Raw genomic sequence first — 114,415 nt, forward strand, 5'->3', positions numbered from 1 at the left:
CAAATTGTTAAAGAGCGTCACGCTTGTCGCGTTGAGGAGGCGCATATTACGCTTCTCACTTCGAAAGTCAAGCGATTGTTTTCGCTTTTCTTTCGACGCCCACTTCGCTAGGAAGCTGGCTCATCAGTTTGGCGTGTTCCGCCGTGCTGGTAGGGGCGCATTATAGGGAGCCGCGCTGCGATGACAAGACTTTTTTTGAAGAAAATCACGAAAATTTCAAATTATTCAATTAGAAACAGCTTATTCAGTGTATATATACAATGTTATCCACAATCCGGTTATTTCACTCCCATTTTAGCGTCATTTATGTCGCCTTCAGTGACCTTGGGAATGCCATACTGGAGCCGATAACCTCTCCCGAGTGGTCCATGGTAGCGCCAATCAGGAAAGCTGGTTACCATGGAGGTGAATATAGTGTTGCACCTTTTTTGCTTTCATTTACAAAAGGTCTTTTAAGATGAATTTATCCAAGTTTCCCGTATATATGCAGGCCGCAATCCTTGCTCTGGTATTGGCAGTGGTTGGCTACCTGGTTGCCCAGGCCCTGCAGTTCTCTTTGAAAGCGGAAGTGATTTTTGCAGCAGGTCTGGCCATCGGCGGTTTCGTGGTACCGCTGTTCCTGAAGCGAACCCCGGCTAATGTTGCCGAGTCGATCGCCAATCAGGAGACTTGCACCTTATATGTAGGCAACCTGCCCTATCGCGCCAATGAGATTGCAGTGCGCGAATTGTTTGCCGAACAGGGCCAGGTCATTTCCGTACGGTTGATGAAGGACAAGGCAACCGGCAAGCGCAGAGGTTTCGGTTTCGTGGAGATGCCCGCCGCCGATGCCGCCAAGGCGATTGCCGCTTTGAATGACAAAGAGTATCAGCAGCGCACCCTCAAGGTGCGTGAAGCGAATGACAAACGTGATAAAGAGGAAAGAGAAGGTAGCGAAACTGACGCCTAACCGCTCGTCAGTACTTCACCTCTTCCAGTGATGACAGCCCCCATGCTTGCAAGGGGGCTGTCAGTTTTTGAGCCTCCCCATCCAGCCGGGTACAGTAAGCCCTGGCAATTACCTCTTCTATATGTACAGGCTGCACGATGGCATGCCCGCCATTGTTCAGCAACCAGGCCACCCGTTTGGCAACGGCACTGCCCGAGTCAATAAGCTGACATTGCGGCATCAGTTGCCCAATCTCTTCATTGAGTAGCGGGAAGTGAGTGCAACCAAGCACCAGCGTATCCGGCTTCTCTTCCCCTTCCAGCCAATCGGCCAATACCTCGCGCAGTAGCGCCATATTGACCGGTAGGCCCGCCAGCTTGTGTTCGGCTTCTATGACCAGCTCGGTGGTGCCCTTGAGCAGCACCCGCTTGCCGGGAGCAAACTGGGCGATCAGTTCGTGGGTATAGTCGCGGCTGACGGTTCCCGGCGTAGCAAGCAGACCAATACAACCGTTGCGAGTCTGCGCGGCGGCGGGCTTGATGGCTGGCACCACCCCCACCACGGGAATATCCAGCGCCTCGCGCAGGGCCGGCAGCGCTATGGTGCTGGCCGTGTTGCAGGCAATCACCACCAGATCGATCTGATGACGGGCCACCATGGTGGTAACCAATCGGGTGCAGGCAGCAATCAGGGCGGGCTCGCTCAATTCACCATAGGGGAAGTTGGCATTGTCGAAGCAGTAGAAATAGTTGTGTGCCGGCAGAACGCGGCGGATCTCGCGGTAGATGGTCAGGCCACCCATACCGGAGTCGAACACGAGAATATTGGCCACTTGAGCTCCCCTTTGGTGCAAGGCGGCGATCATACTCCCGCCTGCAGCCAATAGAAAAGGCCCTGCCAATGGCAGGGCCCCTGATTTTTCCGCTTGGCCGGGTCCGGCTTAGAGTGAGTAATCCATTGTCACGTAGTAAGCGCGCTCATCGGCAGGGTAACCCACCGCCGTCTGATACTCCTTATCCAGCAGGTTGTTGATCTTGCCCGATACCTTGAGTGCCGGCGTCACCTTGTAGCCAACGGCCAGATTCCAGAGGCTGTAACCACCTAGTTCGGTGGTATTGGCCACATTGCCATAGCGCTCCCCCTGATAGATCCAGCTCAACGAGCCGTCAAACTGCTGCCACTGCGCCTGCGTAATCCACTTGGCCCCTTTGCGGGAGATCAGCTGCAACTGTTTATCGGTCACCTTGTCTTTGGGATCCTTGTACTCGGCAGAGACCCGATGACTCAACCAGCCGGTATCAAACTCCCCTTCCAGCTCGACCCCTTCAATGCGAGCCTTACCAACGTTTTGTGGTGATGACCCACCATTACCATTAGGGGCCCACTGGATCATCTGCTCGAAATCATTGCGATAACCGGTCATACGCCACTCGACACCCGCAGTTTGACCGTCAAGCATCAGCTCGCTGCTCTTCGACTCTTCCGGCTTCAGGTTGGGATTGCCAGAACCCGGATAGTAGAGATCGTTAAAGGTCGGGGCGCGGAAACCGGTACCGTAACGGGCACTCAGGCGGTAATCCTCCGCAAAGCGCCAGCCAGCGCCGGTCTGCCAGGTATTGTGGCGGCCATACTGTTCGTTGTCATCGCTACGGCCGCTCAGCTCACCCTGCCATATCTGGTTGTCAAACTGGGCCAGGGCATAGAGGCCGGTGTTGTCGCGCTCTTTGGCGTCGACCGGATACGTGGAGCCGGAGGAGCGGGAGCGATCATCCAGTCGATCACTCTGCCAATCGGCCCCGCCTCCCAGCGTCCAGCTCTCGTTCAATTTCAAGCTGTTGACCCAGTTCAGGCTGTACTGGCGGGTGTAGGTCCGGGTATTGGCCTGATCGCGGCCACTGTTGTCCTGATAGTCGTAGGCATCCTGTTTGGAGAAGGCGCCACGCAACTCACTCAGATAGCGATCATCGTGATAGCGTGACCCCAGCTGATAGCTCTGGTTTTCAGTCCAGGTCTCGTTGCGCTGATGGGTGGCAGGCCCCCAGGCGGAAGCCGCAGAAGAGCGGTCGTACTGGGCGACATTGCGGAACCAGCGGGTTGTACCGAACAGATCCCAATTGCTGCCGAGCGCCTGCTGGTAGTCCAGCATGGCGTTGTAGCCCTGATGCCCGTGACGGTCACCATCGTTGATGCCGGGCAAGGGGTGTACGTTGTAACCCTCTTCATCATCAAAACCGCCAGCCACCTTGAGCTGACCCGCCTCACCTACCTGGCTGGCACTACTGAAAGCGGCCTGACGCTGTTGATGGGAACCAGCACCGATATTGAACTTGTGCTGATTTGTCCCCTTGTCGGGACGGGTAATGATGTTGATCACCCCACCGATGGCGTCGGAGCCGTAGATGGTGGCGCGCGGGCCGCGGATATACTCGATCCGCTCGACCTGATTGAGTGGCAGATTGTTCAGTTCGGTCATCCCGGCGGTCAGGGAGGCACTGCGCACCCCATCCACCAGCACCAGCGTCTGGGAAGAGGTGCCACCACGCACCCGCAGCGAGCTGAGCTGGCCTCGGCCACCATTGCTGACAACTTCCACGCCGGGCAGGGTCTTGACCACATCGGTCACGGTCCGGGCTTGCAGACGATCGATCTCGTCCCGGGTCACCACATTGACCGGGGCCAGTACGCTGGAGGCAGGTTGGGCGACACGGGTAGCGGTCACCACCATGGTGGGATTGACGGGAATGGTCAGCTGCTGGGCAAACGCCGCCGTCGGCAACAGGGCAGCCGCCAGAAATTTCTTCGACATGAGAGATCCTTAAGTTCGCGTAAGTATCTACTTCGTAGCCGGTTTCTCTCGGCCCGAAATACGAACTCTGGCAGGTCTTCGGGCTCGGGGGCTGATGGCCTACGGCGACGGCTTCCCGCCTGACGGCAGTGCCCTGATGTCGCTTCGTTCCCCCTTACCGCTGCGCGCCAGCTCCGGATTCTCACCGGATTCCCTATTAAGCATGATGCGCCAAAGCGGGAGGATTATAGGCAGAGCCAAGCTGGATGTATAGCCATCCAGATTTCTATTTGTTACCCGCCAGCGCCGCCAGCCGCTGCTGGGCCCCCTCCATCACCGCCTGTACCCCGGGATGGGAGAGATGGCGCCCTGCCGAGACCAGATAGTAAGAGAGAGTGACGTCGGTGAGGGTCGCAATTCGCTCCACCCCGTAGAGGCGACCAATTTCGTCAGCCATCGCCAGCGGTGCCGGGAAGATCCCCATCCCCGCCTTGCCGAACGACTTCATCAGAGTGGAGTCATCAAACTGCCCCACCATATGGGGATGAATGCCCTGCTGGCGATACCAGGCCAGCAGCCGATCGTGGGTAGCCGATTTCTCTCCGGGAATAAGCAGCGGCAACCCCTCCAGCGAGGCGGGAAAGCCATCCCGCGCCCGCGCCGCCAGCTCCGGGCTGGCAAACAGCGCCAGCGGGGTTCGCCCCAGTTCGTGGTTGTAGCCGCGCACGCCGCTGTCGGGAGGGAGCGGGCGATCGATCAGCACCATATCCAGCTTGTGACGGGCCAGTTCGCTGAACAGCTGCTCGGCTCGCTCCTCGTGACACACCAGCCGCAGCGGCGTCGCCAGCGCCATGGCGGGGGCCAGCAGCTCGAACGCCAGAGTACGGGGTACCGAATCGGCGATCCCCACCTGCATTGTCAACTCTTGACTGGCGTGGCGCAGGGTGTGCTCCAGCTCGGCGCCGAGCGAGAAAATCGCCCCCGCCTGCTCCTGCGCCTGCCGTCCGGCAGCGGTCAGCACCAGACGCCGCCCCACCCGGTTGAACAGCGCCACCCCGAGTGACTGCTCCAGCTCGGCGACCTGACCGCTGATGGTCTGCGGCGTTAAGTGCAGCTGTTCGGCGGCCTGCGTCACGCTGCCGCAGCGCGCCACATGCCAGAAGTAGTAGAGCTGTTTGTAGTTGAGCATGCCGTCCCCAATCAGTTTTTACCGAACAACCATCAGTGAGAATCTGATTTTATCGAAACATTGCGGGCTCTAGCATGCAACCATTATCTGAACTGCCCTGCGAACCATCATGCTGGACGTTGTTGTACTCTTCTTTCTGTTTGGTCTGCTGGCCGGTCTGGTGCGCTCCGAGCTCAAGCTGCCGCCCGCCCTCTACGACACTCTCTCCCTCTTTTTGCTGCTGGCCATCGGCCTCAAGGGCGGCGTCGGTCTGGCCCAACAATCCCTGCAACCTCTGCTGCCACAACTGGCGCTGGTGATCCTGCTCGGCGTGGTGCAGACCCTGCTCGGCTTTGCCGTGCTGCGCCTCAAGATGAACCGGGTCGATGCCGCCGCCACCGCCGCCCACTACGGCTCGGTCAGCGTCGCTACCTTCGCAGTCGGAGTGAACTGGCTCACCGAACGGGGCATCAGCTTTGAATCCCAGCTTTCGATCTTCCTCGCGGTGATGGAGATCCCCGCCATTCTGGTAGGCATAGTGCTCGCCCGCGGCATCAGTCGCGAGACCCGCTGGCGCATGCTGGCCCACGAGACCTTCCTCGGCAAAGGGGTAACCCTGCTGCTGGGCGGCATGGCCATCGGCTATTTGGCTGGTCCGGACGGAATTGCCCCGCTCAAACCGCTGTTTGTCGACCTGTTCAAGGGGGCGCTGGCCCTGTTCCTGCTGGAGATGGGCCTCATCGTCGCCCGCCAGTGTCAGGATCTGCGCCGCCACGGCCTGTTCCTGCTCGGCTTCGCCCTGTTGATGCCGCTCGCCTCGGCGGGACTGGGGCTGGCGGCTGGCCAGCTGATGGGCCTCTCTCTCGGCGGCCTGACCTTGCTGGCTACCCTAGCGGCCAGCGCCTCCTATATTGCCGTGCCGGCTACCATGCGCATCGCCGTGCCTCAGGCCAACCCGGGGCTGTCCCTCAGCGCCGTGCTGGGGGTCACCTTCCCGTTCAACATCATGCTGGGGATCCCGCTCTACCACAGCTGGGCCCGCCACTTCACGGAGTAGCCACATGCAGACCGAGACCCGCACCCTGCTGACCGTCATTACGGAAGCCAATCTGGAGCCGACCCTGCTGCGCACCCTCACCCGCGAGGGGCTGCGCGGCTACACCATCACAGATGCCCGCGGCCGGGGGGATCATGGCGAGCGCAACGCCAGCTGGAGCGAGAGCGGCAACATCCGGCTGGAGGCGATCTGCAGTCGGGAGCAGGCAGAGCGGCTGCTGGCCCACCTGCAGAGTCGCTACTACCCCGACTACGCCATGATCGCCTTTCTGCAACCGGTCGAAATCGTGCGACCCGAGAAATTCTGAGCCGGCTTGCCGGCTCTTTTTGTTTACCAAAAGCAAACGTTTAACAGCAAGGAAAAAATACACATGAACACCCCTCCGCTGATCGGCCTGGTAATGGGCTCCGACTCCGACTGGCCCGTGCTGCAGGCCGCCGCCCGCATCCTCAAGGAGCACGGCGTGCCCTACGAGGCACAGGTGGTCTCGGCCCATCGCACCCCGGATCTGCTGTTCGAGTATGCCGCCACTGCCCGCGAGCGCGGCCTGCGCGCCATCATCGCCGGGGCCGGTGGTGCCGCCCACCTGCCGGGTATGGTCGCCGCCAAGACCACATTGCCGGTGCTGGGGGTGCCCATCCCCTCCCGTCATCTCAAGGGGATGGACTCCCTGTTCTCCATCGTGCAGATGCCCAAGGGGGTGCCGGTCGCCACCTTCGCCATCGGCGAGGCGGGGGCCGCCAACGCCGCCCTGTTCGCGGTCTCTCTGCTCTCGGTCGCCCGAGATGACGACGCCCCCCGCTACCGGCAGCAGCTCGACGACTTCCGTACCCACGAGCGCGACCGGGTGCTGGCGCTGCAACTGGAGGAGCCGACATGATAGTGCCACCCGCCACCCTCGGCATGCTGGGGGGCGGCCAACTTGGCCGCTACTTCGTGATGGCCGCCCACCGCCTCGGCTACAAGGTGGTGGTACTGGATCCCGATCCGGCCAGCATCGCCGGGGCCGCCGCCGATCATCATATTGTCGCCCCCTATGACGACACTGGTGCACTGGTCGAACTGGCCAGCCGCTGCGAGGCCATCAGCTGCGAGTTCGAGAATGTGCCCGCCACCACCCTCGCCCTGCTCGAAAAACAAAAGCCGGTGCGTCCGACCGCCAGCGCGGTGCGGGTCTGTCAGGATCGCCGAGAGGAGAAAGCCTTTCTGCGCGGGGCCAACATCCCGATCGCCCCCTATCTGGCACTGCTGCCGGAAGAGCCTATCCCCGCACAGGCCAGCGAACTCTTGCCCGCCATTCTCAAGACGGCCCGCGAGGGGTACGACGGCAAGGGACAGTGGCAAGTGAGTAATCTGGATGAGCTGGCGACGGCGCTGGCAGCCAGTGGCGTGCCCTGCGTGCTGGAAAAACGGCTGGCACTGGAGGGGGAATTCGCCCTGACCCTGGCCCGCAGTCCGAGCGGCGCCATCAGCGCCCTGCCGCTGGTGCAGAACTGGCACAGCGGCGGCATCCTCGATCAGACCCGCTCCCCGGCCAACGTGCCATCGCTGGAGCGCGAGGCCAAAGGGATCGCTGAGCGACTGATTGCCGCCCTCGATTACGTCGGGGTGCTGACGGTGGAGTTCTTTCTGGTGGAGGGGCGACTGCTGGTCAACGAGCTGGCACCACGCCCCCACAACTCGGGCCATCCCAGCCTCGACAATGCCGCATGCAGCCAGTTCGAGTTGCAGGTGCGGGCCCTGTGCAATCTGCCGCTGCCAGAGCAGATCGCCGTGCGCCCCGCCCTGTTAATCAACCTGCTGGGGGATCTCTGGCAAAACGGCACCCCCGACTGGGCCGCCCTGCTGGCGCTGCCCGGCCTGCATCTGCACCTCTATGGCAAGGGCGAACCCCGCCCCGGCCGCAAGATGGGCCATATCACGGTAACCGGTGACGACTGGCCAATGGTGGAAGAGAGCTGCCGTCAGGCCCGCCAGCTGCTGGGGTTGCCGCCGCGCTGATCGACCATCGGAAATGCAAAGACCCGGGCATGGCCCGGGTCTCTGTTTTTGCTTGCTGTGGCAGGGAGGCTTATCAGGCCCGCTCCACCGCTACCGGTGCCGGCAGGCGGATGGTGAGGGAGAGCACCAGCGCCACCACCAGCAATACCAGGATCAGGTGGAAGGTCGCCATAAAGCCGCCAAACAGGGAGGCCACGATGGAGCCGATGATGCTGCCCAGACCAAAGCCCAGATAGATGACGCCGTAGTTCTTGGTCAGGTTGTTGAGGCCGAAGAAGTCGCTCACCAGCGAGGGGTAAACGGTGATGGTGCCGCCGAAACTGAAGGCCACACAGGCCACCGCCACGAAGAACAGGTTGGCATTGAGCGGCACGAACAGCAGCAGCGCCATGCCCGCCAGGGTAATCAGCTGGGCGATAGTGATGACCCGGATGCGAGACATCTTGTCGGAGAGGATACCCAGCACCAGACGGCCACCCAGGTTTGCCATAGCGATGATGGCGACGGCATTGGCAGCCACCACTGCTGGCAGACCCACCATCTTCTCGCCGATATCCTTGGCCACGCCGATGACATAGAGGCCGCTCATGCAGGCGGTGAGGAACATCAGCGCCAGCATCCAGTACTGCGGCTTGCGCATCGCCTCGGCCAGAGTGAAGTCACGGCTCTCGCTCTGCTGCACGGAGGCGGCCTGCTTGGGCGCATCCTTCATCAGCATGCCACCCACCAGCACCATGGACATCGCAATCAAGCCCCACAGCTGGAAGGTGGTCTCAAGGCCGGAGCTGGAGAGCAGCAGCAGGTTGATGTATTTGAAACCGAGACTGCCGAGGCCATAGGCACCGATGGAGCAGGCGGAGATCAGCCCCTTGCGTTCCGGGAACCACTTCACGCAGTTGGAGAGGGTCATCAGGTAGCCGGTGCCATCGGCAAAACCGACCAGAATGCCTGCACAGAGGTAGAGCATCGCCAGATTGCTGGCGTGGGCGGTGAGGAAGAAGCCGATGCCGAGCAACACACCGGCGCCCAGGGTCACGTTGCGCACCCCGAATCGCTCCTGCAGCTTGCCCGCCATGGAGGAGGCGACCGCCAGCGAGAGGCTGAGCAGGCCGAAAGCGAAAGCGACCTGACTCACCGGCTCGTCCAGCTTGTCGGAGAGCTGGGCGTTGAACAGGCTCCAGGTGTAGACAGAACCCAGTGCAAACTGGGTGATGATGGTACCGATCAGTGTCAGGTACCGGGTGCGATTCAGATCGATGGTCATGATGCGTCTCGGTCGATGGCCTTAAGGAAACTGGGGCCACTATAGACAAGACGCTGTTCGCGCCGATCGATTAAGGCATGAAATGCAGATCGGCGGGAATGAATGACAATCAGAGCCGCATCAGCTGACGGAACGCCTTGATGTTGCTGCGACTGACCGGCACCTCGAACGGCAGATCATGGAGCCGTATGAGGTAGGTGCTGTTAAACCAGGGGACGATTTCGCGGATCTTGTTGATGTTGACGCAGTAGGAGCGGTGGCAACGGAAGAACCCCTCGGCCGGCAGGCGGCTGACAAACTCGCTGATGGTCATGGTCATCACGTAGCGATCATCGCGGGTGTAGACATAGGTGAGCTTCTCGTCGGCTTCCGCGTAGTAGATCTGCTCGCAGGGGGTGACGATGATGCGCTCCCCCTTCACCAGATTGACGGTGCGATTGTGGGGGCTGCTCCCCTCGCCGCTCGCCTCCCCTGTGGTGGCTGGTTGCGACTTGCCCGCATGCTCGAGCTTTTGCAGCAGATTGATGATGCGCGGCTCGTTGTAAGGCTTGAGGATGTAGTCGAACGCCTCCAGCTCGAACGCCTCCACCGCAAATTCCTTGTAGGCGGTGACGAAGACAATGTGGGGCGGATGACTCGACTTGTGCAGGTTCTTGGCCAGCAGCAGGCCGTCGATGGAGGGGATCTGGATATCCAGAAACACCACATCCACCTCGTGATCCTGCAGGTATTTGAACGCCTCCAGCCCATCCTCGAAGCTCGCCACTATCTCGATGGTGCTGTGCTGGTTCACCAGATAGATGAGCTCCTCACGAGCCAGATACTCGTCTTCCACTATGATCGCTTTCAGCATGACAACACCTCTCGCGGCACACACTTATCCTCAGCCATGATGGCACTCAGCATGGCATCGACTCCTGATCCGGCAGATAGAAACTCACTTCGGTACCCGGCTCCAGCCGCTTGAGGTGCAGGCCGTCACCATAGAGCAGCTTGACCCGCTGATGCACGTTCATCAGGCCGATGCTGCGGCTCTCCACCCGCCCGGCGGCCACTCCGTCGATCACCTCCTGACTGATGCCGTAACCGGTGTCCCGCACCGCCACCCGGATGCCGCCCGCCAGCTGCTTCACCTCGATGGTGACCCGGCCCGGCGCGCTGCGGGGCTGGATGCCGTGCAGAATGGCGTTTTCCACCAGCGGCTGCAACAACAGGCTCGGTACCTCGATATGCACGTCATCCACATCGAACACCACCTCCAGCTTGTCGCCAAAGCGGGCCTGCTCGATGGCCACGTAGTCGCGCACCTGCTGCAACTCCTCCTTGATGTCGATGAGGGTGTCACCCTTGTTGAGGTTGTAGCGCAGGTAATCCGCCAGATTGGCAATGAGCTGGCGCGCCTGCTGGGGCCGGATGCGGATCAGCGACGAGATGGCGTTGAGGGCATTGAACAGGAAGTGCGGGTTGATCTTGCTCTGCAGGGCGGTGAACTCCGCCTTGCGGGTCATCTCTTTCAACTGCTCGATGCGCGACACCTCCATCTGGGTGGAGATAAGCTGGGAGAGGCCGACCGCCATCTCCCGCAGCGAACTTGTGATGCTGTGGGTGCGGCGGTAGTAGATCTTGAGGGTACCGCTGACGGCGCCGTTCTCCCGCAGCGGAATAATGATGACCGAGTGGAAGTCGGCCAGATGGTACTGGCGCAGATCGTTATTGATGATGATCTGGTCGAGCAGCACCGCCTGCTGGGTCATGCCGCTGATGGCGTGGTGCTCATCCAGCTCGTAATAGTCCTTACCCACCCCGACATAGGCCAGCACGTCATGGGTATCTGTGATGGCCACCGCATCGGCGCTGATGTCGCGCCGGATCACATCGCACACCTGACTGAGGGAGTGGCGATCGATGTTCTGGAAGAAGGGCAGCGTCTTGTTGGCGATATCGAGCGCCAGCTTGGCCTGTTTGGCGGCAATCAGCTCCTTCTCGTCATCCAGATCCTGCACCAGCTTGATGATGAGGCCGATGCAGAGCGCCCCGGCAATCATCGGATAGGCGATGTGGTTAACGATCTCCACCCCGACTTCGTGGGGCTCGGTCAGCAGCCAGATTAGCAGCATGGTCAGCCCTTCGCAGAGCATCCCCGCCAGAATGCCGTAGAGCCAGAGTCGCGACTTGCGACAGCGCAGGTGCAGCCAGGTGGCGAGCAGACCGGCGATAATACTGGCGATAAGGCAAGGGATCGAGGTGTGACCATCCATATCGATGAGATAGCGGTGCAGACCGGAGATGACCCCGGCCGGAATGCCGACCCAGGGGCCAAACAAAATGCCGCCGGAGATGATGGCGATGATCCGCACGTTGATCAGCGCCCCCTCCACCGGAATGCCGGTGTAGGTACTGAACACCGCAAACAGGCCGAAGATGGAGGCCACCAGCACCAGCTCTGCCGGGGTGTGATCCCGCTTCTGGAACAGCCGCTGGAACGGCCGGGTGCGGGTCAGGAAGAAGAGGGTCATCAGCATCAGCGCTGCCCGCTCGAACACCGCCAACAACATCATCTGATTCTCAAGCATCTGCGCCCCCTTGCGGCAACCCAACCGATCACCATAACCCTGACCAATAAATCGGGGCCGGATAAACCAGCCCCTGTGACATCAACAGTACTGACCGGCCACCCAGCCGGAGGACCAGGCCCACTGGAAGTTGTAGCCACCAAGCCAGCCGGTCACGTCCACCACTTCGCCGATGAAATAGAGGCCGGGCACCTTGCGTGCCTCCATGGTCTTGGAGGAGAGCTCGTTGGTATCGACGCCGCCCAGGGTCACTTCGGCGGTGCGATACCCCTCGGTGCCGTTGGGCAGGATCTGCCAGTCACCCAGCAGATTGGCCACTGCTTCCAGCTCACGCTCGTTGTACTGACGCATCGGCTTGCTGACCAGCTGCCCCAGCTCCACCAGCTTGTCGACTAAACGCTTGGGCAGCTCGCGCCCCAGCACGGTTTTCAGCTCCTGCGCCGGGTGAGCCTGCGCCCATTCACGCAGGGCTGCCGGAATATCCAGCTCCGGCAACAGGTTGATGTGGATCTTCTCGCCGGCGTGCCAGTAGGAGGAGATCTGCAGGATGACGGGGCCGGAGAGGCCGCGGTGGGTGAACAGCATCGCCTCCTTGAAGCGGGTGCCATCCTCGGCGGTCACAGCTACCGGCAGGCTGATGCCCGCCAGATCGGCGAACGCCTCTTTCTCTGCCTGATGGAGGGTGAATGGCACCAGACCTGCGCGGGTCGGCAGCACCTTGAGGCCGAACTGCTCCGCCAGCTTGAAGCCATAAGGGGTCGCCCCCAGCTTGGGCATGGAGAGACCGCCGGTCGCCACCACCAGCGAGTGGCAGCCGATCTCCCCCTTGCTGGTCGTCAACACAAACCCTTCGTCCTGCTTGCTGACAGTGAGGATCTCGGTCTGGAACTGCAGGGTCACCCCGGCCCAGTCACATTCGGTGAGCAGCACATCGACGATATCCTTGGCACTCTCGAGACAGAACAGCTGCCCCAAGGTGCGCTCGTGATAGTTGATCCCGTGGCGATCCACCAGATCGATGAAGTCCTGCTGGGTGTAGCGGGCCAGCGCCGACTTGCTGAAGTGGGGATTTTCCGACAGGTAGGCGTGAGCGCCCGCCTGGTGGTTGGTGAAGTTGCAGCGGCCACCGCCACTGATGAGGATCTTGCGGCCCGGCTTCTTGGCGTTGTCGAGCACCAGCACGGAGCGGCCACGGTAGCCCGCCTGCGCCGCACACATCAATCCGGCCGCACCGGCCCCGATCACCACCACATCGACCTGCTTCATCATCACTCACTTATCAAAATAGAAACGGCACCTGGCCAGAACCGTGATTACCTCTGGCTGACATAACAACGGTGACTCCGCACCAGAATAAACAACGGCCCTTAAAAGGGCCGTTATTGTACTGGCTGAACACTAAGTGTCCACGACTATCAGGCGTTGCTGTCCATGATGCTGGCCGGGGCGCCCTTGGCCAGTTCGGCCAGCTCCTTGTCGATGAAGTAGAGGCCTTTGCCATCTTCACCCACCAGACCCAGACGGTCGACGATGCTCTTGAACAGCTTCTCCTCTTCATGCTGCTCAGCCACATACCACTGCAGGAAATTGAAGGTGGAGTAGTCCTGGGTAGTGAAGGCTACGTGGGCCAGCCCATTGATGCACTTGGTGATGTGGTACTCGTGCTCCAGGGTGGTACGGAACACGTCGCCCAGCGACTTGAACTCGTGGGGAGGGGCATCGATGGCACCCAGTTTTGGCATGGCACCGGTCTCGCTCACGTAGGTGAACAGACGCTCCATGTGCTGGCGCTCCTCGACCGCGTGCTGACGCAGGAAGGTCGCCGCCCCCTCAAAGCCCTTGTCTTCGCACCAGGCGCTCATCTGCAGATAGAGATTGGAGGAGTAGAACTCCAGGTTAATCTGCTCGTTCAACTTCTCGATCATGGCTTGGGCCAGCATCTTGTTTCTCCTCAGTGATTTGGTATCGATTGTCGCCACACTCCCGCCGCGAATCAACCCGCCAACGAGAGGGAGATCCCGTTTCTTTCAGCTCAGGGGGTCAGCTCCCCAAGGGAGGCGACATCCACCGGCGCAGCATAATCGACGCCCGGCAGCTCGAAGCCGTTGAGCTGCATGAAATCCTGCCGCAGCCCGGCAAAGTCCCCCAGCGCGTGGAAATTGTCCGGCGTCACCTTGGGCCAGAGCGCCGAGACGGCGGCCTGAATGGCCGGATCGAGCTCGTGGTCATCCATCCGGATCAGCCGGTTACCATCGGCCACCACCCCATTGGGCCCGTACATCTTGGCGGCAAACAGTCGCTGCATCTGCTCGATGCAGCCCTCATGGACGCCGCGCTCCTTCATCACCCCCATCAACAAGCCGAGATAAACCGGCAGCACAGGAATATAGGCGCTCGCCTTGGTCACCAGCGCCTTGCAGACCGACACCCAGGCATGGCCACCAATCTCGGCCAGTTGCAGGTTGATGGTCTCGGCGGTGGCGTGCAGATGCTCCTTGGCATAACCGATGGTGCCATCGCGATAGAGGGGATAGGTGGATTCCGGGCCGATGTAGGAGTAGGCGACGGTCTGCGCACCGGGGGCGAGACAATCGGCCTGCTGCAGTGCCTGCATCCAGAGCTGCCAATCCTCGCCGCCCATCACGGTGACGGTATCGCGGATCTCCTCCGGCGTGGCAGGTGCCAGCGACTGCTGCACCAGCGTATTGCGCTCCAGATCCAACCCCCAACCGCTGAACGGCTGGCCGGTGGTCTTGAGCACCGAACGCACTTGCGTGCCATCGGGCAGCACCCGGATGCCGCTCGCGAGCGAATAGATCACCAGATCCGCCTGCCCAAGCTGCTGGCGGATGGTATCGATGGCCTGCTGGCGCATGCCATCGGAGAAGGCATCGCCGATCAGGTTGATGGCGATACGCCCCTCCTGCTCCGCCTCCTTGCGAAACCAGATGTTGTTGTACCAACCGGCGCTGCCCAATCCTTTGTCGGAAGGGCCACGCTCGAAGGAAATGCCGATAGTGTCGGCACCGGCCCCAAAGGCGAGCGCAATGCGCGACGCCAGCCCGAACCCGGAGGAGGCCCCCAGCACCAGCACCCGCTTGGGGCCGTTGAACGGGCCAGCAGCCTTGATCCGTTCGATCTGCTGCTGCACGGCGGCGCGACAGCCGATGGGGTGACAGTTGCGGGCAACACAACCTTGAATCTGGGGATGAATGATCATGGGAAGGCCTCCAAAGAAACTGGCTACAGCATAACCAAATCGAAGGAGATTAACTTGATGCCGGATCGCTATCAGTCAGAAAAGCCGCAGGAAATGAGGCAGAAAAACAAAAGGGAGCACGTGGCTCCCCAAAGCGGTATTCAGATGCTTTTTGTTGTTTTGTGTTCATTGCGAAGCACGGGCCCATCCTATGCCTCTCCCCCCTGATCGGCAAGCCGGGGGGTGTGACCGGCGTCAAACTCTTGTTTAATTTATAGGCAAATAGTGGTTAATAACTGAGTGGCTGACACTGTGTCACACGTCATTAAACTCATTTAAATCCCAAAACTGTGCCTGAGGCACCATTTTAGTTTCAGCAGAGATTGGTATAGTGGGCTGAAGGATCGGTAAGGAGAACCCCCATGAGTGGAACAACCTATTACAAGCATATTCTGGCCGCGATCGACCTCTCTGAAGATAACCGCAAGGTGATCGACAAGGCGGTGGACAGAGCCCGCTCCAACGGCGCCAAGCTGTCGGTTATCCATGTCGATGTGGACCTCAAGGATCTCTACACCGAGATGATCGATATCGACATCGACAACGTGCAGGATCAGGTGATCGCCGAAGCGAAAGAGAAGCTGGAGGCATTTCTGGCCTCGGTGGACTATCCCATCGAGAAGAAGCTGGTGATCTGCGGCGATCTGAGCGAGCGGGTCAATCAGGCGGTCAAGGAGTACGAGATCGACCTGCTGGTGTGCGGCCATCGCCAGAGCTTCTGGAGCCTGCTCACCTCCAGCGCCCGTCAGCTGATGAATACGGTGCCCTGCGATCTGCTGGTCGTCCCCTTGCAGAAGTAATGAAACCGGCGTAGTTTGATTTGCTATGAACATGACCGCATTCAATCACAACTACTGGTGGTGCTACTCCTAAACAGGCGGCACCGCGTTTCTATTGTAAATTTCCCAAAGAAAACACCGTGACCGCCGAGAGGCGGTCAACTGTTTTTATCCCTTTGTCGCCTCCCGGCTCACCCAACTGGAGAGAGTGACATGCACAACCCCGTAATCCTGACTGGCGATCGTCCCACCGGCAAACTGCACATCGGCCACTATGTCGGCTCCCTGCGCCAGCGCGTCGACGCCCAGCACCACTACCGTCAATTCGTGATGATCGCCGACTTGCAGGCGCTGACCGACAACGGCCACAACCCGGCCAAAGTGACCGACAACGTACTGGAGGTGATGGCCGACTATCTGGCGGTCGGCCTCGACCCGGCCAAGACCACCTTCTGTTTGCAGAGCGCCCTGCCCGCCCTCACCGAGCTCACCTGCTACTACCTCAATCTGGTCAGCGTCGCGCGGCTGGAGCGCAACCCCACCGTCAAGGCGGAGATCCAGCAAAAAGGGTTTGAACGCACGCTGCCGGCCGGTTTTCTGGTCTATCCGGTGAGTCAGGCCGCCGACATCACCGCCTTTCGCGCCAGCCATGTGCCGGTCGGGGAAGATCAGCTGCCAATGCTGGAGCAGACCAACGAGATCGTCCGCCGCTTCAACTCGCTGGTAGGCAAAGAGGTGCTGACCGAATGCCAACCGATCCTGAGCGACACCGGCCGCCTGCCCGGCATCGACGGCAAGGCCAAGATGTCCAAATCCCTCGGCAACACCATAGAGCTCGGCATGTCGGTGGAAGAGGTCAAACAGGCGGTGTTCGCCATGTATACCGACCCCAACCACCTCAAGGTGAGCGATCCGGGTCAGGTGGAGGGAAATACGGTGTTCGCCTATCTCGATGCCTTCCATCCCGACAAGGCGCTGGTCGCCGAGATGAAGGCCCACTACCGGTGCGGCGGACTAGGGGACATGCGCTGCAAGCAGGTGCTCAATGACTGCCTGCAAACCCTGCTCGCCCCGATGCGGGAGCGCCGGGCCGCGGCTATCGCCGACAAGAAGATGCTGCTGGAACTGCTCTATCAGGGCACTGAGCAGGCCCGCATCATCACCGATGAGGTATTGGCGGAGGTGAAAAGCGCCATGGGGCTCGACTACTTCGCCAGCATCCGCTGAGCGGGGGTCCCGAGCGCATCGTCGCCGTAGAGGTCGAACACCAGCTGGTGCAACAGGCTCTTGAACCAGCCGATCGCCTCGTCATGGGCGGTCAGCGGGTGCCCCGCCATCAGGTAGACGATGGGGATGGCGGGGTCGAGCTGGTGCATCCGCAGCGGGTAGTAGCGGCAGAAGTGGCGCCCGATCATCTCGGGCACCACCACCAGATAGCGGCCGGTCGCCATCAGCGGCGGCACCGCCATAAAGCTCGGCAACCGCACGCCCAGCTCCCGCTCCACCCCGAAACGGGCCAGCCAGAGCTCCACCATCGCCTGACTGTGACCCCAGCTGGAAGTGTGGATGTGGGGACGGCTCACCAGCTCGACCGGAGTCAGCAGATCGGGCAATTCGCTGCCGAGCGGCGACAGGCAGACCAGCGGGTTGTTGAACCACTCCTCCCTCCACAAGCGCGGTGAGAGATGATTCGCCCCGGCGAAACCGATCACCAGATCCAGCTCCCCCTTCTCCAGCTCTCGCTCGTAGTTGCTGTCGGCCAGCTCGCACACCTCAAGCCGACAGTGAGGGGCCTGCCGATGGAGCCTCTCCACCAGCACCGGCACCAGCCCGTGCTCCACCGAGCCCGGGGTAGCGATACGGAAAATCCGCCGTGCAGTGGCGGGATCAAACCCCTTGGCCTGCCGCAATCCCTGCTCCAGCATCGCCAGCGCCTGGCGCACCGGCCCGGCCAGCGCCTTGGCTCGCTCGGTCGGCATCATCTCGCGCCGACTCATCACGAACAGCGGATCATCCAGCGCCACCCGCAGCCGCCCCAAGGCGTGACTGACGGTGGATTGAGAGAGATGCAGCCGTTCGGCGGCACGGGTGACATTGCGCTCCTGCATCAGCATGTCGAATACAGCGAGCAGGTTGAGGTCGAGACGGGCGAGCGAGCTATCCATCGATATTAGCCATAGTTAAATGCCAACAATTCATTTTTACCATAGTAACAGATTGCCTAGAATGCGCTGGCTTAATACATCGGAGATTCAAATGCGTAGCTATCTGTTATTGCTGGCCATTGGCCTGCTGTGGGGTTCCCAGTTCATTTTCATGCACCAGGCCGTTGCCGAGTTGCCCCCCATTCTGGTGGCTGCCGGTCGTGCCCTGTGCGGCAGCCTGACCCTGGGTCTGCTCTGCCTGTTCATGCGGCTCAAGAGTGAGCACACCCCGTGGCGCACCTATATGCTGATCGCCCTGCTGGATGCCACCATCCCCTTCATCATGGTCGCCTGGGGTCAACAGTATGTGGATAGCGCCATCGCCGCCGTGGTCATGGGTTGTATCCCGTTTGTCACCATTCTGGCTGCACCGCTGTTTATTTCTGGTGAAAGAATCACCAAAACCGGCCTGCTTTCCGTGATCATCGGCTTTGCCGGTGTGCTCACCCTGTTCTGGCCGAAACTCTCCCAGGGCATGAACGCCGGTCTGCTTGGTGCCATGGCCATCCTGCTGGGTGCCAGCTGCTTCGCCATCGGCCTGCTGATGATCAAGCGCTTCGCCAAGGACCATCCGGTCGTGGTCGCCCGCAATATCCTGATCTCCTCGGCAATCCAGTTGCTGCTGGTCGCCCCCTTCATGGTTGACCTCGGCAGCCTGACCCTGCCGAGCACCCAGGCCCTGAGTGCGATCACCGTGCTGGGTACCCTCTGTACCGGTCTGGTCTACTTCCTCTACATGGCGCTGATCCAGAAGGCCGGCCCGACGTTCGCCTCCTTCAGCAACTATCTGGTGCCGCTGTTCGGCGTGATGCTGGGTGCCCTGTTCCTCGGCGAGCAGATCCACCCCACCACCGGCGTGGCCTTGGCCCTGATCCTCGGCTCGGTCGCCATGAACCAGTGGGCGCAACAGCGTCGCATGCAGCGCGAGGTCTCCCTATGTCAGGCATCCTGACCACACTGTGCGGTGGTCTGGTACTGATTGCCGGCTGGCAGTATCGCCAGCGGCTGGCCGGGATCCTGGGCCTGCTGATGGTACTGCTGCCCTGGTTCTTCGATAGCAAGCTGCAAGCCATGCTGAGCTATGCCCTGAATGCCTGAAGTCCATCTCTGAATGTGTGACGAGAGTCTATCTCTCCTGTTTTTGGGACTGTTTTAAAAAACCTCCGATTTGTCCCCCGCTACCGGCGCTCTGCGCCGGTTTTTTTATACCTGCCAGCCGGCGTCAGATCAGATAGCGATAGCTGAGTCGCTCGTTCTTGCGCGGCCCGGTGATCTGCCAGCTCAGCAAGAAACCGCCGTCTATCTCGGTCAACTCGGCACTGTAGTGATCCGCCCCGCACAGATGGGGCTCGGCGGTCAGCCAGCGGCCATCCCCCTGCGGCAGCAGCTCGAACAGCTCGACCGGCGCTTGATAACGCAGATGGGAGAGACGGATCCCTCGCGCACTGCGCTGCCACCAGAAGCGGTTGTGCATGGCGAGTTCCCTTCCATGAGGCGTGATGTAACGGCCCTGCTCGTTAAACCGCCAGCCTCCCTGATGATCGGTCACCTGCACACGCCCCTCGCCGCGACCATTCCAGTCGGTCGCCGACCCCTCGCTATTGCTGGCGGTAAAGGAAAATGCTCCGACCTGTGGCAATCGCCCCCATAAACGCTGGATTGCCGCTTCCATCTCGGCCATCATAGCCCCCTTAAAATTGACAACTGATGATAAATCAAACACATGAACTACTTGATAGGGGTCACCCTGCTCTGGTCATTCTCCTTCAGCCTGATCGGGGTCTACCTCGCTGGTCAGGTCGATGCCTACTTCTCGGTGCTGACCCGCATCGCCCTCGCCAGTCTGGTGTTTCTCCCCTTCCTGCGCCGCCGCTGGCTGCGCCCCGATCTGGCGGCCAAGCTGATGGCGCTGGGCGCCATCCAGCTCGGCATCATGTATCTCTTCTACTACCACTCCTTCCTGCTGCTGACGGTGCCGGAAGTACTGGTCTTTACCATCTTCACCCCCATCTACGTCACCCTGCTTCACGATCTGCTGGAGGGGCGCTTCAAGCCCACCTATCTGTGGGGCGCCCTGCTGGCGGTGCTCGGGGCTGCCGTCATCCGCTTCGACGGCCTGACCGAAAGTTATGTGCTGGGATTTCTGGTGGTGCAGGGGGCCAACCTCTGTTTCGCGCTGGGTCAAGTGGGCTACAAGGTACTGCTGGCAAGGGAGGCGGAGCAACCGCCGCAACTGGCGGTGTTCGGCTGCTTCTATCTGGGAGCGCTGGTGATCGCACTGCCCGCCTGGTGCCTACTGGGCAAGCCGCAATACCCAACATCAGGGTTGCAGTGGGGCATTCTGCTCTGGCTGGGGGTGGGTGCCTCCGGCCTCGGCTACTTCCTCTGGAACAAGGGGGCGACGCTGGTCACCAGCGGGGTGCTCGCCATCATGAACAATGCGCTCATTCCGGCCGGCTTGCTGGTCAATCTGCTGCTCTGGGGCAAGGATACCGACCTGACCCGGCTGACCATCGGCGGCCTGCTGATGCTGGCCTCGCTCTGGATCTGCCAGCGTGACAAGCGCAGCCAACCCTGACCTCACTCAGCCGACAACGGTGTTGTGCTCCCGTCTGGCCTGACTGTGACAGCTGGCCAGCCGGGCCAGCAGATGATCGAGCTGCTCGCCAGCCTGACTCTGCACCAGCCCGATGCTGACGGTGACCGGCCGCTGTGACAACAGGCTGGCATCGGCAATCTCGAGGCGCAGCCGCTCGGCGATCTCCAGCGCACTCATCCGCTCGGTCTGGGAGAGCATCAGGATAAAACCGTCCTCATCCCAGCGGGCGAAGGGATCTTCCCGCCGCAGCTCGTGGCGCACGATACGCGCCAGCTTGGCCAGCATGGCATCGCAAGCCGCTTCGCCAAACAACTGCTGGATTTTGGCCATGTGATCGACCGAAAACTGCAGCAGACTGAAAGTGCCGCTCTCGGTCGCCAGCCGCTCTTCAAGCAGTTGCTCGAAACGGCCACGGCTCTCCAGTCCGGTCAGCGGATCGGTGCCATGTCGCTCCTCCACCAGCACGGCAGCGGGATCGAGGTGACGGACGACCCCCAGCAGATAACCCCGCTCATCACGACGCATCCGCTCTTCCAGCCGGATGTAGTGACCGTGATGATGCAGAATGCGGTATTCGAGGCGCAGACCGCTGCTGCGGCCGCTCTGGCAGGCGAGCAGGGCATCTTCCAGCCGGGCAACATCGTCGGGATGCACCCGATCCAGCCAGCCGAGATCATCCGGCCAGCACTCTCCCAATCCCAACAGGCGCAGGCAGGAGGGATCACGCTGCAGACCATGTTGGGCTGACCAGCTCCAGATCCCCGCCTCCAGCAGCGCCATGGCATCAGACAGCAGACCCGGATCAAGTCGGGCAGTCACATCGACCAAAGGTGTCTTGAGCATTTCCATGGGGCGCCTCGAAACAGGATCTGAATACCTGCTCAATAAGTAACATTGGCGTTCACGCCGAGCAACAGGGTCAGAGTGCTTTTCCCTGATACCCGTTCATCAGGGCCTGCCAGTTCTCCGGTACGAAGTGGAAACTGGTATGCAGTTGAGACTCTTTATTGAATGAACGGAGCAAGCGTTCCAGATTGGCCTTCTGCCATTCGCCGGGGGAGCGGATCGCACCCTTGTCAAAATCGATCACCCACACCTTGCCCTCTTTATCGAGCAGCAGGTTGTGGCTGTTGAGATCGGCGTGATAGACCCCGGCATCGTGCAGCTGGCGCACCGTCTGGCCTATCTTGTGCCATACCTCGGTCGCCACCGGCCCCTGCTTGAGCAGCGCCACCATATCCTTGGCACCGCGAATCCGCTCAATCAGGATATCGGCACGATAGAATGGGCCCTGTTTGACCATGCGGGCACCAAACGGACGCGGCACCGGCAGCCCCAGCTCGCACAGCTTGGCCAGCAGGGTGTATTCGGCCATGGCGCGGCTCGACTCGACCCCTTCGAACCAGAAGCGATCCCGTACCACCTTGCCCACCATGCCGCCGCGATAGTAGTGGCGCAGCACCAGATGGCGGGACTCATCCTTGACGAACCAGGTCACTCCCCGCCCGATGGAGGTTCCCACCACCTGACGGTTGTTCTGCCACCAGGCAGGATCGAATAACTGGGGAGAGGGGTCGCGAAAGGCCCCTTCGGCATACCAGCAGATCTGGTTGTGTTCGGTCTGTACTCGCATCGTGGAGATCCCGCTCGGTGGGTCATGGATCGCAATTTTTCAATTGGCGATGAGGCTGCCGCTCTGGCATGCCCGCAATAGTGGCCTTTAATCAACGACGTGCAGAGACAGGTCATGGCGCTGGGCCCGGCCTATCCCGGCTGACGATTGTGCGCAATTTTACAATCCAGAGGGGAGTTTGCATAATGCCATCCACCCTTTTTGCCAGCCGTGCGCCACAACATGCCGCTATTTCAAACGCCCCCCTCCTCCATCTGCATCCTGCGGCTCTCCGCCATCGGGGATTGCTGCCACGCACTGGCGCTGGTGCGCGTCATCCAGCGGGAGTGGCCACAGACCCGTATCACCTGGATCACCGGCAAAATCGAAGCAACCCTGTTTGCCGATCTGCCCGGCGTCGAGGTGATCCCCTTCGACAAGAGCAAGGGATGGCGCGGCTATCGCGATCTCTGGCAGACCCTCAAGGGGCGCAATTTCGATGCCCTGCTCCACCTGCAGGCAGCGATGCGAGCCAGCATCGCCACCCTCGGCATCAAGGCCAAGGTCAGACTCGGGTTTGATCGGGAACGGGCCAACGACGGCCAGTGGCTGTTCACCAACCACAAAGTGCCTTCGCCTGCCTCCCCCCATGTGCTGGACGGTTTCCTCGCTTTCGCCAAAGAGCTCGGCATCAAGGATCTGACCCCGGACTGGCAACTGCCCATCAGCGCCGAACATCAGGCATGGGCAAGGGAGAAGATTGGCGGCAAACCGACCCTGCTGATCTGCGCTGCCGCCAGCAAGGCGTTCAAGAACTGGACGGCCGCAGGCTATGCTGCGCTGGCGGATCACGCCGCCAACAAGGGCTTTCAGGTTTATCTCTGTGGCGGGCCGGCCAAGCTGGAGCGGGATCTGGCCGCCGAGATCCGGCAACTCAGCCAGAGCAAGCCGGTCGATCTGGTGGGGCAGACCAACCTCAAGCAGTTATTGGCACTGATTCGCGAGGCGAGTCTGGTACTGGCCCCCGATACCGGCCCCACCCATATGGCCACCATAGTGGGCACGCCAGTGATCGGTCTCTATGCCCACCACAATCCGGCCCGCACCGGCCCATATCTCTGCCGCGACTACGTGGTCAGCGTCTATCAGGAGCTGGTCGAGCAGGAGACCGGCAAGCCGCTAGCCGAATTGAGCTGGCGCACCCGCCTCAAGGATCCGGAGGCCATGCGAAACATCACCAGCGAGCAGGTGATCGCCGCGTTCGATCGGCTCTGTGCCGATCGCCAGCTGCCGTAGTGACAGAGCACCTCGGGAATTCCGAGCCATCAGGCAGGGATAACCTGATAGCCTCTACCCTCAGCCAAAGGCACAATGCAGGCTGATGTGGGTTACGCTCCCGCAGCAAGCTACGAATACTTTGATCGGCTGGAATATGATTCCGGCCGTTTTTTTATTCGCCGCATTCTGGTAAAATTCGCCGCCTTTACATCCTCCTGACTCAAGAATTTTCCGCGTTTTGCGTTTGGCTGTCTCCCTTTCGGGCACAAGACGGCGGTCTCTGCTACAACCAAAACAGCGGTTTCGATTAAAGGTAATAATATGGCGCAACAAGGCACTCTCTATATCATCTCTTCTCCGAGCGGCGCGGGTAAATCCAGTCTGCTCAATGCCTTGCTGACCCAACATAACGCTGCGGGCAAGATGCAGCTGTCGGTTTCCCACACCACTCGCGCCACCCGTCCTGGCGAAGAGCACGGCGTACACTATCACTTCGTCCAGGTGGAAGAGTTCAAGGCGCTGATCGAGCGCGGTGATTTTCTGGAATGGGCCGAAGTGTTCGGCAACTACTACGGCACCTCACGCGCCGCCATCGAAGCCTGTCTGGCCAAGGGGATCGACGTATTCCTCGACATCGACTGGCAGGGTGCCCGCCAGATCCGCGAGCAGATGCCGACCAAATCCATTTTCATCCTGCCCCCCAGCCGCGAAGAGCTGGAACGCCGCCTGATTGGGCGCGGTCAGGACAGCGCCGAAGTGATTGCCGGCCGGATGGCGAAAGCCATTGCCGAAATGGTGCACTACGACGAGTATGACTATGTCATTATCAATGAAGACTTCGAGCAGGCGCTGTTCCAGCTCAGGTCCATTATTGAGTGCCAACGGCTGGAGATGCGTCACCAGCAACAGGCTCAAAAAAACTTGCTGCAACAGCTACTGGCAGAGTAAGCCAAAAACAAGTAAACTTTTGCGTCATTTTTAAACACTGCTTTTCTAAATACAGAAAGCCCAAACACTGGAGTCCTGCATGGCACGCGTTACTGTAGAAGATGCTGTAAAACAGGTAGGTAACCGTTTTGACCTGGTGCTGGTCGCCGCGCGCCGCGCTCGTCAAATCGCGGTACAAGGCAAAGATCCCCTGGTCGACGAAGAGAACGACAAGCCGACTGTGATCGCCCTGCGTGAGATCGAGCTGGGTCTGGTGAACAATCAAGTGATGGACACCCAGGACCGCTACGAACAGCAAGAGCAGGAAGCCGCTGAGCTGGCTGCCGTTGCTGCCATCGCCGAAGGCCGCGGTTAAGTTATTCCTCCGGTTGGCACCCGCCCGGGTGCCGACTGTTCATCCCCATTTACAACCGCTCGAAAACCTCGCAAACTCAGGGCTATACCCTCAATTCCACGAATTGCCGTTTCACCGCTGCGGGGACTGTCTTGTATTTATTTGAAAACCTTAAAGAAATAGCCAGTTCCTACCTGCCACCAGAGCAGGTCGAGAAGCTCAAGCAAGCCTATGTGGTGGCCCGTGATGCCCACCAGGGCCAGATGCGTTCCAGTGGCGAACCCTATATCACCCACCCCGTTGCCGTTGCCCGAATCCTGGGTGACATGCGCCTCGATCATGAAACCCTGATGGCCGCCGTGCTGCACGACGTCATCGAAGACACCTCTGTCACCAAGGCCGATCTGGCCGAACAATTCGGCAATGCGGTTGCAGAACTGGTGGCCGGGGTCTCCAAGCTCGACAAGCTGAAGTTTCGCGATCGCAAAGAGGCGCAGGCCGAGAACTTCCGCAAGATGGTGATGGCGATGACCCAGGATATCCGGGTCATTCTGATCAAGCTGGCCGACCGCACCCACAATATGCGCACCCTGGGCTCCCTGCGCCCTGACAAGCGCCGCCGTATCGCCCGGGAAACCCTCGAAATCTTCGCCCCCATCGCCAACCGCCTCGGTATTCACACTATGAAGAACGAGCTGGAAGAGCTGGGTTTCGAGGCGCTCTATCCCATGCGATCCCGCGTGTTGCGCGAATCGGTGCGCCGCGCTCGTGGCAATCGCCGCGAGATCATCGACTCCATCCAGAGCGAAATCAGCGGTCGCCTGAAGGAGGCAGGAATCGAGCATCAGGTCAGTGGCCGCGAGAAGAATCTCTTCTCCATATACAACAAGATGGAGAAAAAAGAGCTGCAATTTCATGAGGTAATGGATATCTACGCCTTTCGTGTCAAGGTGAAGGACATAGATACCTGTTACCGGGTGCTGGGGCAGATGCACAGCCTCTACAAGCCGCGCCCCGGCCGCTTCAAGGATTACATCGCCATCCCCAAGACCAACGGCTACCAGTCGCTGCACACCTCTCTGGTGGGGCCGCACGGGGTACCGGTGGAGGTGCAAATTCGCACCGAGTTCATGGACCAGATGGCCGACAAAGGGGTTGCCGCCCACTGGGCCTACAAGCAGGATGGCGACAGCTCGGGCACCACAGCCCAGATCCGCGCCCAGCGCTGGATGCAGAGCCTGCTGGAATTGCAGCAGAGCGCCGGCAGCTCCTTTGAATTTATCGAAGGGGTCAAAACCGACCTCTTCCCCGACGAGATCTACGTGTTCACGCCGGAAGGACGTATCATGGAGCTGCCCGCTGGCGCCACGCCGGTGGATTTTGCCTACACGGTGCACACCGACATTGGCCACGCCTGCGTTGGTTCACGGGTCGACCGCCACCCCTACCCGCTCAGCAGCCCGCTGCACTCGGGCCAGACGGTGGAGATCATCACTGCGCCGGGGGCTCGCCCCAACGCGGCCTGGCTCAACTTCGTGGTGACCACCAAGGCTCGCTCCAAGATCCGCCAATTCCTCAAGAACCTGCGCACCGAAGAGTCGGTGGTGCTGGGTCGCCGCCTGCTCAACCATGCGCTGGGCGCCAAGAATATCGAAGACATCCCCGAGCCACGCATCAAGCAGGTGCTCGCCGATACCAAACATGAGAACCTGCAGGGGCTGCTGGCCGATGTGGGCCTCGGCAACGCCATGAGTGTCATGGTGGCGCGCCGCATGCTGGGGGATGAACTGCCGCCGGAAGAGCAACCCAAGTCCAGCAGCAAGAAGATGCCGATCAAGGGTGCCGACGGCATGCTGGTCACCTTCGCCAACTGCTGCCGTCCGATCCCGGGAGATGCCATCATCGCCCACATCAGCCCGGGCAAGGGTCTGGTGATCCATCAGGAAGCCTGTCGCAACATCAAGGGCTACAGCAAGGAACCGGACAAGTACCTGCCGGTGCAGTGGGAAGTGGACAAGGAGCAGGAACAGGAGTTCCGCACCGGTATCAGCATCGAGATCGTCAACCATCAGGGTGCGCTGGCCGAGCTGGCCAACGTGATTGCCGCCACCGGCGCCAACATTCACGCCATCAGCACCGAAGAGAAGGATGGCCGGGTCTATCAGGTCAGCCTGCTCATCACCACCAAGAGCCGCATCCACCTGGCCAACATCATGCGCAAGATCCGCGTCATGCCCAACGTGCTCAAGGTGAGCCGACAGAAGAACTGAACACAGGCGGCGCAAGCCGCCTGCTGCTTTTATAGAGACAAGCCATGACCCCCGAACGCTTCAAGCGCATCACCGACATGCTGGCCCAGCGTCAGATCGATTTGACCGTCTGTATGGAAGAGGTACACAAACCTCACAATCTGGCTGCCATCGTGCGTACCGCCGATGCCATCGGCATCCACCGGGTACACGCCGTCTGGCCCAAAACCTGGATCCACAAGCGCAAGGGCACCGCCCGCGGCAGCCAGAACTGGGTGGATGTAAAACTGCACCCGGATATCGGCACAGCCGTTGCCGAACTGAAAGCTTCAGGCATGCAGATCCTGGCAACCCACCTCTCCGACAGCTCGGTCGATTTTCGCGCTATCGACTACACCAAACCGACCGCCATTCTGGTGGGTCAGGAGAAGCACGGCATCGGTGAAGAGGCGCTGGCCCTGGCCGATCACCATATCGTCATCCCCATGGTGGGCATGGTGCAGTCCCTCAACGTCTCGGTGGCTGCCGCCGCCATCCTCTACGAGGCGCAGCGCCAGCGCGAGCTGGCCGGTTGCTATCAACGCGGCTGCCCGCTCACGCTGGAGGAGCAAAACAGCATCCTGTTCGAGGGGGGTTATCCTATCTATGCCCAGCTCTGCAAAGAGAAAGAGATGCCCTACCCCCAGCTCGGCCCGGCCGGTGAAATTCTGGCGGACGAAGAGTGGTGGCAACGGATGCAGCTGACCCGCAAAGGGTGGGCGCAGCAGAGCGAACAGGACGATCCGCAGGAGGAGTGATGGATAACCCTTTTGGCAGCTGGCTGGAATCGCAAATCATCCGGGATCACCTGACCAACCCGAACATAGAGGCCGGCGACTACAGCTACTACTCCGGCTACTACCACGGCAAGCCGTTCGAGGATCACTGCGTCCGCTACCTGCTCGGCGATGGCTCGACCCGCGACACCTGGGAGAGCGGCCTCTGGGGCGAGGTGGACCGGCTGATCATCGGCAAATTCTGCTCCATCGGCTCGGGCGCCACCTTCATGTTGGCGGGCAATCAGGGCCACCGGCTGGATTGGGTCTCCACCTTCCCGTTCAACCCCGACACCTTTGGCGAAGGGGCCCGCAGCGGCTTTCAGCGCAAGGGGGACACCCGGATTGGCAATGACGTCTGGATCGGCTCGGAAGCGATGATCATGCCCGGCATCACCATAGGTGATGGCGCCGTTATCGCCACTCGTGCCGTGGTGACCAAGGATGTGGCCCCTTACACCATAGTCGGCGGCAATCCGGCCCAACCGATCCGCCGCCGTTTCAACGATGAGCAGATCGCCATGCTGCAAGAGATGCAGTGGTGGGACTGGCCTCTGCCCACACTGCAAAGCGCCATGTCGCTGCTCTGTTCCGGCGACATCGCAATGCTTTATCAATACTGGCAAACGGAGTGTGCCTGATGAAATCCCTCTCGATTCTCCTGTTGGCCCTGACCCTATTTTCTGCCGGAGCCCTTGCCGTGACCAATCCCTATCAGCTCACCAGCGAAGCCGATGTGCCCACCCTCTACCAGCAAACCCTGCCCGACTTCTGGCGCCAGCATGCCATAGAAGGAGAGTTCAAGGGCAAGGATGGCATCGCCATCCGCTATGCCGCGCTGCGGCAGGAGAAGGTTGATCGCGCCATCCTGATCGTCAACGGCCGGGTAGAAAGCTACCTCAAGTATCAGGAGCTGGCGTGGGATCTCTGGCGCCAGGGCTACAGCCTCTACCTTATCGACCATCGTGGTCAGGGGATGTCCGGCCGCATGCTGAGCGACCATGACAAGGGATATGTCGACCAGTTCGACGATTATGTCGTCGATATGAAGCAGTTTCACGACCAGATAATCATGGAGGACAAGCCCGCCAAGCTGTTCCTGCTGGCTCACTCCATGGGGGGGGCCATCTCGGCCCGCTATCTGGAGCGCTGGCCCGATGATATTCGCGCCGCCGTGCTCTCCTCCCCCATGCTGGGAATCAATCTGGGCGGCCTGCCCAAATGGCTGGCCAGGGGACTGGCCACCACCATAGGCACAGTCGGCGGCTGGTTTGGCGAACCACCCTATGGGCCGGGTCAGGGCCCCTATCAGGATCATGGCTTTGCCGATAACGAGCTGACTCACAGCCAATCCCGCTATCAGGCTTTCCGCCAGATTTATGAGCAGCACCCGCAGATCAAGCTGGGGGGGGCCACTGCCCACTGGATTTATCAGGGGATCACCGGTGCCGATGCAGCTATCACCGATGCGGGTGCCATCAAGACGCCGCTGCTGCTACTGCAGGCTGGCAACGACAGCGTAGTGGACAACGCGGCGCAGGATGCGTTTTGCACCAAAGCCAGCTGTGAAGGGGGCAAACCGCTGCGGATTGAAGGGGCCTGGCACGAGCTCTTCATCGAATCCGACGACAAGCGCCAGCCCGCCCTGACCGCCATGCTCGATTTCTTCGCCCGCTACTAGGCTGGCTATTTTTTGTAACCCTAAATAAATGGGGTGACCATGCAGGCTGGGGTAAACTGCCCCCGCTTTCAATTGATGCCGAGGTAAAGATGTTCAAGGTAGTTGTATCCGATCTCGATGGAACTCTGCTCAACAAGCAGCACCAGATCTCCTCCCGCACCCGGGAGACCGTCCGCCGTCTGGTTGAGCAGGGCGTGAAATTCGTGGTCGCCACCGGCCGTCATCACGTTGACGTACGCAGCTTCCGCGATGCGCTGGGGATGGACATCTACCTCATTACTTCCAATGGCGCCGTGGTCCATGACAAACAGGACCAGCTGATTTTCAACCAGCCGCTGCCGACCGAGATCGCCGCCGAACTGATTGCGCTGGAGCGCGACCCCTCTATCCACCTCAATGTCTATCAGGGTGATGACTGGGTGGTGGAAGAGGAGCTGCCCTGGCTGCTGCAGTTCCACGACGAGTCAGGGTTCACCTACCGTCTGGTCGATGATCTGAAGCAGGAACCGAAAGAGCAGATCAACAAGGTGTTCTACATCGGTGACCACGAGAAGCTGCTGAAGATCGAGGCACACCTCAACCAGCGCTATGGCGATCAGCTCAACGTCACCTTCTCATTGCCGGACTGCCTCGAAGTGATGCACGCCGGGGTGCATAAGGGCAATGCGGTGCGTGCCGTACTGGAGCAGAACGGCTTCGACATGTCCGAGGCGATCGCCTTCGGGGATGGCATGAACGACTTCGAGATGCTGACCATGGTGGGACGCGGCATAGTGATGGGCAACGCCCATGACCGCCTGAAAATGGCGCTGCCGGAGTATGAGCAGACCCTCACCTCCGATGAAGATGGCGTCGCCGTCTATCTGGAGAAGCTGTTCGAGCTGGAGAGCGTCAGCGCAGCCTGATCCTCTTCAGCCCGCCATCCGATTCAGCAAAGCCTCACCATGTGAGGCTTTGTTTTTTCAGAGTCTCCAGCCAGGGATTGGGCCGCTGCCAGCTGAAGCTCTGGTTCGCCCCGCCGTAGCATTCAGCCAACCGCAGAGGCGTGCCGGGGGTATGGCGTCGCCCGGCCACATCGAGGCAGCGGGAGACCTTGCTGTTGAAAAGCCTGTCTTTCTGCCACTCCCACTGCGCCTGACCGTCACAGGGTGCCAGCATCACTTCGCTGTCGTTTTTGGCTTGCAAACAGAGATCCTGCAGGCGCAACTCACCCAGATCCCACTCGAACAGTTGATCGTCTTTTCCGCTGCAAGGTTGTGCCAACACCTTCTGTTGGGACACCGCAACGCAAAAATCACCGCTGGTCAGCAAGGGGGAGAGAGAACGCTCCTCCTGCGGTTGTGATGCAATGGAGCCCATCATCACATCGGTGGATGGCGGCTTGATGGTACACCCCCCCAGCAGCAAGGCAGCCAGCAGGGCAGGAGAGCAAGCAAAGGAAATTTTGTTATTCATGGAAAAATGCCTGAAATGGGCCGATGACATCCGGTTGTCAGTGACTCGAGGCTGAAGCATAACCGAAAGGCAGGGCGCGCTGCCCAAATAGAGTGTAAACAGACGTAACAGGGAGAGAGTACTGGCACGGCGGAGGCCAGAAAACAAAAAACCCCGCCGAAGCGAGGTTTTTCTAAATGTGGTCGGTGATAAAGGATTCGAACCTTTGACCCTCTGGTCCCAAACCAGATGCGCTACCGGACTGCGCTAATCACCGAGGCTATTTCTTTCAAAATAGTTTACTTCAAAAAAACAAAGACGACCTGATGGTCATCCTCGTCATACAGCAAGTATGGTGCGAAGAGAGGGACTCGAACCCTCACACCCGGGGGGCACTAACACCTGAAGCTAGCGCGTCTACCAATTCCGCCACCTTCGCGTACCTGACAAGCTGTAAAATGGGGTGGCTGATGGGGCTCGAACCCACGACAACCGGAATCACAATCCGGGACTCTACCAACTGAGCTACAGCCACCACAGCTGTTTTCGTTCCACAACAACGCCCGTTTAACCGACGCACTTTTGATGGTGCGCCCGACAGGATTCGAACCTGTGACCTCTGCCTCCGGAGGGCAGCGCTCTATCCAGCTGAGCTACGGGCGCTACGCTGTCGAACGGGGCGCATTATTAATGATGGTTGCTGGTTTGTCTACACTTTTCTGTCACCGAAACACTGTTCGTTGTTTTTTCAAGCACATTGCACACTTTTCTTCCACTATTCCCCAGCTGACAGCCGAAAAGGGGCAGATCGCAGTCGCAAATCACCTTGCTGCCTTGACTTGATTTGATGCCCATCTAGAATGAATGAACGTTCATTCAATCGAAAGTCACACTGATGATTCTGGATAAAAAAGAGAGCATCTTCAACGCGGCCCATGAGGTACTGGGTGAACGGGGTTTTCATGGTCTGTCGATTGCGGAAGTCGCCAAGAAGGCCAATGTTGCCACCGGCACCATCTATCGCTACTTCGGCGACAAAGATGATCTGATCCGGCAACTGCACCAGCACACTATCTTGCAGTGTGTGCCCATGGTCATGGCCGATGTAGCAATCGATAAAGTTTCATTTCAACAATTTCGCCAATTATGGCTCAATATTCATGCCATTTTTGTTAACGAACCCAACGCTATCCGGTGCAAATTGCAGTACGAGAGCTCTCCGCTAGGGGCAGAATTGGAGACCAATCCTGTCATTCTGGCCGCCTGGGAGCCTCTGGACCGATTTTTTGAACAGGGCGTTGAACAAGGATTGTTTATTGATTTACCGATACGGGCACTCCAGGTGTTGAGTCTGGACAGTGTCATGCATCTGGCCCTGCAGTGCAGGGTGCACAACATCACGCTGACCGAATCGCAGTTGGAAACCGCGATCCGGGCCAGCTGGAATGCCATTTTATCCCCCAATCTTTCCACCTCAGGAGCCTGTTCATGAAAAAGTGGATGGCCATTATGTTGCTGATAGCGATCGCCTTGTTTGGCAGCGTCATCGGCTTCAATTTGTTCAAACAGAAGATGATTGCCCAGTACATGGCCAACCGGCCGGAACCCGAGTTCCCCGTCACCGCCATGGTGACCAAGGCGCAGGATTGGGTACCGACCATCGAAGCGATTGGCTTCATCGAGCCGAATCAGGGGGTGACCCTCTCCACCGAACTGGCAGGCACCATTGACGCCATCACCTTCGAGTCGGGCAAACCGGTCAAGGCTGACCAGCTGCTGCTGAGCCTGGACTCCACCGTGGAGCGTGCCAATCTGCGGGCCTCCCAGGCCAAACTGCCGGCGGCAAAAGCCAAGTTCGATCGTTTCCAGAACCTCTACAAGACCAGCTCCATCTCCAAAGAGCAGCTGGATGAGGCGGAAGCGGCCTATCGCTCACTGGAAGCGGATATCGAGAGTCTGAAGGCGACCATTGCCCGTCGTGAAGTGCGTGCGCCCTTTAGCGGCGTGGTCGGCCTGCGCAATGTGTTCCTCGGTCAGTATCTGCAGCCGGGCACAGATATCGTGCGCCTGGAGGATACCAGCGTGATGCGCCTGCGCTTCACCGTGCCCCAGACCGATATCTCCAAAATCAAGCTGGGCCAGACCATCAAGATCAATGTGGATGCCTATCCGCAAACCCAGTTTGACGGTCATATCACCGCCATCGAGCCTGCGGTCAACTTCCAGAGCGGCCTGATCCAGGTACAGGCAGACATTCCGAACAACGACGGTCAGCTCCGTTCCGGTATGTTCGCCCGCGCCAGCATCATTCTGCCGACGGTGAAAGATCAGATTGTGATCCCGCAAACCGCTATCTCCTTCACCCTTTACGGTCAGAACGTCTACGTGCTCAAAGAGGGCGAAGAGACCGACAAAGAGGGTAACAAGGTGAAAGTGCTGCGAGCCAAGCAGGTTGTGGTCAAGGCCGGTGAGCGCCGTGGCAACGATGTGCATGTGCTCTCCGGCATCCAGGCCGGTGACCAGATCGTCCTGTCGGGTCAGGTTCGCCTGAGCAACGACACCAAGGTGCATGTGGTCGAGAACGACGCCCTGGCCGTTCCGGCACAAACCCCGATGCTGTAAGCGCGGAGATCTGCGATGCGATTTACTGACATATTTATAAAACGGCCTGTGCTGGCGATCTCGCTCAGCTTCCTGATCGCCTTGCTGGGCTTTCAGGCCATCTTCAAGATGCAGGTACGGGAATACCCCGAGGTGACCAACACGGTGATCACCGTCAGCACTGGCTACTATGGCGCCAGTTCTGATCTGATCCAGGGGTTCATCACCCAGCCGCTGGAACAGGCGGTCGCGCAAGCCGACAACATCGACTTCATGACCTCCTCCAGCCAGCTGGGCAGCTCCACCATCACTGCGTACATGAAGCTCAACACCGACCCCAACGCAGCGCTGTCCGACATCCTGGCGAAGGTGAACTCGGTGCGCTCCCAGTTGCCGAAAGAGGCGGAAGACCCGTCGGTCACCTCCTCCACCGGTTCAACCACGGCAGTGCTCTACCTCGGCTTTACCAGCCCGGAGCTCAATTCCAGCCAGATCACCGACTATCTGGAGCGGGTTATCAAGCCGCAGCTCTTTACCGTGGGCGGGGTCTCCAAGGTTGACCTCTACGGCGGTGTCGAGTTTGCCCTGCGGGTATGGCTGGATCCGGCCAAGATGGCGGCCTTCAACCTGACCGCCAGCGACGTGATGACGGTGCTCAACAGCAACAACTATCAGTCCGCGACAGGTCAGGCGACCGGTTACTTCACCCTGTTCAACGGCAACGCCGAGACCCAGGTCAAGGATGTCGACGAGCTGAAGCGTCTGGTCGTTGCTACCCGTGACGGCAAGGTGATCCGCCTTTCCGACATTGCCAAGGTGACCCTCGAGAAGAGCCACGACATCTATCGCGCCAGCGCCAACGGCCGCGAAGCAGTGGTCATGGCGGTCAACGCCGCGCCGACAGCCAACCCCATCAACATCGCCCACGATGTGCTGGCGTTGCTGCCGAGCCTTGAGCGCAACATGCCGAGCACCATGCGTCTCAACGTGATGTATGACTCCACCGTGGCGATCAACGAGTCCATCCACGAGGTTATCAAGACCATCCTGGAGGCAGCCGCCATCGTTCTGGTGGTCATCACCCTGTTCCTCGGTTCGTTCCGCGCGGTCATCATCCCGATCATCACTATTCCGCTCAGTCTTATCGGCGTGGTGATGATGATGGATATGTTCGGCTTCTCGATAAACCTGATGACTCTGCTGGCGATGGTGCTGGCGATCGGTCTGGTGGTGGATGACGCCATCGTGGTGCTGGAGAACGTCGACCGCCATATCAAGGAGGGGGAAGAACCGTTCCGGGCCGCCATTATCGGTACCCGTGAAATTGCGGTGCCGGTTATCGCCATGACGGTTACTCTGGCGGCGGTATACGCGCCTATAGCCCTGATGGGGGGCATCACAGGCTCCCTGTTCAAGGAGTTTGCCCTGACGCTGGCTGGCGCCGTGTTCGTCTCGGGCATCATCGCCCTGACTCTGTCACCGATGATGTGTTCCAAGATGCTCAAGGCCAACGAGAAGCCGGGCAAATTCGAGAGCACAGTCCACCACCTGCTGGAGCGGATGACCGATCGCTACGACAGCATGCTGCACGCCGTGATGAAAAAGCGCCCCGTCATCGTGGTGTTCGCCGTCATCGTCTTCGCCAGCCTGCCGCTGCTGTTCAAGTTCATCCCGAGCGAACTGGCACCGTCAGAGGACAAGGGGGTAATGGCCGTGCTGGGTACCGCACCGTCCAACGCCAACCTGGACTACATCGAAAACACCATGGCGGATGTGAACAAGATCCTGGACGACCAGCCCGAGATCGCCTTCTCCCAGGTCTTCTCAGGGGTGTTCAACGCCAACCAGGCGTTCGGTATCGCCTCCATGGTGCCCTGGAGCCAGCGTGAAGCGAGCCAGAAAGAGGTGCTGGACCGGGTCGCCAATCTGGTGAAAGACATCCCGGGCATGGCCATCACCACCTTCCAGTTCCCGGAACTGCCGGGTGCATCGAGTGGTCTGCCGATCCAGTTCGTCATCACCACCCCGAACAGCTTCGAAAGCCTGTTCCTGGTGGCCGGGGAAATTCTGGCAGCGGCGCAGAGTAACGGTCAGTTCGTCTATTCGGATCTCGATCTGAACTACGACTCCGCCACCATGAAGATCCGCATCGACAAGGACAAGGCGGGTGCCTACGGCATCACCATGCAGGATATCGGAATCACCATGGGCACCATGATGGCGGACGGTTACGTCAACCGTATCGACCTGGATGGCCGCTCCTACGAGGTGATCCCGCAGGTCGAGCGCAAGTACCGTCTCAATCCGGAGTCCATCAAGGGCTATTACGTGCGGGCAGCAGACGGCAAGTCGATCCCGCTCGGCAGCCTGATCACCATTGAAGTGGTTGGCGAGCCCCGCGCCCTACCCCACTTCAACCAGCTGAACTCCGCCACCATAGGCGCCGTTCCGGCTCCGGGCGTGGCCATGGGTGATGCGATCAACTGGTTCCAGACCACCGCTGACGAGAAGCTGCCGCAAGGCTATCGTTACGACTTCATGGGTGAAGCCCGTCAGTTTGTCACCGAAGGCAATGCGCTCTATGCCACCTTCGCGCTGGCACTGGCCATCATCTTCCTGGTGCTGGCAATCCAGTTCGAGTCGGTGCGTGATCCGCTGGTCATCATGGTCTCTGTACCGCTTGCCATCAGCGGGGCCTTGATTGCCCTGGCATGGGGTATGGCGACCATGAACATCTACTCCCAGGTGGGCCTCATCACCCTGGTGGGTCTGATTACCAAGCACGGTATCCTGATCTGTGAAGTAGCTAAGGAAGAGCAGCTGCTGCGCGGCATGAACCGGATGGAAGCCGTGATGCAAGCCGCCAAGGTTCGTCTGCGCCCGATTCTGATGACCACGGCGGCCATGATTGCCGGTCTGATCCCGCTGCTCTACGCCGCAGGCGCCGGTGCGGCACAGCGTTTCAGTATCGGTATCGTCATCGTGGCAGGTCTTGCCATCGGTACCCTGTTCACCCTGTTCGTGCTGCCGGTGATATACACCTATCTGGCTTCCGAGCACAAACCCTTGCCGGTATTCGATGAAACCATTCCGCCCAAAGCAAACGGCGGACATTAATCATCAATCACATGCAAAGGCCCCGATACGGGGCCTTTTTTATGCTTCGCAGGAAAGACGACATAAGTGCATGAAGCAGTTAAACTAAAAAACACCACATCCAGACCGCAAGGACGCCATGTCAGGACTCTTCACCAAGACCGCCAGGGCCGTAGGCCGCAACGGACTCTCATATCGCCTGCTCTCCTACATTCTGGTCTGCAGTACCGTATTGGCGATGATCATTACGGCGCTGCAACTCGCGTGGGATTACCGCAAGGATGTCGCCGTCATCGAAGACAGCATCGGCCAGATCGAGGCCTCGTTCCTGCAACCCATCGCAGCCAGCTTGTGGAACCTGGATGAAGAGCAGGTTAAAGTGCAAATTGAAGGGATCATGAACCTGCCCAACATGCAGTTCGTGATGGTCAAGGAGATGCTCGGCAACTCCGAAGTCCCGCTGCTGACCCAGGGGGTCGAGCGGGAAAGCTATGATATCTCGCGCGAATTCAACCTCACCTATCAGGGTGAAATCGTCGGCAAGCTGTTCGTTGCCGCCTCTCTCGAGCAGATCTACCAGCGCCTCATCGAAAAATCGGTGCTGATCATGGTCAGCCAGACCATCAAGACCCTGGTGGTCTCATTTTGCATCCTGATCATCATTTACTATCTGGTGGTCAGGCACATCAACCGCATCGCCAACTACGCCCAAAAGTTCAACCTCGATCGGCTCGACATGGCGCTGGAGCTGGAAGGCCGCCCGCAGCCACGCAAGAAACCCGATGAGCTGGATACCCTGGTCTCCACCCTCAACCAGATGCGTACCCGACTGCGTGACGAGCTGGTTGCTCGCCATCAGGCGGTGGAACAGCTGCAAAAGGAGCGGGACTTCTCTGCCACCCTGATCAACTCCGCCAACATGGTCATCTGCTGCATGGAGCCGGATTTGACCATCGCCAGCATCAACCCGGCAGCCATACTGCTGACCGGCTACCACCAGCAAGAATTGTTGCAGCACAACTGGCTGGATCTCTTTGTCAGTCCGGCACAGCGGGAAGAGCTGAACGATATTCTGGCAGCGGAAGGTTCACTATCAGACAAAGAGGTCATCATGCATGACCAGCAGGCCCATGAGCTGGTACTGCAATGGACCTTCGTCCCCTTCTACGATGGCCCCAACCTCAAATACCAGATCGGCTTCGGCTACGACATCACCCAGCTGAAAAAGGTCGAGCGGGAGATAATCCAGCTCAACGAACAGCTGGAAGGCAAGGTGGTGGAACGTACCCGCAGCCTGAGTGAAGCCAACAACCAGCTGGGCAAGGCGTACGATGACCTGAAACAGGCCCAGCAGACCCTGGTGGAGTCGGAGAAGATGGCCTCCCTCGGCTCGCTGGTAGCCGGGGTGGCACACGAGATCAACACTCCGATCGGCATCAGCGTGACCGCCTCCTCCTACCTGCAGGAGCGGGTCGCCGACTTCAAGTCCCATATCGACTCCAAGCAGCTGTCGCGCTCCTATCTCAACGAGTTCACCATCAACCTCGACGAGTCGATGCAACTGCTGCAGAGCAACCTGCGGCGCGCCTCCGAGCTGATTGCCAGCTTCAAGCAGGTAGCGGTCGACCAGTCATCGGAAGCGCGCTACAACTTTAGCCTTGCCGACAACCTGCATCAGGTGGTGGTCTCGCTTGGCCACAAACTGAAGAAGAGCCAGTGCGAAGTGGATATCCAGTGCGATCCCAAGCTGTCTATCTTCTCCTTCCCGGGCAGTTTTACCCAGATCTACTCGAACCTGATCCTCAACTCCATCAACCACGGGTTCGACAACTGGGACAAACCGAAGAAGATCACCATCAAGGTGGAACAGCAGGGAGAAGAGCTGTTTATCGACTACTCGGACAACGGCCGCGGCATCCCGCCCGAAATCTTGCCGCGCATCTTCGATCCCTTCGTCACCTCCAAGCGGGGTCAGGGCGGCAGCGGTCTTGGCACCCACATCATCTACAACCTGGTGGTGCAACTGCTGAAAGGCCGTATCAGCTGTGCCAGCGAACCGGGCCAGGGCGCCCAGTTCCATATTCGCCTGCCGATCCAACATAACTGAGCGCTGGCTCTTGTGAGCCAGCCGCTTTATCCCCATCATGCTGTGATTGCATTCTTAATGAGCGGAGAACCTCGCAATGGCACAGCATTTTGACTATATCGCCATCGGCGGCGGCAGCGGCGGTATTGCGTCTGCCAACCGGGCTGCCATGTACGGTAAGAAAGTTGCCCTGATTGAAGCCAAAGAGTTGGGTGGAACCTGCGTCAACGTAGGCTGCGTACCGAAGAAGGCCATGTGGTATGCAGGTCAGATCGCTGATGCCCTGAAATATGGCGCCGACTACGGCTTTGACACCACCCTCAACCACTTCAACTGGGCCAAGCTGGTCGAGTCCCGCCAGGCCTACATCGGCCGCATTCACCAGTCCTATCAGAACGTACTGGGCAAGAACCAGATCACCGTCATCAAGGGCTTCGCCCGCTTCGTCAGCAGCAACACCATCGAGGTCAATGGCGAGCACTACACGGCTGATCACATCCTGATCGCCACCGGTGGCCGCCCGGAAATTCCAGCGATCCCGGGAGCCGAGCTGGGTATCGACTCCGACGGTTTCTTTGACCTGCAAAGCCAACCCAAGCGGGTTGCCGTAGTTGGCGCGGGCTACATCGCAGTCGAGATCGCCGGGGTGATGCAGGCACTCGGCTCAGAGACCCATCTGGTGGTGCGCAAGCACGCGCCGCTGCGCAACTTCGACCCCATGATCCACGAGACTCTGGTCGAAATCATGGCGCAGGAAGGGCCCAAGCTGCACACCCACGCCATTCCCAAAGCCGTGCTCAAGAACGCTGACAACAGCCTGACCCTGCAACTGGAAGATGGTCGCCACCTCACCGTCGACTGCCTGATCTGGGCCATCGGCCGGGTACCGGCTACCGACAACCTCAATCTGGCTGCCGCAGGCATCGCGCTGGACGAGAAGGGCTTTATCCCGACCGACAAGTTCCAGAACACTTCCGTCGCCAACATCTATGCAGTGGGTGACAACACGGGTCGCATCCAGCTCACCCCGGTGGCCGTCGCTGCGGGCCGTCGCCTCTCCGAGCGGCTGTTCAACAACAAGCCGAACGAGCACCTCAACTACGATCTGGTGCCGACCGTGGTGTTCAGCCACCCGCCCATCGGCACCATCGGCCTGACCGAACCGGAAGCCATCGCCCAATACGGCGAGGACCAGGTGAAGGTCTACCGCAGCCAGTTCACCGCCATGTACTCTGCGCTGACCCAGCATCGCCAGCCCACCCGGATGAAGCTGGTCTGCGTCGGCCCGGAAGAGAAGGTGGTCGGTCTGCATGGCATCGGCTTTGCGATGGACGAGATCCTGCAAGGTTTCGGCGTCGCCATGAAGATGGGCGCCACCAAGGCAGATTTCGACAACTGCGTGGCTATCCATCCGACCAGTGCTGAAGAGTTCGTCACTATGCGCTAAGGACAGATGAAGTTGGCCTGTCACGAGCAGCCGGCGTCTACAGCCATGTAATCCCTTCATCCAAACCCGGCTCAGGCCGGGTTTTTTGATCCCTCCTCGCCATTTCTCTCGCAGATCCGTCGTTCTTTACGCCGATTTTACGCCTGCCACATGGCGCTTTATGGCGCCTTTACGCCTGTTTTACATACCCTTTTCAGCGTCAATGACACCAACAGAGTCGATATGGTCTTACATCGGCTCTCGCAGCTAATTATCTCAATGGAGTCGATATGAATTGGCTATATCTGCTGCTCGTCCTCGCCTTGATGGCCTATCTGATGCGCGCACTCACGCGCAGTCACGAGTGAGGGACTACCTATATGCAGCAAGAAATTATCTACCCGGTGGCCAGCAAACTGCCGAGCCTCGTGAGCAATCCAATGCGTGCCCTGACGCGCCGTGACCACGAGTGAGGAACTAGAACATGTGGCAAGAAATAATCTATCCGGTGGCCTTCGTGCTGCTGGTTCTGCTACCAGCACCGCTGCTGGGCAACTACATCTACCGGGTATTTGAAGGCAAAATCCGCTGGTTGGCACCGGTCGAGCGCGCCACGCTGGCTTGCTGTGGCACCGATGGACGGGAGCAGGACTGGAAGTCCTACGCCCTCAGCCTGCTGGCCTTCAACGGCGCCGGTTTCGGTCTGCTGTTCCTGATCCTGATGGCTCAGGGGTTGCTGCCCCTCAACCCGCAACAACTGCCGGGTCTGAGCTGGCAACTGGCATTCAACACCGCGGTCAGCTTTATGACCAACACCAACTGGCAAGCCTATTCCGGTGAGGCCAGCCTCTCCTACTTCAGCCAGATGGTGGGCCTGACCACCCAGAACTTCGTCTCCGCAGGGACGGGCGCCGCCGTCGCCATTGCCCTGTTCCGCGGTATCGCCCGTCAGCAGACCATCAACCTTGGCAACTTCTGGCAGGATCTGGTGCGTTTCTGCCTCTATGTGCTGCTGCCCATCGCGCTGATCATGGCGCTGGTGCTGGTATGGCAAGGTGTGCCGCAAAGCCTCTCCGCCTATCTGTCGTTCCACGGTGTGGAAGGTCAGGAGCAGCTGCTGCCCCTCGGCCCGGCGGCCTCGCAGATCGCCATCAAGCAGCTTGGCTCCAACGGCGGCGGCTTCTTCGGCATCAACTCGGCACATCCGTTCGAGAACCCGACAGCCCTCTCCAACTGGCTGGAGATGGTCGCCCTGCTCACCATCGCCGCCGCCATGGTCTTTACTCTGGGCCGCTATGTGAAGGACATGGCCCACAGCCGCGCCATTCTCGGTGCCATGACCCTCATGCTGGTGCTGGGGCTCTTCGTCTCCCTCTCCCAGGAGCTGAAACCGGATCCCGCCCTCGCCCAGCTCACTACTGACGCCAGCAACATGGCTGGCAACTGGGAAGGCAAGGAGAGCCGCTTCGGCCCTGTGCTCTCCAGCATCTGGGAAGTGGCGACTACTGCCGCCTCCAACGGTGCCGTCAACGCCATGCACGACAGCTTTACTCCGCTCGGCGGCATGGTGGGCATGATCAACATGCTGCTGGGTGAGGTCATCTTCGGCGGGGTCGGCTCCGGTATCTACGGCATGATGCTGTTCGTGCTTCTGACCGTGTTCCTGTGCGGCCTGATGGTGGGACGTACCCCGACCTATCTGGGCAAACGGCTCGGTATCACCGAGATGAAGTGGGTCGTCGCCAGCATGCTGGTCATGCCGGTGGGGGTTTTGGTGATCGGTGGTGTCACCCTGCTGATGCCGGATGCCAGCAGCATCATCGGCCATGATGGCCCGCACGGTCTGTCACGCCTCATCTATGCCTATGCCTCGGCTGCCGGCAACAACGGCTCCGCCTTCGCCGGTTTTGCCGCCGGTGACAACTGGCAGTGCATCGCCATCGGTCTGGCCATGCTGCTCGGTCGCTTCGGCTACATCATTCCGGTACTGGCCATCGCCGGTCAGCTGGCCCGCGCGCCCCGTCAGGAGACGAGCGTAGGGGACTTCCCCATCAGCGGCCCGCTGTTCGTTACCCTGCTGATCATCACCGTCCTGCTGATAGGTGGCCTCTCCTTCCTGCCGGTGCTGGCACTGGGCCCGGTGGCCGAACATCTGAGTCTGATCGGAGGTGCATTCTGATGAACCAGACCCTTTCGATCACCATCCGGATGCCAATGGCCAACTATCTGATGCTGGGAGCTTTCCAATGAGCAAGTCCACTGCAATGAGCACCGACACCATGTTGGTGAAGGGCAAAAAACAGAAATCACAGATCATCCAGGCAATGGTTGAGGCCCTCTATCGCTTCAATCCCAAGGCGCTGTTTGGCAGCCCCATCCTGTTCACCCTCTGGCTGGCCGCAGTCATGGCGACCGTGGAGTCCCTGCTGGGGCAGCCTTTCTCCGGCGTCGCCCCCTCGCTGGCCTGGCAGCTGACCGCCTGGCTCTGGCTGACCCTCTGGTTTGCCAACTTCGCGGAAACCCTGGCCGAGGGGCGCGGCAAGGCCCGCGCCGACAGCCTGAAAGCGGGCATGAGCCAGCTCAAGGCCCGCCGGGTGGCTAACGCAAAAGATGGTCAGGGCGAATGGGTACCCGCCACCAGCCTGATGAAGGGGGATCTGGTGCTGGTACGCAGCGGCGAGATGATCCCGGCCGACGGCGAAGTGGTCGCTGGTATCGCCTCGGTCAACGAGGCCGCCATCACCGGCGAATCCGCCCCCGTCATCCGCGAGTCGGGTACCGACCGCAGCGGCGTGACCGGCAACACGACGGTCGTCTCCGACGAGATCTGGGTGCGCGTCAGCAACAATCCGGGCGAGAGCACGCTGGATCGGATGATTGCACTGGTGGAAGGGGCCAAGCGCCAGAAGACCCCCAACGAGATGGCGCTCGACGCCCTGCTGGTGGGCTTGACCCTGATCTTCCTGTTGGTAGTCGCCACCCTGCCCTGGTTCCTCGACTACAACGGCACCCAGGTACCGCGCCTCTACCTGATTGCCCTCTTTATCACCCTGATCCCGACCACCATCGGCGGCCTGCTCTCAGCCATCGGTATTGCCGGTATGGATCGACTGGTGAAGCTGAACGTCATCGCCAAGTCTGGCCGTGCCGTCGAAGCGGCCGGTGACGTGCGCACCCTGCTGTTGGACAAGACCGGCACCATCACCTTCGGCAACCGGATGGCCGACGAGTTGATCCCGGCACCGGGTGTCGACCCCGCCCTGCTGGCACAAGCCGCCATGCTGGCCTCGCTGGGTGACAACACCCCGGAGGGCAAATCCATCCTGACTCTGGCCAGCAAGAGCATGGCCAAGCCGAGTCAGCTGGAGAGCGACAAGGTGATCCCCTTCAGCGCCGAAACCCGGCTGAGCGGACTGGATCGCAACGGTCATCAATATCGCAAGGGTGCGGTGGATGCCGTGTTGAACTACCTCAGCCTCGACCGCAAGGCGGTGCCGGAGCTGGTGCTCAAGTCAGTCGACAGCATCGCCCGTCAGGGTGGGACTCCGCTGCTGGTCTGCACTCAGGAGAAACTGCTGGGGGTGGTCTACCTCAAGGACATCATCAAGCCCGGTATCAAGGCTCGCTTCCAGATCCTGCGCCATATGGGGATCCGTACCGTGATGATCACCGGAGACAACCCGAAAACCGCCGCCGCCATCGCCGCCGAAGCCGGGGTGGATGACTTCATCGCCGAAGCGACGCCGGAGAAGAAGCTCGCCTATATCCGGCAGGAGCAGGCCGATGGTCGCCTGGTCGCCATGTGCGGTGACGGCGCCAACGATGCGCCCGCACTGGCGCAGGCTGACGTGGGGCTGGCCATGAATGAGGGTACCCAGGCTGCCAAGGAGGCGGGCAATCTGGTGGATCTCGACTCCAACCCCACCAAGCTGCTGGACGTGGTGCTGGTCGGCAAACAGCTGCTGGTGACCCGTGGCGCCCTGACCACCTTCTCCATCGCCAACGACGTGGCCAAGTACTTCGCCATCCTGCCAGCCCTGTTCATCGCCGCCTACCCGCAACTGGGGGCACTGAACCTGATGCAGCTGGGCAGCCCGCAGAGCGCCATCCTGTCGGCCATCATCTTCAACGCCCTGATCATTGTGGCGCTGGTGCCGCTGGCGCTGCGCGGTGTCGACCTGAAAGGCTCGGCCGCCAGCCTGCTGCGCCGCAACCTGCTGATCTACGGTGTCGGTGGCCTGCTGGTGCCGTTTATTGGCATCAAGCTGATCGACCTGGTCATTACCGGCCTGGGTCTGGTGTAACGACATAACCGGGATGCGGGTCAGACCCGCATCCCCTGCCATCCATTTGGAGCAAGAGAATCATGATAGCAATCAGAACCCTGTTGACCCTGACCCTGCTGCTGGGAGTGGGTTATCCGCTGGCGGTGACCGGGCTGGCCCAACTGCTGTTCCCCTGGCAGGCCAACGGCAGCCAGCTCACCGACAGCAAGCAGCAACTCATCGGCAGCGCCCTGCTGGGGCAGAGATTCGAGCGGGCTGACTACTTCCATCCCCGCCCCTCAGCCAGCGATTTCAACACCATTGGCGGCAGCGCCAGCAATCTGGGGATGAGCTCACCGCTGCGGGCAGAGTTTGCCGAACAGGTGGCCAAGGCACAGCCTGGAACCCGCTCCCCCGCCATGCTGACCCGCTCCGCCTCCGGCCTCGATCCCCATCTGCCGCTGGATGCGGTGCTGGCTCAGGTCGACCGCGTCGCCAAAGAACGTGGACTGGATCCCGCCCAACTGACGGAGCAGGTCAAGTCGGCCACACAAGCTGGTATCCTTGGCCCGCAGGTGGTCAACATTCTCCAGCTGAATCTGCAACTGGATCATAAAAAGGGCGCCTGATGGCGCCCATTCCGGTTTGGTGATGACCTCGATTTTCGAAACGGGCGGTTGGCTCGATAGGGATAACAATGGCTGATGTAGCAAGCGCTGACGCCCTGCTGGCGAGTCTGATGCAGGAGCATGGGGATGCGTGATGAGGTAAGGGCCGACGCCCTGCTGGCGAGCCTGGAACAGGAGCACAAGGGCAAGCTGAAGGTGTTTCTCGGGGCCGCTCCCGGCGTGGGAAAGACCTACGCCATGCTGCAGGCTGTGCGGGAACAGGCCAAAGAGGGGGTCGACATCCTGATCGGCGTGGTGGAGACCCACGGCCGGCAGGAGACGCTGGCCCTGCTCGACAAGCTCGCCATCATGCCGCGCAAGATCCACATGCACCGCCAGCAGCGACTGGAGGAGATGGATCTCGACGGCCTGCTCGCCCGCAAACCGGCCATCGCCGTGGTGGACGAGCTGGCCCACAGCAACGCCCCCGGCAGCCGCCACGAGAAGCGCTGGCAGGATGTGGAGGAGCTGCTCAACGCCGGGATCGACGTCTACACCACCCTCAACGTGCAGCATCTGGAGAGTCTCAACGATCTGGTGTGGCAGCTGACCGGGGTCAGGGTGAAAGAGACCCTGCCCGATCAGGTGCTGCTGGAAGCCGATAGTCTGGTGCTGATCGACCTGCCCCCCAAGGAGCTGCTCGGCCGCCTCAAGGAGGGCAAGGTCTATGTGCCCCATCAGGCCAAGGCGGCACTGCAATCCTTCTTCTCCCTCAACAACCTCACCGCATTGCGGGAGCTGGCGATGCAGACCGCCGCCAGCCATGTGGAGGGCGATCTGCAACTGCAGTGGCAGGCAGCAGGCAAGAGTACCTTGCCGCTGCGGGGCAAGCTGATGGTCTGCCTCGGCGACCTGCACGGCTCGGCGCTGGTGCGCTACGGCCACCGCTTTGCCCAGCGCCGTCAGCTCCCGTGGCTGGTGGTGCATGTCGACAGCAATGGCCGCCGCTCGGCCGATGTGGAGCAGGCGCTGGCGCTCGCCTCCCACCTCGGTGCCAAGGTGCTGACGCTATCAAGCCCGGCGGTCGCCAACACCCTGCTGGAGACCGCCGAACAGCAGCAGGTCTCCCAACTGCTGCTCGGCAAACCCCACAAGGCGCCATGGCGTCGCTCGCTGGTGCAACACCTGCTCAAACAGGCGCAGGGGCTCGAAATCACGCTGGTCGATACCGAGAAGCAGAAGCCCGAAGTGGGGATGCGCGTCCCGACCCCGAAGGATATACACCACAGCCTGCTGGCAGTGGTGATCATGGGGATCACCTCGGCCGCCGCCTGGGGACTCTCCTACTGGCTGCCACCAGCAGCGTTGCCGCTCATCTTTGTACTGGGGGTGCTGGCGACTGCCCTCACCACCAGTCTGGTGCCCGCCACACTGGCGGCGGTGCTGGGCTTTATCGCCCACAATCTGCTCTTCACCGCCCCCTACTTCTCCCTGAGCGTCGCCAACCACAGCGACCTGCTCACCCTGTTTGTGCTGCTTATCGTCGGTATGACGGCGGGACGCCTCGCCTCCCGCCAGCGGCAACAGCTGATCGGTCTGCGCGAGACCCAGCAGCTGGGCAATGCCCTGCTCTCCCTCAGTCAGGGGCTGGCCACCGCCAGCAGCCCGGAGGAGGTGCTCAGACAAGGTGCCCAGGCCATTGCACTGGCGCTAGGCCAGCCGACCGTGGTGATTGACAAGGAGTTCAATGATCGGCTCGGCAACGAGAAGCACAGGCCCGGCCAGACCGACAAGGCGGCCATCGACTGGTGTCTGGCCCAGAAGCAGAGCGCCGGGGCCCACACTGCGACCCTCAATGCCGCCGAGGCCCAGTATCACCACCTCAGCGATGATCTGGTGATCGGCATAACGCTGGCCAATCCGCTCTCCTCCTCTGCCGAACACCAGCTGCAGGCGCTGCTCACCGACATTCGCGCCGCGCTGGCGCGGATCGACCTCAACGAGCGGCTGGCCGATAGCCAGCTACAGGCGGAGACCGACCGGATGCGCGCGGCCCTGCTCTCCTCGGTCTCCCACGATTTGAAGACGCCACTGGCGACCATCATGGGGGCAGGCAGCACTCTGCTGGAATATGGTGACCGGATCCCCGCCGAAGACCGTGACGAACTGCTCCACTCGGTGCAGGAGGAGGCGCGCCGCCTGCACAGCTATGTGCAGAATCTGCTGGATATGACCCGCATCGGCTCCCCCGACTTCCAGCTGAAACGGGACTGGGTCGATCTGGCGGATCTGGTGGAGAGCGCCCGCAAGCGACTCGACTCCTCCTGGCGCCAGCACAAGCTGCTGGTCCATTTCGATCAGCATGTGCCCCAGCTCTATGTCCATGGCGCCCTGATCGAGCAGGTGCTGGTCAACATCCTCGACAACGCCTCCCGCTACTCGCCGGCAGGCACCCCCATCGAGTTCAAGGTGATGGTGGCCGAGCCCGACCTCATCATCGACATCATCGATATCGGGGTCGGTATCGCCGAGTCGGATCGGGAGAAGATCTTCAATCTCTTCTACACCCAGCCGGTGGGCGATTGCGGCAGCCGTGGCACCGGGCTTGGCCTCGCCATTTCCCGCGCTATGATAGAGGCCCACGGCGGCAAGATTTGGGCCTTCTCCGGCCCCAATGGCAACGGAACCTGCATGCGCATCTCCCTGCCGCTCGCCCTCAATTCACCGGAGGTCTGATGGCTGACCGCCAGATCGGGTCAATCAGCCCCTCCCACCATTCGCCTCTGGAGGTTCGATGGCACACATTCTGGTCATAGATGATGAAGCGGCGATCCGTCGCTTTCTGCGGATCAGCCTGATTGCCGAGGGGCATCAGGTGAGTGAGGCGGTGGGGGTCAATGAAGGGCTGGAGCAGTATCGCCACCTCAACCCCGATCTGGTGATCCTCGATCTCGGTCTGCCGGATGGCGATGGCATTCAGGTGTTGCAGGCCATTCGCGAGCACCACCCCAATCCGGTGCTGGTGTTGTCGGCCCGCGATTCGGAGCAGGAGAAGGTGCGGCTGCTGGATGCCGGTGCCAACGACTACATGAGCAAGCCGTTTGGCATCGGCGAGATGATGGCCCGCATTCGCGTGCTGTTGCGCCAGCGGGCTGGTGTCAGCAGCGGCGAGCGGCGCCACTTCCCCCAATGCGGCCTGACGCTGGATGTCAGCAGCCACAAGGTGACCATGAAAGACGAAGAGATCCCCCTCTCCCGCAAGGAGTTCGCCCTGTTGCAGGCGCTGGTGTGCCACCCCGGCAAGCTGGTGATGCAGACCCAGCTGCTCAATGACATCTGGGGGCCGAGCCACAAGGAGGACACCCACTACCTGCGCATCGTCATCGCCAGCCTGCGCAAAAAGCTGGGGGATAACCCCCAGCAACCGACGCTTATCGAGACCGAATCCGGTATTGGCTACCGCTTTATCGGCAACTGACGTTTCACGTGGAACGACGCCCACAGCAAATCAGCGCCGACAGACCACAGCCACTCAGCAACAGGCCGAGATCCTGCAATCCGGCCGCCACCGCCAACCCCAGACTGAGCAGCAGGTAGTAGCCAAGCCCGAACAGGGCGCCAGCACTGCCAGCGACCTCGCGATAGGCCAGCAGCGCCTGACTCAGCACATTGGGGATAGCCAGCCCGAAGGCCACCACCACACCCATCATGGGCAACAGGAACCAGAGGCTGGACTGACTCGCCCAGACCAGCAGCCCGGCGACCAGCGCCAGAGCGCAAGCCAACCTGACCAGAGAGGACGGCTGCCACCCTCTCCCTAACAGATGCTTGTTGAGCAGGCCGCCGAGCAGAGTCGCTAGCGCCAGCAAGATCCCCGAGTAACCAAACTCGCCAGTGCTCAGCCCCAACCCAGCAAACAGGAACGGGGCCAGACTGTAGTAACCAAACAGCATGGTGTTGAACAGGGCAACCAGCATGGCACTGCGCCAGAGCCCACCATCTTTTATCATCCGGCACGCCAGCGGCCAGAGCGCGACTCGCTGGTTGGTGGCCGGGCGGGTTTCCGGCAACTGCCAGCAGGTCACCAGCAGCAAACCTACTGCCAGTACCAGCAGACCGCTGAACACTCCGAGATAGCCGAACCCGCTCGCCAGCTGGCCACCACTGAGCAGCCCCAGCACCGGGCTCAAGGAGAGCGCTATGCCCATCACCGAGAAGACCCGTGCCAGATCGCTGCCCTGATAGCTATCGCGCAGCATGGTCTGTGTCACCACGGATCCTACCGCAGCGCCAAAGGCCGAGATGACCCGGGCCAGCAGCAGGGTTTCAAACTGGTTGGCCAGCAGCGCCAGCAAGGTGCCGACGCCATAGGTGAGCAGACCCGCCAGCATGGCGGGACGCCGTCCGATCAGATCGCATAGCCGCCCCCAGCAGACCACGCCCACCGCAAACGCCAGAAAATAGACCGACAGGGTCTGGGATGCCTGCCCCTCGCTCACCCGAAACTGGCTGGCGATGTGGGTCAGTACCGGGCTGTAGATGGTCTCCACAATTTGGGGAAACATCATCAATCCCACCACCAGCCAGAGCGGTGGCAACTTGTTGTTCATGACAAACCTCCTTCACAAGAGGTCGCCAGTCTAGAGAGATTCAAATTGTCTGATTACAATAAGCAGGACTATAAACATCAAAAATCGGACATATGGCCTTTATTCTTCCCGATCACCCTTTTGACCCCGACCAGCTGACGGGCAGCGTGATCGGCATTGCCTCCGCGCTCGGTTGGCACGACTCGGGTCTGCATCAACATCAACGCCATCAGCTGCTGTTCGCCCAATCCGGCTGCATGACCATGGAGCTGGAAGGTCGGGTCTGCCTGCTGCCACCTACCCGCGCCGCCTGGCTGCCAGCGGGCACCGCCCACCGGGTACTGATGCGCGGCGTGGTGGCCTATCGCTCTCTCTACTTCCAGCCGCACCCCGAGTTGCCCGGCACGGTGGAGGTGCTGGCGGTCAATCCACTGCTGCACGAACTGATCGAGCGGATGGCGCTCTGGCCGTGGGACAAACCGCAAGAGCAGCAACAGCGGACGGTGGCACTGTTTATGGAGGAGTTGGGGCAGGCGCCGCGGGAGTCGTGGCAGTTGCCGCTGCCGACCGATCCCAGACTGGGCGACTGGCTACAGCAGTTGAAACGGGGGGATGCCCTGCCCGATCGGCTCAACCGGCTGGCCGAGCGGGTGGGTGCCAGTGACAAGACCATTGGCCGCATCTTCATGCGGGAGACCGGCATGAGCTATCAGGCGTGGCGTCAGCAGTGGCGGCTGTTGCGCGCCATGGAGCTGCTGGCAGAAAGCGAGCCCATCAGCCGGATTGCCGCTGCGCTGGAGTTCTCCAGCGACAGCGCCTTCATCAGCTTCTTCAAACAACATACGGGACAGACCCCCCTGCGCTACCTCAACTCTCGGGGTGAGTCGCCACAGCCTGACTCGCCTCCACCACCAGGGTATCCAGCGCCAGCGGCTTGAGATTGTGCAACGCATCCTGCACCACGGCATGAGATGCCTGTTGCAACTCGCTCTGCACATCTTGCTCCAGTTGGGCACTCTCCAGCTCGGGCCGCGGGTTTTCGTTGGCCATCACGTTCAGGCTCAGGGCACTCACAATCAGGGTAGCGATCAGGCTTTTCATCTGGTTTGCTCCGGTATGGTTGAGATGACCAGATAGCTATTCCAATAGTTGTGCCAATCCTCACGCAATTCATAACATGATGATTTTGTTTAAATTAACTATATCTCGATACCAAATTGAGTCGCAAAATGCATCCCGCTCGGTCATTTTTAAACCAACAGTTGGTGCTTTTAACCACGCTTGATTTTTGCACCATGTTCCACGTGGAACGTCCCATCTTTTTGATCGACACCCGCTTTTAAACTGAGCTATGGTGCTACATCCCCGTAACTCAAATCTGGATCTGTCACTGAATGGAATTTTCCTTGTTCGGCGAGAAGTTCACTCGCCACGCCGGTATTACCCAACTCATGGATGACCTCAATCAGGGGCTGACCAATCCGGACGCCATCATGCTGGGTGGCGGCAATCCAGCCCCCATCCCCGCCATGCTGGAACGCTTTCAGGCCGAGGCCAAGAGCCTGCTCGACAACGGCGAGCTGGTCAAAGCGATGGCCAACTACGACGGCCCACAGGGCAAAGACAGGTTCACCAAAGCGCTGGCAGCCCTGCTCAGCAAGGAGCTGGGATGGGACATCTCGGCCCGCAATATCGCCCTGACCAACGGCAGTCAGAATGCCTTCTTCTACCTGTTCAACCTGCTGGCCGGTGAATTTGCCGATGGCCGCAAGAAGAAGGTGCTGTTCCCGCTCGCCCCCGAATACATCGGCTATGCCGACTCGGCGCTGGCCGACGACTACTTCGTGGCCTACAAGCCCACCATCGAGAAGCTGCCCGATGGCCAGTTCAAATACCACGTGGATTTCGAGAGTCTGCAGGTAGGTGACGATATCGGGGTGATCTGTGTCTCCCGCCCGACCAACCCGACCGGCAATGTGCTGACCGACGAAGAGATCGAACATCTCGATCAGATCGCCCGCGACAAGGGAATCCCGCTGCTGCTCGACAACGCCTACGGCGTCCCCTTCCCGGGCATCATCTTCAGTGAGGCAAAGCCGTTCTGGAACGCCAATACCATCCTCTGCATGAGCCTCTCCAAGCTCGGCTTGCCGGGCACCCGCTGCGGCATCGTCATCGCCGACGAGAAGATCATTCAGGCCATCACCAACCTGAGCGGCATCATCAATCTGGCGCCGGGCAGTCTGGGGCCCGCCATCACCATCCCGATGATCGAGAGCGGCGATATCATCGCCCTCAGCGAACAGGTGGTGAAACCCTTCTATCAGCAAAAGGCAGAGCTGGCGGTGCAGCTGCTGCGCGAAGCGATCCCCGACCCGCGCTTCCACATTCACAAACCAGAAGGGGCCCTCTTCCTCTGGCTCTGGTTTGAAGGCTTGCCGATCCACTGTCAGGAGCTGTACGAGCGACTGAAGGCGAAAAACCTGCTGATCGTGCCGGGTCACTACTTCTTCCCCGGCATCGATGACCCCGAGTGGCGTCACAGCCAGGAGTGCATTCGCCTCAACTACTCCCAGAGCGAGAAGCTGGTGCGTCGCGGCATCGCTATTCTGGCCGATGAAATCAACGCCCTCTACGCTGGTTAATCCAATCCGGCGATACAAAAACAGAAAGGCCTGCAGATGCAGGCCTTTATTGTTTATCGCGATCCGGTTTGCTTAACCGGGCAACGCCAGTTGCTCGGGCTTACCGATGGGGATGGCGCGGGGCTTGAGCGCCTCCGGCAATTCGCGCGCCAGATCGATGGTCAGCAGACCATGCTCCAGCTTGGCACCCTGCACTTCCACGTGCTGGCTCAGCTTGAAGGCGAGCTCGAAGTCACGCTCGGCAATCCCCTGATGGAGGAACTGACGCTCACCGGCCGCAGCCCCTTTGCGCCCCTTCACCTTGAGGGTACCGTTTTCGGTCTCCAGCTCCAGCTCTTCGCGCTCGAAGCCAGCCACGGCGACCGTGATGCGATAGCCATCCTGATCGCGCTTTTCAATGTTGTACGGGGGGTAAGCGGCGGTCTTCTGCTCGAACAGACCTTCCAGCTCGCGGGCCATCCGCTCGAAGCCGACGGCGTTGGAATAGAGATGAGAAAAATCGAGGTTACGCATAATCCTATCCTTCTAATAAGCAACAGGTTCAACTCTCCACAGGCCCGTTATCGGCACCCGGGAAATTTTAAAATTTCAGTGAATTCGAGCTATCAGCCGTTGATCTCTATCTTGCGCGGCTTCATCGCCTCGGGCACTTCACGCACAAGCTCGATGTGCAGCAAGCCGTTTTTCAGGTCGGCCCCTTTCACCCGCACATAGTCGGCCAGCTGGAAGCGGCGCTCGAAACCACGTTCGGCGATCCCCTGATAGAGATAGTTGCGCCCGGTGTCGGCCTGCTTGTTGCCCTTCACCGTCAGCAGATTTTCCTGAAAGCTCAGCTCCAGCTCTTCCTGGGTAAAGCCCGCCACCGCCATGCTGATGCGGTAATCGTTGTCACCCAGCTGCTCGATGTTGTAAGGGGGATAACCGGCATTGCCATTGCTGGCCGCAGATTCGATGAGATTGGCCAGACGATCGAAACCGATGGCAGAACGATAGAGCGGAGAAAAGTCGATAGAACGCATAGTATTACCCTCTTGTGAGCGATAACGGATTGTTTGCCCTCCTGATGGACGGGCGCCTGGTCGAAACCTCTGTCGAGCGTTCCGGCCTTGTTACCTATATAGGGGCTCACTTTTTCCTTTCAAGGGGATTTTTTTCAAATTTTTAAAATGGCCGTGCCGACCTGTAGAACATCAACCTGTTGGCCCGATAGTGATGATAATCGACCCGTGGGCCACTGATGGCAATGCGCTCCGCACCCCATAATTGGTTGCATATCCACCAGCCAACATGGAGCCATCCCATGAAGATTACCCAGGTTCGCAACGCCACCTTGCTGCTCGACTATGCCGGCACCCGCTTTCTGATCGACCCCATGCTCTCGGCCAAGGGGGCCTTCCCCGGCTTTGAGGGCACCGCCAACAGCCAGCTGCGCAATCCGCTGGTCGAGCTGCCGCTACCGATCGATGAGCTGGTCGATGTGGACGCAGTGATCGTCACCCACGACCATCCCGACCACTGGGATGATGCCGCCAGAGCTCTGATCCCCAAACATCTGCCGCTCTTGGTACAACATCAGAAAGATGCTGATGCCATTCGTGCCAGTGGCTTTGAGGATGTGCGGCTGCTGAGCGACCAGCCCGAGTTTGCCGGCATTCGCCTGCAACAGACCGGTGGCCAGCACGGCAGCGACCCGTTGATGGCGGTACTGGGTGAGCGCATGGGAGAGGTATGCGGCGTGGTCTTCTCCCATCCCGATGAACAGAGCCTCTATCTGGCCGGTGATACCATCTGGCATCCCTCGGTCGAACAAGCCCTGCAACAGCATCAACCCGAGGTCATCATCCTCAACTGCGGCGATGCACAGGTGCCCGGACTCGGTTCCATCATCATGGGCAAGGAGGATGTCGCCGCCGTTTATCAGGCTGCACCGCAAGCCACGCTGATCGCCAGCCATATGGAGGCGGTCAACCACGCCGTGCTGTCACGCCAGGAGCTGCGCAACTATCTGGCGAAACGGGGCATGATGGATCGGGTACGGGTGCCGGAAGATGGCGAGGCGATATCGCTGTGATCCGCAGGGGGGCCATGCCAGACATGGCCCTTCGGCTTTCACTGCCGAACGCTTATGATGAGAGGCCTGCGCGCAGAGAGGAGTCAACATAATGCCCACCCCGATCGTTGCCGTGGTGACCTTCGATCACTTCAGCCCTTTTCACTGCGCCGTCCCCTGCCTCATCTTCGGCGACATCCTGCCGGGCCAGCCGCTGTTCGAGCTCAAGATCTGCTGCGGTGATGGCAACCGCCACGCACACTCGGCGCAAGGCTTCACCATTCAGGCGCCCCATGGGCTGGAGGTGCTGGCCGAGGCGGAGATCATCGTCATCCCCTTCTGGCATGACCCGGCAGCCCGACCACCCGCAACGCTGCTCGATGCCCTGATTGCCGCCAGAGCCAGAGGTGCCCGACTGGTCGGGCTCTGTCTCGGCACCTATGTGCTCGCCTACGCCGGGCTGCTCAATGGTCGCAAAGCATCGACCCACTGGGAGTACGAGCAGGATTTCTGCCGCCGCTTTCCCTGCGTGCAGCTCGATACCAATGCCCTCTATGTGGATGACGATGGGCTGGTCACCTCGGCAGGTACTGCCGCCGGGCTGGACTGCTGCCTCTATCTGGTGCGCCAGTACCACGGCTCAGCCATCGCCAACAAAGTGGCGCGGCGGCTGGTGATCCCGCCTCACCGGGAAGGGGGTCAGGCCCAGTTTATCGAGCAGCCGGTGCCCACCTCCACCCGCGATGTCCGGATGAACCAGTTGCTCGATCACCTGCGTGCCCATCTGGCCGAACCCCACACCCTGGATTCTCTGGCGGCCCACACCCTGATGAGCCGCCGCACCTTTACCCGCCGTTTTCATCAGGCTACCGGCCTCTCGGTGGGTGAATGGCTGCTGGCGGAGCGGCTCAGGCGCAGTCAGGAACTGCTGGAGGTAAGCGGCCATTCCATCGATCGCATCGCTGAGCTGGTCGGCTTCAAGAGTGCCACCTCTCTGCGCAACCACTTCCGTGCCCGCTTTGCCATCTCCCCCAGCGAGTGGCGACGATCTTTTCGCGGAAACAATATCTGATGACATCCTCTATACCCGCTCACTCCGCTATGGCAGGCTAACCAGAAATCCCGAGGAGTAATCCCATGTCCCGTTCCGAACGCCTGCTGGCCCTGCTCCAGCTGCTGCGCGGCCACCGTTACGCCATAACTGGCGCGGAGCTGGCCAACCAGCTTGGCATCAGCCTGCGCACCCTCTATCGGGATATCGCCACCCTGCAGGCGCAAGGTGCCCATATCGAGGGTGAACCGGGGATCGGCTATGTGCTGCGTCCCGGCTTCATGCTGCCGCCATTGATGTTCAGTGAAGAGGAGCTGGATGCGCTAGTGCTGGGGTCACGTTGGGTCGTCGCCCACGGTGACGGAGCCTTGAGAGCATCGGCCAGCAGTGCGCTGGCCAAGATAGAAGCCGTACTGCCAGCCGACTATCGCCAGCAGCTCCAGAGCAATGCCCTGCTGATCGGCACCTCCCGCAGCGACCGCCTCACCGATGAAGCCCCGCTGCGCTGCGCCATCCGCCAGCAACGCAAGGTGACCCTGAGTTATCGTGACCTCAAGGATGAGGCCTCTGAGCGTACCGTCTGGCCCTTTGCCCTCGGCTACTTCGAACAGGTGCGGGTACTGGTAGCCTGGTGCGAACTGCGTCAGGGCTTTCGCCACTTTCGGGTCGATCGCATCACACGGATGCAGCCGCAAGATTGCCGCTATCCCAAAAGCAGAGAGAGCCTGCTGAAGGAGTGGCGCCCCACCCAGCAGATCCCGCAACCCAGATTCATTGCTGACAGAAACTGACAGCAGGTAGCACCATGCTGACGGGGTCTGCGCCAATGCGCCATCTCATCAGCAAGGAGCATCACCATGTTAGTCCCCCAGTTCACCATCCTCTACGTTACCAACCCGGCCCGCAGCGCGCTCTTCTACCGCGAGCTGTTCGGGCGTGAACCGGTGGAGGAGTCACCTACCTTTGCCATGTTCGTGTTCGAGTCAGGCGCCAGACTGGCACTCTGGTCCAGCGCCACTGTTGAACCTGCCGTGACCCAAACGGCCGGAGCGATGGAGCTGGCCTTCGCCCTCCCCGATGATGATGCCGTCGATCGCCTGTCTGCCGAATGGCTGGCACGCGGGCTCACCCTGATCCAGGCGCCGACCAAGATGGAGTTTGGCTACACCTGCATGGCCCTCGATCCGGATGGCCATCGTCTGCGCCTCTACTGCCCGGCACCTGAGCTGCTGGGGTAATCCGGTTCAATGTTCCACGTGGAACGAGCAACATCCTCCGCCAGAAAAGCAAAAAGCCGCTCACAGGGAGCGGCTTTTTTATATCGAGCTGACAGCGTCGATTATACGTCGAGGTTGGCCACGCGCAGGGCGTTGGTCTCGATAAAGTCACGACGGGGCTCAACGGCATCACCCATCAGGGTGGAGAAGAGCTGGTCAGCACCGACGGCGTCGTCGATGGTGACGCGCAGCATGCGGCGGGCTTCCGGATCCATGGTGGTTTCCCACAGCTGGTCCGGGTTCATCTCACCCAGCCCTTTATAGCGCTGGATGTAGATGCCGCGTTTGCCTTCGCCCATCAGCCACTCGACGGCTTCCACGAAGTTGGCAACCGGTTTGACCTTCTCGCCACGCTTGATGAAACCACCTTCCTCGATCAGGTTGGCGATCTCCTTGCCCAGCGAGACCAGCTGACGGTACTCACCGGACTGCAGGAAGTCGTAGCTGAGCGGATATTCGCGGTCGACACCGTGCTGACGTACCACGGCGTGCGGCACGTACAGGCTGCGCTCTTCGTCACGACGAACCTGGATCTGGTACTGGATACCGTGGTTGCTCTCGTTGAGCACGGCTTCCATACCCTGACACCAGGCCAGCAGATCGCTCTCGCTGTTCAGCAGCGCTTCGTTCAACTCCGGCTGATAGATCAGCTGGGTCAGCACGGCTTCCGGCGCACGACGAGACATACGGGTGATCAGGTGAGTCACCGAGCGGTGCTGGTTGACCAGACGCTCCAGCGCCTCGCCACCGATGGCCGGGGCAGACTCGTTGACGTGCAGGGTAGCACCATCCAGCGCCATGGCGGTCTGGTACTGCAGCAGCGCGTCTTCGTCTTTCAGATACTGCTCCTGCTTGCCCTTCTTCACTTTGTAGAGCGGCGGCTGGGCGATGTAGACGTAGCCACGTTCGATGATTTCCGGCATCTGACGATAGAAGAAGGTCAGCAGCAGGGTTCGGATGTGCGCACCATCGACGTCCGCATCGGTCATGATGATGATGTTGTGATAACGCAGCTTGTCCGGGTTGTACTCGTCGCGACCGATACCGCAACCCAGTGCGGTGATCAGGGTGCCCACCTCTTGCGAGGAGATCATCTTGTCGAAACGGGCCTTCTCTACGTTCAGGATTTTACCCTTGAGCGGCAGGATGGCCTGGTTTTTACGGTTGCGACCCTGCTTGGCGGAACCGCCAGCAGAGTCCCCTTCCACTATGTAGAGTTCGGAGAGAGCCGGGTCTTTTTCCTGACAGTCAGCCAGCTTGCCGGGCAGACCGGCGATATCCAGCGCGCCTTTGCGGCGGGTCAGTTCGCGGGCTTTGCGGGCCGCTTCGCGGGCACGGGCCGCATCGATGATCTTGTTGACCACGATCTTGGCATCGCCCGGGTTTTCCAGCAGGAAGTCGGCCAGCTTCTCACCCATCGCCTGTTCAACGGCGGTCTTCACTTCGGAAGAGACCAGCTTGTCTTTGGTCTGGGAGGAGAACTTGGGATCCGGCACCTTGACGGAGATAACGGCAATCAGACCTTCACGCACGTCGTCGCCACTGGCGGCAGACTTGGCCTTCTTGCTGTAGTCCTCTTTGTCCATATAGGAGTTCAGAGTACGGGTCAGCGCGGTACGGAAGCCAACGAGGTGAGTACCACCATCCCGCTGCGGGATGTTGTTGGTGAAGCAGTAGACCCCTTCCTGATAGGCGTCGTTCCACTGCATCGCCACTTCAACGCCGATACCATCCTGCTCGGTGGTGAAATGGAACACCTTCGGGTGGATCGGGGTCTTGTTCTGGTTCAGGTATTCAACGAACGCCTTGATGCCACCCTCGTAGCAGAAATGCGCCTCGCGGCCATCACGCTCGTCTTGCAGACGGATGGAGACACCGGAGTTGAGGAAGGAGAGCTCGCGCAGGCGCTTGGCCAGGATCTCGTAGTGGAACAGGGTATCGCTGAAAATGGCAGGGCTCGGCCAGAAACGAACTTCAGTACCGGTGCCGGTGCTGTCGCCAATCTGCTTGAGCGGCGCTTGCGGCTCACCCAGATGATAGGTCTGTTCGTAGACGTGGCCATTACGACGAATGGTCAGCAACAGCTTGTCAGAGAGCGCGTTAACGACGGAGACACCCACGCCATGCAGGCCGCCGGATACCTTGTAGGAGTTGTCATCAAACTTACCGCCTGCGTGCAGCACGGTCATGATGACCTCTGCGGCGGAGCGGCCCTCCTCCTCGTGCATGTCTACCGGGATACCCCGGCCATTGTCACGCACAGAGACAGAACCGTCGGAATGGATCTTGACCAGAATATCGGAGCAGTAGCCAGCGAGCGCCTCGTCAATGGAGTTATCGACGACCTCGAACACCATGTGGTGCAGACCCGAGCCATCATCCGTATCGCCGATATACATCCCCGGGCGCTTGCGGACCGCATCCAGGCCCTTCAGCACCTTGATATTCGAGGAGTCGTAAGTATTTTCACTCATAGCTTACTCTCTGCCTTCTCTAACGTTTCGGAGATTTTACCCTGTTCCACGTGGAACAACTTGCAGTCATTCGCATCCATCATGTCTGCGAGCTGACCGGTGTCGATGGCGGTGATAAACACCTGGGACGCACACTGCTTCAGCCTTGCGGCCAGCAAGCGGCGCTTGTCGACATCCAGTTCAGAGGCAAAATCGTCAATTAAAAAAATACAGCCACGGCTGCTATGTTGATTCAAATAGAGCCCTTGGGCCAGTCGCATGGCGCAGACCAGCAACTTCAGCTGACCCCGGGACAAAATATCCTGAGCGGGTACCCCGTTCGCCTTGAGGCGCACATCGGCTTTCTGTGGACCGACACCGGTATAGCCCAGCGCCCGATCCCGCTCAAACCCCGCCTCCAGCAGATCGCCGAGGGGAGTATCTTTCTCCCAGCCTCGGTAAAAGCCGAGACTGATATCGAATTCCGGCAGAAAATCCGCCGTCATCTCCTTGATCAGGGGCGTAATGGCCTGACAATAACTGGCGCGAAACTCGGCCAGCTCACCCCCCAGCCGCACCAGCTCCTGATCCCAGAACGCCAGCTGGCGGTACTGGGTGCTCTGGCGCAGCAGCGCATTGCGCTGTTTCAGCAGCCGCCGCACTCGCCCCCACAGGGCAAAGAAGGTCGGCTCCTGATGGAAAACGCCCCAATCGAGCCAGGCGCGGCGAGCCTGAGGCCCGCCCGTCAGCAGGTTGAAACCATCGGGATGGATCAACTGCACCGGCAACAGCTCCGCCAAATCGGCCAGCCGCTGGGCCTGCGCCCCGGCAATCTTGAGCTGGGTCTCGCCACTCTTGTCTTTGGCAAGACCGATCGGAACCTGACGCCCCTCCAGCTCACACTGGGCAAACAGGGTAAAGGCCCTCTCCCCCTGGCGGATTACCCGCCCGGTCAAATGAGTGCGAAAGGAGCGCCCCAGCCCAAGGTAGTGAATGGCTTCCAGCACGCTGGTCTTGCCGCTGCCATTGCACCCGACCAGAATGTTGAGGCCGGGCGACAGCTTGAGACTGGCTTGCTGGATATTGCGAAAGTCGCTGAGCTGGAGTTTGACCAGGGACACGACTAGATCCGCATCGGCATCACCACGTACTGAGCATCCTGATGTTCAAAATCCTCAATAATGGCACTGCTGATGGAATCGCTCAGGCTAATACGAATTTGGTCACATTTTAACGTATTCAGCACGTCGAGCACATAAGAGACGTTAAAGCCGATCTCCATCTCGCCAGCGGCATATTGTACGTCAAGCAGCTCTTCGGCTTCTTCCTGTTCCGGGTTGTTGGCGGTGATGCGCAGCAGGTTTTCCTGCAGATTGAGACGCACCCCACGGAATTTCTCGTTGGAGAGGATGGCGGCGCGGGCAAACGCCTGACGCAGATCCTCACGGCCGGCGATCAGGGCCTTGTCGCTGTTGCGCGGAATGACGCGGCGCCAGTCCGGGAAGCGGCCATCCACCAGCTTGGAGGTGAAGATGAAGCCGTCGAGGGCAGCACGCAGGTTGCTGCGGCCGATCTGCAGCCGCACCGGCTTGTCTTCTGCTTCCAACAGACGCACCAGCTCCAGTACCCCTTTGCGCGGCAGGATAACTTGATGATCGGGCAGCGATTCCCCTACTACCTCGCGGCGGCAGGTGGCCAGACGGTGACCGTCGGTCGCCACGGTGCGCAGACCGTGACCTTCGCTCTCGAACAGCATGCCGTTCAGGTAGTAACGCACGTCCTGGCTGGCCATGGAGAACTGGGTCGCATCGATCAGCTTCTTCAGCTCCAGCTGGCTGATATCGAACTCGAGCACGGATTCCCAATCCTCGATGTTCGGATACTCGGTCGCCGGCAGGGTCGAGAGGTTGAAGCGGGAGCGACCGGACCGGATGATCAGGCGCTCGCCTTCGGTATTGAGACGGATCTCGGCGCCTTCCGGCAGACCACGGCAGATATCCAGCAGCTTGCGCGCCGGTACTGTGGTGCGGCCATCTTCGCTGGCCCCGTTCAGATAGACCTGACCGATCATCTCTACTTCGAGATCGGTGCCGGTCAGTGACAGCAGACCGTTGCTGACATCAAGCAGCACGTTGCCGAGGATCGGCAGGGTCGGTCGGCCGCCGAGGGCGCCGGACACCAGTTGCAGAGGACGTAACAGGGCCTCACGGCTAATTTCGAGCTGCATCTGTGCTCTCCGTTGTGATTAGGAGGAAAAGATTCGGATCAGGTTGGAATATTCGCGCTGCATCTGTCCACTCGATTCCGTTATCAGGAAGAAAGGGTACGGATCAGGTTGGAATAGTCCTCCTTGATGTCGTGACTCTCCTCCTTCAACTGCTCGATCTTGCGGCAGGCATGAAGAACGGTAGTGTGGTCACGGCCACCAAAGGCATCACCTATCTCCGGCAAACTGTGGTTGGTCAGCTCCTTGGCCAGTGCCATCGCCAGCTGGCGTGGACGGGCAACGGAGCGGGAACGACGCTTGGAGAGCAGATCCGCCAGCTTGATCTTGTAGTACTCCGCCACCGTCTTCTGGATATTGTCGATGGTGACCAGCTTCTCCTGCAGTGCCAACAGGTCGCGCAGCGCTTCGCGCACGAAATCGATGTTGATGGCACGGCCGGTGAAGTTGGCGTTGGCGATCACCCGGTTGAGGGCGCCTTCCAGTTCACGGACGTTGGATCGCAGACGTTTGGCGATGAAGAAGGCCACTTCGTCCGGCAGATGGATCTGGTTCTCATCAGCTTTGCGCATCAGGATCGCGACGCGGGTCTCCAGCTCCGGCGGTTCGATCGCCACGGTCAGGCCCCAGCCGAAGCGGGACTTGAGGCGATCCTCGACACCGTTGATCTCCTTCGGATAGCGATCCGAGGTCAGGATGATCTGCTGATTACCTTCCAGCAAGGCATTGAAGGTATGGAAGAACTCCTCCTGGGAGCGCTCCTTGTTGGCGAAGAACTGGATGTCATCGATGAGCAGGGCATCGACGCTGCGGTAGTAACGCTTGAACTCTTCAATGGCGTTGTTTTGCAGCGCTTTCACCATGTCCTGAACAAACCGCTCGGAGTGCATATAGATGACTTTGGCATCTTTTTTACTCTCCTTGATGGCATTGCCAACGGCGTGCAGCAGGTGGGTTTTACCCAGGCCAGTGCCGCCATAGAGGAACAGCGGGTTGTAAGCACCACCCGGATTGTCCGCTACCTGACGGGCAGCCGCACGCGCCAACTGGTTGGACTTACCCTCGACGAAATTCTCGAAGGTATAGTTCACGTTGGTGTTGCTCTTGTGGTTCGGCTCGGGCTTGGCTTCAGCCTTGCTTTCCCAGCTCTTCTGCAAGTTATTCACAGGCGCGGCACCCTGTACCGGCGCTCTGGCGACAGCAACAGGATGGGGACGATTGCCTATATCAAAACGCAGGGCGGGGCCGTCGACCCCGCAGAGTTCGTTGATGATGCCGTTAACCCGGATGAGATACTTGTCTCGTACCCAGTCCAGAACAAAGCGATTCGGTGCATACAGGGTCAGAGTATTGTCACTCAACTCCGCTTGAAGCGGCCGGATCCACATGCTGAATTCTGCCGAGGGCAACTCATCTTGCAGCCGGTTAAGGCACTGCTGCCATAGCGAAGCAGTCACTCTAAACTCCTGTCGATTGATTAACTAAAGACCGGCTATTCTACGTTTTTAGCCGCCGGATCTCCAGCCATCGCCCGGTGGATCCAGCAAATAAGATCCTTGACTTTCAAGGATCCAGCGCCTTTGGATCGGATTTCATCCCCAAAGTTACCCACAGCTTGATCCACCGTCCGGATTGGTCGATCCCGTGCTTCTCTCCTGTTATTTCATATAACCAAATGTCATTTATTTTTTAAGTTTTATTCCAATAACATCAGGGCCAAACCAGTTATTACAACTACAAATACAAGACATTGAGAGAGAGAAACACCATGAAAACATCCATCAAACTGATTTCCGGCGCAGCCATCCTGCTCGCCACCCTGTCCGGTCAGGCCATCGCCCAGGAGACCATCAAGGTCGGCATGTCTGGCAAATATTTCCCGTTCACCTTCGTCAAGCAGGACAAGCTGCAGGGCTTTGAAGTGGATATGTGGAACCAGATCGGCGAGCGTACCGGCTACAAGGTCGAATTCGTGACCGCCAGCTTCTCCGGCCTGTTTGGCATGCTGGAAACCGGCCGCATCGATACCATCTCCAACCAGATCACCATCACCGACGAGCGCAAGGCGAAGTACGACTTCTCCCAGCCTTACGTCTATGACGGCGCCCAGATCGTGGTACGCAAGGGCAACAGCACCATCCACGGTATCAAGGATCTGGAAGGCAAGAAGGTGGCCGTGAACCTGGGTTCCAACTTCGAAGAGCTGCTGCGCAAGAACGACCCGAACAAAAAGATCGACATCCGCACCTATGACTCCGCCTTCGAGCAGGATGTCGCCCTGGGTCGCATCGATGCCTTCGTGATGGACCGCGTCTCCACCGCCCAGCTGATCAAAGAGTCCAAGCTGCCGCTGCAACAGGCTGGCGCACCGTTCGAGACTATCGAGAACGCCCTGCCCTTCCTGAAGACCCCGGAGAAACAGGCGCTGCTGAAGAAGGTCGACGAGGCACTGACTGCCATGCGCAAGGATGGCTCCCTGCGTCAGATCTCCGAGAAATGGTTCGCTTCCGACATCACCGACAAATAAATGATGGAATTTGACCTCGAATACACGCTGGGGCTGTTTCCCATCCTGCTCAAATACCTGGGCACCACGATGGAAATGGCCCTGTGGGGATTCGTGCTGGCACTCGTACTCTCGCTGGCCCTGGCGATAGTACGGGTGTTTCGCGTCCCCGCGATTCACTGGCTGGCGATGCTCTATATCTCGTTCTTTCGGGGTACACCGCTACTCGTTCAGCTGTTCCTGCTCTACTACGGACTGCCGCAACTGTTCCCGATCTTCGTGGGGATGGATGCCTTTACTGCCGCCATCGTCGGTCTGACCCTGCACTTCGCCGCCTACATGGCCGAGTCGATCCGCGCAGCCATCCTCGGCATTCACAAAAGCCAGATGGAAGCGGCGCTCAGTATCGGCATGAGCCGTTATCAGGCGATGCAGCGGATCATCCTGCCGCAGGCGGCCCGTATCGCCACCCCGTCGCTGATGAACTACTTCATCGATATGATCAAGAGCACCTCGCTGGCCTTCACGCTGGGGGTGGCCGAGATAATGGGCAAGGCGCAAATGGAAGCCTCCTCCTCCTTCAAGTTCTTCGAGAGCTTTATGGCGGTGGCGCTGATCTACTGGGTAGTGGTGATCTTCTTTACCCGCTTGCAGCATCTGCTGGAAATTCGTCTTAACCGTGCCTATTAAAGGAGGGCTCTCATGATCAAGCTAACCGGCCTCTCCAAGGCATATCACGGCAATCAGGTGCTCAACGGTATCGATCTGGAGGTCAAAAAGGGGGAAATTGTCGTCATCATCGGCCCCTCCGGCACCGGCAAGTCGACCCTGTTGCGCTGCCTGAACCTGCTGGAGACCCCGGATGCGGGCACCCTTGCCATCGACGATCTTGAGCTGAATCTGGCCAAGGCCAGCGAACAGCAGGCGATCGAGCTGCGCAAACGGGCCTCCTTCGTGTTCCAGAACTATGCCCTGTTTGCCAACAAGACGGCGCTCGACAACATCGCCGAAGGGCTGATCACCGTCTGGAAGCAGCCAAAAGCGGAGGCCCGCGCCACAGCGCTCGGCATCCTCAAGGACATTGGCCTCGCCGACAAGCAGGATGCCTATCCGGCCTCCCTCTCCGGCGGCCAGCAGCAGCGGGTCGGCATTGGCCGCGCCATGGCGGCACACTCCAAGGTGATCCTGTTTGACGAGCCCACCTCGGCCCTCGATCCCGAGTGGGTCGACGAGGTTTTGGGACTGATGAAAGAGTTGGCCCGCCAGCACCAGACCATGGTGGTGGTGACCCATGAGATTGAATTTGCTCGTGATGTTGCCGATCGGGTGATCTTCATGGAAGGTGGGCGGATCGTCGAGCAGGGCCCGCCGGATCAGATATTGGTCGATCCCCAGGATCCCCGTACCCGGGAGTTCTTGCGGAAAGTCCTTAAATAGCTCTCTCTTTGGCGGCCTGGCCGCCTTTTTTATTGAGGGATCCCTTGTTTAACCCCGGGTTGCCAGTATAATCCGGAGCCCTTGATCCTCTGGATCCTCACGCTCGGCAGCGGCCTTTTCAAGACCACGGCAGGATGAGAGGGAACGGCGGATTGACTAAAAGCCGAACTCTGTTTAGAATTCGGCCTCTTTTGCTAGTCGTCACACGCTATAGCTGGCGCGTCGGCTAAGTGTGACAATCAAAACTGTACAGAAATACGGAATCGAATCATGAAACGTACTTTTCAACCGTCCAACCTGAAGCGCAAGCGCTCTCACGGTTTCCGCGCCCGCATGGCAACTGCCAACGGTCGTAAAGTTCTGGCCGCTCGTCGTGCCAAGGGTCGTGCCCGTCTGGTAGTTTAATGCCTACCCAGCACACCTTCTCTCGGGAGTTACGTCTGTTAACTCCCGAACACTTCAAACGCGTTTTCGCCGAGCCTGTCCGGGCTGCTTCCCCGCAAATTACGCTTCTCGCCTGCCCCAATTCACTCGAACACCCTCGTCTTGGTCTCGCTGTGCCCAAAAAAGCACTCAAGCGTGCCGTCTGGCGTAACCGTGTCAAACGGGTGGTCCGGGAAAGTTTCCGCCTCAAACAACATCAGCTGCCCGCTATCGACATCGTGGTGATCGCCAAGGCCGGTGTGAAAGAGATGGATAACGAGGAACTGTTCAAGTTACTGGAAAAGCTATGGCGCACTCTGTCACGCCGTTGCAATGGGTAGCTATCAAACTGATACGCCTGTATCAGCTAATCATTAGCCCTCTGCTCGGGCCGCGCTGCCGTTTTACTCCAACTTGTTCCCAATTTGCGATAGAAGCCATCCGACTTCACGGTTTCATAAAAGGCGTTTGGTTAGCTAGCAAACGTCTATTAAAATGCCATCCCTTATCCGAGGGTGGTTATGACCCGGTTCCGCAACCAAAGCGAAGAAACTGAAGACTATGGAATCACAACGCAATCTACTCCTGATCGGTTTGCTGTTCGTGAGCTTTCTGCTCTGGCAACAGTGGGAGTCCGACAAGGCTCCGAAGCCGGCCCCGACTACCGTGGCCCAAACCGAACATTTCGTACCTGAAGCCGGTCAGACCGGTGATATTCCTCAGGTTTCCGAGCAAGCCAACGCGACTGCCGCACGCAAGCTGATCACCGTCTCCTCTGACGTGCTCAAGCTGACCCTGGATACCCAGGGTGGTGACGTCGTGTCTGCCGAACTGCTGTCTCACAAACTGGAAGAGGGCAAGGACCAACCGTTCGTGCTGCTGACCAGCAAGCCTGAGCACCTCTATATCGCCCAGAGCGGTCTGGTGGGTCGCAACGGTCCGGACAGTCAGGCCGAAGGTCGTCCTACCTATGAAGCCGCCCAGACCAGCTATCAGCTGGCCGATGGTCAGGATCAAGTCGTCGTTCCGATGACCTGGACCGACAGCAAGGGCGTGGTCTTCACCAAGGAGTTCATCCTAAAGCGTGGCGACTATGCCGTTGGCGTTGATTACAAGATCGACAACAAATCTGCCGAGCCGGTTCAGGTGCAGTTCTATGGCCAGCTGAAGCAGACCGTAGCAACGCCGAAGGATCAGGAAGGTCATGCCATGGTAGCCAGCGCTTACCGTGGTGGTGCCTTCTCCACTGAAGATACCCGCTACAAGAAGTACACCTTCGACGAGATGAAGGATGCCGACCTGAACAAGACCACCAAAGGTGGTTGGGTCGCCATGCTGCAACACTACTTCGTCTCTGCCTGGGCACCAAATGCCGACGATACCAACAGCTTCTACAGCCGTGTGATCCCTGGTAAAGGCCAGGCCATCATCGGTTACAAGGCGCCGCTGGTTGACGTGGCTGCCGGCCAGCAGGCTGAAGTGACCAGCAAGCTGTGGGTCGGTCCCAAGCTGCAAGACCAGATGGCCAAGGTGGCTAACCACCTCGACCTGACCGTCGACTACGGCTGGCTGTGGTTCATCGCCCAACCGCTGCACTGGCTGCTGACCGTGTTCCACGGTTTCGTCCAGAACTGGGGTCTGGCCATCATCATGCTGACCCTGCTGGTACGCGGCATCATGTTCCCGCTGACCAAGGCCCAGTACACCTCCATGGCCAAGATGCGCATGCTGCAACCCAAGATTGCGGCCCTGCGCGAGCGCTTCGGCGATGACCGCCAGAAGATGTCTCAGGGCATGATGGAGCTGTACAAGAAGGAGAAGGTCAACCCGCTGGGTGGCTGCCTGCCGATCCTGGTTCAGATGCCGATCTTCATCGCCCTCTACTGGGCACTGATGGAGTCCGTTGAACTGCGTCACGCGCCGTTTGCCCTGTGGATCACTGACCTGTCAGTGAAGGACCCCTTCTTCGTGCTGCCAATCCTCATGGGTGCCTCCATGTGGTATCTGCAGAAGATGAGCCCGACCACCGTAACCGACCCGATGCAGCAGAAAGTGATGCAGTTCATGCCGATCATCTTCACTTTCATGTTCCTCTGGTTCCCGGCTGGCCTGACTCTCTACTGGCTGGTGAGCAACGTCATCTCCATCATCCAGCAGACCATCATCTATCGTCAGCTGGAGAAGAAAGGACTGCATTCACGCAGCTAATCTTCCCGTGATGACAAAAGAGGCGGCCTTCGGGCCGCCTTTTTTATTACAATGTCTCCCACTACGTTTTCCTATCAGCGAACAAACGAGCCAAGCAAGATGACAACAGATACGATCGTGGCCCAGGCCACCGCGCCAGGCCGTGGTGGCGTCGGCATAGTCCGGGTCTCCGGCCCCGCCGCCGAACAGGTCGCCGGGATAGTGCTCGGCAAGCTCCCGCGGGTGCGCTACGCCGAATATCTGCCGTTCAAGGATGAGCAAGGCCAGGTACTGGATCAGGGCATCGCCCTGCTGTTCAAAGCACCCAACAGCTTCACCGGCGAGGATGTGCTGGAGCTGCAGGGCCACGGCGGCCCCGTCATCATGGACATGCTGATCCGCCGCATTCTGAAAATCGACGGCATTCGTCCTGCCCGCCCCGGCGAGTTTAGCGAGCGCGCCTTCATCAACGACAAGCTGGATCTGGCCCAGGCCGAAGCTATCGCTGACCTTATTGAAGCCTCCAGCGAACAGGCCGCCCGCAGCGCCATGCACTCCCTGCAGGGGCAGTTCTCCAGCAAAATCCAGCAACTGGTGGAGAGCCTGATCCGGCTGCGCATCTATGTGGAAGCGGCCATCGACTTCCCGGACGAGGAGATCGACTTCCTCTCCGACGGCAAGGTGGCGGGCGACCTCTACGCCATCATGTCCGAGCTGGACGACGTGCGCGGGGAAGCCAAACAGGGCGCCCTGCTACGGGAAGGGATGAAGGTGGTGATCGCCGGTCGTCCCAACGCCGGCAAATCGAGCCTGCTAAATGCCCTGGCGGGCCGCGAGTCAGCCATCGTCACCGAGATTGCCGGTACCACCCGCGATGTGCTGCGCGAGCATATCCATCTCGATGGCATGCCGCTGCACATCATCGACACCGCCGGTCTGCGCGACACCCAGGACAAGGTGGAGCAGATCGGTATCGAACGCGCCTGGGCCGAGATCGAACAGGCCGACCGGGTGCTGTTTATGGTGGATGGCACAACCACAGACGCGGTTGACCCGCGGGAGATCTGGCCGGAATTTGTTGATCGGTTGCCAAAAAACATCGGCCTCACCGTCATTCGCAACAAGGCCGATCTGACCGGCGAGGATCTGGCTCCGAGTCAGGAGCTGGGCCACGCCGTCTACCGCATCTCCGCCAAAACCGAGCTGGGGCTGCCCGCCCTGCGCGAGCACCTTAAACAGTGCATGGGCTTCCAGGGCAACACCGAAGGGGGCTTTATGGCCCGCCGCCGCCATCTGGATGCGCTGGAGCGTGCTGCCGAGCGGCTGCAGGTGGCCAAAGAGCAGCTGGAAGTGTTCGTGGCCGGCGAGCTGGTGGCCGAAGAGCTGCGCCTCGCGCAGGAGTCCCTCTCCGAGATCACCGGCGAATTCAGCTCCGACGATCTGCTGGGCCGCATCTTCTCCAGCTTCTGCATCGGCAAGTAACTCTCCGCACAGCAGGCAACAAAAAGCCCGGGTTTATCCCGGGCTTTTTGTATGTTTTTTATCCGCAAACCTAGAGGCGACGCAGGCACCACATGAAGTAAGCGCCCCCTAACAGGGTGGATACCAGCCCGACCGGCACCTCCTGCGGGAAGAGGATCTGCTGGCCGACCCAGTCAGCCGATACCATCAGCAGTGCGCCGGAAGCGGCGGCCCCAAGCAGGTGCCAACGTGCCCGCACCAACCCCATCAGCTTGGCCATATGTGGCGCCAACAGACCGACGAAGGAGAGCGGCCCGACCACCAGGGTGGCACTGGCGGTGAGCACGGCCACCAGCAGCAGGATGGCGAGCTGGGCACGGTTGAGGCGAATGCCAAGCGCGGTCGCTACAGCACTCCCCATCGGCAGCAGATCGAGCCAGCGGCTCACCAACAGGCAGACGGCCAGCATCAACAGCGCCAGCCCCACCAACTCATAGGCCACCGGCAGGGTGACGTAGTAGGTGGAGCCGGACATCCAGGAGAGCAGTTGCTGCACCCGCAGGTCACCGTTGGCCAGCTCGATGGCCTGCAGCGGCTCAAACAGTGCCGTGATGGCGATACCGGAGAGCAGGATCCGCTCCGGCTGGAAGCCGTGCTTGCGATTGACCACCACCAGCAGCAAGAGACAAGCGAAGGCACCGAGCAGGCCACCGGACAGCATCAGCGGCAGGGGCAATGCAGGCAGCAACAGCGCCGTCGCTATCACCCCCATAAAGGTGCCACCGCTCACCCCCAGCAGCTCCGGGCTCGCCATCGGGTTGTTGCTGACCCGCTGCAACAGGGTGCCCGCCAGCGCCAGCAGCACACCGGCCGCCCCCGCCGCCAGAGTGCGCGGCAGCCGCCACTCCAGCTGGGCCTGCCAGCGGAGCCAGCTTGGCCAGCTCCAGCCCGTCATTCCCTGCCCAACCAGCAGGGAGGCGACCACGGCCAGCAGCAACCCGACCAGCAACAGGCCAATAAGGCGAGCCGGAGCCGGATGGCGAGCCACCAGCAGGCCGGCGTTTGCCTTCGGCGTACCCGACTTGATGCCAAGGCGCGGGATCAGCCAGAGCAGCAGCGGCGCCCCCAGCAGGGCGGTCATGGCGCCGGTGGGGATCAAGACTGGCCAGAAGCGGCTCAGGCTCTGCAACAACAGATCGGTCGCCGCCAGCAGCAGGGCGCCGAGGATCGGTGCCCACAACAGCCGCTGGCCAAGCTGGCGGATCCCGAGCAGCTGCACCATGGCGGGTGCGGCCAGCCCGACAAAGCCGATCAGCCCCACCACGCTCACCACGCAAGCGGTGACAAACACCGCCAGCCCAAGTCCGGCAAAACGCAGATGCTGAAGGGAGACCCCCAGACTGCGGGCGCTGGCATCATCCAGCTCCAGCACCGCCAGCGGGCGAACCAGTACCGCGGCCAGCAAAGCGGCTGCCAGCAGGCGGGGTAACAGGTAACTAACCCCGCTCCAGCTGTTCTGCACTAGCGAGCCACTGCCCCACACCAGCAAGCCTTTCAGCTCCTCCTGAAAGAACAGCAAGAGTCCCATGCTGATGGCCGCCAGATAGAGGTTGATCACCAGCCCGGCAAAGACGATGACCACCGGATTGAGCTGGCGACGCCAGGCCAGGGCAAACACCAGTGCCATCGCGAGGCTGCCACCGGCCATGGCGATCCACTCCCGCCCCAGCAGCAACCAGGAGGGGGCAAACAGGGTCACCATCATCAACGCCAGCTGGGCGCCGGAGGCCACCCCAAGAGTGGTGGGTGATGCGAGCGGGTTGCGCAGCACCTGCTGCATCAGGGTGCCTGCCAGCCCGAGCGCCGCCCCAGCCAGCAGGGTGACAACCAAGCGGGGCAGCCAGCTGAAATGCACCACCGCTTGGCTGACGTCATCCAGATTGGGGGCGAAGAGGCTCTGCCACCAGAGCGCACCGGGCAGCTGGCGAGCCAGCTCCCAATACGCGAGCAAGAGGATCAACCCCAGCAGGATCGAGACCGGCCGCAGCAGCGGCGATGTGAGCAGTCGCTTCATCGGCTCGCCTCCATACGCTCGGCATCTTGCAGCAATGCATCGCTGAGCAGACCGGCGAAACGGCGGGCTGCAAGTACGCCGCCAAAACTCCAGACCGCAGGCAGATGCAGCACGGGGGCTTGGCGTACCAGCGGCAGATGCTGCCACAGCCCAGGCTCCTGCAGCCGTTCGCTCACCCCTACCGGGATAGGATCGACCACCACCAGCCGCGCGGTTGGCAAGGTCATAAACTGCTCGATGCTGACCACCGAGAAACCCCAGTCATTGGTCTGCTCCTGCCAGCCATTGCGCAGGCCGAGCCGCGTCATCACCGCATCGAACAGGCTGTGGCGACCAAACACCCGCACATGGCGCTCATCGATAAACTGCACCACCAGCAGGGGCGGCAGATCCGCAGGCAATCTGGCCTGCATGCTGGTGAGATCCCGATCCAGCCCGGCCAGCAGCCGTTCGCCCTCGGCGGTTTTGCCCACCATACGGGCGAGGGTCAGTGTCACCTCGTGCAGCCGCTGCCACAGATCGGTTTGCCCATCATAGAGGGCGATGGTGCTCACCGGCGCGATGCGGGAAAGAGTTGGCGCCAGCGGGGCCGCCAGCGGCGAGATCAGGATGCGATCGGGTTTGAGCTCCGCCAGCAGCTCACGGTTGGGCTGGGTGCGCAGGCCGATATCCACCACTCCGGCAGGTAGCCGTGGCTCGCCGACCCATGCCTGATAGGGGCCTGCATCCCCCACCGCCAGCGGCGTCACCCCGAGTGCCAGCAGGGTCTCGGCTATGGTCCAGTCGACGGTGGCGATACGGGGTAGCGGCGCAGAGGCGATCGGGGATGTGTCGGCCTGCGCCGCTAGTGGCAGCAGCAGGCTAATAAGGCAAGGTGCCATCTTCTTCAATAAACGGTTCAAGAGAGCCCCCCGGTCAGACGATGGCGATGGGATGAGCATGAGCCGGGTGGCGAATGACCTCCATCGGAATGCCATAGATAGCGTGCAGGGTCTCGCTGGTCATGAGTCCCTCAGGTTCGCCGTGGGTGAGCAGGCGGCCAGAGTGGAGCGCCACCAGCCGATCACAGAAACGGGAGGCCATATTGATGTCGTGAATGACGATGATGACCCCAAGGTTTAGCTGACGGCTCAACTGCTTGACGAGCGTCAGCACCTCCACCTGATGGGCCACATCCAGCGCGGCCAGCGGCTCGTCCAGCAGGATGAAGCGGCTCTCCTGGGCCAGCAGCATCGCCAGCCAGACCCGGCCCCGCTCGCCGCCGGAGAGGGTATCCACCAGCCGCTCGGCAAAGCGTTCGGTATGGGTAAGGGCGATGGCCCGCTCGACCTGACGGTGATCCTCCGCCCCCATCCGGCCCAGCAGGCCGCGCCAGGGGTAGCGGCCCATCTCCACCAGCTCCCGCCCGAGCAGATTCTCGGCGCTCGGCAGATGCTGGGGCAGATAGGCCACCTGACGGGCAAACTCCCGGTTACCCCAGTCGGGTAGCGGCTTGCCATCGAACAGGATCTCGCCATCACTCAAGGGTTGCTGGCGGGCCAGCAGCTTGAGCAGGGTCGATTTGCCCGACCCATTGTGGCCGATGAGGCCATAGACCTGTCCCTGCTCGAAACGCAGGTCGGTGGGGTGCAGCAGCGTGCGGTCATTGACAGTGAAGCTGGCTGATTTCATCTCGAACATAAGCAATTCCTGTGCTGGCTTGCCGCCAGTCTCATCGGTGCCAGCATCAAGCCGGCACCTCGCAATCCAGATGGGCGATCGCATCGCGGCTCACTTCGGCACGGCGCGCGCCGGTCAGTTCGGTGAGCTGGCCCTGACGCATCTCCAGCAGGCGATCGGCCAGCAGGAAGTAGTGATCATCGTGACTGATGGCAATCACCGTCTTGCCCATCTCCTTGAGGCGCGGCAGCAGCACCTGATAGAAGATGCGGCGGAACTGGGGATCCTGATCCGCGGCCCACTCGTCAAACAGCATCACTTCGCGCTGCTCGGCCAGCGCCAGCAGCAGGGCGACCCGCTTGCGCTGCCCTTGGGAGAGCTCGATATCGGCGATAAAGCCATCCTCGATGGTGAGCTTGCTGCCCATCTGCAACCGCTCCAGCCACTCAGCCACCAGCTCATCCTTGGGTTCCGGCCCCAGCAGGTGCTGGAACAGGTGATAGTCGGTGAAGATGGCGGAGAAGAGCGCCAGATAGCCGTTGCGATCGGTGATCGGCTCACCATCCAGCAGGATCCGGCCCGATATCGGCTGGTAAAGGCCGGTCAGCAGCATGGCCAGCGTCGACTTGCCGGAGCCATTGCCACCGATGATGAAGATCTGCTCCCCCTTTTCGATGACCAGATCGATGGGGCCAACGGCAAAACCGCCCTCCCCCTGATAGTGAAAGCTCACCTGCTCCAACTCGATACGCTGCCAGGGGCGCATGGCGGGCGGCAGCGGGAAGTCCGCATCCGGCTCGGCCAGATTGAGGGCGGCGATCTTGTCGAACGCCACCTGAGCGGCAAGCAGGGTCGGCAGGGCGCCAATCCCCTGCAACAGCGGGGTGCGCAGGAACAGCAGGGTCAGGGCGAAGGTGGCGGCCACATTGGTGTTGGCCCAGCCAAGGCCGTTGGCCAGAAAGAAGACCAGACCGATGGCCCCCAGCATCATGATATTCGACCAGTTCACCGCGCTCAGGTGATAGGTGTCGGCGCGGATGATCTGCTGGCGGTAGTCACGGGCATTTTGTTCATAGAGCTGGTGGTAAACGAAGTGAGCCCGCTCGCGGTTGAGCGCCAGCTCCTTGCTGCCGGCGATGATGGCCTGATAGTTCTGATAGAGCCGATCTTCGGCCTGACGCATGTGGGAGAGATGGCGATAAACACGGTTCACCAGCAACCAGCCCACCACCATGGTAATCGTGACCCAGAGCGCGGTCACCCCGAGTAATGCAGGAGAGAGCCAGCCAAGGTAAAGGGCAGAACCCAGCGTGAGTACCAGCCCCTGCACCAGCTCCGGCAGGCGCACGAAGGCGATGGTGATCTGGCCGATATCGCTGGAGAGGGAGGCCAGCAGTGGCCCCTGACCAATCTGGCGGATGCGGGCGACATCGGTATCCAACAGTTGCTTGAGCAGACGGCCACGCAACCGGTAGACAAAATGGTGACCGAGAGTGGTCAGGGCCAGCTGAGATCCGAGTGTGATCACCAGCAGTAACACTATCAGGCTGACCAGCTGACCGAGGATCGGCAGCGGATCACCTATAGACTCGATTAGAGACTGATTGATAAAAGCAATGACGCCAATCCCGCTGACGGCACTGAGCAGACTGAGCAGGGTAATGGTGATAAAAGGCCAACGATATTGGCGATAAACCAGAGACAAGAGTTCCATAACGGACCGGTATTCCAGAGAGATCAGAACAACTGCGGGTGAAAAGAAGGGCGGGAATCCGGTTCCCGCCCGACTTCGATTACCAGCGGTAGTTGATGCTGCCCACTACGCTGCGCGGCTCGCCGTAGTAGCAGTAGTAGTCACAACTGGCAACGTAGGTTTCACCCAGCAGGTTGTTAACGTTGAGCTGGGCACGCCAGTTCTTGGCAAAGTCATACCCGATCATCGCATCCCAGACGGTATGGGCCGGCACCTCGGCAGAGCCGTAGATGGGGGTGTAGTCCGCATTCACGGCGCCAATACCCACGCTGGAACCGATATAACGCACACCGGTACCCAGCTCCAGACCCGAAGCCACCCCTTGCTGCACCTTGTAGTTACCCCAGAAGGAGGCCTGGTGGCGCGGGATCAGGCTGGCACGGCGATCGCCACTGCCAGTGTCGTTGGTTTTGGCATCTGTGTAGGTATAAGCAGCGGTCAGACGCAGCGCATCGGTCACCTGCACGCTCCCTTCCAGCTCAACCCCCTGAGAGGTCACTTCACCCGCCTGGGTCTGCTGGCCGGAACCGGTAGAGACCAGCGAGTTGGTCTGGGCCAGATCGAATAGCGCCAGATTGATGTAACCGTCGAGGAAGGCAGGCGCATACTTCACGCCGGTCTCGTAGAGCTTGCCCTTAAGCGGCTTGTAGGAACTCTTGGTGTTGGGATCTATCCCCGGCAGCACTTCGAACGACTCGGCATAGGCAAAGTAGGGAGAGAGGCCGTTGTCAGCCAGATACATCAGGCTGCCCGAGAGGGAGAGCTCGTGATCGTACTGGCGCTCGTCCTTGCTGGTATTGGTATTGTGGGTCTCCACATAGTCGAAACGGCCACCGGCAGTCAGCAACCAGCGATCGTCCCAGCGGATCTGGTGCTGGGCATAGAGGCCGCTCTGGCCCTTGCTGCTCTTCTGGTGAGTAGCAGTCGACTCATCAAAACCGGGGAAGCCGCTGTAATCCGGGTTCATGGTATTGATGGTGCCCATACCGTAGTTGTCGGCCTCGACCCCTTCATTGACGTGACGCTGCAGATCTACCCCCAGCAGCAAGGTCTGCTCGGTGCTGTCGGTGTTCCAGTAGCCCACCATCTGGTTATCCATGGTGGCACTCTTGGTATTGCCATCACGGTAAACCAGGCCACGACTGGCAGTTGTGCCTTCATAGGTCGGGAAGATATAGGTCTGACGCAGCAGCAGATCGTTGTAGTTGAAGCGGACGTTCTGTTTGAACTCCCAGGTCTGGTTGAGCTGGTGGGCCAGCTCATAACCGGTGGAGATCTGGGTATTGCGGTTGCGATCGTAATCCGGCTGACTCAGGTTGGTGGAGGGATCAATCTGGTCACCTGACGTATTCAGGGTGCCATAGACCGGGAAAAAGCCGTTGGTCGGGACCCCTTCGTCGTGCAGGAAGCTGGCCAGCAGGGTCAGACTGGTACGATCCGAAAGATCGAAGGTGACGCTGGGCGCCAGATAAACCCGATCGTTGTAAGTACCGGTAAGCACACCATCACGCTCTTTATAAAGAGCAACCATGCGGTAACGGCTGTTGTCGGAGAGCGCATCAGAGACGTCCACCCCGACCTGACGATGATCCCGGCTGCCAAGCTGCAGATCCACCTGCCCTTGCGGCGTGGCGGTCGGCCGCTTGCTGATGGCATTGATCACCCCGCCCGGAGGCGCCTCACCGTAAAGGATCGAGGCTGGCCCCTTCAGCACTTCCACACTCTCCAGACCAAACGGTTCGGGCGTCCAGACGTAGTAGCCGGTGCCAAACAAGCGGTTGCCATCCAGATAAGAGGCGGCATCGAAGCCACGCACCTTGAACCAGTCGGTGTTGTTGTCGGAACCATAGAGACCGGTCAATACGCCGGAACGGTAGCGAATCGCTTCATCCAGCTGCAACACGGCGTGCTGATCCAGTTCCTCGCGATTAACTACGGAAACGGCGCGAGGGGTCTCGGCCATCGGCACTTCCACCTTCATGGCCGTACCGGTCACTACCATGGTTTCGCTGGCTTTGGGCAGTTCAGCGGTGGTTTGTTCGGCCATCAGCGGCAGGGAGACGAGCAAACCGGAGAGCGAAAGCACGCCGAAGGCGCCCTTCTTGCCGGGTCCTGTAGTGTATTTTTGCGTAATCATATTAAAGTCTCGTTTATCAATGAGTTATGTTGTTTTAATTGTTATTTGTGGTCGTTTGTCACGACATCACCCTGTTCCATGGGCGAATAAAGCAGCGCAATCCTACTACAGGAGTCGTGATCGAATCGATTCAATAATTGCTAATCATTTGCATCTACATTGTTATCTAGCTGCATCGTTGGCAGGATTTCGCGGGGGATGGGCGTCATCAGGAGAGCCATTAGCGGAGAAGAAAATGAAGAGGAATATAAAGAAGCAGAAAAAAGATCGGCAGGATGGATCCGGCGGCATTATCTGACTGGATCCATTATCCCCAAGCTTTATCCATATTTATCCACACCCTTTGGCGGTAGAATCCGGCTTTGCGTTTCTTTGTCTGAAATCAGGATCCATTCCATGGCCAAACTCAATCTCGTCGTCGGCTCCATGCTGGGCGCCGCCGAATATGTCGCAGACCACGTCGCCAACCTGCTGGAACAGGCTGGCCACCAGACCCGGATCCACAACCCGGCCAAGCTGGCAGAGGTGCTGGATGATGCGGGATCCATCCTGCTGGTGGTCACTTCCACCCATGGTGCCGGGGATGTGCCCGACAACCTGCAACCCTTCGCCAAGGATCTTGCCGAGCAGCATCCGGATCTTAATTCATTGAAATATGGCGTGATCGCCCTTGGTGACAGCAGTTATGACACCTTTTGCCAGGGTGGCAAGACGCTGGATCGCCTGCTGGCCGAGTGCGGTGCCAGCCGGATCGGCGAGCGGCTCGACATCGATGTGACCCAACACGAGATCCCCGAAGATGCCGCAGAAGTGTGGATCCGCGACTGGATGACGATGATCGCCTGATCAGCGTGCGGGAGATCCTGAAAAAAAGCTTGATCTCCCCACTTATCCCCAGATCGACTATCCACCATGTTATTAACAGATTGATCCGGGGGAGTTGTTCTACAAGGTTACCCACAACGCCCAGGGGTAATGTGTATAACTACGGTGTAAAGCTCTGCAAAACCTATAGTTATCCATGTATTAGATCCAGACCGACAGACCTCTGTGTATAAAAGTCCTGGTTATCCCCTCGTTCACCGGGCCAGGATCCAAGCTTTTCCACAAGCTAGGATCGCCCTTAAATTAATGATCTTTATGATCAAAAAGTGCTTATCAACAGAAAGGGCGGATCCTAATAAGAGATCCAGTAAAAGATCGATCTAAAGATCCTTAAGATCTAATTAGTGGATCCTCCCTTCATACTGAACGTTAAGTAGACGTTCCCCTCAGGACGCGAAACAGATAGAATGTTCCGCCCTTTAGCCCAGGCAAATAAAGATCTTCAGGCGTGCAGATCAAGGTGATCCCAATGCAATACCATGAACAATTTGATGTGATCGTCGTCGGTGGCGGTCATGCCGGAACCGAAGCAGCAACAGCGGCAGCCCGTATGGGCATGAACACCCTGCTGCTGACCCACAATATCGATACGCTGGGACACATGTCCTGTAATCCGGCGATCGGCGGGATCGGCAAGGGACACCTGGTCAGGGAAGTTGACGCACTCGGCGGGATCATGGCGCGTGCCATCGATCTTGGCGGGATCCAGTTCCGCACCCTCAACTCCTCCAAGGGCCCGGCGGTAAGAGCCACTCGTGCCCAAGCGGATCGCCTGCTCTACAAGGCCGTCGTTCGCCAGATGCTGGAAAACTACCCGAACCTGAAGATCTTCCAGCAGGCCTGTGACGATCTGATCATGGACGGGGATCGTGTTGCCGGTGTGGTCACCCAGAGCGGGATCCGCATCAGCGGCAAGACTGTGGTGCTGACGGTCGGTACCTTCCTGAATGGTTTGATCCACATCGGGATGGAAAACTACAAGGGCGGTCGTGCCGGGGATCCTCCCTCGATCGCCTTGGCCCAGCGCCTGCGTGAACTGCCGCTGCGCATCGATCGCCTCAAGACGGGCACCCCGCCGCGCATAGATGCCCGCAGCGTCGATTTCTCTGTGATGCAGGCCCAGCACGGCGACGATCCGCGTCCGGTCTTCTCGTTTATCGGCGATGCCAGCCAGCATCCCCGTCAGGTGCCCTGCTACGTCACCCACACCAACGAGCGTACCCACGAGGTGATCCGCAATAACCTGGATCGCAGCCCCATGTACGCCGGGGTGATCGAGGGGATCGGCCCGCGCTACTGCCCGTCGATCGAAGACAAGATCACCCGTTTCGCCGACAAGACGGCGCACCAGATCTTCGTCGAGCCGGAAGGCCTGACCACCCACGAACTCTATCCGAACGGGATCTCCACCAGCCTGCCGTTTGACGTGCAGGTGCAGATCGTCCGTTCCGTGCGCGGCTTCGAGAACGCCCACATCACCCGCCCCGGCTATGCCATCGAATATGATTTCTTCGATCCGCGGGATCTCAAGGCCAACATGGAGAGCAAGTGCATTCCAAACCTGTTCTTCGCCGGCCAGATCAACGGCACGACCGGTTACGAAGAGGCGGCGGCACAAGGCCTGATGGCCGGCCTGAACGCGGCCCTGCGTGCCCAGGACAAGGATCCCTGGAACCCGCGTCGGGATCAGGCCTACATGGGCGTGATGATGGACGATCTCTCCACCCTGGGGACCCGCGAGCCTTACCGCATGTTCACCAGCCGCGCCGAATATCGCCTGCTGCTGCGGGAAGACAACGCCGATATCCGCCTGACTGCCATCGGTCGCGAACTGGGTCTGGTGGATGACGAGCGCTGGAGCAAATTCAACGCCAAGATGGAACAGGTTGAGCTGGAGCGTCAGCGCATGCGTTCAACCTGGATCCACCCGCAACACCCGTCACTGGAAGCGGTCAACGCTCTGGTCAACACCCCGCTGACCCGCGAACAGAGTCTGGAAGAGCTGCTGCGTCGCCCCGAGGTAACCTATGATGCGCTGATGGCCATCGAAGGTGTCGGCCCTTCCGTGACCGATCCTGCCGCGGCCGAACAGGTTGAAATCCAGATCAAGTACGCCGGTTACATCGAGCGTCAGCACGATGAAGTGGAAAAGCAGCTGCGCAACGAGAACACCCTGCTGCCGCTGGATCTGGACTATCGCGAGGTGAATGGCCTCTCCAACGAGGTGAAAGCCAAGCTGAACGATGCCAAGCCGCAGACCATTGGTCAGGCTTCCCGCATCTCCGGCATCACCCCGGCGGCCATCTCCATCCTGCTGGTTCACCTGAAAAAACACGGCCTGCTGCGTAAAACCGCCTGAGGATTCTTACCGTTGGAAAATATGCTGGAAAGATTGAACGGCCTGCTCAAGCAGGCCGAAATTGTTATCACCGATACCCAAAAGAGCCAACTGGTGCAGTTGGTCGAGTTGCTGCACAAGTGGAACAAGGCTTACAATCTCACCTCGGTGCGAGATCCGGACGCCATGCTGGTCAAGCATATCCTCGATAGCCTGGTGGTAAGCCCCCACTTGCACGGTGAGCGCTTCATCGACGTGGGGACAGGTCCCGGCCTGCCGGGATTGCCGCTGGCGATCATCAATCCGGACAAGCAGTTCGTCCTGCTCGACAGTCTGGGCAAGCGGATCAACTTCATCCGTCAGGTGATCCAGGAGCTGGGTCTGACCAATGTGACGCCGGTCAAATCCCGGGTTGAAGAGTATCAACCCGAGGTGGGATTTGATGGTGTACTGAGTCGGGCATTTGCCTCGCTGGAGGACATGCTGAGCTGGTGTCACCACCTGCCGTCAGAACAGGGCTGCTTCCTGGCACTCAAGGGACAATATCCCGAGCAGGAGCTGGCCCAGTTGCCTGCCAATATCCGTCTGGTAGCCTGTCATGAGTTGCGGGTGCCGGAGCTGGAAGGCGAACGTCATCTGCTGGAATTCAAACATATCCAGCCCGAATAGGGTCGCAGTTTCATTTAGGGGATCGTGTGGGAAAAGTCATCGCCATAGCCAACCAGAAGGGTGGAGTGGGTAAAACCACCACCTGTGTGAATCTGGCCGCCTCCATGGCTGCCACCCGGCGCAAGGTGCTGGTGATCGATCTGGATCCGCAGGGCAATGCCACCATGGGCAGCGGTGTCGACAAGTATGACGTCGAGCGCACCGCCTATGAGCTGCTGATCGAGGATGCCCCCATCAGCGAAGTGATCATCCCCGAAACCACCGGGGGCTATCACCTGATTGCCGCCAACGCCGACGTGACCGCGGCCGAAATCCGTCTGATGGAATTTTTCGCCCGCGAAATCCGCCTGCGCAATGCGCTGGCTTCGGTGCGGGACAAATACGACTACGTCTTCATCGACTGCCCGCCCTCTCTCAACATGCTGACCGTGAACGCCATGGCCGCCGCCGACTCCGTGCTGGTGCCCATGCAGTGCGAATATTACGCGCTGGAGGGGCTGACCGCCCTGGTCGACACCATCAGCAAGCTGGCCGCTGTGGTCAATCCGGATCTCAAGATCGAAGGGGTGCTGCGCACCATGTTCGATCACCGCAACCGGCTGGCTAATGATGTGTCCGATCAGCTAAAACAGCACTTTGGCGACAAAGTCTACCGCACCATCATTCCCCGCAACGTTAGACTGGCTGAGGCCCCGAGTTTCGGTGCCCCGGCCATGCACTATGACAAATCATCGGTGGGCGCCAAGGCCTACCTGGCACTGGCTGGCGAGATCCTGCGCCGCCAGGAGCAGGAACGTCAGGCGACCATCGCAGACCGAGAGAGCATATGACTCCGAAAAAACGTGGACTGGGCAAGGGGCTGGATGCCCTGCTCAGTACCAGCACGGCTGCCCGCCAGAAACAGGTGATGAGCGATCAACGTACTGAAGAGGCCATGGCCCCCACCAATCAGGGCGAGCTGCGCAAGCTGCCGGTGGAGTGGTTGCAGTCCGGCAAGTACCAGCCCCGCAAAGACATGTCCCAGGATGCACTGGAAGAGCTTGCCAACTCCATCCGCGCCCAGGGGGTGATCCAGCCCATCGTGGTACGCCCTCTCGGCGAACAATCCTTCGAAATCATTGCCGGTGAGCGGCGCTGGCGCGCGTCCCAGCTGGCGCGGCTTGAGGTGGTGCCCTGTATCGTCAAGGATGTACCCGACGAGGCTGCCGTCGCCATCGCGCTGATAGAGAATATTCAGCGGGAAGATCTCAATGCCATCGAAGAGGCGGTCGCTTTACAAAGACTGCTGACCGAATTCGAGCTCACCCACCAGCAGGTGGCCGAGGCGGTGGGCAAATCCCGCACCACGGTGACCAACCTGTTGCGTCTCAACCAGCTCAACGACGATGTGAAGCGTTTCGTCGAGCACGGCGACCTCGATATGGGCCATGCCCGTGCCCTGCTGGCCCTGAGCGGCCAGGCCCAGTCTGAACTGGCCAAGCTGGTTGCCCAGAAAGGGCTGACCGTGCGCGATACCGAGAAGCTGGTGCAAAAAGCGCTCGAACCGGCAAAAGCCAGGGTCGAACCGGCCCGTGATCCGCAGATCGGCTACCTGGAGCGCCAACTGGCAGAAAAAATTGGCAATCAGGTGCAACTTCAGCCTGGCAAGCGGGATAGCGGGAAGTTAGTAATAAGTTACGAGAATTTGTCCGATTTGGACCGTATATTGGGCTATTTTGGCGTGTCGGAATCGTGATTTTTACGCTTTTTGTAGTAATAAAACATCCATTCCTTTTGATATGACCATAACCCTGATTTGCCGCGGAAAGCCGCAAAAATTAAGGATTTTTGTCATATTGCAATAGCTGCCCTCAAGGGTATAATTTGACCGGCTTTAAGAGCTGTTAACATGGGGTCTTCGGATCCCGATTTTTTACAGTTCTGTAATGTTCAGGGGTAGGTTGGTGAAGCAGAAAATAGCCTTGGAAGGTTTGACACTGGCCTTGGTTATGCTCGTTTGTCAGCTCATCCTGATCCTGGCGATGAGTGCCGTCTGGTTTTACCTGACTGGTGCCAGCGCCGGTTATTCCGCCCTCTGCGGAGGGGGGATGTACTGGGTTCCTCAAGCCTTGTTTACTGTCTGGGTGCTGCGCCGCAAGGTGACAACCGAGAGTGTGGGCCTGGTTTTGCGGGACTTTTATGGTGGGGCAGGGATTAAGCTCATTTCTACAACAGGTCTATTCGCCCTGATGTTTGGTGCGGGAGTCGAGGTCGTTACCGTCTCGTTTTTCGCCACTTATATCCTCGCCCTCGTTGTACAGTGGATGGTTTCATTCACGCTTAACAACCACTATTAGGAAAACTCATGTCTGCAACCGGAGAAGTCCTGACTCCTCAGGGATATATCTCCCACCACCTGACCCACCTTCAAGTCGGGTCCGGGTTCTGGACGGTCAATATCGACTCAATGGTATTTTCCGTCGTGCTAGGCGCCCTGTTTATCCTGCTGTTCCGCAAAGTAGCCGTTAACGCTACCAGCGGGGTGCCGGGTAAGCTGCAGTGCTTTGTGGAGATGCTGGTCGAGTTTGTGAATGGTAACGTCAAAGACATCTTTCACGGTCGCAACAAGGTCATCGCACCTTTGGGGCTGACGGTGTTTGTGTGGATCTTCCTGATGAACTTCATGGATCTGATCCCCGTTGACTTTATCCCTCACGCTGCACAATTGATGGGTATTCCCTATCTGCGTGTGGTTCCCTCTGCTGACGTTAACATCACCATGTCCATGGCTTTGGGCGTGTTCTTCTTGATCCTGTATTACAGCATCAAGGTCAAGGGTATCGGCGGGTTTGTGAAGGAGCTGACGCTTCAGCCTTTCAACCACCCGGCGGCCATCCCGGTTAACCTCATCCTGGAAACTGTTACGCTGATTTCCAAACCTGTTTCTCTGGGTCTTCGACTGTTCGGCAACATGTATGCTGGCGAACTGATCTTTATCCTGATTGCTGGTTTGTTACCCTGGTGGTCACAGTGGATCCTGTCCGTGCCTTGGGCAATTTTCCACATCCTGATCATCACTTTGCAGGCATTCATTTTCATGGTTCTGACCATCGTCTATCTGTCGATGGCGCAGGAAGACCATGGTTGATGCAACTCAAATAATCCTTTTTATACAATCAATTACATCTAAATAACTGGAGATCCTCATGGAAAACTTGAACATGGACCTGCTGTACATCGCTGCTGCAATGATGATGGGTCTGGCTGCTATCGGCGCTTCCATCGGTATCGGTATCCTGGGTGGCAAGTTCCTGGAAGGTGCTGCTCGTCAACCGGATCTGATCCCTGTTCTGCGTACCCAGTTCTTCATCGTAATGGGTCTGGTGGATGCGATTCCGATGATCGCCGTTGGTCTGGGTCTGTACGTGATGTTTGCGGTTGCTGGCTAAGTCGTTACGACTCTCCAGGCATAACCCATTAACTAACTTAAGAGGACATCGGCTGTGAATATCAATGCCACCCTCCTCGGCCAAGCAATTGCTTTTTTCTTCTTCGTAGTGTTTTGCATGAAGTACGTATGGCCGCCGCTGATTGCTGCCATCGAAGCCCGTCAGAAAGCTATTGCTGACGGTCTCTCTTCTGCCGAACGTGCCAAGAAAGATCTGGATTTGGCCAAGGCCAACGCCACCGATCAGCTGAAAGAAGCCAAGCTGCAGGCTGCTGAAATCATTGAGCAGGCTAACAAACGTAAAGCCCAGATCATTGATGAAGCTGCCGCTGGTGCCCAGTCTGAGCGGGAAAAAATCCTGGCTCAGGGCCGTGCCGAGATCGAAGCTGAACGTCATCGTGCCAAAGAAGAACTGCGTAAGCAGGTTGCTGCTCTTGCCATTGCTGGTGCAGAGAAGATCCTGGCGCGTCAAATCGACCAGGCTGCCAACAGCGACATCGTCGACAAACTGGTAGCAGAACTGTAACGGGAACGGGGCTATGTCTGAACTGACTACAATCGCTCGCCCCTACGCCAAGGCTGCTTTCGAGTTTGCCGTTGAGCACAAGGCGGTTGACCAGTGGCTGGGTATGCTCGGTTTCGCTGCGCAAGTAGTGGAAAACGAGACCATGCACAACCTGGTAAACGGCTCTGTGGCCGCCGAAGAGCTGGCAACGCTGTTTGTCGGTGTCTGCGGTGAGCAACTCGACGTGCATGGCCAGAACCTGATCCGGGTGATGGCCGAGAATGGTCGCTTGGGTGTGCTGCCGGCGGTCGTTGCTGAATTTGTAGCGTTCAAAGCTGAACTGGATAAAGAGGTTCAGGCTGACGTGATTTCGGCGATCGAACTGACCGACCAGCAGAAAGCCAATATTCAGGCTTCTCTGGAACAACGTCTCGCGCGCAAAGTGAAGCTGAATTGCAGCATCGATGCGTCCTTGATGGCCGGGGTGCTCATCAAGGCCGGTGATCTGGTAATCGACGGCACAGTCCGCGGTAAGCTGGATCGCATGGCTGACGCGCTGCAATCTTGATTGGGGTATTAGAGCATGCAACTGAATTCCACTGAAATCGCCGAGCTGATCAAGCAGCGCATTGCGCAGTTTGATGTAAAGAGCGAAGCGCGTAACGAAGGTACCATCGTCTCTGTGAGCGACGGTATCATTCGTATTCACGGCCTGGCTGATGCCATGCAGGGTGAGATGATCGAGCTGCCGGGCAACCGCTACGCTCTGGCATTGAACCTGGAGCGTGACTCCGTCGGTGCGGTGATTATGGGTTCCTATGACGGTCTGTCAGAAGGAATGAAAGTAAAAGGTACTGGCCGTATTCTGGAAGTGCCGGTAGGTCGTGGTCTGTTGGGCCGGGTGTTGAACACCCTGGGTCAGCCGATCGACGGTAAAGGTCCGATCGACAACGACGGCTTCTCGCCGATCGAAGTGATCGCACCGGGCGTTATCGAGCGTAAGTCTGTTGACCAGCCGGTCCAGACCGGTCTGAAAGCCATCGATGCCATGATCCCTATCGGTCGTGGCCAGCGTGAGCTGATCATCGGTGACCGTCAGGTTGGTAAGACCGCCATCGCGATCGACACCATCATCAACCAGAAAGATTCCGGCATTAAGTGTGTCTACGTTGCGATTGGCCAGAAGGCCTCCACCATCGCCAACGTAGTGCGCAAGCTGGAAGAGCACGGTGCCCTGGCCAACACCATCGTGGTGGTTGCCTCTGCCTCCGAAGCGGCTGCTCTGCAGTACCTGGCTCCGTATGCCGGTTGCTCCATGGGTGAGTACTTCCGTGACCGCGGTGAAGACGCACTGATCATCTATGATGACCTGTCCAAGCAGGCCGTAGCTTATCGCCAGATCTCCCTGTTGCTGCGCCGTCCGCCAGGACGTGAAGCTTACCCGGGTGACGTTTTCTATCTGCACTCCCGTCTGCTGGAGCGTGCTGCTCGCGTTAACGCCGAGTACGTAGAGAAGTTCACCAAGGGTGAAGTGAAAGGCAAAACCGGTTCTTTAACCGCGCTGCCAATCATCGAAACCCAGGCAGGTGACGTATCTGCGTTCGTTCCGACCAACGTGATCTCCATCACCGATGGTCAGATCTTCCTGACTTCACAGCTGTTCAACTCCGGTATTCGTCCGGCGGTTGACCCGGGTATCTCTGTATCCCGTGTAGGTGGCGCTGCTCAGACCAAGATCGTCAAGAAGCTGTCCGGTGGTATCCGTACCGCGCTGGCCCAGTATCGCGAACTGGCGGCATTCGCCCAGTTCTCTTCCGATCTGGACGAGGCGACTCGCAAGCAGCTGGATCACGGTGTGAAAGTGACCGAGCTGATGAAGCAGAAGCAGTACTCTCCGCTGAGCGTGGCTCACCAGTCTCTGGTGCTGTTCGCCGCCGAGAAAGGCTATCTCTCCGATGTCGAGCTGAACAAGATCGTCGACTTCGAAGCCGCTCTGCTCTCTTACGCCAATACCCAGCATGCCGAGCTGATGGCTGAAATCAATGCCAAAGCCGACTACAACGACGCGATCGTTGGCAAGCTGACTGCGTTGCTGGATAGCTTCAAAGCAACCCAGACCTGGTAAGCGTGTGTGGCAGCGTGAGCTGCCACTTGATGGAGAGTAAGAGATGGCCGGCGCAAAAGAGATACGTAACAAGATCGGGAGTGTGAAAAACACTCAGAAGATCACCGGCGCTATGGAAATGGTGGCAGCAAGCAAAATGCGCCGTGCGCAGGAACGCATGTCTGCCAGCCGTCCGTACGCTGAAACCATGCGCAAGGTGATCGGCCATATCGCTCAGGGGAACTTGGAATACAAGCACCCCTACCTCATCGAACGTGAGGTCAAGCGAGTGGGTTACATCGTCGTCTCCACCGACCGTGGCCTGTGTGGTGGTCTGAACATCAACCTGTTCAAGGCTGCCCTCAATGATATGAAGCAATGGAGCGCGAAAGGTGCCAAGGTTGACCTGGCACTGATCGGTAACAAGGCCTCCAACTTCTTTGAACGGCACGGCGCCAAGGTTAAAGCTCATGTCGCAGGACTGGGCGATAGTCCGAGCGTCAATGACCTGATTGGTTCAGTCAAGGTCATGCTGAAGGCTTACGACAACGGTGAGATTGACAAGCTGTATCTGGTGTACAACAAGTTCGTCAACACCATGGTGCAGCAACCACGGGTCGATCAACTGCTGCCTTTGCCCGTAACTGAAGACAGCAAGCTCGCCAAGAAACACCACTGGGATTACCTCTATGAGCCGGATCCCAAGAAGCTGCTGGATACCCTGCTGGTTCGCTATGTCGAATCTCAGGTTTACCAGGGTGTAGTGGAAAACTTGGCAAGTGAACAGGCAGCCCGAATGGTTGCCATGCAAGCCGCGACTGACAACGCCGGTAACCTGATTAACGATCTGCAACTGGTATACAACAAGGCCCGTCAGGCCAGTATTACCCAGGAGCTGACAGAGATCGTATCCGGTGCTGCTGCGGTGTAAGGCAAGGGTTATCAAAGGTTTAGAGGATTTGACATGAGTAACGGTTTCATCGTCCAAATCATCGGCGCTGTTGTGGACATCGAGTTCCCGCAGAATGCCGTGCCCCAGGTGTACGATGCACTGAAGGTCGTTAGCGAAGGTCAAGGCCAGGGTCTGGTGCTGGAAGTTCAGCAACAGATCGGTGGCGGCGTCGTTCGTTGCATCACCATGGGCTCCTCCGACGGTCTGCGTCGTGGGTTGGAAGTAGTGAATAGCGGTAAATCCATCCAGGTTCCGGTCGGTACTGCGACTCTGGGTCGGATCATGAACGTACTGGGCGAGCCAATCGACGAAAAAGGTCCGATCGGTGAAGAAGAGTGCTGGTCTATCCACCGCGCTGCCCCCAGCTACGAAGATCAGTCCAACAGCAACGATCTGCTGGAAACAGGCATCAAGGTTATCGACCTGGTATGCCCGTTCGCCAAGGGTGGTAAAGTGGGTCTGTTCGGTGGTGCCGGTGTAGGCAAAACCGTAAACATGATGGAGCTGATCCGTAACATCGCGATCGAACACAGTGGTTATTCTGTGTTCGCCGGTGTAGGTGAGCGTACCCGTGAGGGTAACGACTTCTACCACGAGATGATGGAGTCCAACGTACTGGACAAAGTATCTCTGGTTTACGGTCAGATGAACGAGCCGCCCGGAAACCGTCTGCGCGTTGCGCTGACCGGCCTGACCATGGCCGAGAAGTTCCGTGACGAGGGTCGTGACGTGCTGTTCTTCGTGGACAACATCTACCGTTACACCCTGGCCGGTACCGAAGTATCCGCACTGCTGGGCCGTATGCCTTCCGCAGTAGGTTACCAGCCGACCCTGGCCGAGGAGATGGGTGTTCTGCAAGAACGTATCACCTCCACCAAGACCGGTTCCATCACCTCCGTACAGGCCGTTTACGTTCCTGCGGATGACTTGACTGACCCGTCTCCGGCGACCACCTTCGCCCACCTGGATGCGACCGTCGTACTGTCCCGTCAAATCGCGGCACTGGGTATCTACCCGGCCGTTGACCCGCTGGACTCTACCTCTCGTCAGCTGGATCCGCTGGTGGTTGGCAAAGAGCACTACGAGACCGCTCGTGGCGTTCAGACCGTACTGCAGCGCTACAAAGAGCTGAAGGACATCATCGCCATCCTGGGTATGGATGAACTGTCAGAAGAAGACAAACTGACCGTAGCCCGTGCCCGTAAGATCGAGCGTTTCCTGTCCCAGCCGTTCTTCGTAGCAGAAGTGTTTACCGGTTCTCCGGGTAAATACGTGCCGCTGAAAGAGACCATCCGTGGTTTCCAGGGCATCCTGAAAGGCGAGTATGACGATCTGCCCGAGCAGGCGTTCTACATGGTTGGCGGTATCGACGAAGTCGTCGAGAAATCCAAGAAACTGTAAGCCTCGACAGGAGGGCCCATGGCAGAGATGATCTCCTTTCACCTGGATGTGGTGAGCGCCGAAGGAAAACTGTTTTCCGGTCGCGTGCAAACTGCTCAGGTATCAGGCTCCGAAGGTGAGTTGGGTCTCCGCCACGGTCATGCTCCGTTGCTGACTGCCATCAAGCCGGGCCTGGTCCGCTTGGTGAAGCAGAACGGAACTGAAGAGGTGCTGTACATCTCCGGCGGTATGCTGGAAGTACAACCTGAATCCGTGACCGTGCTGGCGGACACTGCTATTCGTGCTGACGACTTGGATGAGGCGAAAGCCCAGGAAGCCAAGCGCGCAGCCGAAGAGCGGATCCACAGCTCCCATGGTGATATCGACTACGCCCAGGCCGCCACCGAGCTGGCCAAGGCGATGGCTCAACTGCGAGTCATCGATATCGTCAAAAAGAATTACCGCTAATAACGGTGATGTAAAAAGCGACCTTCGGGTCGCTTTTTTTTTACCCGTTGGATAGACTCCGCCGAGTATTTCCTCATGTTCCAAAGGTCAATTTATGTCCCTCAACGTCGTGATCCTGGCGGCGGGTAAAGGTACCCGCATGCGTTCTTCCCTGCCCAAGGTACTCCACCCGGTAGCCAACAAACCCATGGTTTCCCATGTGATCGATACTGCCCGTCAGGTTGGTGCCGAGCAGCTGCATCTGGTCTATGGCCACGGTGCCGAACTGCTGAAAGAGCGGATCGTGGCGGCCGATGTGAACTGGGTGCTGCAAGCGCAGCAGCTGGGAACTGGTCATGCCGTCGCCCAGGCGATCCCGTTCTGGAAGGATGAAGACGATGTGCTGGTGCTCTACGGCGATACCCCGCTGATCCAGCCCGAGACCCTGCAGCGCTTGCTCGCCGCCAAGGCTGAAAACGGGATGGCACTGCTGACCGTAGTGCTCGACAACCCGACCGGCTATGGCCGTATCGTCCGTGAAAACGGTCAGGTGGTCGGTATCGTCGAGCAGAAGGATGCCAATGCCGAACAGCTGGCGATCCGTGAGGTGAATACCGGCGTGCTGGTGGCCAATGGGGGCCAGTTGCGTCAATGGTTGTCTCGTCTCGACAACAAGAATGCCCAGGGTGAGTTCTATCTGACGGATGTGATCGCCATGGCTCACGGCGATAATTGCCCGATTGCCGCTGTGCATCCAGAGCGTGCCGCTGAAGTTGAAGGGGCCAACAATCGGGTGCAATTGGCCCAACTTGAGCGCAGCTATCAGCAGATGCAGGCCGAGAAACTGATGATTGCTGGTGCAACCATGATCGACCCCACACGCTTTGATTTGCGTGGGGTTTTGGAAATTGGTGAAGAGGTTGTTATTGATGCAAACGTCATCATTGAGGGCAAGGTGACTCTCGGCAATCATGTTCGTATCGGAGCCGGTTGCGTACTGAAAGATTGTGTCATTGGCGATCACACCGAGGTGAAACCCTACTCGGTTATCGAGGGTGCGCAGGTGGCAGATCAGTGCTCAGTGGGTCCGTTTACCCGCTTGCGTCCGGGGGCGGTTCTGGAGCAGGATGCGCACGTTGGCAACTTCGTCGAGATGAAGAAGGCCCGTCTTGGGGTTGGTTCCAAGTGCGGTCATCTGACCTATCTGGGTGATGCCGAGATCGGAGCCGGGGTGAATATCGGTGCCGGTACCATCACCTGCAACTACGACGGGGTCAACAAATTCCAGACCATCATCGAGGATGATGTATTCGTTGGTTCTGATACCCAACTAGTAGCGCCTGTTCGCATCGGCAAGGGGGCCACCCTGGGTGCCGGCTCTACTATTACCAAGGACGTGGGCGAACATGAACTCGTGATTACCCGGGTACCCCAGCGCCATATCAAGAACTGGGCTCGTCCGGTCAAGAAAACTGATAAGTGATATCAGTATGAAGGCGACCCATGAACAAGCGAATTATCAAGCTCGCAGATGCGAGCCACAGTCTGTTTTCCCGCTTTGTCGATTTGGTGGGAATTTCAGTCTCAATGGTGCTGCTCTCGCGGCACTTCGGTTTGTTTCATGGATTGGACGAGATGTCTCTGACCACGCTGGGCATGGTGGTCTTCTTTCTGGTTTCCCAGAATACCGGGCTTTATTGCAGCCGGGTTCGTAAATATTTGGCGCAGTCTCTGCTGCGCCTCATCTTCTCCTGGTTGGTAACAGCGACCCTGCTCTACCTGCTGGTCTATCTGGTTCCCCTCTTCAAACCTTACCACCCTTTCCCGCAGGAGCTGGCTGTGCTCTGGCTTGCCATGGCCTGCCTTATTTCCACCGGTTATCGGGTGCTGTACCGGCTGGTGACCCTCTGGTTCAGTCGCTCCTCCTGTTGTCGCCGCGTAGCCATTATCGGAGTCACGCCTGCCGGGTTGGCATTGGAGAAATCCCTGTGGGAGAGCCCGCGTCACGATATTCAGATGCTCGGTTTTTTCGATGCCCGTAGCGAAGAGCGTTTCGGTTACCCGACTCGCAGCCCCTTGCTGGGTGAGGTCGATGAACTGCTTGAGCTGGCTCGCAAAGGGCTGGTCGACGAAGTCTATCTGGCGCTGCCCCTGACTGCCCGGGAGCGCATCAATCACTACCTCTACGAACTCTCCGACACTACGGTCGATACTTATCTGGTACCTGATTTCTACGAGTACGGCCTGACCGTATCTCATATCGATCGGGTCGGCGATATCTATACCTTCAGCTTTTTCGATTCTCCGTTTGAAGGGGGGGCAGCCCTGCTCAAACGCATTGAAGATCTGGTTCTGGGCTCACTTATTTTGCTGCTCATCTCTCCGGTCATGGCGCTGGTGGCACTCGGGGTGCGTCTCTCTTCACCCGGACCTGTACTCTTCAAGCAGGATCGCTACGGTTTGGGGGGAAAACGGATACAGGTATGGAAATTCCGCTCCATGCGCGTCATGGAGAATGATGCCGTGGTGACTCAGGCTACCAGAGGCGATCCCAGAGTGACGCCATTCGGTGCATTCTTGCGTCGCACCTCGCTGGATGAGTTGCCACAATTTTTCAATGTAATTCAGGGCTCCATGTCGATCGTGGGACCGCGGCCCCATGCCGTGGCGCACAATGAGCAGTATCGTTCTCTGGTTGATCGCTACATGCTTCGCCACAAGGTAAAACCGGGGATTACGGGATTGGCCCAGATAAATGGATTTCGTGGCGAAACCGACACCCTCGACAAGATGGAGATGCGGGTCAAGTTCGATCTCAAGTACATCCAGTACTGGTCACTCTGGCTGGATTTAAAAATCATTTTCCTGACAGTATTCAAGGGGTTTGTCGGTGCATCCGCTTACTAGCCTCATTTGCGCCGGAGTGCTGCTCTCCCCCTCTCTTTCTGTCCATGCCGAGGTTTCTCCCGTATCCCATCAGGGGCCGCTTGGTCTGGAGATCCAGACCGATGTGGAGAATCGTTATGGTCACGACAGCAACCTATTGTGGCAGCGCGACAGTAGTCAGGCGATAGGCTCAGATTTCATCGGGATCACCCCGGAATTTCGCATGGTGGGCGAACGCGGTCTGGATCGCTATCAGTTCAGCTATCTGGGTGACTATCGTCGCTATGACAGCAGTCATGCCGATGACTATGCCGATCACCAATTCCAGTTTGACGGCAGCTGGCGTTTCTCCCTGCGCAACGCCTTCAAGCTGATGTACCAGTATCGGCTGGGCCATGAGGCGCGTGGCGAGGGGCTGACTGAAGGCTTTATGTTGCGGGGAGATATTTCTCCCTGTCCCAGCGACGCTGATGAGAAGGAAGGTCGTGCGCTCTGTGGTGATGGTACATTTGGCAGATTTCAGATAAATGAGCCGCTGCGGTTCAAACGCAGCGAAGTAGGTGGCCGTTACAGTTACGGCGCTCCCGATGCCAGAGGCAAGCTGGAGCTGGCGCTCTCCCACAAGGATCTGGGCTATCTCGACAAGCACCTCTACCAGCATGACTTTGAACGCTATATGGCCGAGCAGGAGTGGCAGGAGAACACCGCTATTGTCGAGCTGTTCGATCAGGTGAGTCATGTCAGCCGTTTTCGTTACACCCTGCAGACCAATCTGCGACGCTATCCGGCCAATCCGCGCAAGGATTCCGACGAATTTTTCCTTATCACAGGGGTGATGAGCCAGATGACCGGCAAGACCCGGATCGATGCCAATATCGGCGGGATCTACAAGCGTTTCGTCAACGATCCGCAGGCAGAGAGTTTCAAAGGGCTGAACTGGGATCTGCGTTTGGAGTGGCAACCGCTCGATTACAGCAAGCTCGCGCTGCTCTCCAGCCGGACCATTCGTGATCCGGGTGGTGACGGCGGCTATGTCAGCAGCCAGCTATATGGCGCCGAGTGGCAGCACCACTGGTCACCCGGAGTGGCGACCACGCTCTCTTATCACGATATCCGGGATGATTATCACCAGTCGGTGGTCTGTGGTAACGACAACCGCCACCGTCAGGACGACATCCATCGCTGGGGCATGGGCATCAGCTACGACATTCGTCCCTCCGTCAATCTGGGGCTCCACTACCTGCAGGCCGACTCCGGTTCCAGCTTTGCCGGGCAGCCCATCGACATCGGCGGCAATTGCTATGGCCGTGCCCTCGGTTACGACAAACAACAGCTTTCTCTTTCACTCAAGGTAGCCATTTAACATGAACAAAAGCGTGATGGTGCTTCTGCTTGGCTGGTTGTTCAGCCTGTCGGTCTGGGCTGGCCAGGGCCCGCAAGGCAACGATTCCGCCTACCGGCTTGCGCCGGGTGACGAGGTTGAAATCCGGGTGTATGGCGAGCCGGATCTGTCGATGAAGTTCAAGGTTGATACCAGTGGTCAGGTCAATTACCCCTATCTGGGTCAGGTGCTGCTGATGGGCCACACCACCACTGAGGTGGCCGAGCTGCTGACCAGAGGGCTCAAGCACGGCGTGCTGCTCGACCCCATGGTGACGGTCAACGTGACCACTTTTCGTCAGGTGTTTGTAGCTGGTGAGGTGGCTCACCCGGGTGGCTACGAATACCAGCCCGGCCTGACGGTGGAGAAGGCCGTCGCGCTGGCGGGTGGTTTCACCGATCGCGCCGCTAGACGGGATATCAGCCTGCGCCGCAATGGCAGCGATCAGTTGCTGGAAGAGGTGAGCCTGCAACGGCAACTCAATCCCGGCGACATCATCACCATCGAACAAAGTTTCTTCTGATCCAGGACGCTCTTCATGACTTCATTGTTGGTTGAAAATGGCCGTGCGCTAGAGAGCCGCCTCGATTTCAGCGGCCCCTGGCGGGTGCTCAAGGCAAACTGGTGGAAGGTGGTGCTGTTTGCCGCCGTGGTGACCCTTGTGGCAGCCCCCTTTATCCTCAGCATGCCACCCTACTACCAGTCCAGTGCGACCCTGCTGCTGAAGGCTGATGCCAACAGCGCTTCACCTATCGAGCCCGTCTATCGGGTTGATACCAGCCGCCGCGAGTACTACAACACCCAGTTCGAGCTGCTCAAGTCACGCCGGGTGGCCGAGAAGGTGGTCACTCATCTGGGCTTGGCCGAGTTGCCGGAATTCAACGGGCAGCCCAATCCGGACAGCTGGTTTAGCCGCATCAAGGGATTCTGGAGTGCCGGACATCAGGAGGATGCCTCCTCACGAAACCAGCACGCAATGGAGTATCTGGCTAAACATCTTTCTATTTCGCCGGTGCGCGATACCCAGCTGGTCAGCATCGGGTTCGAATCCCGCTCTCCCGAGCTGGCCGCTAGCGTCGCCAATGAGGTGGCCCAGACCTACATCGATCTCAATGTGGAGGAGCGGGTCGATGCCAACACCACGGCATCGCACTGGAACCAGAGCCGGTTGGTCGAGATAAAGGCCAGTCTGGAGAAGCAGGAGAAGCAGCTCGGCGATTTTCTTGCCCGCAATGATCTGCTGACGTTTCGCGGCGTAGATGGTTTGCAAACCGAAGAGCTCGGCATCATCACCAACAAGTACGCGGATGCCCGCGAGCGGCGGCTGGCGGCGCAGGCCGAATTCCAGTCCATTCAGGAGTACGGCCGCAATCCGGCGGCGCTGGCCTCCCTGCCCGAGGTCTCCAACCATCCCCAGATGCAGGATCTGCGCATCGCCCTCATCAAGGCCCAGCAGGAGCTCTCTGAGCTGGCCAAGCGTTATGGCCCCAAGCATGACCGTATTCTGCAGGCCGAAGCGCGCATCAAGGCGCTCAATACCCAGTCAAACCAGCTGATGCGGGAGATTGCCGACGGTATCGAGGATCGCTACCAGAGCAGCCAGCGCAAGGAGCAGGAGTACCTTGCCCAGCTTGACGAGAAGAAGCGGGAGTTCTCCTCGCTGGCAGTCAAGAAGGATGAGTACAACAATCTGAAGAACAATATCGACAAGACCCGTCAGCTCTATAACGAGCTGTTCCGCCGTCAGGAAGAGACCCGCCTGAACGCTCAGTTGCACGAGTCGAATGCCATCCTCTACGATGCTGCATCGGTGCCCTTGTTGCCAGCCAAGCCAAACAAGATGCTGTTTCTGCTGATGGTGGTGATCATGGCGGGCATGGTTGCCGTGCTGGCCGTCATCACTGCCGGAGCACTGCGCAATACCCTGGATCGTCTGAGCCAGCTGGTCTCCCAGCTCGGTGGGCGGGTGCTTGGCGAAATCCCGCGGCTGCCAGCCTTGCAGGATCAGAGTGCCCTGCTGCGGGTGGGAGCGGTCAATCCCAGAGTAGGTGCCAGTGCCGATGACCTCTACGCCATTATGCGGCTGGAGTCGGGTCAGCTGCAGCGCATCATGATCACCTCGACCCGTGCTGGTGAGGGCAAGTCAACGCTGGCGGCACTTTGCGCCGCCAGCTTTGCCCGCCATGAGCGGGTGCTGCTGGTGGATGGGGATCTGCGCCGGGGCGCCCTCGGTCGCCAGTTGCTGGGGCAGGAAGCCAGACCGGGGTTGGCCGAGCTGCTCTCAGGCGAAGCCGACTTGGCTGCCTGTCTGGTGCCAAAAGAGGGATTGACCCTGCTGCCTGCTGGTCAGCCGGTATCTTCCCCGCTGGCACTGCTTGGTTCCCCGCGCTGGAGCGAACTGCTGGCAACCCTTGCCGGGCAATTTGACCGCATCATAGTGGACACTCCTGCGCTGGAGGTCGGCAAGGATGCTCTGCTGCTGGGGCAACCGCTGGATGGTGCCATTCATGTGGTTCAGTCCGGGCAACTGCCGGCCAGCCGGGTGCTGAGCGTGCTGGCACAGTTGCGGGATGCCAGAGTGGCGGTTCTGGGGACTGTGCTGACCCAGGTCGCCGAGCGGGATCTGGAAGGGGCTGAGAACCTGAGATTCTGTGGTGCTCCCACCCGGGGCGCACTATGAAACTGCTGCGCAGCATCACCACCATAGGTGGTGCTTCCGTGCTATCCCAGCTGATCGGGGCGCTCTCGGTCTGGTCACTTTCGCACAAGTTCGACATGGCTGCGGTCGGGCTCTATGCCCTCAGCTACAGTCTGGTGCTGATCGGTGCCCAACTTGCCACCTTTGCCTCGCAACTGCTGTTGCCCAAGCTGGAGGAGGCCGAGCTGCCCGGCAACCTGATCTTTTCCCTGTTGCAGGTCTGGCTGCTCCCCATCCCCTATGTGCTGGTGGTGGTCTGCTTTTTCTCGCTGTCGCTCTGGCCGCTCTACCTGCTGACCGTGACCCACGGGCTGATCCTCATCGCCGAGAATCTGGCTCTGCGGGCCGGTCACTACCAGCGGCTCGGTCTGCAGCGTATCTCGGCCTCTGCGGTGGTGCTGCTCTGCCTGCTGCTTGCCCCTGACATGGTGCACTTTTATCAGTTATGGGCCTGTCTGTTGCTGCTGGTGATCGGGGGCTGGTTGTGGTCTGCCTTTGCCTGGCACAGTGCCATGCTGAGGGAGGCTTCCCCGCGTCGCCTGCTGCACTTCTTCTCCCGCCATAAAGCGCATCTGGCTGGTGTCGGCAGTGCCGAAGTGCTGGCGATGGTGACGGCCAATCTGCCAACCGTGTTGATCAACTTCTGGTTTTCCCCTTTGGTGGCGGGCTACTTTGCCGTGGTCAACCGCTTCTGTCTGGCGCCCGTGGTGATTGTCGGCAACGCCATCCGCCACTCCATCTTCTCGCGATGGTCGGAGGATTTCCGCCTGCGCCGTTTCAACGGGGAGGAGTTTCGCAAGGTGAAGCGGCTGCTGCTGGCGATGGGCAGTGCGGCCACCCTCGGGATCCTCATCTGCTATCCGCTGGTGATGAAGTGGTTCTTCAATGCGGAGTGGATCGCCTCCATCGATACCTCCCGCTACATGTTGCCTTATGTGTTTACTGCGGTAGCCATCTGCCCGCTGACCGTAATCGAGCTGGTGTTCGGCTCGCCCCGCTACTTTTTGCGGATCCAGCTTGAGCAGCTGCTGGTCGTGGTGATCGCCTTCGTGCTGATGCCCTGGCTGCAACAGGAGTACGAGCTTTGTGTGCTGGCCTTTTCTTTGCTGACTGCGGTGCGCTACGGCTTCGTCTTTTTGCGGGTCAACCGCCGGGCTGCAGAGTTGCAGGGGCGGATGGAGCTGGCACAGTGAACAGTGCCTTTATCATGCAGGCCAATCTGCTGTTGTCGCTGGTGATCTGCGGCCTGGCCCAGTACGTCACCGGCATTACAGCCTTCCTCTGGCTGCCCTTCCTGCTGGCGATTGCCACCTTGATGTTGCTGCCGCTGCAGACGCGTTACAGCCCGCTGCGGCTCGACTATCAGGAGAAGGTGCTGCTGCTGCTCTACTGTGGCTTGCTGGTGCTGGCGCTGCTGGGCACCCTGCTTCAGCAGGGGGGCATGGTGACTATCATCGGTTTCAAGAACGAGCTGGCGCTCTCTCTGCTGCTCCCCTGCCTGTTACTGGGCTTCTGCCGCGAGTCACAGATTTACCGCATCATGAAGCTGGTGGAGTGGGTCTTCTACCTGCAGATCCCGGTGGTGCTGTTTCAGGTGCTGGTGGTGGTGCCGAAACGAGTGGCACTGCGTGGCGAGTTTGAAAAGTGGGACTCGGTGGTCGGCACCTTCGGGGGGGATCCCATGGGGGGCGGCAATACCGGTGCTCTCGGCTTCTTCTGTCTGCTGGTGATGCTGATCAAGCTATCCGAGTTTCGCCATGGCCTCATTTCGCGTCGTTCGGTTGCTTTTCACATTCTTGCCGCCTTTGCCATCTGCGTGCTGGCCGAGGTGAAGTTCGTTATCCTGCTGTCCCCCTTGCTGCTGGCCTGGGTCTGGCTCTCTCCAAGCTATGTCAGGGGGATGAAAAGCTATGACCTCAAGCGTCTGCTGCTGATTGCGCTGGCGATGACGGCGTTGGTGGCAGCGGCCGTTCTGGTGCTGGCTGCCTCCTACTCATCCGCATTCGAGGGGGCCGGACAACAGGGGGCCATTGAGCTGTTTATCGACTCCCTCGGCTATATCTTCGATCCCAACCACATCAATCCGGAAACCGGCGAGCTGGGGCGGGTGACGACGCTCTTTTTCTGGGCCAGCAACGGTGATCACCACGGTCTCAGCAATCTGCTGTTTGGTTATGGCCTCAACACCACTAACCATGGCAGCACCCTGCCCGGTTTTCTCAACCCCCTGTTCAACGTGCTGCTCGACTCCACCTCCCTCAGCGTGTTGCTGTGGGAGGTGGGACTGATGGGCACCCTGATCTTCATCGCGCTGATCGTTCTGCTGCTCTGGTGCTGCCGTCCCCGACCGTTGCTGGATCGCCAGCTGCTGAGTGCGGCAGATGTGCGTCTGCTCAGCTACCAACCCGCTTTCATCGCGTTCGGGATCGCCTGCCTGCTGAGCTTGCCTTACAGCCAGCTGCTGATGCTGATCCCGGTACAGCAGTTCCTCTTCTATTTCGTGCTGGGTGCCGCCCTGGTGATCCGTTCTTCGGTTCGGCAGGCCACCCGTTCCTGTGAGGTGTCATGACTCCATCCCCCCTTATCTCCGTCATCATCAAGACCTACAACGAGGAGGCAGGGATTGCCGACACCATAGCAAGCATCAGGAGCGCTCTGGCCGACTATTCCCACCAGATTATCGTGGCGGACAGTCTCTCGACCGACCGCACCCAGGCGATTGCCTGCCAGCTGGGTGTGACTGTCGTCAGCCTGACCAACCCGGCCGATCGCTGTTGCGGCGTGGGGCCACAGCTTGGCTACCTCTTCAGCGAAGGGGAGTTCCTGCTGCTGCTCGATGGCGACATGAAGCTGGAGCCGGAGTTTGTGCCGGCCGCCCTTGCGCACATGCACTCCCACCCCGAATGCGGTGGAGTGGCCGGGCGGGCCGAGATGGATGATGCCCACAGCTATGAGTTCAAGTCGCGCAAGCAGCGCATCAACCAGATCTATCCGCTGGGCGAGTCGCGCTGGCTGTGTGGTGGCGGCCTGTTTCGACGCAGCGCCATCGAGCAGATCGGCTATCTCACCAATCGCAACCTGCACGGTTACGAAGAGGCGGAGCTGGGTATCCGGCTGCGTCAGGCGGGCTATCGGCTGGAGCGGCTCGATGTCCCCTTCTTCTTTCACACCTCCCACACCATGGACTCCCTTGCCCTGATCCGTTACCGCTGGCGCATGGGGTATTTGTTTGCCAGCGGCGAGCTGGTGCGCTCGGCGTGGGGGCAGCCCTATTTTCGCGAGGTGCTGTCGGTGATCCGCTCTGAGCTGCTGTTCGGACTCTACCTGCTGACACTCCTGTTCTGCGTGCTGCTTTTCGTAGCCGGACTGCCGTTCTGGTTGCCGTTGCTGGCACTGACACCGCTGGGTGGCTTCATCGCTCTCAAGTGGTTGAAGAACCGCTCCCTGCAAGATGCCCTGCGCAGTGTCATGAACCTCTCCATCTATGCAGCCGGGCTGGTGCGCGGCCTGCTGTTGCCCCAGCGTTCTCCGCGCGAGGCGCCCGCCCATCGTCTGATCCAGGAGTCATTGCCGTGAAGGTGCTCTTTGCCAACAAGTTCTTTTTCATGAAGGGAGGTGCCGAGACCGTCCTCTTTCAGGAGCGGGAGATGGTGCGTCAGGCGGGTTATCAGGTGCTCGACTTTGCCATGCAGCATCCGGATAACCTCCCCTCGCCCCAGAGCGGCTACTTTCCGGCCAACGTCGATTATCACCAGCGGCACGGGCTCTTCGATCGGCTGAAGATCGCCGCTCGCTTCATTCACAATCAGGAGGCCTGTGATCGGCTGGCGGAGCTTATCCGTGCCGAGCGGCCCGATATCGTTCACTTTCACAACATCTACCACCAGCTCACCCCGGCGATCATCCGGGTGGCCAAATCCCTGGGCTGCAAGACGGTGCTGACAGCCCACGACTACAAGGTGGCCTGTCCCAACTACAGCATGCTGGTCGATGGCGAGCCGTTCGATCTGACCCGGATCGAGGGTTCCTGGCTCAAGCTGTTTCGCCATCAGTGGCAGGAGGGGTCATGGGGCAAGAGCCTGCTGCTCTCTGCCGAGGCGGCCTGGCAGCAGTGGCGCCGCAACTATGAGCAGGTCGATGCATTGGTGGCGCCGAGCGCCTTCATGGCCGGGATGCTTCGCACCCGGCTGCCCGCTTCCCGCATCGAGGTGATCCTCAATGGTATAGATGTCGAGTCGAGCCGCGAAAGCGGAGAGGATCGGGGGTACTTTCTGTTCCTCGGGCGCCTGATGGCCGAGAAAGGGGTCGAGACGCTTGCCCGTGCCCATCAGCGCATGACTCGGCCAGCGGGCCTCAAAATTGTGGGCGGTGGCCCGCTGCTGGCGCACCTCGGGCAGCATTATCCCAATGCCGAACTGCTGGGGTTCAAGCAGGGGGAAGCGTTGCTCGATCTGCTGCGCCACGCCAAGGCCGTGGTGGTGCCGTCCGAGTGGTACGAGAACTGCTCCATGTCGGTACTGGAGGCGATGGCCTATGGCAAACCGGTGATCGGGGCTCGAATTGGCGGGATTCCGGAGCAGATCCGCGACGGTCTCGATGGCCTGCTGTTCGAGGCGGGCAATGCCGACGAGCTGGCCCGCTGCATGGACAGGCTGGTGGCCGAGCCGGAGCAGACGGCGGCCATGGGGCGTTCGGCCCGCCAGCGGCTGATCGACAACTACTCCCTCGCCAGCCACCAGCAAGTCCTGCTGGCGCTCTACCAGTCGTTGCTGGAGGAGAAACGGAGATGAGTTTTTGGCACGAGTTGAAAGCCGAACTGGCGCTCAATCCGAGCAAGACGGCGCGCTTGTTCCTGCTCTGCTACCGGCTGGCACAGGGAGGCCGCTTTCTGGCGTTACCCGGCTTGCTGCTGCTCAAGGGATTCAAGCTGCTGTGCGGCCTCGATATCTCGCCAAGAGCCCGGCTGGGTTGGGGTCTGCGCCTCTATCACCCGCAGAATATCGTCATCGGTGACGGTGTGCAGATGGGGCGTGACTGTACTCTGCGCCACAACTGCACTCTGGGCAACAAGCCTGATCGCCAAAGCGGCGAGCTCCTCTCGCCCACCGTGGGGGACGGGGTCGAGTTCGGCACCGGCGCCATCGTTATCGGGGCCATCGCCATTGGTGATCATGCCTGTGTCGGTGCCGGTGCCGTCGTTACTCGTTCCGTCCCGGCTCGCGCCGTTGTTGCGGGCAATCCCGCCAGAATCATTCGAGAAGATCATGAAGCAGATTAGTGTGACCGTGCTCGGTACCCGGGGGATCCCCCATGTACTGGGCGGTGTCGAAACCCATTGTCAGTCCCTCTATCCGGAGCTGCACCGCCAGTTCGAAGTGGCGGCGACCGTACTGGCTCGCGCCCCCTATGTGAGTTACCGAAGCGGCGAGTTTGAAGGAGTGGCTCTCGAGGCGTTGCCCGCCCCCAAAAAGAAGTCGCTGGAGGCAATCCTCCACTCTCTGCTCGCGGCTTTTTACTGCCGCAGCCATGCCTGCGATCTGGTGCATGTCCATGCCATCGGTCCGGGGCTGGTGGTGCCGCTGCTGAGGTTGCTTGGCAAACGGGTGGTCTTTACCCATCACGGCCCCGACTATGACCGCCAGAAGTGGGGGGGGCTGGCCAAGTGGGTATTACGCCTTGGCGAGCGCTGGGCGGTACGTTATGCCAGCGAGGTGATCGTCATCTCCGAAGTGATCAACGAGGCGATCCGCCGCCAGTACGATCGCCAGGATGCCCACCTCATCTACAACGGGGTGAAACGGGTCGAGTTGCCGGCAGCGGACAAGAGGGAGCTGACGCTGGCCCGTTTCGGACTGACCGCTGGCAGCTATCTGGTGGCGGTGGGCCGCTTCGTCGAAGAGAAGGGGCTGCACGATCTCATCGCCGCCTACCGCCAGCTCGATACCGAGCTGCCGCTGGTGCTGGTGGGGGATACGGATCACCCGACCCCCTACAGCGAGCGCCTGCTGCGCATAGCGGATGAAACACCGGGGGTGATCCGTACCGGTTTCCTCAATGGCGAGGCGCTGATCAGCGTCTTTTCACAGGCTACCCTGTTTGCCATGCCCTCTTATCACGAGGGGTTGCCGATAGCCCTGCTGGAGGCGCTCTCCTTCTCCCTGCCGGTGGTGGTGAGCGACATTCCCGCCAATCTGGCGGTGGCGCTGCAACAGGAGTGCTATTTCCCGGTCGGCGATGTGAGTGCGCTGGCAGAGCGACTCAACGCCCAGCTGCCTCGCGGCAAGGTCGATTACAGCGACTATCTGCAGCGGTATGACTGGCAGCGGATCGCCGGCCAGACCATGGCGGTCTACCGCAAGGCTCTGGGCATATCCGCAGGAGAAAACCAATGAGCCAATTACCGCAGAAACCGCAGGGGGCGATCGACCGCTTCTACCGTGCTCTCTCCCCCGAGGTGGCCGAGAGCCTGAGTGAAACTCAGCGCGACGGTATCGAGCAGGCGCTGCGGCTGATGAGTGATGGCAAGTCGCACGCCATCAACGTCAACAGCGCCTTCGGCATCGGTCGCTGGCGCTGCTATCTGGTGGTGTTGATGGGACGGGATCGCCGTCATCGCGGGCGGGAAAGCGGCTTTCGCTTTCACCTCAAGGTGCTGCTGACCACCCTGCTGTTGCTGCTGGGGATCTGCGGTATGGTGCTGCTGCTCTATCTGGTGAAGTCAGCCCTTGGCATCGACATCTTCAAGCACTTCTCGTTCGGGGTGTGGGATCTGTTCAAAAAGAGTGTGCTGATGTGACGAAAGAGGGCTCCCGCGGGAGCCCTCTTTCGTTACTGGATGTCGATCTCGGCCAGACGATACCAGCCACTCTCTTCCAGACCTGCAATACCGAGCTGCAGGGCGGGCTGCTTGTCCTGACCGATGAAGGCCAGCTCGAGATAGTAGTGACCGCGTGCCATCCGGCCCGGCAGGGTCAGGCTGTCGCGAGTGGTAGCCTTGCTGCCCGGGATCCAGCGGGTCATGTCGTTGCGGGTCACCAGCATGGCGCCGACCTGGCCTTCCTCGTTGACCAGCCGGTAAGTGAGCGGCCAGTTGCGATAGGCCGGCGCTACCCCGTCGTTGTGCCAGTTGCCGTTGAGGGTAAGGGTAGCCCCCGGCTTCATGGTTCCCTTGAGGATCAGCTGGTCCAGCACGATGCGATAGCCCAGCTTGCGCAGGGCATTGTCGACGATGGGTCGATATTGGGGGGGAACCGGATCCGACTTGAGATTGATGGTGGAGGCGTGTTGGGCCAGCGCCCAGTCAAAGGTGGCCTTGACCTCCTCCATGGTGTACTGCTGTTGGCCTGGCCACTCGCTCAGCTTGCCGCACACCTCGAAACTGACCGGCGCCCGCTGCCAGCTGGAATCGAAGTTCGCCACATCGGTGCGGGCGCTCGCCAGTCGTTCCGGGTAGGCGTTGCGCATGTGGCTCCAGCTTTGGGAGAAGTGGTGCCAGTCGCCGAGGCAGTCTGCCCGCCAGCCAGCTCCCTTGCCCACGGCATACTCGAACATGGGCAGGTTGTTGATCAGCATCAGCTTGGGGGTTCGCGGAAAAGCGGCCATCTGCAGGTCAACATAGGGTTTGAGCTGCTCGCTGCTGTAGCGCTGTTCCAGCGTTGGGCCGGGGAAGTTGCTCATGTGCCACTCTCCCCATGAACCTATCATGCCGATGTCGACATGACTCAGCGCCGGGTTGCCATCGTAATGGTCTCCCAGCGCCTGGAACAGCCGGGTGGCCCGGGCGAGGAACTGCGGGTCGCTGTAGTCGGGCACAAAGGTCTGGTGGTTGTTCACCCACTCTCCCCGAATCCCCTTGTTGATGAGCCACTCCGGGATCTTGCTGCCCGAGAAGGGCTCATCAAGGGTCATGACCCTGAGGGCAATCGATTGTTTCGGGGTGGCGTGCTGTGCCTGATCGATGGCCCTGTCGATCAGAGCAAAGTTGTATTCGCCCTCCCGTGGTTCCAGCTCGCTCCAGTAGAAGCGGAAGTAGTCGACCGTGCTGACCGGATGTTCAGCCAGAGAGAGGGGATGACCCCAGCTGTTGTGAAACTCTTCGATACCGACGCCGGGATTGTGCAAGAGGTCGTCGACCGGTTCGGGATGAATGGTGAGGGTACCGGCCAGAGCTCCCTGAGCCCATAGCAAGCCGGAATAGAGCAGGATCCTGCCCGGATGCATTTTCATGTGATCGTCCGCCAGTGGAACATGATTGCATGCTAGGAAATTGGCGGACAAAGGCCCAGCCGGTTCCGCTGTTTTCGAGAAGAACCGACTGAAGCCTTTGCTGTTTCGGTCAGAGATTGACGGAGGTTGTGCTCTCAGTCGTCATTGTCATGTCCGGCTGGGTGGGACTCGACACTCTGTTGTCCCATCACCTGATACCAGTCGAGCTTGCGGGTCAGCAGCATGATCAGTGCCAGAGTGGCGAACAAGAGCAGGGCGCCGAGCAGCAAGGCGATCTCTTCGGCCTGCAGCAGGCTGTAGAGAATGGCATAGACCAGCCCGAGCAGCGCCGCGAAGCCGATCCCTTGCTTCGGGCCGCCCAGTACGTGGCTCAGATAGAAGCCGTTGAGCAGTACGCTGGCCAGGGCGGCTACCAGATAGGCCCAGCCAAAGCCGAGGTGCTCGGTCAGTGCCAGCAGCACCAGATAGAAGATGGCCAGCCCCATGCCCACCAGCGCGTACTGGATCGGGTGAACCCGCAGCCCCTTGAGCAGCTCGAACATAAAGAAGCTGATAAAGGTGAGGCCGATGAAGAGCAGGGCATATTTGGCCGCCCGTTCGTTGAGCTGATAGTGATCCACCGGCTGCACCAGACTGACGCTGAAGGTGGAGAGATGGCTATCGCCCCCGTTCATCATCCGGTTGAAGCGGGTCTCCATGTCGCTGGCGAACCAGCTGGTTTGCCAGTTGGCCTCAAACCCTTGTGGGCTCAGGGTGCGACTGCCCGGCAGAAAGTCACCGATAAAGTTGGGGTGGGGCCAGTTGCCCGCCAGCTGCAGGGTGCTCTCCTTGCCCAGCGGGACTATGTCGAGGGCGTTCATCCCCTGTAGATTGAGCTCCAGATGGAAGGTGCCATCCTGTTGCTGCAGGCTGTCGATCGGGGCATGGATACCCGCGAGCGCATCACCGAGGCGGGCGCCGGGGGCAAACGGGATCCGCTGTGTGCCGAGTTGCAGTTCGGGGACGCTGTTGATACCGCGGGCATCGGAGAGCACCAGGCTCAGGTAGGGTTTGCCCGCCACCAGCTCGGCCGTTTCACCGAGCGGTGAGGTCGCGTCATTCAGCAGACTCTGCCGGGTTGGCAGGCGGCCCGAGAGGGAGAGCCGGGTCTGATAGACCTGCGCCTGATAGATGCCCAGCTTGCGCGGGGTCACCTCCATGTTGGCCCTGATATCCAGTTGCTCCGGCAGCAGGTAGCGGTAGATCTGCTCCTGACGGACGAAGCGCTTGCCCTCCTGCTCGACCGTCACCGAACGGGTATAGGGCTGCACGATAATGGGCCCCATCAGTCGTTGCGGGCCGCTGCTGCTGGCCATGATGCTGTGAATGGCCTGATTGCGGTAAGCCTGACGCTCCCGGTTGAACTCCATGATGGATTGCACCGGCACCATCAACAACAGGCTGAGCAACAGCAGCAGAAAGATCTTGTGGGTGAATATCTGTTTGACCATGACACGTCTCCTTGTTGGATGGAGTGAGTCTGTCAGTCCGGCGTGAAGTGGTGATGGGCTTGTGTGAAGTGGCGGTGAACTGTTGAAAAACGGCGTCATCAGACGCCGTGGGATTGTTCAGGGGCGGGAGCGCACCAACCGAGCGGCTTGTGCGAAACGATTGGTGTGGCCGTCGATGAGTCCGTGCATAAAGTCGATGTAATAGACCAGTTCCGGCATCTCCTCAATGGAGCTGGAGGTCCAGTAGGGGGCTGAATTTTCCCCGTTGTCATGGATATCGGAGAAGAAGCGCGGGTCTGTCATCGGCGCCCGGCAATCTTCGCCGAGCAGGGTGAAGAGCTCCTCGATGGTGGGGAGTCGCCACCCCTCGCCAAGGCGAGCTGCTTCATCTTTGGCTTCAAGCAGCGTCAGCAGGGCCGGTGTGCCCACGCACCCTTCTTTCCCCTCCTGCCACTGGCTGCCCAGACTGCACGCCTGCCATTCGAGGTGGTTTAGCCGATCATGGATGACTTCTCCCTGCCGTGTCAGGTGGTCGGAGAGATCACAGGCAGCCAGCGCCATGCTGGCTGGAAGCCAGAGCAGCAATAGAAATAATTTCATGTTTGTCTCGTTTACGAATGGCGGTCAGCCCGTCGCTGGTGGGCTGACCGTGGTTATCGGGGGTTTATCTGGCGGGAAGCGAGATCACTGCTTTTTAAGTTGTGCAGGCAGGGCGGCCAGCACCTCTTCTTTCGCCTTGAGGGAGGCGAACTGCTTGCCGGGCTTTTGCACCACGGTATGGACGAAGATCAGCTGTTTGCCCGGTTTGCTGGCCCAGCCGACGAACCAGCCGATCTGCTGATCGCGGTTGAGGCTGCCATCCAGCTTTTTCGGGTAGCCCATGCCGGTCTTGCCGTGGATCTGCCAGCCGTCGATCTCGCTCACCTTGAGGATATTGGCGGTGTACTGCAGGGTCTGCGCCGAGACCGGCAGCTTGCCGCTGAGCATCTTGCCGAGGAAGCGGGCCTGTTCCTCCGGACTGATGGCGAGGCTGGAGCTGAGCCAAGCCTGGGTCAGGCCGTCATGTTTGCCCGGATTGCCGGAGAGATCCCGGTTGCCGTAGTCGAAGCGGTCGACATATTGCTGGAAGCGCTCCATCCCCAGCCATTCGGTGAGCTGCTGGGAAAACCAGACCACCGAGTAGGTTTCCCAGCGGCGCGGGGTGGTGGTTTCACGCCAGGCGGGCAGCCAGCCGTCATAGCTCGGTTTGTAAGGCAGCGCCGGATGATCTTCATCCACCAGATAGCCACTGTCGTAACCCATCAGCGCCAGTGGGATCTTGAAGGTGGACGCGGGTGGCAGCTGGCTGGAGCAGTCCCCTTCACTGGAGAGGGTCTGGCCGTTGCCGTCAGCATAGAGAAAGCAGCCGCTGGCGGCGGAGGCAGGCAGGGCTGCGAGCAGACCGGCAGCCAGCAGGCTGGAGAGAAGCAGGCGGGACATAGCATTTCCTTGAGCAAATGGATGAGAGAAAGCGGCAGTCTAATGCCGCTTTGTGTGGGGAATGTGAAGTTGCGGGGGGACTAGGCGAACGGCAGCCAGAGTTCCGCCAGCGCGCCCCCTTCCGGCCGGTTGCTCAGGGTCAGACGGCCGCCATGCTGGTGGGCCACCTCATGGGCGAAGCTGAGCCCCAGACCGCTGCTCTTGCCCTTGTCCGGGCGCGGCAGGGAGTAGAAGCGCTCGAAGATGCGCGGCAGGGCGTAGTCGGGAATGCCGGGGCCGCTGTCGGTGACCCGAAAACAGTAGCCCTCCTCCTGCTGGCTGCCGCTCAGGGTGACTTGCCCGTTGGCGGGAGAGAAGTCGATGGCGTTATCCAGCAGGTTGCCGATGGCCTGCTCCACCAGCAGCGGATCCCACTTCTGTTTCGGCGCGCTGGCCAGCTCGGCCACCAACTCGACCTGATGGCGCTGGGCGATGATCTGGCGGGCGTCGAGGGTGCGCTTGCCCAGTTTTGCCGGTTCCACCGACTGGCGATCCAGCCCCTGCCCCGACTCCAGCCGCGCGAGTTGCAGCATTCGCTCGATCAGCTGCTGCATGCGCGCGGTTTCCAGATTGATGTTGCCGATAAACCGTTTGGCAACTTCGGGGGGCGGCGTTTCAGCCAAAATCTCCCCTGCCCCGCGAATGGCGGCCAGCGGGCTCTTCAGCTCGTGGGTCAGGCTGTGCACATAGGCTTCGATATAGCTTTTGCCATCTAGCTGGTGGCGCATGGTCTCCAGCGAGCGGCCGAGCCGATCCAGCTCGACGGTGTGCAACTGCGGCAGCGGTGCCGCCTCCCCCTTGCTGACCGAGTCGGCGTAGTGCACCAGCTTGCCGATGGCGCGGTTGAGCCACCACACCAGCAGGCTGCCGATCAGCAGCGAGATGAGCAGCATCTGGCCGCCGGCCCGCAGCAGCTCCTGTTCCCCCTGCTCGATGGCGGGCATCAGGGTGCGGTTGGGTTTGGCGACGGTGAGGGAGCCGATGATCTCGGCCCCTTCCCGCAGCGGCGCCGCCACATACATGGTCGAGCTGGCGGCATCGTCGGGATCTGTGCGGGTGCTGCGGGCGCCATACTGGCCGCGCAGAGTGCGGTAGACATCGTTCCAGCGGGAATAGTCTTTGCCCAGATCCGTGCCGTCGGAGTCGTAAATCACCATGCCCTTCTGGTCAGTGACATAGATGCGGTACTCCGCCTGCTGCTTGAGGTGGCCATCGATCATCGCATTGATGGGATTCTGGTTGAGGCGGGCGAAGGCGCTGGCCAACCGCCCGTTCATCATATTGCCCTCTTTCAGATCATCGAGCGCGAGCGGCGCCAGCAGCTGGGTCATGTCTACCAGAGTATCCTCGGTGGCGCTGCGCACTCCCGGTTTTATCTCCTCGACGAAGATCTCCAGCACGAACCAGGCGGCCAGCGCGAAGATCAGCAGCAGGCCGCACAGCAGTTGCAACCCGAGTCTCATGCCAGCTCCAGGCTGTAGCCCAGCCCGCGGTGGGTGAGGATCAGGTTGGCCTCGGGATCATGTTCGCGCAGCTTGGCGCGGATGGTCTTGATGTGGGTATCGACGGTGCGATCCAGACTATCCTCCGCATCCTGCCACACCAGATCCATCAGCTGTTGGCGGGAGTAGACCCGGCCCGGCGCAAGCATCAGGGTCTTGAGCAGCAGATATTCGTAGCGGGTGAGGGCCAGCGGTTGGCCGCGAAAATGGATGCGGGCCCGCTCCTCATCCAGTACCAGCAGGGCGCTGGGCTGGGGGGCGACGGGCTGGCTGCGGCGCAGGATGACCCGCACCCGGGCACACACTTCCCGTGGCGAGAAGGGTTTGGCCACATAGTCGTCGGCACCGATCTCCAGCCCGATCAGCCGGTCTATCTCCTCGCTGCGGGCGGTGAGGAACATCAGGGGGATATCGGTCAGCGCCCTCACCTGCTTGCAGAGTTCGAAGCCGCTGATGTCGGGCAGCCCCACATCGAGGATCAGGAAGTCGGGTCGAGTCTGTTCCAGTCGTGTCAGCAACTGTTGGCCCAGCATGAACCACTCCACCTCGAACCCGTCGGTCTGCAGGGCGTAAATCAGGGTGTCGGCGATGCTGGCCTCATCCTCCACCAGCCAGATGACTCTCTTTTGCATGGCATCCTCGTCGCAAATTGGCACCCCATTCTGGCATCGAACCAAATCGGATCCTATTTGCTGTTTTATTTTTCCGAAAAAGGGGCTAATATTTCGATGTTCTTTCGAATCGAAACTTAAAAATGACCAAACGTAATACTCAACAACGCCGTCACACCATAGTGACCCTGGTACAAGAGCAGGGTGAAGTGAGCGTCGACGCTCTCGCCAAACACTTTTCTACCTCCGAAGTGACCATCCGTAAAGATCTGGCGGTACTGGAGACCGGTGGTCTGCTGCTGCGCCGTTACGGTGGTGCTGTCCCTTTGCCGAGCGAGATGGTGGTCGAGGTCAACCCTGAACAAGTTTCGAACCGAAAGTTAGCCATTGCCCGTGCGGCGGCCGAGCGGCTGCGTGATCACAACCGCGTCATCATCGACAGCGGCAGCACCACCAGCGCCATGATCCCCATGCTGGGCAACAAGCGCGGCCTCATCGTGATGACCAACTCCCTCAATGTGGCCGGAGCCCTGCGCGAGCTGGAAAATGAGCCTACCCTGTTAATGACCGGTGGCACTTGGGACCCTCACTCCGAATCCTTCCAGGGGCAGGTGGCGGAACAGGTGCTGCGCTCCTACGACTTCGACCAGCTCTTTATCGGTGCCGACGGTATCGACCCGGAGCGTGGCACCACCACCTTCAACGAGCTGGTGGGCCTGTCGCGTGTCATGGCCGAGGTATCGCGGGAGGTCATTGTGATGGTCGAATCGGAAAAGATCGGCCGCAAGATCCCCAATCTCGAACTTCCCTGGTCGAGCATCCATACCCTGGTGACCGACGAGGGGCTGGCCAGCGAGGCCAGAGAACAGATTCAAGCCCAGGGGGTGACGCTTATCTGCGCCCCGGTCACTTGCTGACATCGAGCTCTGAACCATCCAACTGACTTTACGATTTGCATCTCAAGGAGAAGTGTATGTGTGGCATCGTCGGGGCTGTCGCCCAACGTGATGTGGCTGAAATTCTGGTAGAGGGCCTGCGCCGTCTGGAGTACCGCGGTTATGACTCAGCCGGTGTGGCCGTGTTCAGCGCCAACCAGCCGTTGCAGCGGGTTCGCCGTCTGGGCAAGGTGGCTGAGCTGGCCAAGGCGCTCGACGAGCAGTCCGTCCACGGCGGTACCGGCATCGCCCATACCCGCTGGGCCACTCACGGCGAGCCCTCCGAACGCAACGCCCACCCCCACGTCTCCGAGCATATCGTGGTGGTGCACAACGGCATCATCGAGAACCACGAAGAGCTGCGGGAAGAGTTGAAGGCGCTGGGCTATGTGTTCAGTTCCGACACCGATACCGAAGTGATTGCCCATCTGGTGCACCACGAGCTGAAATCCGCCGACTCCCTGCTGGCCGCCATGCAAAAGGCGGTGAAGCAGCTGCGCGGCGCTTACGGTACCGTGGTGATGGACAGCCGCGACGACAGCCGCGTGGTGGTGGCCCGCTCCGGTTCACCGCTGGTGATCGGCCGCGGTATCGGCGAGAACTTTATCGCCTCCGACCAGATGGCGCTGCTGCCGGTGACCCGTCGCTTCATCTTCCTGGAAGAGGGTGATGTGGCCGAAGTAACCCGTCGCGATGTGCATATCTTCGATACCAACGGTAACGCCGTGGTGCGTGAAGAGCAGGAGTCCGAACTCTCCCACGATGCCGGTGACAAGGGCGAATACCGTCACTACATGCTCAAAGAGATCCACGAGCAACCCAAAGCGATCACCAACACCTTGGAAGGGCGTCTGGGCAGCGATCACGTGGTGGTCGAATCGTTCGGCAACGGCGCTCGCGCCATCTTTGACAAGGTCGAGCACGTGCAGATCGTCGCCTGCGGCACCTCCTATCACTCCGGCATGGTGGCTCGCTACTGGTTCGAAGAGATCGCTGGCGTATCCTGCGATGTGGAGATCGCCTCCGAGTTCCGCTATCGCAAATCGGTAGTGCGCCCCAACAGCCTGCTGGTGACCCTCTCCCAGAGCGGCGAGACCGCCGATACCCTGGCGGCGCTGCGTCTGGCCAAGGAATCCGGCTACATGAGCTCGCTGGCTATCTGCAACGTGCCGGGCTCCTCGCTGGTGCGTGAATCGGATCTGGCCTTTATGACCCGTGCCGGTGCCGAGATCGGCGTAGCCTCCACCAAGGCGTTCACCACCCAGCTGGCTGGCCTGTTGATGCTGGTGGCCTCGGTCGGTCACTGCCGTGGCCACCTGAGCGCGGCCGCCGAAGCCGAACTGGTCAAGGCGCTGCAAGCCTTGCCGCTGCGTATTAAAGAGAGCCTGGCGCTGGCCAAGGATATCGAAACCCTGGCCGAAGAGTTTGCCGACAAGCAGCACAGCCTGTTCCTCGGCCGTGGCAGCCAGTACCCCATCGCCATGGAAGGGGCGCTCAAGCTAAAAGAGATCTCCTACATCCACGCCGAAGCTTACGCCGCTGGCGAACTGAAGCACGGCCCGCTGGCGCTGATCGATGCCGAAATGCCCATCATTGTGGTGGCGCCGAACAACGATCTGCTGGAGAAGCTCAAGTCCAACGTGGAAGAGGTGCGCGCCCGTGGCGGTATTCTCTACGTGTTCGCCGATGCCGATACCGGCTTCAAGAGTGACGAGACCATGCGGGTCATGAACCTCAACCATGTGGAAGAGGTGATCGCCCCCATCGTCTATACAGTGCCGCTGCAGCTGCTCTCCTACCACGTTGCCCTGATCAAGGGCACTGACGTGGACCAGCCGCGCAACCTGGCAAAATCGGTGACCGTTGAGTAAGTCACTCTCTCAAATGAAAAAGAGCCGCTATTGCGGCTCTTTTTGTTTCGGCTGAGGGGTTACGACAGCCGCAGGTTGGTGATGGTGACCTCGTCGAGGGAGGGCACTATGATGCCGCTGGTGATCCCTTTGGCGATGGCCTGACTGCGGTTCTTTGAGTCGGTCTTGTTGGTCACCTGAGTCAGGTGAAAGTTGACCGTCCGCTCACTGATGCCGAGGATGGTGGCGATCTCCCAGGAGGTCTTGCCCTCGCTGGCCCAGAACAGGCACTCCTTCTCCCGATCCGACAGTTCGGTCAGGTATTTCATCATATCCGGTCTGCTTTTGATCAGTTGCAGTGCAGAGTTGAAGATGTAGCTGGCGCAGAACGACAGCAGCGGGACATTTTCAAACATCAGGTCGGAGTTGGATTTCTCCTTGGTGATGAAAGAGAGGATGCCGTGCTCGCCCTGCGGGGTGTGCAGCGGAAAGGAGACGCCATTGCGTACCCCGAAATCAGCCGCAAGGTTCATCACGTCGCGGCTGGCGCTGGGTAGCCAGGGCGAATCGCAGTCGAGCTTGTTCCAGAAGATCGGCTGGGTCTGTTTCAGCCCCAGATAGACCACCGGATCCTGAGTCAGATACTGGTTTTCGCTGTAGGCGTCAAACCAGGTGGTCGGACAGTTGTTGAACAGTGCCACGTGGGATTTTTGCATGCTGATGGGGAAAATAATCAGCAGCCGAAAGTAATCAAAGCCCATTTGATGACTGAAGCGCTCCAGCAGTTGCTGGATATCGCTGGTTTTTGTTGCCTTGGTGAACTTGTCTATATGTTCCCAGATCGCATCGTTGAGCATTACTTTCTCCTTTTTCGATCTCTATCACACTGATCGAAAAGATTTTTTCTCGTTATTTATATTTGTGCGGTGGCTATTGGCGCCACTTATTCCGTGCGTGCTTAAAAATTATCCTGTTTTTGTGCATAAAGGCCAAGAAAATCCTCTCGTTGCCAGTCCGCCCTGCATTTGAGATAATGATAATAGTTATCATTAGTAAGATGTATTTCAATGAACAAATTATGGGGTGTGGCCCTGCTGCCACTGTCAGTCCACTTTGCTGCCATCGGGGATGAGCTGGTTGCTCCCGCCCTCAAGAACAGCATAGCTGCCGGGAAAGCCTCCCAGCAGCGGGTGGAAAAAGCCGCCGATGCCGCCGTTGCCGCACGACTGGAGCTGCAAAACGCCCAGCTGCAACTGCGTGACCTCGAAGCCTACAACCGCTACATGCAATCTCTGGTGGCCGATCAGCAAAATGAGCTGGGTAAATTGAGCCAGCAGCTGGAAGCGGTGCAAGAGACCCGTCAGGGCTTGATCCCGCTGATGTTGCAGATGCAGGCAGATCTGGAACAGCTGGTGCAAAATGACATCCCGCTGCGTAAGGAAGATCGGCTGGCGCGGGTTGAACAGTTGAAAGCGACCCTGGCTCGCGCAGACGTTAGCGAGGCGGAGAAATTCCGTCAGCTGCTGCAGGCCTATAAGATCGAAGCCGAGTACGGCAGCCGGATGGACAGCTATTCCGCCGAGCTGGAGCTGGATGGTTCTCCGCGTCGGGTCGATGTGCTGGCGCTGGGTCGGG

General features: G+C 59.6%; 105 protein-coding genes, 4 tRNA genes and 1 riboswitch (1 of these 110 cut by a window edge). Of the genes, 71 read left to right on the forward strand and 38 right to left on the reverse strand.

Translation table 11 applies throughout. The features are described 5' to 3' along the window. Positions 1-457 precede the first annotated feature (457 nt). Positions 458-949, forward strand: coding sequence for an RNA-binding protein (locus AB5Y67_RS00015; protein WP_005339200.1), 492 nt, complete (start codon positions 458-460; stop codon positions 947-949). 7 nt (positions 950-956) lie between these two features. Here AB5Y67_RS00015 and murI read toward each other — a convergent pair whose 3' ends face one another. The 3 genes from murI to AB5Y67_RS00030 form a co-directional block, all read right to left on the reverse strand. Further along, entirely contained in the window at positions 957-1,760 is an 804-nt protein-coding gene (murI, locus tag AB5Y67_RS00020) for a glutamate racemase (protein ID WP_199428019.1), read from the reverse strand. Between the two features lie 108 nt (positions 1,761-1,868). After that, entirely contained in the window at positions 1,869-3,734 is a 1,866-nt protein-coding gene (locus AB5Y67_RS00025) for a TonB-dependent receptor (protein WP_199428018.1), read from the reverse strand. Between the two features lie 51 nt (positions 3,735-3,785). Next, a riboswitch (cobalamin riboswitch) is annotated at positions 3,786-3,964 on the reverse strand. Between the two features lie 35 nt (positions 3,965-3,999). After that, entirely contained in the window at positions 4,000-4,902 is a 903-nt protein-coding gene (locus tag AB5Y67_RS00030) for a LysR family transcriptional regulator (protein WP_199428017.1), read from the reverse strand. Between the two features lie 109 nt (positions 4,903-5,011). Here AB5Y67_RS00030 and AB5Y67_RS00035 point away from each other — a divergent pair, with 109 nt between their 5' ends. The 4 genes from AB5Y67_RS00035 to AB5Y67_RS00050 all read left to right on the forward strand — a co-directional run bounded on the left by AB5Y67_RS00035 (position 5,012) and on the right by AB5Y67_RS00050 (position 7,939). Next, positions 5,012-5,938: a sodium-dependent bicarbonate transport family permease gene (locus tag AB5Y67_RS00035; RefSeq protein WP_005342109.1), complete on the forward strand. Its 927-nt coding sequence runs from the start codon at positions 5,012-5,014 to the stop codon at positions 5,936-5,938. A 4-nt stretch (positions 5,939-5,942) separates the two neighbouring features. Then, the gene (locus AB5Y67_RS00040; protein WP_005321666.1) at positions 5,943-6,245 is read left to right on the forward strand and encodes a hypothetical protein; all 303 of its coding nucleotides are present in this window, start codon (positions 5,943-5,945) and stop codon (positions 6,243-6,245) included. A 63-nt stretch (positions 6,246-6,308) separates the two neighbouring features. After that, positions 6,309-6,818 carry a 5-(carboxyamino)imidazole ribonucleotide mutase gene (purE, locus tag AB5Y67_RS00045; protein ID WP_042054387.1) on the forward strand — a complete coding sequence of 170 codons (510 nt, stop codon included), beginning with the start codon at positions 6,309-6,311 and terminating at the stop codon, positions 6,816-6,818. Beyond that, a complete protein-coding gene (locus AB5Y67_RS00050) occupies positions 6,815-7,939 on the forward strand; it encodes a 5-(carboxyamino)imidazole ribonucleotide synthase (protein ID WP_199428016.1) in 1,125 nt (374 codons plus the stop codon). The genes purE and AB5Y67_RS00050 overlap by 4 nt, the downstream gene beginning before the upstream one ends. Positions 7,940-8,012: 73 nt before the next feature. Here the strand turns inward: AB5Y67_RS00050 and AB5Y67_RS00055 are convergent, their stop codons facing one another. The 6 genes from AB5Y67_RS00055 to fabV all read right to left on the reverse strand — a co-directional run bounded on the left by AB5Y67_RS00055 (position 8,013) and on the right by fabV (position 14,996). After that, positions 8,013-9,203 (reverse strand): MFS transporter, encoded by a 1,191-nt coding sequence (locus tag AB5Y67_RS00055; protein ID WP_005339218.1) that lies wholly within the window; start codon positions 9,201-9,203, stop codon positions 8,013-8,015. Positions 9,204-9,312: 109 nt separating this feature from the next. Beyond that, entirely contained in the window at positions 9,313-10,056 is a 744-nt protein-coding gene (locus tag AB5Y67_RS00060) for a LytTR family DNA-binding domain-containing protein (protein ID WP_005355708.1), read from the reverse strand. A 46-nt stretch (positions 10,057-10,102) separates the two neighbouring features. After that, on the reverse strand, positions 10,103-11,776 hold the full coding sequence (locus AB5Y67_RS00065; protein ID WP_199428015.1) for a sensor histidine kinase: 1,674 nt from the start codon (positions 11,774-11,776) through the stop codon (positions 10,103-10,105). An 81-nt stretch (positions 11,777-11,857) separates the two neighbouring features. Beyond that, a complete protein-coding gene (locus AB5Y67_RS00070; protein WP_368207557.1) occupies positions 11,858-13,042 on the reverse strand; it encodes an NAD(P)/FAD-dependent oxidoreductase in 1,185 nt (394 codons plus the stop codon). A gap of 149 nt (positions 13,043-13,191) precedes the next feature. Further along, positions 13,192-13,716 (reverse strand): non-heme ferritin, encoded by a 525-nt coding sequence (gene ftnA / locus AB5Y67_RS00075; protein ID WP_005339225.1) that lies wholly within the window; start codon positions 13,714-13,716, stop codon positions 13,192-13,194. Positions 13,717-13,808: 92 nt separating this feature from the next. Beyond that, a complete protein-coding gene (fabV, locus tag AB5Y67_RS00080; RefSeq protein ID WP_199428014.1) occupies positions 13,809-14,996 on the reverse strand; it encodes an enoyl-ACP reductase FabV in 1,188 nt (395 codons plus the stop codon). A 401-nt stretch (positions 14,997-15,397) separates the two neighbouring features. On the opposite strand from fabV, the gene AB5Y67_RS00085 reads away from it, so the two are divergent. After that, entirely contained in the window at positions 15,398-15,835 is a 438-nt protein-coding gene (locus tag AB5Y67_RS00085; protein WP_005339229.1) for a universal stress protein, read from the forward strand. Positions 15,836-16,027: 192 nt separating this feature from the next. Then, a complete protein-coding gene (gene trpS, locus AB5Y67_RS00090; RefSeq protein ID WP_199428013.1) occupies positions 16,028-17,041 on the forward strand; it encodes a tryptophan--tRNA ligase in 1,014 nt (337 codons plus the stop codon). On the opposite strand, the gene AB5Y67_RS00095 is transcribed toward trpS, so the two are convergent. After that, complete coding sequence (locus AB5Y67_RS00095; protein WP_199428012.1) at positions 17,020-17,979, reverse strand: LysR family transcriptional regulator; 960 nt, start codon at positions 17,977-17,979, stop codon at positions 17,020-17,022. The genes trpS and AB5Y67_RS00095 overlap by 22 nt on opposite strands. A gap of 91 nt (positions 17,980-18,070) precedes the next feature. Here AB5Y67_RS00095 and AB5Y67_RS00100 point away from each other — a divergent pair, with 91 nt between their 5' ends. Both AB5Y67_RS00100 and AB5Y67_RS00105 read left to right on the forward strand, forming a co-directional pair. Continuing rightward, the gene (locus AB5Y67_RS00100; RefSeq protein WP_005357113.1) at positions 18,071-18,970 is read left to right on the forward strand and encodes a DMT family transporter; all 900 of its coding nucleotides are present in this window, start codon (positions 18,071-18,073) and stop codon (positions 18,968-18,970) included. Then, on the forward strand, positions 18,955-19,116 hold the full coding sequence (locus AB5Y67_RS00105; RefSeq protein WP_005339236.1) for a hypothetical protein: 162 nt from the start codon (positions 18,955-18,957) through the stop codon (positions 19,114-19,116). Before AB5Y67_RS00100 ends, AB5Y67_RS00105 begins: the two co-directional genes overlap by 16 nt. A 124-nt stretch (positions 19,117-19,240) precedes the next feature. Here the strand turns inward: AB5Y67_RS00105 and AB5Y67_RS00110 are convergent, their stop codons facing one another. Then, positions 19,241-19,702: a DUF6314 family protein gene (locus AB5Y67_RS00110; protein ID WP_199428011.1), complete on the reverse strand. Its 462-nt coding sequence runs from the start codon at positions 19,700-19,702 to the stop codon at positions 19,241-19,243. 39 nt (positions 19,703-19,741) lie between these two features. On the opposite strand from AB5Y67_RS00110, the gene AB5Y67_RS00115 reads away from it, so the two are divergent. Beyond that, positions 19,742-20,596 (forward strand): carboxylate/amino acid/amine transporter, encoded by an 855-nt coding sequence (locus tag AB5Y67_RS00115; RefSeq protein ID WP_368207554.1) that lies wholly within the window; start codon positions 19,742-19,744, stop codon positions 20,594-20,596. Positions 20,597-20,602: 6 nt separating this feature from the next. Here AB5Y67_RS00115 and AB5Y67_RS00120 read toward each other — a convergent pair whose 3' ends face one another. Together AB5Y67_RS00120 and AB5Y67_RS00125 are read right to left on the reverse strand one after the other, a co-directional pair. Further along, positions 20,603-21,466, reverse strand: a complete 864-nt coding sequence (locus tag AB5Y67_RS00120) for a sensor domain-containing diguanylate cyclase (RefSeq protein ID WP_040069586.1) — start codon at positions 21,464-21,466, stop codon at positions 20,603-20,605. Positions 21,467-21,536: 70 nt separating this feature from the next. Further along, positions 21,537-22,250, reverse strand: coding sequence for a 3-deoxy-D-manno-octulosonic acid kinase (locus tag AB5Y67_RS00125; protein ID WP_058056567.1), 714 nt, complete (start codon positions 22,248-22,250; stop codon positions 21,537-21,539). Between the two features lie 222 nt (positions 22,251-22,472). On the opposite strand from AB5Y67_RS00125, the gene AB5Y67_RS00130 reads away from it, so the two are divergent. The 8 genes from AB5Y67_RS00130 (at position 22,473) to AB5Y67_RS00165 (ending at position 30,439) form a co-directional block, all read left to right on the forward strand. Beyond that, on the forward strand, positions 22,473-23,525 hold the full coding sequence (locus tag AB5Y67_RS00130; protein ID WP_199428010.1) for a glycosyltransferase family 9 protein: 1,053 nt from the start codon (positions 22,473-22,475) through the stop codon (positions 23,523-23,525). 303 nt (positions 23,526-23,828) lie between these two features. Continuing rightward, entirely contained in the window at positions 23,829-24,455 is a 627-nt protein-coding gene (gmk, locus tag AB5Y67_RS00135) for a guanylate kinase (protein ID WP_005357125.1), read from the forward strand. A 79-nt stretch (positions 24,456-24,534) separates the two neighbouring features. After that, positions 24,535-24,810, forward strand: coding sequence for a DNA-directed RNA polymerase subunit omega (gene rpoZ / locus AB5Y67_RS00140; protein ID WP_005307060.1), 276 nt, complete (start codon positions 24,535-24,537; stop codon positions 24,808-24,810). Positions 24,811-24,941: 131 nt separating this feature from the next. After that, complete coding sequence (gene spoT, locus AB5Y67_RS00145) at positions 24,942-27,059, forward strand: bifunctional GTP diphosphokinase/guanosine-3',5'-bis pyrophosphate 3'-pyrophosphohydrolase (RefSeq protein WP_019446267.1); 2,118 nt, start codon at positions 24,942-24,944, stop codon at positions 27,057-27,059. Positions 27,060-27,103: 44 nt separating this feature from the next. Then, positions 27,104-27,835, forward strand: a complete 732-nt coding sequence (trmH, locus tag AB5Y67_RS00150; RefSeq protein WP_199428009.1) for a tRNA (guanosine(18)-2'-O)-methyltransferase TrmH — start codon at positions 27,104-27,106, stop codon at positions 27,833-27,835. Beyond that, positions 27,835-28,494: a CatB-related O-acetyltransferase gene (locus tag AB5Y67_RS00155; RefSeq protein ID WP_199428008.1), complete on the forward strand. Its 660-nt coding sequence runs from the start codon at positions 27,835-27,837 to the stop codon at positions 28,492-28,494. The genes trmH and AB5Y67_RS00155 overlap by 1 nt, the downstream gene beginning before the upstream one ends. Continuing rightward, positions 28,494-29,534, forward strand: a complete 1,041-nt coding sequence (locus AB5Y67_RS00160; protein ID WP_199428007.1) for an alpha/beta fold hydrolase — start codon at positions 28,494-28,496, stop codon at positions 29,532-29,534. Before AB5Y67_RS00155 ends, AB5Y67_RS00160 begins: the two co-directional genes overlap by 1 nt. Positions 29,535-29,623: 89 nt before the next feature. Further along, complete coding sequence (locus AB5Y67_RS00165) at positions 29,624-30,439, forward strand: Cof-type HAD-IIB family hydrolase (RefSeq protein WP_064339093.1); 816 nt, start codon at positions 29,624-29,626, stop codon at positions 30,437-30,439. Positions 30,440-30,473: 34 nt separating this feature from the next. On the opposite strand, the gene AB5Y67_RS00170 is transcribed toward AB5Y67_RS00165, so the two are convergent. From AB5Y67_RS00170 to AB5Y67_RS00190, 5 genes are all read right to left on the reverse strand, one after another. Next, the gene (locus tag AB5Y67_RS00170; protein ID WP_005339265.1) at positions 30,474-30,989 is read right to left on the reverse strand and encodes a ricin-type beta-trefoil lectin domain protein; all 516 of its coding nucleotides are present in this window, start codon (positions 30,987-30,989) and stop codon (positions 30,474-30,476) included. A gap of 179 nt (positions 30,990-31,168) precedes the next feature. Beyond that, positions 31,169-31,245, reverse strand: a tRNA-Pro gene (locus AB5Y67_RS00175). A 76-nt stretch (positions 31,246-31,321) separates the two neighbouring features. After that, positions 31,322-31,407: transfer RNA gene (locus tag AB5Y67_RS00180), tRNA-Leu, on the reverse strand. A gap of 20 nt (positions 31,408-31,427) precedes the next feature. After that, positions 31,428-31,503: transfer RNA gene (locus tag AB5Y67_RS00185), tRNA-His, on the reverse strand. A 51-nt stretch (positions 31,504-31,554) separates the two neighbouring features. Beyond that, positions 31,555-31,631 (reverse strand) — tRNA-Arg (locus AB5Y67_RS00190). Between the two features lie 232 nt (positions 31,632-31,863). Between AB5Y67_RS00190 and AB5Y67_RS00195 the strand changes: the two genes are divergently transcribed. From AB5Y67_RS00195 to AB5Y67_RS00240, 10 genes are all read left to right on the forward strand, one after another. Then, positions 31,864-32,460 (forward strand): TetR/AcrR family transcriptional regulator, encoded by a 597-nt coding sequence (locus AB5Y67_RS00195; RefSeq protein WP_005339267.1) that lies wholly within the window; start codon positions 31,864-31,866, stop codon positions 32,458-32,460. Then, positions 32,457-33,590, forward strand: coding sequence for an efflux RND transporter periplasmic adaptor subunit (locus tag AB5Y67_RS00200; RefSeq protein WP_005355753.1), 1,134 nt, complete (start codon positions 32,457-32,459; stop codon positions 33,588-33,590). The genes AB5Y67_RS00195 and AB5Y67_RS00200 overlap by 4 nt, the downstream gene beginning before the upstream one ends. Before the next feature lie 15 nt (positions 33,591-33,605). Continuing rightward, a complete protein-coding gene (locus tag AB5Y67_RS00205; RefSeq protein ID WP_150390013.1) occupies positions 33,606-36,686 on the forward strand; it encodes a multidrug efflux RND transporter permease subunit in 3,081 nt (1,026 codons plus the stop codon). Positions 36,687-36,804: 118 nt separating this feature from the next. After that, the gene (locus AB5Y67_RS00210) at positions 36,805-38,772 is read left to right on the forward strand and encodes an ATP-binding protein (protein WP_064341118.1); all 1,968 of its coding nucleotides are present in this window, start codon (positions 36,805-36,807) and stop codon (positions 38,770-38,772) included. 76 nt (positions 38,773-38,848) lie between these two features. Beyond that, positions 38,849-40,198 carry a glutathione-disulfide reductase gene (gorA, locus tag AB5Y67_RS00215; protein WP_064339089.1) on the forward strand — a complete coding sequence of 450 codons (1,350 nt, stop codon included), beginning with the start codon at positions 38,849-38,851 and terminating at the stop codon, positions 40,196-40,198. A 463-nt stretch (positions 40,199-40,661) separates the two neighbouring features. Next, positions 40,662-42,356 carry a potassium-transporting ATPase subunit KdpA gene (gene kdpA / locus AB5Y67_RS00220; RefSeq protein WP_013723346.1) on the forward strand — a complete coding sequence of 565 codons (1,695 nt, stop codon included), beginning with the start codon at positions 40,662-40,664 and terminating at the stop codon, positions 42,354-42,356. 67 nt (positions 42,357-42,423) lie between these two features. Next, complete coding sequence (kdpB, locus tag AB5Y67_RS00225; protein WP_047439857.1) at positions 42,424-44,481, forward strand: potassium-transporting ATPase subunit KdpB; 2,058 nt, start codon at positions 42,424-42,426, stop codon at positions 44,479-44,481. 62 nt (positions 44,482-44,543) lie between these two features. Further along, on the forward strand, positions 44,544-45,071 hold the full coding sequence (locus tag AB5Y67_RS00230; protein WP_199428004.1) for a potassium-transporting ATPase subunit C: 528 nt from the start codon (positions 44,544-44,546) through the stop codon (positions 45,069-45,071). 126 nt (positions 45,072-45,197) lie between these two features. Continuing rightward, positions 45,198-47,786: a sensor histidine kinase KdpD gene (locus AB5Y67_RS00235; RefSeq protein ID WP_199428003.1), complete on the forward strand. Its 2,589-nt coding sequence runs from the start codon at positions 45,198-45,200 to the stop codon at positions 47,784-47,786. A gap of 58 nt (positions 47,787-47,844) precedes the next feature. Beyond that, positions 47,845-48,528: a response regulator gene (locus AB5Y67_RS00240; protein ID WP_005357169.1), complete on the forward strand. Its 684-nt coding sequence runs from the start codon at positions 47,845-47,847 to the stop codon at positions 48,526-48,528. Positions 48,529-48,532: 4 nt separating this feature from the next. Here AB5Y67_RS00240 and AB5Y67_RS00245 read toward each other — a convergent pair whose 3' ends face one another. After that, positions 48,533-49,660, reverse strand: coding sequence for a multidrug effflux MFS transporter (locus AB5Y67_RS00245; protein WP_199428002.1), 1,128 nt, complete (start codon positions 49,658-49,660; stop codon positions 48,533-48,535). A gap of 92 nt (positions 49,661-49,752) precedes the next feature. Between AB5Y67_RS00245 and AB5Y67_RS00250 the strand changes: the two genes are divergently transcribed. Next, positions 49,753-50,577: a helix-turn-helix domain-containing protein gene (locus tag AB5Y67_RS00250; protein ID WP_199428001.1), complete on the forward strand. Its 825-nt coding sequence runs from the start codon at positions 49,753-49,755 to the stop codon at positions 50,575-50,577. Here AB5Y67_RS00250 and AB5Y67_RS00255 read toward each other — a convergent pair. After that, positions 50,507-50,740 carry a hypothetical protein gene (locus tag AB5Y67_RS00255; protein ID WP_005342304.1) on the reverse strand — a complete coding sequence of 78 codons (234 nt, stop codon included), beginning with the start codon at positions 50,738-50,740 and terminating at the stop codon, positions 50,507-50,509. The genes AB5Y67_RS00250 and AB5Y67_RS00255 overlap by 71 nt on opposite strands. A gap of 293 nt (positions 50,741-51,033) precedes the next feature. On the opposite strand from AB5Y67_RS00255, the gene AB5Y67_RS00260 reads away from it, so the two are divergent. Further along, positions 51,034-52,284, forward strand: a complete 1,251-nt coding sequence (locus tag AB5Y67_RS00260) for a valine--pyruvate transaminase (RefSeq protein ID WP_150390021.1) — start codon at positions 51,034-51,036, stop codon at positions 52,282-52,284. 72 nt (positions 52,285-52,356) lie between these two features. Here the strand turns inward: AB5Y67_RS00260 and AB5Y67_RS00265 are convergent, their stop codons facing one another. After that, positions 52,357-52,797 (reverse strand): Hsp20 family protein, encoded by a 441-nt coding sequence (locus AB5Y67_RS00265; protein ID WP_005339297.1) that lies wholly within the window; start codon positions 52,795-52,797, stop codon positions 52,357-52,359. Positions 52,798-52,889: 92 nt separating this feature from the next. Continuing rightward, positions 52,890-53,303, reverse strand: coding sequence for an Hsp20 family protein (locus AB5Y67_RS00270; protein ID WP_005339298.1), 414 nt, complete (start codon positions 53,301-53,303; stop codon positions 52,890-52,892). Between the two features lie 281 nt (positions 53,304-53,584). Here AB5Y67_RS00270 and AB5Y67_RS00275 point away from each other — a divergent pair, with 281 nt between their 5' ends. From AB5Y67_RS00275 to AB5Y67_RS00290, 4 genes are all read left to right on the forward strand, one after another. After that, positions 53,585-54,355: an MBL fold metallo-hydrolase gene (locus AB5Y67_RS00275; RefSeq protein WP_150390022.1), complete on the forward strand. Its 771-nt coding sequence runs from the start codon at positions 53,585-53,587 to the stop codon at positions 54,353-54,355. Positions 54,356-54,446: 91 nt separating this feature from the next. Next, positions 54,447-55,406 carry a helix-turn-helix domain-containing protein gene (locus AB5Y67_RS00280; RefSeq protein ID WP_150390023.1) on the forward strand — a complete coding sequence of 320 codons (960 nt, stop codon included), beginning with the start codon at positions 54,447-54,449 and terminating at the stop codon, positions 55,404-55,406. Positions 55,407-55,471: 65 nt separating this feature from the next. Next, positions 55,472-56,176, forward strand: a complete 705-nt coding sequence (locus AB5Y67_RS00285; protein ID WP_064339082.1) for a YafY family protein — start codon at positions 55,472-55,474, stop codon at positions 56,174-56,176. Positions 56,177-56,242: 66 nt separating this feature from the next. Further along, a complete protein-coding gene (locus AB5Y67_RS00290) occupies positions 56,243-56,623 on the forward strand; it encodes a VOC family protein (protein WP_064339081.1) in 381 nt (126 codons plus the stop codon). Between the two features lie 101 nt (positions 56,624-56,724). Here the strand turns inward: AB5Y67_RS00290 and gyrB are convergent, their stop codons facing one another. The 4 genes from gyrB to dnaA form a co-directional block, all read right to left on the reverse strand. After that, entirely contained in the window at positions 56,725-59,136 is a 2,412-nt protein-coding gene (gene gyrB / locus AB5Y67_RS00295) for a DNA topoisomerase (ATP-hydrolyzing) subunit B (RefSeq protein WP_005357188.1), read from the reverse strand. Beyond that, complete coding sequence (gene recF, locus AB5Y67_RS00300; RefSeq protein ID WP_005339305.1) at positions 59,133-60,236, reverse strand: DNA replication/repair protein RecF; 1,104 nt, start codon at positions 60,234-60,236, stop codon at positions 59,133-59,135. Before recF ends, gyrB begins: the two co-directional genes overlap by 4 nt. 2 nt (positions 60,237-60,238) lie before the next feature. Continuing rightward, positions 60,239-61,342 (reverse strand): DNA polymerase III subunit beta, encoded by a 1,104-nt coding sequence (gene dnaN / locus AB5Y67_RS00305; RefSeq protein WP_005339306.1) that lies wholly within the window; start codon positions 61,340-61,342, stop codon positions 60,239-60,241. An 83-nt stretch (positions 61,343-61,425) separates the two neighbouring features. Further along, the gene (dnaA, locus tag AB5Y67_RS00310) at positions 61,426-62,796 is read right to left on the reverse strand and encodes a chromosomal replication initiator protein DnaA (protein ID WP_005339307.1); all 1,371 of its coding nucleotides are present in this window, start codon (positions 62,794-62,796) and stop codon (positions 61,426-61,428) included. A gap of 311 nt (positions 62,797-63,107) precedes the next feature. Between dnaA and AB5Y67_RS00315 the strand changes: the two genes are divergently transcribed. The 8 genes from AB5Y67_RS00315 to mnmE all read left to right on the forward strand — a co-directional run bounded on the left by AB5Y67_RS00315 (position 63,108) and on the right by mnmE (position 69,374). Beyond that, positions 63,108-63,866 carry an amino acid ABC transporter substrate-binding protein gene (locus AB5Y67_RS00315; protein ID WP_005339308.1) on the forward strand — a complete coding sequence of 253 codons (759 nt, stop codon included), beginning with the start codon at positions 63,108-63,110 and terminating at the stop codon, positions 63,864-63,866. Next, on the forward strand, positions 63,867-64,535 hold the full coding sequence (locus AB5Y67_RS00320; protein WP_013724235.1) for an amino acid ABC transporter permease: 669 nt from the start codon (positions 63,867-63,869) through the stop codon (positions 64,533-64,535). Between the two features lie 12 nt (positions 64,536-64,547). Beyond that, the gene (locus tag AB5Y67_RS00325; protein WP_139495528.1) at positions 64,548-65,282 is read left to right on the forward strand and encodes an amino acid ABC transporter ATP-binding protein; all 735 of its coding nucleotides are present in this window, start codon (positions 64,548-64,550) and stop codon (positions 65,280-65,282) included. 270 nt (positions 65,283-65,552) lie between these two features. Then, positions 65,553-65,687 (forward strand): 50S ribosomal protein L34, encoded by a 135-nt coding sequence (rpmH, locus tag AB5Y67_RS00330; protein ID WP_005307156.1) that lies wholly within the window; start codon positions 65,553-65,555, stop codon positions 65,685-65,687. Then, the gene (gene rnpA / locus AB5Y67_RS00335) at positions 65,687-66,046 is read left to right on the forward strand and encodes a ribonuclease P protein component (protein WP_026457269.1); all 360 of its coding nucleotides are present in this window, start codon (positions 65,687-65,689) and stop codon (positions 66,044-66,046) included. Before rpmH ends, rnpA begins: the two co-directional genes overlap by 1 nt. Further along, a complete protein-coding gene (yidD, locus tag AB5Y67_RS00340) occupies positions 66,013-66,261 on the forward strand; it encodes a membrane protein insertion efficiency factor YidD (protein WP_010672280.1) in 249 nt (82 codons plus the stop codon). Before rnpA ends, yidD begins: the two co-directional genes overlap by 34 nt. Positions 66,262-66,266: 5 nt before the next feature. Continuing rightward, positions 66,267-67,913 (forward strand): membrane protein insertase YidC, encoded by a 1,647-nt coding sequence (yidC, locus tag AB5Y67_RS00345; protein WP_005355794.1) that lies wholly within the window; start codon positions 66,267-66,269, stop codon positions 67,911-67,913. A 99-nt stretch (positions 67,914-68,012) separates the two neighbouring features. Next, the gene (gene mnmE / locus AB5Y67_RS00350; protein ID WP_064339080.1) at positions 68,013-69,374 is read left to right on the forward strand and encodes a tRNA uridine-5-carboxymethylaminomethyl(34) synthesis GTPase MnmE; all 1,362 of its coding nucleotides are present in this window, start codon (positions 68,013-68,015) and stop codon (positions 69,372-69,374) included. 70 nt (positions 69,375-69,444) lie between these two features. Here the strand turns inward: mnmE and fhuB are convergent, their stop codons facing one another. The 5 genes from fhuB to AB5Y67_RS00375 all read right to left on the reverse strand — a co-directional run bounded on the left by fhuB (position 69,445) and on the right by AB5Y67_RS00375 (position 76,976). After that, positions 69,445-71,427: a Fe(3+)-hydroxamate ABC transporter permease FhuB gene (gene fhuB, locus AB5Y67_RS00355; protein WP_368207555.1), complete on the reverse strand. Its 1,983-nt coding sequence runs from the start codon at positions 71,425-71,427 to the stop codon at positions 69,445-69,447. Further along, the gene (locus AB5Y67_RS00360; protein WP_064339078.1) at positions 71,424-72,308 is read right to left on the reverse strand and encodes an ABC transporter substrate-binding protein; all 885 of its coding nucleotides are present in this window, start codon (positions 72,306-72,308) and stop codon (positions 71,424-71,426) included. Before AB5Y67_RS00360 ends, fhuB begins: the two co-directional genes overlap by 4 nt. Positions 72,309-72,342: 34 nt before the next feature. Further along, positions 72,343-73,107, reverse strand: coding sequence for an ATP-binding cassette domain-containing protein (locus AB5Y67_RS00365; RefSeq protein WP_064339077.1), 765 nt, complete (start codon positions 73,105-73,107; stop codon positions 72,343-72,345). A 46-nt stretch (positions 73,108-73,153) separates the two neighbouring features. Next, positions 73,154-74,800, reverse strand: a complete 1,647-nt coding sequence (locus tag AB5Y67_RS00370) for a multidrug ABC transporter permease/ATP-binding protein (protein ID WP_199427998.1) — start codon at positions 74,798-74,800, stop codon at positions 73,154-73,156. Positions 74,801-74,879: 79 nt separating this feature from the next. Continuing rightward, positions 74,880-76,976, reverse strand: coding sequence for a TonB-dependent siderophore receptor (locus tag AB5Y67_RS00375; protein ID WP_199415664.1), 2,097 nt, complete (start codon positions 76,974-76,976; stop codon positions 74,880-74,882). 396 nt (positions 76,977-77,372) lie between these two features. Here AB5Y67_RS00375 and mioC point away from each other — a divergent pair, with 396 nt between their 5' ends. The 26 genes from mioC to AB5Y67_RS00505 all read left to right on the forward strand — a co-directional run bounded on the left by mioC (position 77,373) and on the right by AB5Y67_RS00505 (position 103,444). After that, positions 77,373-77,822 (forward strand): FMN-binding protein MioC, encoded by a 450-nt coding sequence (gene mioC, locus AB5Y67_RS00380; RefSeq protein WP_033138545.1) that lies wholly within the window; start codon positions 77,373-77,375, stop codon positions 77,820-77,822. A 508-nt stretch (positions 77,823-78,330) separates the two neighbouring features. Next, entirely contained in the window at positions 78,331-80,220 is a 1,890-nt protein-coding gene (gene mnmG, locus AB5Y67_RS00385; protein WP_042063321.1) for a tRNA uridine-5-carboxymethylaminomethyl(34) synthesis enzyme MnmG, read from the forward strand. A 21-nt stretch (positions 80,221-80,241) separates the two neighbouring features. Beyond that, positions 80,242-80,868: a 16S rRNA (guanine(527)-N(7))-methyltransferase RsmG gene (gene rsmG / locus AB5Y67_RS00390; RefSeq protein ID WP_005339331.1), complete on the forward strand. Its 627-nt coding sequence runs from the start codon at positions 80,242-80,244 to the stop codon at positions 80,866-80,868. A gap of 26 nt (positions 80,869-80,894) precedes the next feature. Next, positions 80,895-81,698, forward strand: a complete 804-nt coding sequence (locus AB5Y67_RS00395) for a ParA family protein (protein ID WP_005342341.1) — start codon at positions 80,895-80,897, stop codon at positions 81,696-81,698. Continuing rightward, on the forward strand, positions 81,695-82,603 hold the full coding sequence (locus AB5Y67_RS00400) for a ParB/RepB/Spo0J family partition protein (protein ID WP_005342343.1): 909 nt from the start codon (positions 81,695-81,697) through the stop codon (positions 82,601-82,603). Before AB5Y67_RS00395 ends, AB5Y67_RS00400 begins: the two co-directional genes overlap by 4 nt. 190 nt (positions 82,604-82,793) lie before the next feature. Further along, positions 82,794-83,204 carry an ATP synthase subunit I gene (locus tag AB5Y67_RS00405; protein ID WP_199415663.1) on the forward strand — a complete coding sequence of 137 codons (411 nt, stop codon included), beginning with the start codon at positions 82,794-82,796 and terminating at the stop codon, positions 83,202-83,204. 8 nt (positions 83,205-83,212) lie between these two features. Then, positions 83,213-83,995 (forward strand): F0F1 ATP synthase subunit A, encoded by a 783-nt coding sequence (gene atpB, locus AB5Y67_RS00410; RefSeq protein ID WP_005339335.1) that lies wholly within the window; start codon positions 83,213-83,215, stop codon positions 83,993-83,995. A 58-nt stretch (positions 83,996-84,053) separates the two neighbouring features. Beyond that, on the forward strand, positions 84,054-84,296 hold the full coding sequence (gene atpE, locus AB5Y67_RS00415; RefSeq protein ID WP_005307205.1) for a F0F1 ATP synthase subunit C: 243 nt from the start codon (positions 84,054-84,056) through the stop codon (positions 84,294-84,296). A gap of 54 nt (positions 84,297-84,350) precedes the next feature. After that, positions 84,351-84,821, forward strand: coding sequence for a F0F1 ATP synthase subunit B (atpF, locus tag AB5Y67_RS00420; RefSeq protein ID WP_005339336.1), 471 nt, complete (start codon positions 84,351-84,353; stop codon positions 84,819-84,821). A gap of 13 nt (positions 84,822-84,834) precedes the next feature. Further along, positions 84,835-85,368 carry a F0F1 ATP synthase subunit delta gene (atpH, locus tag AB5Y67_RS00425; protein WP_005339341.1) on the forward strand — a complete coding sequence of 178 codons (534 nt, stop codon included), beginning with the start codon at positions 84,835-84,837 and terminating at the stop codon, positions 85,366-85,368. 15 nt (positions 85,369-85,383) lie between these two features. Next, positions 85,384-86,925, forward strand: coding sequence for a F0F1 ATP synthase subunit alpha (gene atpA, locus AB5Y67_RS00430; protein ID WP_005339342.1), 1,542 nt, complete (start codon positions 85,384-85,386; stop codon positions 86,923-86,925). Between the two features lie 43 nt (positions 86,926-86,968). Beyond that, positions 86,969-87,835 (forward strand): F0F1 ATP synthase subunit gamma, encoded by an 867-nt coding sequence (gene atpG, locus AB5Y67_RS00435; RefSeq protein ID WP_005339343.1) that lies wholly within the window; start codon positions 86,969-86,971, stop codon positions 87,833-87,835. A gap of 33 nt (positions 87,836-87,868) precedes the next feature. Further along, positions 87,869-89,257, forward strand: a complete 1,389-nt coding sequence (atpD, locus tag AB5Y67_RS00440) for a F0F1 ATP synthase subunit beta (protein WP_005339344.1) — start codon at positions 87,869-87,871, stop codon at positions 89,255-89,257. An 18-nt stretch (positions 89,258-89,275) separates the two neighbouring features. Continuing rightward, a complete protein-coding gene (locus tag AB5Y67_RS00445; RefSeq protein ID WP_005342354.1) occupies positions 89,276-89,704 on the forward strand; it encodes a F0F1 ATP synthase subunit epsilon in 429 nt (142 codons plus the stop codon). Between the two features lie 94 nt (positions 89,705-89,798). Beyond that, complete coding sequence (gene glmU, locus AB5Y67_RS00450) at positions 89,799-91,166, forward strand: bifunctional UDP-N-acetylglucosamine diphosphorylase/glucosamine-1-phosphate N-acetyltransferase GlmU (protein ID WP_199427997.1); 1,368 nt, start codon at positions 89,799-89,801, stop codon at positions 91,164-91,166. Positions 91,167-91,186: 20 nt separating this feature from the next. Next, the gene (locus AB5Y67_RS00455; RefSeq protein ID WP_199415661.1) at positions 91,187-92,590 is read left to right on the forward strand and encodes an undecaprenyl-phosphate glucose phosphotransferase; all 1,404 of its coding nucleotides are present in this window, start codon (positions 91,187-91,189) and stop codon (positions 92,588-92,590) included. Beyond that, positions 92,574-93,932, forward strand: a complete 1,359-nt coding sequence (locus AB5Y67_RS00460) for an outer membrane beta-barrel protein (protein WP_148660639.1) — start codon at positions 92,574-92,576, stop codon at positions 93,930-93,932. Before AB5Y67_RS00455 ends, AB5Y67_RS00460 begins: the two co-directional genes overlap by 17 nt. A 1-nt stretch (position 93,933) precedes the next feature. Further along, positions 93,934-94,473 carry a polysaccharide biosynthesis/export family protein gene (locus AB5Y67_RS00465; RefSeq protein ID WP_197971566.1) on the forward strand — a complete coding sequence of 180 codons (540 nt, stop codon included), beginning with the start codon at positions 93,934-93,936 and terminating at the stop codon, positions 94,471-94,473. 15 nt (positions 94,474-94,488) lie between these two features. Next, positions 94,489-96,630: a polysaccharide biosynthesis tyrosine autokinase gene (locus AB5Y67_RS00470; protein WP_064339070.1), complete on the forward strand. Its 2,142-nt coding sequence runs from the start codon at positions 94,489-94,491 to the stop codon at positions 96,628-96,630. Next, complete coding sequence (locus AB5Y67_RS00475) at positions 96,627-97,841, forward strand: lipopolysaccharide biosynthesis protein (protein ID WP_064339069.1); 1,215 nt, start codon at positions 96,627-96,629, stop codon at positions 97,839-97,841. Before AB5Y67_RS00470 ends, AB5Y67_RS00475 begins: the two co-directional genes overlap by 4 nt. Beyond that, positions 97,838-99,217: a capsular biosynthesis protein gene (locus AB5Y67_RS00480; protein ID WP_232098380.1), complete on the forward strand. Its 1,380-nt coding sequence runs from the start codon at positions 97,838-97,840 to the stop codon at positions 99,215-99,217. The genes AB5Y67_RS00475 and AB5Y67_RS00480 overlap by 4 nt, the downstream gene beginning before the upstream one ends. Beyond that, positions 99,214-100,224, forward strand: coding sequence for a glycosyltransferase family A protein (locus tag AB5Y67_RS00485; RefSeq protein WP_064339068.1), 1,011 nt, complete (start codon positions 99,214-99,216; stop codon positions 100,222-100,224). The genes AB5Y67_RS00480 and AB5Y67_RS00485 overlap by 4 nt, the downstream gene beginning before the upstream one ends. After that, positions 100,221-101,438 (forward strand): glycosyltransferase family 4 protein, encoded by a 1,218-nt coding sequence (locus AB5Y67_RS00490; protein WP_064339067.1) that lies wholly within the window; start codon positions 100,221-100,223, stop codon positions 101,436-101,438. Before AB5Y67_RS00485 ends, AB5Y67_RS00490 begins: the two co-directional genes overlap by 4 nt. Then, positions 101,435-101,926, forward strand: coding sequence for a serine acetyltransferase (locus AB5Y67_RS00495; protein WP_156854579.1), 492 nt, complete (start codon positions 101,435-101,437; stop codon positions 101,924-101,926). The genes AB5Y67_RS00490 and AB5Y67_RS00495 overlap by 4 nt, the downstream gene beginning before the upstream one ends. Beyond that, complete coding sequence (locus tag AB5Y67_RS00500) at positions 101,913-103,040, forward strand: glycosyltransferase family 4 protein (RefSeq protein ID WP_199428619.1); 1,128 nt, start codon at positions 101,913-101,915, stop codon at positions 103,038-103,040. The genes AB5Y67_RS00495 and AB5Y67_RS00500 overlap by 14 nt, the downstream gene beginning before the upstream one ends. Then, a complete protein-coding gene (locus AB5Y67_RS00505) occupies positions 103,037-103,444 on the forward strand; it encodes a hypothetical protein (RefSeq protein WP_033115229.1) in 408 nt (135 codons plus the stop codon). Before AB5Y67_RS00500 ends, AB5Y67_RS00505 begins: the two co-directional genes overlap by 4 nt. 32 nt (positions 103,445-103,476) lie before the next feature. Here the strand turns inward: AB5Y67_RS00505 and AB5Y67_RS00510 are convergent, their stop codons facing one another. The 6 genes from AB5Y67_RS00510 to blrA all read right to left on the reverse strand — a co-directional run bounded on the left by AB5Y67_RS00510 (position 103,477) and on the right by blrA (position 110,016). Continuing rightward, positions 103,477-104,874, reverse strand: a complete 1,398-nt coding sequence (locus AB5Y67_RS00510) for a DUF4832 domain-containing protein (protein ID WP_064339064.1) — start codon at positions 104,872-104,874, stop codon at positions 103,477-103,479. A gap of 134 nt (positions 104,875-105,008) precedes the next feature. Further along, positions 105,009-106,364, reverse strand: coding sequence for a cell envelope integrity protein CreD (creD, locus tag AB5Y67_RS00515; RefSeq protein ID WP_199428618.1), 1,356 nt, complete (start codon positions 106,362-106,364; stop codon positions 105,009-105,011). A 117-nt stretch (positions 106,365-106,481) separates the two neighbouring features. Next, positions 106,482-106,964, reverse strand: coding sequence for a DUF1566 domain-containing protein (locus AB5Y67_RS00520; protein WP_199428617.1), 483 nt, complete (start codon positions 106,962-106,964; stop codon positions 106,482-106,484). Between the two features lie 84 nt (positions 106,965-107,048). Next, a complete protein-coding gene (gene blaOXA / locus AB5Y67_RS00525; protein WP_199415654.1) occupies positions 107,049-107,843 on the reverse strand; it encodes an OXA-12 family class D beta-lactamase in 795 nt (264 codons plus the stop codon). A gap of 80 nt (positions 107,844-107,923) precedes the next feature. Beyond that, positions 107,924-109,345, reverse strand: a complete 1,422-nt coding sequence (blrB, locus tag AB5Y67_RS00530) for a beta-lactam sensor histidine kinase BlrB (RefSeq protein ID WP_199428616.1) — start codon at positions 109,343-109,345, stop codon at positions 107,924-107,926. Then, positions 109,342-110,016, reverse strand: coding sequence for a beta-lactam response regulator transcription factor BlrA (gene blrA, locus AB5Y67_RS00535; protein ID WP_064339059.1), 675 nt, complete (start codon positions 110,014-110,016; stop codon positions 109,342-109,344). Before blrA ends, blrB begins: the two co-directional genes overlap by 4 nt. A 122-nt stretch (positions 110,017-110,138) precedes the next feature. Here blrA and AB5Y67_RS00540 point away from each other — a divergent pair, with 122 nt between their 5' ends. After that, positions 110,139-110,912, forward strand: a complete 774-nt coding sequence (locus AB5Y67_RS00540) for a DeoR/GlpR family DNA-binding transcription regulator (protein ID WP_005355851.1) — start codon at positions 110,139-110,141, stop codon at positions 110,910-110,912. 56 nt (positions 110,913-110,968) lie between these two features. Continuing rightward, positions 110,969-112,801, forward strand: a complete 1,833-nt coding sequence (gene glmS, locus AB5Y67_RS00545; protein WP_064339058.1) for a glutamine--fructose-6-phosphate transaminase (isomerizing) — start codon at positions 110,969-110,971, stop codon at positions 112,799-112,801. Positions 112,802-112,860: 59 nt separating this feature from the next. Here the strand turns inward: glmS and AB5Y67_RS00550 are convergent, their stop codons facing one another. Then, complete coding sequence (locus tag AB5Y67_RS00550; protein ID WP_005357256.1) at positions 112,861-113,637, reverse strand: LuxR family transcriptional regulator; 777 nt, start codon at positions 113,635-113,637, stop codon at positions 112,861-112,863. Between the two features lie 210 nt (positions 113,638-113,847). Between AB5Y67_RS00550 and AB5Y67_RS00555 the strand changes: the two genes are divergently transcribed. Further along, a protein-coding gene (locus tag AB5Y67_RS00555; RefSeq protein WP_064339057.1) for a DUF3450 domain-containing protein crosses the window boundary here: on the forward strand, positions 113,848-114,415 show its 5' portion. The gene runs 194 nt beyond the window's last position; the window shows 568 of its 762 coding nt (coding positions 1-568); its start codon is at positions 113,848-113,850; its stop codon lies beyond the right edge, outside the window.

Source organism: Aeromonas sp. s12 (assembly GCF_040907925.1).
Taxonomy (GTDB): domain Bacteria; phylum Pseudomonadota; class Gammaproteobacteria; order Enterobacterales; family Aeromonadaceae; genus Aeromonas; species Aeromonas veronii.

Coding starts and splice junctions, on each gene's coding strand:
- AB5Y67_RS00015 (WP_005339200.1), top strand. CDS start 458: ATGAATTTATCCAAGTTTCCCGTATATATGCAGGCCGCAATCCTTGCT.
- AB5Y67_RS00025 (WP_199428018.1), bottom strand. CDS start 3,734: ATGTCGAAGAAATTTCTGGCGGCTGCCCTGTTGCCGACGGCGGCGTTT.
- AB5Y67_RS00030 (WP_199428017.1), bottom strand. CDS start 4,902: ATGCTCAACTACAAACAGCTCTACTACTTCTGGCATGTGGCGCGCTGC.
- AB5Y67_RS00035 (WP_005342109.1), top strand. CDS start 5,012: ATGCTGGACGTTGTTGTACTCTTCTTTCTGTTTGGTCTGCTGGCCGGT.
- AB5Y67_RS00040 (WP_005321666.1), top strand. CDS start 5,943: ATGCAGACCGAGACCCGCACCCTGCTGACCGTCATTACGGAAGCCAAT.
- purE (WP_042054387.1), top strand. CDS start 6,309: ATGAACACCCCTCCGCTGATCGGCCTGGTAATGGGCTCCGACTCCGAC.
- AB5Y67_RS00050 (WP_199428016.1), top strand. CDS start 6,815: ATGATAGTGCCACCCGCCACCCTCGGCATGCTGGGGGGCGGCCAACTT.
- AB5Y67_RS00055 (WP_005339218.1), bottom strand. CDS start 9,203: ATGACCATCGATCTGAATCGCACCCGGTACCTGACACTGATCGGTACC.
- AB5Y67_RS00060 (WP_005355708.1), bottom strand. CDS start 10,056: ATGCTGAAAGCGATCATAGTGGAAGACGAGTATCTGGCTCGTGAGGAG.
- AB5Y67_RS00065 (WP_199428015.1), bottom strand. CDS start 11,776: ATGCTTGAGAATCAGATGATGTTGTTGGCGGTGTTCGAGCGGGCAGCG.
- AB5Y67_RS00070 (WP_368207557.1), bottom strand. CDS start 13,042: ATGAAGCAGGTCGATGTGGTGGTGATCGGGGCCGGTGCGGCCGGATTG.
- ftnA (WP_005339225.1), bottom strand. CDS start 13,716: ATGCTGGCCCAAGCCATGATCGAGAAGTTGAACGAGCAGATTAACCTG.
- fabV (WP_199428014.1), bottom strand. CDS start 14,996: ATGATCATTCATCCCCAGATTCAAGGTTGTGTTGCCCGCAACTGTCAC.
- AB5Y67_RS00085 (WP_005339229.1), top strand. CDS start 15,398: ATGAGTGGAACAACCTATTACAAGCATATTCTGGCCGCGATCGACCTC.
- trpS (WP_199428013.1), top strand. CDS start 16,028: ATGCACAACCCCGTAATCCTGACTGGCGATCGTCCCACCGGCAAACTG.
- AB5Y67_RS00095 (WP_199428012.1), bottom strand. CDS start 17,979: ATGGATAGCTCGCTCGCCCGTCTCGACCTCAACCTGCTCGCTGTATTC.
- AB5Y67_RS00100 (WP_005357113.1), top strand. CDS start 18,071: ATGCGTAGCTATCTGTTATTGCTGGCCATTGGCCTGCTGTGGGGTTCC.
- AB5Y67_RS00105 (WP_005339236.1), top strand. CDS start 18,955: ATGTCAGGCATCCTGACCACACTGTGCGGTGGTCTGGTACTGATTGCC.
- AB5Y67_RS00110 (WP_199428011.1), bottom strand. CDS start 19,702: ATGATGGCCGAGATGGAAGCGGCAATCCAGCGTTTATGGGGGCGATTG.
- AB5Y67_RS00115 (WP_368207554.1), top strand. CDS start 19,742: ATGAACTACTTGATAGGGGTCACCCTGCTCTGGTCATTCTCCTTCAGC.
- AB5Y67_RS00120 (WP_040069586.1), bottom strand. CDS start 21,466: ATGGAAATGCTCAAGACACCTTTGGTCGATGTGACTGCCCGACTTGAT.
- AB5Y67_RS00125 (WP_058056567.1), bottom strand. CDS start 22,250: ATGCGAGTACAGACCGAACACAACCAGATCTGCTGGTATGCCGAAGGG.
- AB5Y67_RS00130 (WP_199428010.1), top strand. CDS start 22,473: ATGCCGCTATTTCAAACGCCCCCCTCCTCCATCTGCATCCTGCGGCTC.
- gmk (WP_005357125.1), top strand. CDS start 23,829: ATGGCGCAACAAGGCACTCTCTATATCATCTCTTCTCCGAGCGGCGCG.
- rpoZ (WP_005307060.1), top strand. CDS start 24,535: ATGGCACGCGTTACTGTAGAAGATGCTGTAAAACAGGTAGGTAACCGT.
- trmH (WP_199428009.1), top strand. CDS start 27,104: ATGACCCCCGAACGCTTCAAGCGCATCACCGACATGCTGGCCCAGCGT.
- AB5Y67_RS00155 (WP_199428008.1), top strand. CDS start 27,835: ATGGATAACCCTTTTGGCAGCTGGCTGGAATCGCAAATCATCCGGGAT.
- AB5Y67_RS00160 (WP_199428007.1), top strand. CDS start 28,494: ATGAAATCCCTCTCGATTCTCCTGTTGGCCCTGACCCTATTTTCTGCC.
- AB5Y67_RS00165 (WP_064339093.1), top strand. CDS start 29,624: ATGTTCAAGGTAGTTGTATCCGATCTCGATGGAACTCTGCTCAACAAG.
- AB5Y67_RS00170 (WP_005339265.1), bottom strand. CDS start 30,989: ATGAATAACAAAATTTCCTTTGCTTGCTCTCCTGCCCTGCTGGCTGCC.
- AB5Y67_RS00195 (WP_005339267.1), top strand. CDS start 31,864: ATGATTCTGGATAAAAAAGAGAGCATCTTCAACGCGGCCCATGAGGTA.
- AB5Y67_RS00200 (WP_005355753.1), top strand. CDS start 32,457: ATGAAAAAGTGGATGGCCATTATGTTGCTGATAGCGATCGCCTTGTTT.
- AB5Y67_RS00205 (WP_150390013.1), top strand. CDS start 33,606: ATGCGATTTACTGACATATTTATAAAACGGCCTGTGCTGGCGATCTCG.
- AB5Y67_RS00210 (WP_064341118.1), top strand. CDS start 36,805: ATGTCAGGACTCTTCACCAAGACCGCCAGGGCCGTAGGCCGCAACGGA.
- gorA (WP_064339089.1), top strand. CDS start 38,849: ATGGCACAGCATTTTGACTATATCGCCATCGGCGGCGGCAGCGGCGGT.
- kdpA (WP_013723346.1), top strand. CDS start 40,662: ATGTGGCAAGAAATAATCTATCCGGTGGCCTTCGTGCTGCTGGTTCTG.
- kdpB (WP_047439857.1), top strand. CDS start 42,424: ATGAGCAAGTCCACTGCAATGAGCACCGACACCATGTTGGTGAAGGGC.
- AB5Y67_RS00230 (WP_199428004.1), top strand. CDS start 44,544: ATGATAGCAATCAGAACCCTGTTGACCCTGACCCTGCTGCTGGGAGTG.
- AB5Y67_RS00235 (WP_199428003.1), top strand. CDS start 45,198: ATGCGTGATGAGGTAAGGGCCGACGCCCTGCTGGCGAGCCTGGAACAG.
- AB5Y67_RS00240 (WP_005357169.1), top strand. CDS start 47,845: ATGGCACACATTCTGGTCATAGATGATGAAGCGGCGATCCGTCGCTTT.
- AB5Y67_RS00245 (WP_199428002.1), bottom strand. CDS start 49,660: ATGAACAACAAGTTGCCACCGCTCTGGCTGGTGGTGGGATTGATGATG.
- AB5Y67_RS00250 (WP_199428001.1), top strand. CDS start 49,753: ATGGCCTTTATTCTTCCCGATCACCCTTTTGACCCCGACCAGCTGACG.
- AB5Y67_RS00255 (WP_005342304.1), bottom strand. CDS start 50,740: ATGAAAAGCCTGATCGCTACCCTGATTGTGAGTGCCCTGAGCCTGAAC.
- AB5Y67_RS00260 (WP_150390021.1), top strand. CDS start 51,034: ATGGAATTTTCCTTGTTCGGCGAGAAGTTCACTCGCCACGCCGGTATT.
- AB5Y67_RS00265 (WP_005339297.1), bottom strand. CDS start 52,797: ATGCGTAACCTCGATTTTTCTCATCTCTATTCCAACGCCGTCGGCTTC.
- AB5Y67_RS00270 (WP_005339298.1), bottom strand. CDS start 53,303: ATGCGTTCTATCGACTTTTCTCCGCTCTATCGTTCTGCCATCGGTTTC.
- AB5Y67_RS00275 (WP_150390022.1), top strand. CDS start 53,585: ATGAAGATTACCCAGGTTCGCAACGCCACCTTGCTGCTCGACTATGCC.
- AB5Y67_RS00280 (WP_150390023.1), top strand. CDS start 54,447: ATGCCCACCCCGATCGTTGCCGTGGTGACCTTCGATCACTTCAGCCCT.
- AB5Y67_RS00285 (WP_064339082.1), top strand. CDS start 55,472: ATGTCCCGTTCCGAACGCCTGCTGGCCCTGCTCCAGCTGCTGCGCGGC.
- AB5Y67_RS00290 (WP_064339081.1), top strand. CDS start 56,243: ATGTTAGTCCCCCAGTTCACCATCCTCTACGTTACCAACCCGGCCCGC.
- gyrB (WP_005357188.1), bottom strand. CDS start 59,136: ATGAGTGAAAATACTTACGACTCCTCGAATATCAAGGTGCTGAAGGGC.
- dnaN (WP_005339306.1), bottom strand. CDS start 61,342: ATGCAGCTCGAAATTAGCCGTGAGGCCCTGTTACGTCCTCTGCAACTG.
- AB5Y67_RS00315 (WP_005339308.1), top strand. CDS start 63,108: ATGAAAACATCCATCAAACTGATTTCCGGCGCAGCCATCCTGCTCGCC.
- AB5Y67_RS00320 (WP_013724235.1), top strand. CDS start 63,867: ATGATGGAATTTGACCTCGAATACACGCTGGGGCTGTTTCCCATCCTG.
- AB5Y67_RS00325 (WP_139495528.1), top strand. CDS start 64,548: ATGATCAAGCTAACCGGCCTCTCCAAGGCATATCACGGCAATCAGGTG.
- rpmH (WP_005307156.1), top strand. CDS start 65,553: ATGAAACGTACTTTTCAACCGTCCAACCTGAAGCGCAAGCGCTCTCAC.
- rnpA (WP_026457269.1), top strand. CDS start 65,687: ATGCCTACCCAGCACACCTTCTCTCGGGAGTTACGTCTGTTAACTCCC.
- yidD (WP_010672280.1), top strand. CDS start 66,013: ATGGCGCACTCTGTCACGCCGTTGCAATGGGTAGCTATCAAACTGATA.
- yidC (WP_005355794.1), top strand. CDS start 66,267: ATGGAATCACAACGCAATCTACTCCTGATCGGTTTGCTGTTCGTGAGC.
- mnmE (WP_064339080.1), top strand. CDS start 68,013: ATGACAACAGATACGATCGTGGCCCAGGCCACCGCGCCAGGCCGTGGT.
- fhuB (WP_368207555.1), bottom strand. CDS start 71,427: ATGAAGCGACTGCTCACATCGCCGCTGCTGCGGCCGGTCTCGATCCTG.
- AB5Y67_RS00360 (WP_064339078.1), bottom strand. CDS start 72,308: ATGGCACCTTGCCTTATTAGCCTGCTGCTGCCACTAGCGGCGCAGGCC.
- AB5Y67_RS00365 (WP_064339077.1), bottom strand. CDS start 73,107: ATGTTCGAGATGAAATCAGCCAGCTTCACTGTCAATGACCGCACGCTG.
- AB5Y67_RS00370 (WP_199427998.1), bottom strand. CDS start 74,800: ATGGAACTCTTGTCTCTGGTTTATCGCCAATATCGTTGGCCTTTTATC.
- AB5Y67_RS00375 (WP_199415664.1), bottom strand. CDS start 76,976: ATGATTACGCAAAAATACACTACAGGACCCGGCAAGAAGGGCGCCTTC.
- mioC (WP_033138545.1), top strand. CDS start 77,373: ATGGCCAAACTCAATCTCGTCGTCGGCTCCATGCTGGGCGCCGCCGAA.
- mnmG (WP_042063321.1), top strand. CDS start 78,331: ATGCAATACCATGAACAATTTGATGTGATCGTCGTCGGTGGCGGTCAT.
- rsmG (WP_005339331.1), top strand. CDS start 80,242: ATGCTGGAAAGATTGAACGGCCTGCTCAAGCAGGCCGAAATTGTTATC.
- AB5Y67_RS00400 (WP_005342343.1), top strand. CDS start 81,695: ATGACTCCGAAAAAACGTGGACTGGGCAAGGGGCTGGATGCCCTGCTC.
- AB5Y67_RS00405 (WP_199415663.1), top strand. CDS start 82,794: ATGTTCAGGGGTAGGTTGGTGAAGCAGAAAATAGCCTTGGAAGGTTTG.
- atpB (WP_005339335.1), top strand. CDS start 83,213: ATGTCTGCAACCGGAGAAGTCCTGACTCCTCAGGGATATATCTCCCAC.
- atpE (WP_005307205.1), top strand. CDS start 84,054: ATGGAAAACTTGAACATGGACCTGCTGTACATCGCTGCTGCAATGATG.
- atpH (WP_005339341.1), top strand. CDS start 84,835: ATGTCTGAACTGACTACAATCGCTCGCCCCTACGCCAAGGCTGCTTTC.
- atpA (WP_005339342.1), top strand. CDS start 85,384: ATGCAACTGAATTCCACTGAAATCGCCGAGCTGATCAAGCAGCGCATT.
- atpG (WP_005339343.1), top strand. CDS start 86,969: ATGGCCGGCGCAAAAGAGATACGTAACAAGATCGGGAGTGTGAAAAAC.
- atpD (WP_005339344.1), top strand. CDS start 87,869: ATGAGTAACGGTTTCATCGTCCAAATCATCGGCGCTGTTGTGGACATC.
- AB5Y67_RS00445 (WP_005342354.1), top strand. CDS start 89,276: ATGGCAGAGATGATCTCCTTTCACCTGGATGTGGTGAGCGCCGAAGGA.
- glmU (WP_199427997.1), top strand. CDS start 89,799: ATGTCCCTCAACGTCGTGATCCTGGCGGCGGGTAAAGGTACCCGCATG.
- AB5Y67_RS00455 (WP_199415661.1), top strand. CDS start 91,187: ATGAACAAGCGAATTATCAAGCTCGCAGATGCGAGCCACAGTCTGTTT.
- AB5Y67_RS00465 (WP_197971566.1), top strand. CDS start 93,934: ATGAACAAAAGCGTGATGGTGCTTCTGCTTGGCTGGTTGTTCAGCCTG.
- AB5Y67_RS00470 (WP_064339070.1), top strand. CDS start 94,489: ATGACTTCATTGTTGGTTGAAAATGGCCGTGCGCTAGAGAGCCGCCTC.
- AB5Y67_RS00475 (WP_064339069.1), top strand. CDS start 96,627: ATGAAACTGCTGCGCAGCATCACCACCATAGGTGGTGCTTCCGTGCTA.
- AB5Y67_RS00485 (WP_064339068.1), top strand. CDS start 99,214: ATGACTCCATCCCCCCTTATCTCCGTCATCATCAAGACCTACAACGAG.
- AB5Y67_RS00495 (WP_156854579.1), top strand. CDS start 101,435: ATGAGTTTTTGGCACGAGTTGAAAGCCGAACTGGCGCTCAATCCGAGC.
- AB5Y67_RS00500 (WP_199428619.1), top strand. CDS start 101,913: ATGAAGCAGATTAGTGTGACCGTGCTCGGTACCCGGGGGATCCCCCAT.
- AB5Y67_RS00505 (WP_033115229.1), top strand. CDS start 103,037: ATGAGCCAATTACCGCAGAAACCGCAGGGGGCGATCGACCGCTTCTAC.
- AB5Y67_RS00510 (WP_064339064.1), bottom strand. CDS start 104,874: ATGAAAATGCATCCGGGCAGGATCCTGCTCTATTCCGGCTTGCTATGG.
- creD (WP_199428618.1), bottom strand. CDS start 106,364: ATGGTCAAACAGATATTCACCCACAAGATCTTTCTGCTGCTGTTGCTC.
- AB5Y67_RS00520 (WP_199428617.1), bottom strand. CDS start 106,964: ATGAAATTATTTCTATTGCTGCTCTGGCTTCCAGCCAGCATGGCGCTG.
- blaOXA (WP_199415654.1), bottom strand. CDS start 107,843: ATGTCCCGCCTGCTTCTCTCCAGCCTGCTGGCTGCCGGTCTGCTCGCA.
- blrB (WP_199428616.1), bottom strand. CDS start 109,345: ATGAGACTCGGGTTGCAACTGCTGTGCGGCCTGCTGCTGATCTTCGCG.
- blrA (WP_064339059.1), bottom strand. CDS start 110,016: ATGCAAAAGAGAGTCATCTGGCTGGTGGAGGATGAGGCCAGCATCGCC.
- AB5Y67_RS00540 (WP_005355851.1), top strand. CDS start 110,139: ATGACCAAACGTAATACTCAACAACGCCGTCACACCATAGTGACCCTG.
- glmS (WP_064339058.1), top strand. CDS start 110,969: ATGTGTGGCATCGTCGGGGCTGTCGCCCAACGTGATGTGGCTGAAATT.
- AB5Y67_RS00550 (WP_005357256.1), bottom strand. CDS start 113,637: ATGCTCAACGATGCGATCTGGGAACATATAGACAAGTTCACCAAGGCA.